Annotated in this window: 113 protein-coding genes, 2 tRNA genes and 1 riboswitch (2 of these 116 running past the window's edge); of the genes, 61 read left to right on the forward strand and 54 right to left on the reverse strand. The window is 71.4% G+C overall.

All coding sequences use genetic code 11. From position 1 onward, the window contains the following. The 5 genes from ACIRPT_RS18035 to ACIRPT_RS18055 form a co-directional block, all read left to right on the forward strand. Positions 1-85, forward strand: the final stretch of a protein-coding gene (locus ACIRPT_RS18035; protein ID WP_403828080.1) for an ATP-dependent DNA helicase UvrD2. 2,141 nt of this gene lie to the left of the window's left edge; the window shows 85 of its 2,226 coding nt (coding positions 2,142-2,226); its start codon lies off the left edge, out of view; it ends in the stop codon at positions 83-85. A gap of 145 nt (positions 86-230) precedes the next feature. Then, entirely contained in the window at positions 231-560 is a 330-nt protein-coding gene (locus tag ACIRPT_RS18040) for a hypothetical protein (RefSeq protein ID WP_403828082.1), read from the forward strand. A 118-nt stretch (positions 561-678) separates the two neighbouring features. Then, positions 679-1,032 carry a WhiB family transcriptional regulator gene (locus ACIRPT_RS18045; protein WP_403501203.1) on the forward strand — a complete coding sequence of 118 codons (354 nt, stop codon included), beginning with the start codon at positions 679-681 and terminating at the stop codon, positions 1,030-1,032. Next, a complete protein-coding gene (locus ACIRPT_RS18050; RefSeq protein ID WP_403501205.1) occupies positions 1,029-1,346 on the forward strand; it encodes a hypothetical protein in 318 nt (105 codons plus the stop codon). Before ACIRPT_RS18045 ends, ACIRPT_RS18050 begins: the two co-directional genes overlap by 4 nt. A 104-nt stretch (positions 1,347-1,450) precedes the next feature. Continuing rightward, complete coding sequence (locus ACIRPT_RS18055; protein WP_403828085.1) at positions 1,451-1,651, forward strand: hypothetical protein; 201 nt, start codon at positions 1,451-1,453, stop codon at positions 1,649-1,651. A gap of 48 nt (positions 1,652-1,699) precedes the next feature. Here the strand turns inward: ACIRPT_RS18055 and ACIRPT_RS18060 are convergent, their stop codons facing one another. Both ACIRPT_RS18060 and ACIRPT_RS18065 read right to left on the reverse strand, forming a co-directional pair. Then, entirely contained in the window at positions 1,700-3,202 is a 1,503-nt protein-coding gene (locus ACIRPT_RS18060; RefSeq protein ID WP_403828087.1) for an ABC1 kinase family protein, read from the reverse strand. Positions 3,203-3,237: 35 nt separating this feature from the next. Then, a complete protein-coding gene (locus tag ACIRPT_RS18065; RefSeq protein WP_403828623.1) occupies positions 3,238-4,374 on the reverse strand; it encodes a ThiF family adenylyltransferase in 1,137 nt (378 codons plus the stop codon). Between the two features lie 204 nt (positions 4,375-4,578). Here ACIRPT_RS18065 and ACIRPT_RS18070 point away from each other — a divergent pair, with 204 nt between their 5' ends. The 4 genes from ACIRPT_RS18070 to ACIRPT_RS18085 all read left to right on the forward strand — a co-directional run bounded on the left by ACIRPT_RS18070 (position 4,579) and on the right by ACIRPT_RS18085 (position 8,511). After that, positions 4,579-5,205 (forward strand): M48 family metallopeptidase, encoded by a 627-nt coding sequence (locus ACIRPT_RS18070; RefSeq protein ID WP_403828089.1) that lies wholly within the window; start codon positions 4,579-4,581, stop codon positions 5,203-5,205. Between the two features lie 110 nt (positions 5,206-5,315). After that, positions 5,316-7,034 carry a TerD family protein gene (locus ACIRPT_RS18075; RefSeq protein WP_403828091.1) on the forward strand — a complete coding sequence of 573 codons (1,719 nt, stop codon included), beginning with the start codon at positions 5,316-5,318 and terminating at the stop codon, positions 7,032-7,034. A gap of 14 nt (positions 7,035-7,048) precedes the next feature. Next, entirely contained in the window at positions 7,049-7,732 is a 684-nt protein-coding gene (locus tag ACIRPT_RS18080; protein WP_403828093.1) for an AIM24 family protein, read from the forward strand. Positions 7,733-7,752: 20 nt separating this feature from the next. Then, positions 7,753-8,511 carry an AIM24 family protein gene (locus tag ACIRPT_RS18085; RefSeq protein ID WP_403501225.1) on the forward strand — a complete coding sequence of 253 codons (759 nt, stop codon included), beginning with the start codon at positions 7,753-7,755 and terminating at the stop codon, positions 8,509-8,511. A gap of 60 nt (positions 8,512-8,571) precedes the next feature. Here ACIRPT_RS18085 and ACIRPT_RS18090 read toward each other — a convergent pair whose 3' ends face one another. Both ACIRPT_RS18090 and ACIRPT_RS18095 read right to left on the reverse strand, forming a co-directional pair. Then, positions 8,572-9,114, reverse strand: coding sequence for an NUDIX hydrolase (locus tag ACIRPT_RS18090; protein WP_403828095.1), 543 nt, complete (start codon positions 9,112-9,114; stop codon positions 8,572-8,574). Then, the gene (locus tag ACIRPT_RS18095) at positions 9,111-10,601 is read right to left on the reverse strand and encodes a zinc-dependent metalloprotease (protein WP_403501231.1); all 1,491 of its coding nucleotides are present in this window, start codon (positions 10,599-10,601) and stop codon (positions 9,111-9,113) included. Before ACIRPT_RS18095 ends, ACIRPT_RS18090 begins: the two co-directional genes overlap by 4 nt. A 190-nt stretch (positions 10,602-10,791) precedes the next feature. Between ACIRPT_RS18095 and ACIRPT_RS18100 the strand changes: the two genes are divergently transcribed. From ACIRPT_RS18100 to ACIRPT_RS18115, 4 genes are all read left to right on the forward strand, one after another. After that, on the forward strand, positions 10,792-11,943 hold the full coding sequence (locus ACIRPT_RS18100; protein WP_403501234.1) for an SDR family oxidoreductase: 1,152 nt from the start codon (positions 10,792-10,794) through the stop codon (positions 11,941-11,943). A 101-nt stretch (positions 11,944-12,044) separates the two neighbouring features. Then, positions 12,045-12,518: a molybdenum cofactor biosynthesis protein MoaE gene (locus ACIRPT_RS18105; RefSeq protein ID WP_403828098.1), complete on the forward strand. Its 474-nt coding sequence runs from the start codon at positions 12,045-12,047 to the stop codon at positions 12,516-12,518. A gap of 154 nt (positions 12,519-12,672) precedes the next feature. Next, positions 12,673-12,810 carry a hypothetical protein gene (locus tag ACIRPT_RS18110; protein WP_403828100.1) on the forward strand — a complete coding sequence of 46 codons (138 nt, stop codon included), beginning with the start codon at positions 12,673-12,675 and terminating at the stop codon, positions 12,808-12,810. Positions 12,811-12,908: 98 nt separating this feature from the next. After that, positions 12,909-14,006: a PDZ domain-containing protein gene (locus ACIRPT_RS18115; protein WP_403828102.1), complete on the forward strand. Its 1,098-nt coding sequence runs from the start codon at positions 12,909-12,911 to the stop codon at positions 14,004-14,006. Positions 14,007-14,039: 33 nt separating this feature from the next. Here the strand turns inward: ACIRPT_RS18115 and ACIRPT_RS18120 are convergent, their stop codons facing one another. Beyond that, complete coding sequence (locus ACIRPT_RS18120; RefSeq protein ID WP_403828104.1) at positions 14,040-14,594, reverse strand: PPA1309 family protein; 555 nt, start codon at positions 14,592-14,594, stop codon at positions 14,040-14,042. A 136-nt stretch (positions 14,595-14,730) separates the two neighbouring features. On the opposite strand from ACIRPT_RS18120, the gene ACIRPT_RS18125 reads away from it, so the two are divergent. From ACIRPT_RS18125 to ACIRPT_RS18140, 4 genes are all read left to right on the forward strand, one after another. Then, positions 14,731-17,631, forward strand: a complete 2,901-nt coding sequence (locus tag ACIRPT_RS18125) for a UPF0182 family protein (RefSeq protein WP_403828625.1) — start codon at positions 14,731-14,733, stop codon at positions 17,629-17,631. Positions 17,632-17,744: 113 nt separating this feature from the next. Then, positions 17,745-17,818: transfer RNA gene (locus ACIRPT_RS18130), tRNA-Met, on the forward strand. Between the two features lie 218 nt (positions 17,819-18,036). Next, a complete protein-coding gene (locus tag ACIRPT_RS18135) occupies positions 18,037-19,887 on the forward strand; it encodes a sel1 repeat family protein (RefSeq protein ID WP_403828106.1) in 1,851 nt (616 codons plus the stop codon). Positions 19,888-20,005: 118 nt separating this feature from the next. After that, positions 20,006-20,079 (forward strand) — tRNA-Met (locus ACIRPT_RS18140). A 133-nt stretch (positions 20,080-20,212) separates the two neighbouring features. Here the strand turns inward: ACIRPT_RS18140 and ACIRPT_RS18145 are convergent. The 4 genes from ACIRPT_RS18145 to ACIRPT_RS18160 all read right to left on the reverse strand — a co-directional run bounded on the left by ACIRPT_RS18145 (position 20,213) and on the right by ACIRPT_RS18160 (position 23,783). Further along, complete coding sequence (locus ACIRPT_RS18145) at positions 20,213-21,340, reverse strand: ABC transporter substrate-binding protein (protein ID WP_403828627.1); 1,128 nt, start codon at positions 21,338-21,340, stop codon at positions 20,213-20,215. A gap of 38 nt (positions 21,341-21,378) precedes the next feature. Continuing rightward, positions 21,379-22,245, reverse strand: a complete 867-nt coding sequence (locus tag ACIRPT_RS18150; protein WP_403828108.1) for an ABC transporter permease — start codon at positions 22,243-22,245, stop codon at positions 21,379-21,381. Next, the gene (locus ACIRPT_RS18155; protein WP_403501251.1) at positions 22,242-23,075 is read right to left on the reverse strand and encodes an ABC transporter ATP-binding protein; all 834 of its coding nucleotides are present in this window, start codon (positions 23,073-23,075) and stop codon (positions 22,242-22,244) included. The genes ACIRPT_RS18150 and ACIRPT_RS18155 overlap by 4 nt, the downstream gene beginning before the upstream one ends. Positions 23,076-23,360: 285 nt before the next feature. Then, entirely contained in the window at positions 23,361-23,783 is a 423-nt protein-coding gene (locus ACIRPT_RS18160) for a Fur family transcriptional regulator (RefSeq protein WP_403501253.1), read from the reverse strand. Between the two features lie 160 nt (positions 23,784-23,943). Between ACIRPT_RS18160 and ACIRPT_RS18165 the strand changes: the two genes are divergently transcribed. Continuing rightward, a complete protein-coding gene (locus ACIRPT_RS18165) occupies positions 23,944-25,407 on the forward strand; it encodes a catalase (RefSeq protein ID WP_403828111.1) in 1,464 nt (487 codons plus the stop codon). Between the two features lie 102 nt (positions 25,408-25,509). Here ACIRPT_RS18165 and ACIRPT_RS18170 read toward each other — a convergent pair whose 3' ends face one another. Together ACIRPT_RS18170 and hisN are read right to left on the reverse strand one after the other, a co-directional pair. After that, positions 25,510-25,911 (reverse strand): cyclic nucleotide-binding/CBS domain-containing protein, encoded by a 402-nt coding sequence (locus ACIRPT_RS18170; protein WP_400068766.1) that lies wholly within the window; start codon positions 25,909-25,911, stop codon positions 25,510-25,512. 160 nt (positions 25,912-26,071) lie between these two features. Continuing rightward, a complete protein-coding gene (gene hisN / locus ACIRPT_RS18175; RefSeq protein WP_403501258.1) occupies positions 26,072-26,875 on the reverse strand; it encodes a histidinol-phosphatase in 804 nt (267 codons plus the stop codon). Positions 26,876-27,083: 208 nt separating this feature from the next. On the opposite strand from hisN, the gene ACIRPT_RS18180 reads away from it, so the two are divergent. After that, positions 27,084-27,668 (forward strand): TetR/AcrR family transcriptional regulator, encoded by a 585-nt coding sequence (locus ACIRPT_RS18180; protein WP_403828113.1) that lies wholly within the window; start codon positions 27,084-27,086, stop codon positions 27,666-27,668. Between the two features lie 214 nt (positions 27,669-27,882). Here ACIRPT_RS18180 and ACIRPT_RS18185 read toward each other — a convergent pair whose 3' ends face one another. The 4 genes from ACIRPT_RS18185 to ACIRPT_RS18200 all read right to left on the reverse strand — a co-directional run bounded on the left by ACIRPT_RS18185 (position 27,883) and on the right by ACIRPT_RS18200 (position 31,576). Further along, positions 27,883-28,206, reverse strand: coding sequence for a DMT family transporter (locus tag ACIRPT_RS18185; RefSeq protein ID WP_403501264.1), 324 nt, complete (start codon positions 28,204-28,206; stop codon positions 27,883-27,885). 118 nt (positions 28,207-28,324) lie between these two features. Then, positions 28,325-29,332, reverse strand: a complete 1,008-nt coding sequence (rsgA, locus tag ACIRPT_RS18190) for a ribosome small subunit-dependent GTPase A (RefSeq protein WP_403502244.1) — start codon at positions 29,330-29,332, stop codon at positions 28,325-28,327. 14 nt (positions 29,333-29,346) lie between these two features. After that, positions 29,347-30,720: a 3-phosphoshikimate 1-carboxyvinyltransferase gene (gene aroA, locus ACIRPT_RS18195; RefSeq protein WP_403828115.1), complete on the reverse strand. Its 1,374-nt coding sequence runs from the start codon at positions 30,718-30,720 to the stop codon at positions 29,347-29,349. Positions 30,721-30,862: 142 nt separating this feature from the next. Beyond that, positions 30,863-31,576 (reverse strand): M50 family metallopeptidase, encoded by a 714-nt coding sequence (locus ACIRPT_RS18200; protein ID WP_403828117.1) that lies wholly within the window; start codon positions 31,574-31,576, stop codon positions 30,863-30,865. Between the two features lie 35 nt (positions 31,577-31,611). Here ACIRPT_RS18200 and ACIRPT_RS18205 point away from each other — a divergent pair, with 35 nt between their 5' ends. The 8 genes from ACIRPT_RS18205 (at position 31,612) to def (ending at position 39,649) form a co-directional block, all read left to right on the forward strand. Then, positions 31,612-32,439: an SOS response-associated peptidase gene (locus tag ACIRPT_RS18205; RefSeq protein ID WP_403828119.1), complete on the forward strand. Its 828-nt coding sequence runs from the start codon at positions 31,612-31,614 to the stop codon at positions 32,437-32,439. 89 nt (positions 32,440-32,528) lie between these two features. Continuing rightward, entirely contained in the window at positions 32,529-33,176 is a 648-nt protein-coding gene (locus tag ACIRPT_RS18210; protein ID WP_403828121.1) for an alpha/beta family hydrolase, read from the forward strand. A gap of 326 nt (positions 33,177-33,502) precedes the next feature. Continuing rightward, on the forward strand, positions 33,503-34,207 hold the full coding sequence (locus tag ACIRPT_RS18215) for a sigma-70 family RNA polymerase sigma factor (protein WP_403828629.1): 705 nt from the start codon (positions 33,503-33,505) through the stop codon (positions 34,205-34,207). Then, positions 34,204-34,599: a mycothiol system anti-sigma-R factor gene (gene rsrA, locus ACIRPT_RS18220; protein ID WP_403828123.1), complete on the forward strand. Its 396-nt coding sequence runs from the start codon at positions 34,204-34,206 to the stop codon at positions 34,597-34,599. Before ACIRPT_RS18215 ends, rsrA begins: the two co-directional genes overlap by 4 nt. Positions 34,600-34,821: 222 nt before the next feature. Continuing rightward, on the forward strand, positions 34,822-36,363 hold the full coding sequence (locus ACIRPT_RS18225) for an HD-GYP domain-containing protein (RefSeq protein WP_403828125.1): 1,542 nt from the start codon (positions 34,822-34,824) through the stop codon (positions 36,361-36,363). Further along, on the forward strand, positions 36,360-37,673 hold the full coding sequence (locus tag ACIRPT_RS18230; RefSeq protein WP_403828127.1) for an HD-GYP domain-containing protein: 1,314 nt from the start codon (positions 36,360-36,362) through the stop codon (positions 37,671-37,673). Before ACIRPT_RS18225 ends, ACIRPT_RS18230 begins: the two co-directional genes overlap by 4 nt. A 267-nt stretch (positions 37,674-37,940) precedes the next feature. Next, positions 37,941-38,927: a tetratricopeptide repeat protein gene (locus tag ACIRPT_RS18235; protein WP_403502249.1), complete on the forward strand. Its 987-nt coding sequence runs from the start codon at positions 37,941-37,943 to the stop codon at positions 38,925-38,927. Positions 38,928-39,004: 77 nt separating this feature from the next. Continuing rightward, complete coding sequence (gene def / locus ACIRPT_RS18240) at positions 39,005-39,649, forward strand: peptide deformylase (RefSeq protein WP_403828129.1); 645 nt, start codon at positions 39,005-39,007, stop codon at positions 39,647-39,649. 11 nt (positions 39,650-39,660) lie between these two features. Here def and ACIRPT_RS18245 read toward each other — a convergent pair whose 3' ends face one another. From ACIRPT_RS18245 to ACIRPT_RS18255, 3 genes are all read right to left on the reverse strand, one after another. Then, positions 39,661-41,766 (reverse strand): transglycosylase domain-containing protein, encoded by a 2,106-nt coding sequence (locus ACIRPT_RS18245; protein WP_403828131.1) that lies wholly within the window; start codon positions 41,764-41,766, stop codon positions 39,661-39,663. 98 nt (positions 41,767-41,864) lie between these two features. Next, the gene (locus ACIRPT_RS18250) at positions 41,865-42,911 is read right to left on the reverse strand and encodes a ribonucleotide-diphosphate reductase subunit beta (protein WP_403828133.1); all 1,047 of its coding nucleotides are present in this window, start codon (positions 42,909-42,911) and stop codon (positions 41,865-41,867) included. A gap of 59 nt (positions 42,912-42,970) precedes the next feature. Further along, positions 42,971-45,388, reverse strand: a complete 2,418-nt coding sequence (locus ACIRPT_RS18255; RefSeq protein ID WP_403828135.1) for a ribonucleoside-diphosphate reductase subunit alpha — start codon at positions 45,386-45,388, stop codon at positions 42,971-42,973. A gap of 159 nt (positions 45,389-45,547) precedes the next feature. Continuing rightward, a riboswitch (cobalamin riboswitch) is annotated at positions 45,548-45,711 on the reverse strand. Positions 45,712-45,829: 118 nt separating this feature from the next. Here ACIRPT_RS18255 and ACIRPT_RS18260 point away from each other — a divergent pair. After that, positions 45,830-46,363, forward strand: coding sequence for a Uma2 family endonuclease (locus ACIRPT_RS18260; RefSeq protein ID WP_403828137.1), 534 nt, complete (start codon positions 45,830-45,832; stop codon positions 46,361-46,363). Between the two features lie 13 nt (positions 46,364-46,376). Here ACIRPT_RS18260 and mctP read toward each other — a convergent pair whose 3' ends face one another. The 3 genes from mctP to ACIRPT_RS18275 all read right to left on the reverse strand — a co-directional run bounded on the left by mctP (position 46,377) and on the right by ACIRPT_RS18275 (position 49,226). Beyond that, positions 46,377-48,053, reverse strand: coding sequence for a monocarboxylate uptake permease MctP (mctP, locus tag ACIRPT_RS18265; protein ID WP_403828139.1), 1,677 nt, complete (start codon positions 48,051-48,053; stop codon positions 46,377-46,379). Next, positions 48,050-48,325: a DUF3311 domain-containing protein gene (locus tag ACIRPT_RS18270; RefSeq protein ID WP_403828141.1), complete on the reverse strand. Its 276-nt coding sequence runs from the start codon at positions 48,323-48,325 to the stop codon at positions 48,050-48,052. Before ACIRPT_RS18270 ends, mctP begins: the two co-directional genes overlap by 4 nt. Positions 48,326-48,464: 139 nt before the next feature. Further along, positions 48,465-49,226, reverse strand: coding sequence for a GntR family transcriptional regulator (locus ACIRPT_RS18275; RefSeq protein WP_403828143.1), 762 nt, complete (start codon positions 49,224-49,226; stop codon positions 48,465-48,467). Between the two features lie 242 nt (positions 49,227-49,468). Here ACIRPT_RS18275 and ACIRPT_RS18280 point away from each other — a divergent pair, with 242 nt between their 5' ends. The 4 genes from ACIRPT_RS18280 to ACIRPT_RS18295 all read left to right on the forward strand — a co-directional run bounded on the left by ACIRPT_RS18280 (position 49,469) and on the right by ACIRPT_RS18295 (position 54,212). Continuing rightward, positions 49,469-50,731 carry an extracellular solute-binding protein gene (locus tag ACIRPT_RS18280; RefSeq protein ID WP_403828145.1) on the forward strand — a complete coding sequence of 421 codons (1,263 nt, stop codon included), beginning with the start codon at positions 49,469-49,471 and terminating at the stop codon, positions 50,729-50,731. Positions 50,732-50,820: 89 nt separating this feature from the next. Continuing rightward, complete coding sequence (locus ACIRPT_RS18285; protein WP_403828147.1) at positions 50,821-51,813, forward strand: carbohydrate ABC transporter permease; 993 nt, start codon at positions 50,821-50,823, stop codon at positions 51,811-51,813. Then, positions 51,810-52,649, forward strand: a complete 840-nt coding sequence (locus ACIRPT_RS18290; RefSeq protein WP_403828149.1) for a carbohydrate ABC transporter permease — start codon at positions 51,810-51,812, stop codon at positions 52,647-52,649. Before ACIRPT_RS18285 ends, ACIRPT_RS18290 begins: the two co-directional genes overlap by 4 nt. A gap of 3 nt (positions 52,650-52,652) precedes the next feature. Continuing rightward, positions 52,653-54,212: a glycoside hydrolase family 3 protein gene (locus ACIRPT_RS18295; RefSeq protein WP_403828151.1), complete on the forward strand. Its 1,560-nt coding sequence runs from the start codon at positions 52,653-52,655 to the stop codon at positions 54,210-54,212. A gap of 246 nt (positions 54,213-54,458) precedes the next feature. On the opposite strand, the gene nagB is transcribed toward ACIRPT_RS18295, so the two are convergent. Both nagB and ACIRPT_RS18305 read right to left on the reverse strand, forming a co-directional pair. Then, on the reverse strand, positions 54,459-55,241 hold the full coding sequence (gene nagB, locus ACIRPT_RS18300; RefSeq protein WP_403828153.1) for a glucosamine-6-phosphate deaminase: 783 nt from the start codon (positions 55,239-55,241) through the stop codon (positions 54,459-54,461). Positions 55,242-55,376: 135 nt separating this feature from the next. Then, a complete protein-coding gene (locus ACIRPT_RS18305) occupies positions 55,377-56,150 on the reverse strand; it encodes an SDR family oxidoreductase (protein WP_403828155.1) in 774 nt (257 codons plus the stop codon). 147 nt (positions 56,151-56,297) lie between these two features. Here ACIRPT_RS18305 and ACIRPT_RS18310 point away from each other — a divergent pair, with 147 nt between their 5' ends. Both ACIRPT_RS18310 and ACIRPT_RS18315 read left to right on the forward strand, forming a co-directional pair. Beyond that, a complete protein-coding gene (locus ACIRPT_RS18310; RefSeq protein ID WP_403828157.1) occupies positions 56,298-56,963 on the forward strand; it encodes a TetR/AcrR family transcriptional regulator in 666 nt (221 codons plus the stop codon). Between the two features lie 417 nt (positions 56,964-57,380). Continuing rightward, positions 57,381-58,856, forward strand: coding sequence for a sensor histidine kinase (locus ACIRPT_RS18315; protein WP_403828631.1), 1,476 nt, complete (start codon positions 57,381-57,383; stop codon positions 58,854-58,856). Between the two features lie 183 nt (positions 58,857-59,039). Here the strand turns inward: ACIRPT_RS18315 and ACIRPT_RS18320 are convergent, their stop codons facing one another. Both ACIRPT_RS18320 and ACIRPT_RS18325 read right to left on the reverse strand, forming a co-directional pair. Beyond that, a complete protein-coding gene (locus tag ACIRPT_RS18320; RefSeq protein ID WP_003983230.1) occupies positions 59,040-59,297 on the reverse strand; it encodes a WhiB family transcriptional regulator in 258 nt (85 codons plus the stop codon). 320 nt (positions 59,298-59,617) lie between these two features. Then, positions 59,618-60,610, reverse strand: a complete 993-nt coding sequence (locus tag ACIRPT_RS18325) for a diacylglycerol/lipid kinase family protein (protein ID WP_403501325.1) — start codon at positions 60,608-60,610, stop codon at positions 59,618-59,620. A gap of 96 nt (positions 60,611-60,706) precedes the next feature. Here ACIRPT_RS18325 and ACIRPT_RS18330 point away from each other — a divergent pair, with 96 nt between their 5' ends. Continuing rightward, positions 60,707-61,168 carry a hypothetical protein gene (locus tag ACIRPT_RS18330; protein ID WP_403502255.1) on the forward strand — a complete coding sequence of 154 codons (462 nt, stop codon included), beginning with the start codon at positions 60,707-60,709 and terminating at the stop codon, positions 61,166-61,168. A gap of 63 nt (positions 61,169-61,231) precedes the next feature. Here the strand turns inward: ACIRPT_RS18330 and ACIRPT_RS18335 are convergent, their stop codons facing one another. The 4 genes from ACIRPT_RS18335 to ACIRPT_RS18350 form a co-directional block, all read right to left on the reverse strand. Then, entirely contained in the window at positions 61,232-62,200 is a 969-nt protein-coding gene (locus tag ACIRPT_RS18335) for an RNA polymerase sigma factor SigF (RefSeq protein WP_403828633.1), read from the reverse strand. Between the two features lie 43 nt (positions 62,201-62,243). Further along, positions 62,244-62,657: an anti-sigma factor gene (locus ACIRPT_RS18340; RefSeq protein WP_003985353.1), complete on the reverse strand. Its 414-nt coding sequence runs from the start codon at positions 62,655-62,657 to the stop codon at positions 62,244-62,246. 301 nt (positions 62,658-62,958) lie between these two features. Beyond that, positions 62,959-63,447 (reverse strand): GNAT family N-acetyltransferase, encoded by a 489-nt coding sequence (locus ACIRPT_RS18345; RefSeq protein ID WP_403828160.1) that lies wholly within the window; start codon positions 63,445-63,447, stop codon positions 62,959-62,961. Positions 63,448-63,515: 68 nt separating this feature from the next. Continuing rightward, positions 63,516-63,776, reverse strand: a complete 261-nt coding sequence (locus ACIRPT_RS18350; RefSeq protein ID WP_403501331.1) for a UBP-type zinc finger domain-containing protein — start codon at positions 63,774-63,776, stop codon at positions 63,516-63,518. Positions 63,777-63,849: 73 nt separating this feature from the next. Here ACIRPT_RS18350 and ACIRPT_RS18355 point away from each other — a divergent pair, with 73 nt between their 5' ends. Further along, complete coding sequence (locus tag ACIRPT_RS18355) at positions 63,850-65,448, forward strand: Na+/H+ antiporter (protein WP_403828162.1); 1,599 nt, start codon at positions 63,850-63,852, stop codon at positions 65,446-65,448. Positions 65,449-65,495: 47 nt separating this feature from the next. Here the strand turns inward: ACIRPT_RS18355 and ACIRPT_RS18360 are convergent, their stop codons facing one another. From ACIRPT_RS18360 to ACIRPT_RS18370, 3 genes are all read right to left on the reverse strand, one after another. Beyond that, a complete protein-coding gene (locus ACIRPT_RS18360; RefSeq protein ID WP_403828164.1) occupies positions 65,496-66,422 on the reverse strand; it encodes a 1-aminocyclopropane-1-carboxylate deaminase/D-cysteine desulfhydrase in 927 nt (308 codons plus the stop codon). 76 nt (positions 66,423-66,498) lie between these two features. After that, the gene (locus ACIRPT_RS18365; RefSeq protein WP_403501340.1) at positions 66,499-67,089 is read right to left on the reverse strand and encodes an N-acetylmuramoyl-L-alanine amidase; all 591 of its coding nucleotides are present in this window, start codon (positions 67,087-67,089) and stop codon (positions 66,499-66,501) included. Between the two features lie 181 nt (positions 67,090-67,270). Beyond that, entirely contained in the window at positions 67,271-67,504 is a 234-nt protein-coding gene (locus tag ACIRPT_RS18370; protein WP_403828166.1) for a hypothetical protein, read from the reverse strand. A 106-nt stretch (positions 67,505-67,610) separates the two neighbouring features. On the opposite strand from ACIRPT_RS18370, the gene ACIRPT_RS18375 reads away from it, so the two are divergent. The 6 genes from ACIRPT_RS18375 (at position 67,611) to ACIRPT_RS18400 (ending at position 72,928) form a co-directional block, all read left to right on the forward strand. Beyond that, a complete protein-coding gene (locus tag ACIRPT_RS18375; protein WP_403828168.1) occupies positions 67,611-68,360 on the forward strand; it encodes a helix-turn-helix domain-containing protein in 750 nt (249 codons plus the stop codon). Positions 68,361-68,370: 10 nt separating this feature from the next. Then, positions 68,371-69,315 (forward strand): glutaminase, encoded by a 945-nt coding sequence (locus ACIRPT_RS18380; protein WP_403501348.1) that lies wholly within the window; start codon positions 68,371-68,373, stop codon positions 69,313-69,315. Positions 69,316-69,648: 333 nt separating this feature from the next. Continuing rightward, positions 69,649-70,167: a toxin-antitoxin system HicB family antitoxin gene (locus ACIRPT_RS18385; protein WP_403828170.1), complete on the forward strand. Its 519-nt coding sequence runs from the start codon at positions 69,649-69,651 to the stop codon at positions 70,165-70,167. Between the two features lie 77 nt (positions 70,168-70,244). Beyond that, positions 70,245-71,090, forward strand: coding sequence for a DUF4097 family beta strand repeat-containing protein (locus ACIRPT_RS18390; protein WP_403828172.1), 846 nt, complete (start codon positions 70,245-70,247; stop codon positions 71,088-71,090). A gap of 160 nt (positions 71,091-71,250) precedes the next feature. Then, a complete protein-coding gene (locus ACIRPT_RS18395) occupies positions 71,251-72,477 on the forward strand; it encodes a cytochrome P450 (protein ID WP_403828174.1) in 1,227 nt (408 codons plus the stop codon). A 223-nt stretch (positions 72,478-72,700) separates the two neighbouring features. Next, positions 72,701-72,928 (forward strand): hypothetical protein, encoded by a 228-nt coding sequence (locus tag ACIRPT_RS18400; protein WP_403501359.1) that lies wholly within the window; start codon positions 72,701-72,703, stop codon positions 72,926-72,928. 21 nt (positions 72,929-72,949) lie between these two features. Here the strand turns inward: ACIRPT_RS18400 and ACIRPT_RS18405 are convergent, their stop codons facing one another. The 4 genes from ACIRPT_RS18405 to ACIRPT_RS18420 all read right to left on the reverse strand — a co-directional run bounded on the left by ACIRPT_RS18405 (position 72,950) and on the right by ACIRPT_RS18420 (position 78,223). Beyond that, a complete protein-coding gene (locus ACIRPT_RS18405) occupies positions 72,950-73,363 on the reverse strand; it encodes a VOC family protein (protein WP_403828176.1) in 414 nt (137 codons plus the stop codon). Between the two features lie 86 nt (positions 73,364-73,449). Continuing rightward, entirely contained in the window at positions 73,450-74,394 is a 945-nt protein-coding gene (locus ACIRPT_RS18410; RefSeq protein WP_403828178.1) for a beta-ketoacyl-ACP synthase III, read from the reverse strand. A gap of 328 nt (positions 74,395-74,722) precedes the next feature. Then, positions 74,723-77,002, reverse strand: coding sequence for a heavy metal translocating P-type ATPase (locus tag ACIRPT_RS18415; protein ID WP_403828181.1), 2,280 nt, complete (start codon positions 77,000-77,002; stop codon positions 74,723-74,725). A 228-nt stretch (positions 77,003-77,230) separates the two neighbouring features. Next, on the reverse strand, positions 77,231-78,223 hold the full coding sequence (locus ACIRPT_RS18420; protein WP_403828183.1) for a helix-turn-helix transcriptional regulator: 993 nt from the start codon (positions 78,221-78,223) through the stop codon (positions 77,231-77,233). Positions 78,224-78,345: 122 nt separating this feature from the next. Here ACIRPT_RS18420 and ACIRPT_RS18425 point away from each other — a divergent pair, with 122 nt between their 5' ends. The 3 genes from ACIRPT_RS18425 to ACIRPT_RS18435 all read left to right on the forward strand — a co-directional run bounded on the left by ACIRPT_RS18425 (position 78,346) and on the right by ACIRPT_RS18435 (position 82,299). Next, positions 78,346-79,845, forward strand: a complete 1,500-nt coding sequence (locus ACIRPT_RS18425; protein ID WP_403828185.1) for an MFS transporter — start codon at positions 78,346-78,348, stop codon at positions 79,843-79,845. Between the two features lie 99 nt (positions 79,846-79,944). Beyond that, the gene (locus tag ACIRPT_RS18430; RefSeq protein WP_403828187.1) at positions 79,945-81,108 is read left to right on the forward strand and encodes a winged helix DNA-binding domain-containing protein; all 1,164 of its coding nucleotides are present in this window, start codon (positions 79,945-79,947) and stop codon (positions 81,106-81,108) included. Positions 81,109-81,213: 105 nt separating this feature from the next. After that, positions 81,214-82,299: a magnesium and cobalt transport protein CorA gene (locus ACIRPT_RS18435; protein ID WP_403502261.1), complete on the forward strand. Its 1,086-nt coding sequence runs from the start codon at positions 81,214-81,216 to the stop codon at positions 82,297-82,299. 37 nt (positions 82,300-82,336) lie between these two features. Here ACIRPT_RS18435 and ACIRPT_RS18440 read toward each other — a convergent pair whose 3' ends face one another. Both ACIRPT_RS18440 and ACIRPT_RS18445 read right to left on the reverse strand, forming a co-directional pair. After that, positions 82,337-83,614: a CynX/NimT family MFS transporter gene (locus ACIRPT_RS18440; RefSeq protein WP_403828189.1), complete on the reverse strand. Its 1,278-nt coding sequence runs from the start codon at positions 83,612-83,614 to the stop codon at positions 82,337-82,339. Continuing rightward, a complete protein-coding gene (locus ACIRPT_RS18445) occupies positions 83,607-84,329 on the reverse strand; it encodes a FadR/GntR family transcriptional regulator (RefSeq protein ID WP_403828191.1) in 723 nt (240 codons plus the stop codon). Before ACIRPT_RS18445 ends, ACIRPT_RS18440 begins: the two co-directional genes overlap by 8 nt. Before the next feature lie 155 nt (positions 84,330-84,484). Here ACIRPT_RS18445 and crcB (ACIRPT_RS18450) point away from each other — a divergent pair, with 155 nt between their 5' ends. The 4 genes from crcB (ACIRPT_RS18450) to ACIRPT_RS18465 all read left to right on the forward strand — a co-directional run bounded on the left by crcB (ACIRPT_RS18450) (position 84,485) and on the right by ACIRPT_RS18465 (position 86,354). Beyond that, positions 84,485-84,940: a fluoride efflux transporter CrcB gene (gene crcB / locus ACIRPT_RS18450; protein WP_403828193.1), complete on the forward strand. Its 456-nt coding sequence runs from the start codon at positions 84,485-84,487 to the stop codon at positions 84,938-84,940. Then, a complete protein-coding gene (locus tag ACIRPT_RS18455) occupies positions 84,937-85,332 on the forward strand; it encodes a DUF190 domain-containing protein (protein WP_403828195.1) in 396 nt (131 codons plus the stop codon). Before crcB (ACIRPT_RS18450) ends, ACIRPT_RS18455 begins: the two co-directional genes overlap by 4 nt. Beyond that, positions 85,329-85,703 carry a fluoride efflux transporter CrcB gene (gene crcB, locus ACIRPT_RS18460; protein ID WP_403828197.1) on the forward strand — a complete coding sequence of 125 codons (375 nt, stop codon included), beginning with the start codon at positions 85,329-85,331 and terminating at the stop codon, positions 85,701-85,703. Before ACIRPT_RS18455 ends, crcB (ACIRPT_RS18460) begins: the two co-directional genes overlap by 4 nt. Before the next feature lie 78 nt (positions 85,704-85,781). Further along, positions 85,782-86,354: a GNAT family N-acetyltransferase gene (locus ACIRPT_RS18465; RefSeq protein WP_403828199.1), complete on the forward strand. Its 573-nt coding sequence runs from the start codon at positions 85,782-85,784 to the stop codon at positions 86,352-86,354. A gap of 254 nt (positions 86,355-86,608) precedes the next feature. Here ACIRPT_RS18465 and snpA read toward each other — a convergent pair whose 3' ends face one another. Then, entirely contained in the window at positions 86,609-87,256 is a 648-nt protein-coding gene (gene snpA / locus ACIRPT_RS18470) for a snapalysin (RefSeq protein ID WP_403828201.1), read from the reverse strand. A gap of 215 nt (positions 87,257-87,471) precedes the next feature. On the opposite strand from snpA, the gene ACIRPT_RS18475 reads away from it, so the two are divergent. After that, entirely contained in the window at positions 87,472-88,464 is a 993-nt protein-coding gene (locus ACIRPT_RS18475; RefSeq protein WP_403828203.1) for a LysR family transcriptional regulator, read from the forward strand. Positions 88,465-88,477: 13 nt separating this feature from the next. Here ACIRPT_RS18475 and ACIRPT_RS18480 read toward each other — a convergent pair whose 3' ends face one another. Together ACIRPT_RS18480 and ACIRPT_RS18485 are read right to left on the reverse strand one after the other, a co-directional pair. Next, positions 88,478-89,767, reverse strand: coding sequence for an RNA polymerase sigma factor (locus tag ACIRPT_RS18480; protein WP_403828205.1), 1,290 nt, complete (start codon positions 89,765-89,767; stop codon positions 88,478-88,480). Positions 89,768-89,828: 61 nt separating this feature from the next. Beyond that, positions 89,829-90,197, reverse strand: coding sequence for a YciI family protein (locus ACIRPT_RS18485; protein ID WP_403828207.1), 369 nt, complete (start codon positions 90,195-90,197; stop codon positions 89,829-89,831). A gap of 152 nt (positions 90,198-90,349) precedes the next feature. Between ACIRPT_RS18485 and ACIRPT_RS18490 the strand changes: the two genes are divergently transcribed. Beyond that, positions 90,350-91,426 (forward strand): S1 RNA-binding domain-containing protein, encoded by a 1,077-nt coding sequence (locus ACIRPT_RS18490; protein WP_403828209.1) that lies wholly within the window; start codon positions 90,350-90,352, stop codon positions 91,424-91,426. Continuing rightward, on the forward strand, positions 91,407-91,940 hold the full coding sequence (locus ACIRPT_RS18495) for a hypothetical protein (RefSeq protein ID WP_403828211.1): 534 nt from the start codon (positions 91,407-91,409) through the stop codon (positions 91,938-91,940). Before ACIRPT_RS18490 ends, ACIRPT_RS18495 begins: the two co-directional genes overlap by 20 nt. Here the strand turns inward: ACIRPT_RS18495 and ACIRPT_RS18500 are convergent. Then, positions 91,865-92,200, reverse strand: coding sequence for a hypothetical protein (locus ACIRPT_RS18500; protein WP_403828213.1), 336 nt, complete (start codon positions 92,198-92,200; stop codon positions 91,865-91,867). The genes ACIRPT_RS18495 and ACIRPT_RS18500 overlap by 76 nt on opposite strands. 176 nt (positions 92,201-92,376) lie before the next feature. Continuing rightward, complete coding sequence (gene sodN, locus ACIRPT_RS18505) at positions 92,377-92,772, reverse strand: superoxide dismutase, Ni (RefSeq protein WP_403501409.1); 396 nt, start codon at positions 92,770-92,772, stop codon at positions 92,377-92,379. A 168-nt stretch (positions 92,773-92,940) separates the two neighbouring features. On the opposite strand from sodN, the gene sodX reads away from it, so the two are divergent. After that, positions 92,941-93,447 (forward strand): nickel-type superoxide dismutase maturation protease, encoded by a 507-nt coding sequence (sodX, locus tag ACIRPT_RS18510; protein ID WP_403828216.1) that lies wholly within the window; start codon positions 92,941-92,943, stop codon positions 93,445-93,447. Here sodX and ACIRPT_RS18515 read toward each other — a convergent pair. From ACIRPT_RS18515 to ACIRPT_RS18530, 4 genes are all read right to left on the reverse strand, one after another. Further along, the gene (locus ACIRPT_RS18515) at positions 93,351-94,016 is read right to left on the reverse strand and encodes a CGNR zinc finger domain-containing protein (RefSeq protein WP_403828218.1); all 666 of its coding nucleotides are present in this window, start codon (positions 94,014-94,016) and stop codon (positions 93,351-93,353) included. The two genes, sodX and ACIRPT_RS18515, sit on opposite strands and share 97 nt — an antisense overlap. A 252-nt stretch (positions 94,017-94,268) precedes the next feature. Further along, a complete protein-coding gene (locus tag ACIRPT_RS18520) occupies positions 94,269-95,021 on the reverse strand; it encodes an amino acid ABC transporter ATP-binding protein (RefSeq protein ID WP_403828635.1) in 753 nt (250 codons plus the stop codon). Positions 95,022-95,065: 44 nt separating this feature from the next. Then, positions 95,066-96,007, reverse strand: coding sequence for an amino acid ABC transporter permease (locus ACIRPT_RS18525; protein ID WP_403828220.1), 942 nt, complete (start codon positions 96,005-96,007; stop codon positions 95,066-95,068). Between the two features lie 109 nt (positions 96,008-96,116). Beyond that, a complete protein-coding gene (locus tag ACIRPT_RS18530; protein WP_403501419.1) occupies positions 96,117-97,091 on the reverse strand; it encodes an ABC transporter substrate-binding protein in 975 nt (324 codons plus the stop codon). Positions 97,092-97,637: 546 nt separating this feature from the next. Between ACIRPT_RS18530 and ACIRPT_RS18535 the strand changes: the two genes are divergently transcribed. The 3 genes from ACIRPT_RS18535 to ACIRPT_RS18545 all read left to right on the forward strand — a co-directional run bounded on the left by ACIRPT_RS18535 (position 97,638) and on the right by ACIRPT_RS18545 (position 100,593). Further along, positions 97,638-98,873: an NADP-dependent malic enzyme gene (locus tag ACIRPT_RS18535; protein ID WP_403828222.1), complete on the forward strand. Its 1,236-nt coding sequence runs from the start codon at positions 97,638-97,640 to the stop codon at positions 98,871-98,873. 145 nt (positions 98,874-99,018) lie between these two features. Then, positions 99,019-99,981 (forward strand): zinc-binding dehydrogenase, encoded by a 963-nt coding sequence (locus ACIRPT_RS18540; RefSeq protein WP_403501425.1) that lies wholly within the window; start codon positions 99,019-99,021, stop codon positions 99,979-99,981. A gap of 39 nt (positions 99,982-100,020) precedes the next feature. Beyond that, complete coding sequence (locus ACIRPT_RS18545) at positions 100,021-100,593, forward strand: HutD family protein (RefSeq protein ID WP_403828224.1); 573 nt, start codon at positions 100,021-100,023, stop codon at positions 100,591-100,593. Here the strand turns inward: ACIRPT_RS18545 and ACIRPT_RS18550 are convergent. Continuing rightward, the gene (locus tag ACIRPT_RS18550; protein WP_403828226.1) at positions 100,580-100,861 is read right to left on the reverse strand and encodes a hypothetical protein; all 282 of its coding nucleotides are present in this window, start codon (positions 100,859-100,861) and stop codon (positions 100,580-100,582) included. The genes ACIRPT_RS18545 and ACIRPT_RS18550 overlap by 14 nt on opposite strands. Before the next feature lie 157 nt (positions 100,862-101,018). Between ACIRPT_RS18550 and ACIRPT_RS18555 the strand changes: the two genes are divergently transcribed. Next, on the forward strand, positions 101,019-101,816 hold the full coding sequence (locus tag ACIRPT_RS18555; RefSeq protein ID WP_403828228.1) for a TetR family transcriptional regulator C-terminal domain-containing protein: 798 nt from the start codon (positions 101,019-101,021) through the stop codon (positions 101,814-101,816). Between the two features lie 14 nt (positions 101,817-101,830). Here ACIRPT_RS18555 and ACIRPT_RS18560 read toward each other — a convergent pair whose 3' ends face one another. Together ACIRPT_RS18560 and ACIRPT_RS18565 are read right to left on the reverse strand one after the other, a co-directional pair. After that, on the reverse strand, positions 101,831-102,337 hold the full coding sequence (locus tag ACIRPT_RS18560; protein ID WP_403828230.1) for a cupin domain-containing protein: 507 nt from the start codon (positions 102,335-102,337) through the stop codon (positions 101,831-101,833). A gap of 3 nt (positions 102,338-102,340) precedes the next feature. After that, positions 102,341-103,132: an antibiotic biosynthesis monooxygenase family protein gene (locus ACIRPT_RS18565; RefSeq protein ID WP_403828232.1), complete on the reverse strand. Its 792-nt coding sequence runs from the start codon at positions 103,130-103,132 to the stop codon at positions 102,341-102,343. A gap of 118 nt (positions 103,133-103,250) precedes the next feature. Between ACIRPT_RS18565 and ACIRPT_RS18570 the strand changes: the two genes are divergently transcribed. Both ACIRPT_RS18570 and ACIRPT_RS18575 read left to right on the forward strand, forming a co-directional pair. Then, complete coding sequence (locus tag ACIRPT_RS18570) at positions 103,251-103,460, forward strand: helix-turn-helix domain-containing protein (protein ID WP_403828234.1); 210 nt, start codon at positions 103,251-103,253, stop codon at positions 103,458-103,460. Beyond that, positions 103,460-104,017 carry a Clp protease N-terminal domain-containing protein gene (locus ACIRPT_RS18575; RefSeq protein WP_403828236.1) on the forward strand — a complete coding sequence of 186 codons (558 nt, stop codon included), beginning with the start codon at positions 103,460-103,462 and terminating at the stop codon, positions 104,015-104,017. Before ACIRPT_RS18570 ends, ACIRPT_RS18575 begins: the two co-directional genes overlap by 1 nt. Before the next feature lie 77 nt (positions 104,018-104,094). Here the strand turns inward: ACIRPT_RS18575 and ACIRPT_RS18580 are convergent, their stop codons facing one another. From ACIRPT_RS18580 to ACIRPT_RS18595, 4 genes are all read right to left on the reverse strand, one after another. Then, the gene (locus ACIRPT_RS18580; protein ID WP_403828238.1) at positions 104,095-104,982 is read right to left on the reverse strand and encodes a hypothetical protein; all 888 of its coding nucleotides are present in this window, start codon (positions 104,980-104,982) and stop codon (positions 104,095-104,097) included. 260 nt (positions 104,983-105,242) lie between these two features. Then, positions 105,243-106,394: a helix-turn-helix transcriptional regulator gene (locus ACIRPT_RS18585; protein WP_403828240.1), complete on the reverse strand. Its 1,152-nt coding sequence runs from the start codon at positions 106,392-106,394 to the stop codon at positions 105,243-105,245. Positions 106,395-106,396: 2 nt separating this feature from the next. Next, positions 106,397-107,272: a DUF4097 family beta strand repeat-containing protein gene (locus ACIRPT_RS18590; RefSeq protein ID WP_403828242.1), complete on the reverse strand. Its 876-nt coding sequence runs from the start codon at positions 107,270-107,272 to the stop codon at positions 106,397-106,399. Positions 107,273-107,456: 184 nt separating this feature from the next. Continuing rightward, positions 107,457-107,642 carry a DUF6104 family protein gene (locus ACIRPT_RS18595; RefSeq protein WP_401462929.1) on the reverse strand — a complete coding sequence of 62 codons (186 nt, stop codon included), beginning with the start codon at positions 107,640-107,642 and terminating at the stop codon, positions 107,457-107,459. Positions 107,643-107,793: 151 nt separating this feature from the next. Between ACIRPT_RS18595 and ACIRPT_RS18600 the strand changes: the two genes are divergently transcribed. Then, on the forward strand, positions 107,794-108,234 hold the full coding sequence (locus tag ACIRPT_RS18600) for a CU044_2847 family protein (RefSeq protein WP_403828244.1): 441 nt from the start codon (positions 107,794-107,796) through the stop codon (positions 108,232-108,234). Continuing rightward, a protein-coding gene (locus ACIRPT_RS18605) for a trypsin-like peptidase domain-containing protein (RefSeq protein ID WP_403828246.1) crosses the window boundary here: on the forward strand, positions 108,234-109,081 show its beginning. The gene runs 1,447 nt beyond the window's last position; the window shows 848 of its 2,295 coding nt (coding positions 1-848); its start codon is at positions 108,234-108,236; its stop codon lies off the right edge, out of view. The genes ACIRPT_RS18600 and ACIRPT_RS18605 overlap by 1 nt, the downstream gene beginning before the upstream one ends.

Consider the following 109,081-nt stretch of genomic DNA (forward strand, 5'->3'; position numbering starts at 1 on the left):
GCTGGCACTCTGCGCCGGCGAGGGACTCGTGGACGCGCCGGATGAGCCATCCGAAGGCGCCGCGAAAAACTCGTCGGAAAAATAGTTTGCGTGTGTGGAGCGCAGCCCCATAGCCTTCACAAGCAACGGAGACAACGGAATCTTCCGAGATCCGATGGATCCGTGCTGTACTTGAACAAGCCTGGAACGGGATTCCCGGTCCACCGAGACGCCGAGAGGAGGCGAGCCCAGTGATCAGCTTCATCGAGACCAACAAAATGACCGATCTCTCGGTCGTCGCCACCTGCGCCCTCGGCTCCTCGCTCCCTGGCACCGGTCTGTCCGGCTTCGGCCGCCTGTCCGGTACCGAGGTCGCGCGCCCCGAGTCCCTCACTGTGCTGACGCGCAGTGAGCGCACCGCGCGACCGACCGAGGCACCTGCGGTAGCAGCAGCGGCGGCACGGGTGAATGCCTTTGCCATCGAAGCGGCGGCCAATGGTGCCGGATCCCCGGAGCAGTACCGCAAGCAGCATGAAATGTGGGCCTACCGCGGCCTCGAACCCTGGAGAGATCCAGCCTGATCGGCAGATCAGGTCGGCACCTTCCAGGGCCGCGGAACCCACACCGGGATCCGCGGCCCTTTTGTTTGCCCAACGCGCCCGCCACCAGCCGGGCCGAAACAGACGAGGAACACACACCGTGCAACTGCAGACGCACACCCCGTCCGTAGCGACCGACCTGATCCCTCCGCCCGACCCCCAGGAGAACTCCTTGCTGCCCCTCACCGAGCTCGACGACGAGATCGACCGCCTCGGCACCGCCGTCCCGTGCCGTACCTATGACCCCGAGGTCTTCTTCGCCGAGTCCCCGGCCGACGTCGAGTACGCCAAGACGCTGTGTCAGACCTGTCCCGTCCGTGAGGCCTGCCTCGCCGGCGCCAAGGACCGCCGCGAGCCGTGGGGCGTCTGGGGCGGGGAGCTCTTCGTCCAGGGCGTTGTCGTGGCCCGCAAGCGTCCGCGTGGCCGTCCGCGCAAGAACCCGGTCGCGGCATGAACACCACCGGCACAGGAACGATCGACCGTCCCGTCACTCGGGATCCCAAGAAGCAGGACCCCACGATGAACTCCACCTTCACCGACACGCCCGCCCCCGTGAACGCCGATGCGATCGAGTCGCGTCAGAACAGGAACCACGCCATGCAACTCATCCCAGAAGCCCTGGCGCGTGCGCATATGCATGAACGCCTTCGGGAGGCCGAATCCGAACGCAGGGCCCATCGGCTCGCCGCCGCGCGGCGTATGCAGCGGCGCGCCGAGCGTGCGTCGCTGCGTGCCCGGCGCGCACTGGCCATGGCCGTGATGCAGTAACGGGGGTCTGCATCCACCCACACGGGGTCCGTCCGACAGGGCGGGCCCCGTGTGGCGTTGCGGCGTTGTATCCGGGCTGACGCCGTCTGCGGGGATATCGTCGGATGGTGGAACAGCAGACGCATGAACAGGCGGAGTTGACCGGCGATCACACCGTGTGTGCCGGCTGTGGCGCGGTCGCCAAGGGCACACCGCCGACCTGGACCTGCTCCGTCGAGAACGGGGAGCGTCGTTACTTCTGTGAGGCCTGCGCGCGGGAAAACATCCGGGCCATCGAGGGACGGCTGGACTCCAGCTGGTGGTGAAGGGCGGGCGGCCACCACTCAGGCCGCCCGGTCCGCCGGGCGGCGCGCTCAGGCCGGGCTTTCCCGGACGGCCTCCTTCTCCCCCTTGGCGTGGCTGACGGCTTCGATGTCCGCGTCGATCTCCGCGTCGATCTCCAGGGCGATCTCCGCTTCCTCAGCCGTCAGGCCGGCCTCGACCGCCGTCAGCTCAGCCTCCTCAGCTTCCTCTTCTTCCTCCGGCACGAACCCGGGCAGCCACGCCTCCAGCTCGTCCCGCAGCCGTACCGTCGCCCCCAGCTGGCACAGCACCCCGATCGTGCTCAACGTCACACGGTGGATCAGCAGATACGCGGGCGGCAGATTGAGCCGCTTGCCCAACTGGTGGGCGGGGGAGCGGGGGTCGCCGATCCGGGTCGCCTGCCGGCGCATCCAGTCACGGGTGAAGGTGAACTCCTCGACCTGCGCCGGTTCGATGATCGGCAGCAGATAGTCCAGCACCGCGTCCGGATCCAGCTCGATGGTCTCCTTGACGAAGCCCTCCTCGCACAGCAGCTCGTAGACCGCGTCCGCCTCGCCGTCCAGCGTCATCCGCAGCGAGCTGCCGATGGTCGGCGGCAGGCCCTCGGGCAGCCGGTCCACGGTGCCGAAGTCCAGCACCCCCAGCCGCCACCGGTCCGCGGGGCCGTCCGGGTCGTCCCCGGTCAGCAGCCGGAAGTTGCCCGGATGCGGGTCGGCGTGCAGCAGGCCGGTGCGGGCGGGCCCGGAGAAGAGGAAGCGGGCCAGGAGCTGTCCGGCCCGGTTCCGCTGTTCCTCGGTGCCCTTCGCGATGATCTCGGACAGCGGTACGCCGTCCATCCACTCCGTCACCAGCACCTGGTCGCTCTGGTGGACGACGGCCGGTACGGTCACATCCGGATCGTCGGCGAACTCCTCGGCATGCGCCCGCTGGGCCTCGGCCTCCAGGGCGTAGTCCAGCTCCTCCGAGACCCGGTCGCGCAGCTCGGTGATCAGCGGCTTGATGTCCATGCCCGGGATCAGCGGCCCCAGCAGCCGCGCGAACCGGCTCAGCTGGGTGAGGTCCGACAGCAGCGCCTGACCCGCGCCCGGATACTGCACCTTGACGGCCACCTCCCGGCCGTCGTGCCACACCGCCCGGTGCACCTGGCCGATGGATGCGGCGGCCGCCGGTTTGTCCTCGAACTCCTCGAACAGCTCCCGCCAGTCGTCGCCGAGCCGCTCCGCCAGTACGGAATGCACCGTGCCGGTCGGCATCGGCGGCGCCGCTTCCTGAAGCTTCGTCAGGGCGGCGCGGTAGGGTCCGGCGATCTCCTCCGGCAGCGCGGACTCGAAGACCGACAGCGCCTGCCCGAACTTCATCGCGCCGCCCTTCAGCTCCCCGAGCACCTTGAAGAGCTGTTCCGCGGTGCGCTGTTGGAGCTCGCGACCGACGATCTCGGCGGATCTGCCGCCTATCCGCTTGCCCAGCCCCCAGGTGGCACGGCCGGCGAACCCCAGCGGCAGGGCGGCCAGCTTGGCGGTGCGGGTGACCGCCTTGCGGGGAAGATCAGACATGCGCCCCTCCAACTCACACTGTCCCCCTACCGGGGTTACTCCGTCATTGTGGCGTCTCGTGTTCGAGAATCCGAGGCGCCCGCCCCACTCGCCGAAGCGGCGGCACCGCAGCCGCACTCGCGATGCGGCTCGATCCGCTCCGTGCGCACGCTCGCACACGGCAACGCGAGCTCCATCCGCGCCCCTGTGCACGGCGGGAGTTCGCCGTCGAGGAACGTCAGCGCCTGTACGGCGGCGAGCCCGGCCACCGCCGACGCCAACGCGGCATCACACGCCGGCACGGCCGTCGATGCGCGTCCCGACCGCCACTGCGAGAGCAGCCGGGGCCAGGCCGGCTCCGCATCCGTACGCCGTAACTCGTCGCAGCGCGCGCACGCCGAACCGCCCGGCAGGACCAGCGGACCCACCACTCCCGTGCCCTCGATCACACCGGCGTAAAGATGCGGGATGCCGGCCGTGAGCAGCGGTTCGGACAGGACCGGGTCGGGCGCGTACGCGGCGAGGCCGTCGCGCGGGGCGAGCACCACCAGGGACAGCCCCGGTTCGCCGGAATCGCCGAACGGACCCCTGGGCCGCGGCGTGCGGCTCCAGGGCGAGGCCTCCTGGACCAGCCGCCGCGCGGACGCATCGCGCCGCTCGCCGATCCGCCCGGCCGGCAGCCCGCCCGGCGTGACGTCCCACGGTTCGACGGTGCCGCCGTCGAGCACCTCCACCCGGCCGAGCCCCGAGGCCGAGAGCAGCGCCGCGACCGCGGCCCCCACCCGCCCCGTCCCGCGCACCCGTACGCGGACGCCCCGGCGCGCCCCCATCCGCCCCAGCGCGCCCGCCGCTTCCGGATGCCGTACCGACAGCGACGCCAGATCCGGCCGCAGCCGCTCGCACGCCGGGCCGTCCGCCCGTACCGCATCGGCCGCCGGGCCGCCCGCGGCCGGGGCCTCCAGCAGTCCGGCCGCGCCCAGGCGTTCCACCACACCTCGTGCGTGCGCGGGCGGGAGGTCCAGCGAACCGGCCGCCGCGACCAGCTGCGGCAGGGTGCGGGTGCCGTCGATCATTCCCAGGAAGCTGCCGGTCGCGGTGTCGACCGGGCGCACCACCTTCGCGTGCGCCGGTGCCACCCCGAACCGCACCGTTTCCCTGTCCGGCCAGCCGCGCCGCAGCGCGGGCTTGAGCATCGGATACATGATCCGCCCCCCGTCCTTCGTCGTCCTGCCCTCAGCATGCGGCAGAACGAAAAAGGCGTGGAAGTTATCCACAGGCGACGTTATCCACCGGCATCGGGTATTTGTCATACAAGCGGTGTGCACCATGGAGTGTTTCGGCGGCGAACCGTCCGCCGGGCGGGACTTCGCCAGGGGCCAGCGGGTAACGTCGGGCGCGTGCCCGCCGACCCTTCCCCACGCGGCTCCGGAGAGACACCCCTGCGCCGCGCCGCAGACACCGCGCGCGGGGCTGCCCAGAGCCCCTTGGCCCGGGGATCGGCGGCCCGCGCGGTCGAGGTACGCCGCAGCTCACGGCGGCGAAGAACGGTCTCCGCGTACCGCGAGGGCGACCGCACGGTGGTCCTGATTCCGGCCCGCATGTCGGAGGCCGAGGAACAGCGCTGGGTCACCGTCATGCTGGACAAGCTCGCTGCCCAGGAGAGCAAGCGGATGCTGGGCGACAGCGAGCTCGCCGAGCGGGCCGAGCGGCTGTCGGGCCAATTCCTTCAGGGCCGGGCCCGGCCCGCGTCCGTGCGCTGGGTGACCAATCAGAACACCCGCTGGGGATCGTGCACCCCCGCCGAGGGCAGCATCCGTCTCTCGCACCGTCTGCAGGGCATGCCGGAGTACGTCATCGAGTACGTCCTGCTGCACGAGCTCGCCCATCTCCTCGTCCCCGGCCACGGCCCGAGTTTCTGGCGCCTGCTGGAGTCCTATCCGCGTACGGAACGGGCCCGCGGCTACCTCGAAGGGGTCGTCGCGGCCGACAGGCTGCCGCATTTGCCCGCGGCGCGCAGCGAATGACGGCCGCGCCGGGCGGCATTGGCGGTGCCCCGGCATCGCCCGTTGTCAGCGTCAGCGGTTAGCCTGGCGCGTGACGAACTCACAGCGGGAGCGGGGGACGGTCGTAGCGTATGGCCAGGGAATTCCAGCGGGGCCACAAGGCCAAGATCAGTGATCTGACGGCGGGAACGGATCTGTACGTCGGTGTGCAGATCGGTGGACCCGGCCTGACCTTCGACATCAGCTGTTTCGGTCTGGATGCCGGCGAGCGGCTGTCGGACGACCGTTACTTCATCTTCTTCAACCAGCCCAAGTCGCCCGAGGAGTCCATCCAGCTGCTCGGCGCGCAGGCCGGCGACGCCGAGTCCTTCCGCGTCACCCTCGACAAGATCCCGCCGCACATCCAGAAGCTGTCCTTCACGGCGGCGCTCGACGGCGCGGGCCAGGTCTCCGGGATCGGCCCCGGCTACCTCCGGATCGTGGCCGGCGGCGAGGAAGTCGCCCGCTACTCCTTCGACGGCAGCGAGTTCAGCACCGAACGCGCCGTCATGCTCGGTGACTTCTACCTCAAGGACGTCTGGCGGTTCGCCGCGGTCGGCCAGGGATTCGACGGCGGCCTGGAGGCGCTGCTGAAGAACTTCGGCGGCGAGGTCGCCGAAGAGGCGGAGGCGGCGCCCGCACCGCCCGCCGCGGCCCAGGGCGCGCCCGGTTTCGCGCCGCCGGCCGGTGGGGCTCCCGCGCCCGCGCCGTCCTTCGCGGCCCCCGCCGCACCCGTACCGCCGCAGCAGCCCGCGCCCGACTTCGGCCCGCCCCAGGGCGCGCCCCCGGCGGCCCCGCAGCAGCCGCAGCACCAGCAGCCCCAGGCGCCCGTCGCCCCTCAGGTGCACAACGCTCCGACGATCGCCGCCCCCATGGTCCCGCCCGGTGGCCAGGTTCCGCCGCCGCCCGGTGTGCCCGGCCCGCCCGGACAGCAGCAGCCCGCGCCCTACGGCCAGCCCGCACCGTACGGTCAGCCCGCGCCCGGCGGCTATCCCGGCCAGCAGGCCCCGCAGGCACCCCCGTACGGCCAGCCGGCGCCCGGACAGGATCCGTACGGCCAGCCCGGCCAGTTCCCCGGCCAGCCCGCCCCGTACGGTCAGCCCGGACAGCCGTATCCGGGCCAGGCCCCGGCTGCCCCCCAGGGCGGCGGCCCCGGCCTCGGCGTCGTCCTGGACAAGTACAAGGAAGCGCCCACCGGCCAGCGCTGGACCCCGCAGAACGCCAAGCTGATCCGCGTCGACCTCGGCGTCGACGGACAGCCGGTGCTCGCCAAGCAGGGCAGCATGGTGCTCTACCAGGGCAAGGTCGACTTCGGCTACAAGGGCGCCGGCTTCCGCGGCCGGATCACCGGCAACGCCACCGGCCAGGAGATGCAGCTGATGCGCTGCACCGGCCAGGGCCAGGTGTTCTTCGCGGAGAACAGCGCCCATGTCCACCCCATCGAGCTGCAGGGCGACGCCATCTGCGTCTCCGCAGAGAGCGTGCTCGCCTTCGACGAGACCCTCCAGCACGAGGTCCGCCGCATCGAGGGCCACGGCATCCCCGGTGGCGCCCTGTTCACCATGCAGTTCCAGGGGACCGGCACGATCGTCGTCAAGACCCAGGGCACGCCCGTCGTGCTGCCGGTCACCCCGACCACCTTCGCCGACGCCAACGCCATCGTGGCCTGGTCCGCCGCCTCCCAGGTGATCATCTCCAGCCAGGTGAGCGTGCGCCGGCAGGCCTATCCGGGCCACTCCGGCGAGAGCGTGAACCTCCAGTTCCGCGGCGCGCCCGGCAACTTCATCGTCGTCCAGCCCTACGAGGTCTGAGGGAGCCCGCAATCATGACCCAGCAGCAGCTGTCGGGCTACGTCCCGACCCCGCCCGCCGCCCGCATGGAGAACCACGGCAGCGCCATGGTGAAGATCGCCATGCAGAGCGGCCAGGACGTCTTCGCACGCACCGGCTCGATGGTCGCCTACGAAGGCTTCGTCCAGTACGAGCCCAACCCACCCGCCGTACGCCAGATGGCCTCCCAGTGGCTCACCGGCGAGGGCGCCCCGCTGATGAAGTGCTCCGGTGACGGCCTGCTCTTCCTCGCCGACTACGGCGCCGACGTGGTCTGCATCAACCTCAACGACGATGCGCTCTCCGTCAACGGCACCAACATCCTCGCCTTCGACGCCCACCTCCAGTGGGGCGTGCAGCGCGTCAAGGGCATGGCGAAGTTCGCCGGCCAGGGGCTCTTCAACGTCGGCATCGCCGGCACCGGCTGGGTCGCACTGACCTCCAGGGGCACGCCCATAGTCGTCGACTGCGGCCGCGGCGAGGACGAGACCTATGTGGACCCGGACGCGCTGGTCGCCTGGTCGACCAACCTCAAGATGAAGGGCAAGCGCAGCTTCAAGGCGTCCTCGATGATCGGACGCGGCAGCGGCGAGGCATACCAAATGGGCTTCTCCGGCCAGGGTTTCGTCGTCGTCCAGCCCAGCGAGGACAGCACCGACCGGCTCCGGGCCCGGGGCTGAGGGGGAGGACCGAACACGCCATGCAGAGTCCGCTTTTCGCCTTCACCGAGACACAGACCCAGGACCGCTACGCCCTGCAGAACGATCAGTTGCTGCGGGTCGCCCTGACCGGCCACGAGGACCTCCTCGCCCGTAAGGGCAGCATGGTCGCCTACCAGGGCCTGCTCGAATTCGAGGGCAACTACCAGACCCAGGGCCAGCACCACGCCCGCGCGGTCTCCGGCGAGGGCCTGGACCTGATGCGGGTCTCCGGGCAGGGCACGGTCTATCTGGCCAACCTCGCCCAGTACATCCATGTCGTCGACGTCGACCACCAGGGCCTGACCGTCGACAGCAGCTATGTCCTGGCGCTCGACTCCGCCCTCCACTGGGACGTCGTCTCCGTCGACAGCCAGTACGGCATCTCCGGCACCGGCAAGTACCAGCTCAACATCTCCGGGCAGGGCAAGGTCGTGCTGATGACCTCGGGCCAGCCGCTGATGCTGCAGGTCACGCCCGAGAAGTACGTCAATGCCGACGCCGACGCGGTCGTCGCCTGGTCCAAGTCGCTGCGGGTGCAGATGCAGGCGCAGACGCACTCCTCCGGGGTGTGGCGGCGGCGCGGCAACACCGGCGAGGGCTGGGAGCTCAGCTTCCTCGGGCAGGGCTATGCGCTGGTGCAGCCCAGCGAGCTGCTGCCGCCGCAGAACGCCGTGATCGGGTCCGGGATGGCCGCCCAGTTCGGCATGGGCCAGCACGGCGCCCACGGAGCCAACCAGGGCAACATCTTCACCAACTGACGCACCGCGCCAGTGAATCCGGCGCCCGCCCCATGGAGGGGACGGGCGCCGGACGCATCCTCAAGCGGACCGCTGAAGCAGCGCGCGGGTGCGCTCCACCAGGCGCACCACCGACGCATCGGCGACGGAGGCCACGTCGTCGTACGCGAACCAGCGCAGGTCCAGCGACTCGTCGCTGATCGCCGCCTCGGCGCCCTCGGGGGCCAGCGCGGCGTACTGGACGTCCAAATGCCAGGCGCAGGGCGTGTGATGACGGTCCAGCCGCACCGGCCCGCCGGGCAGCAGGGTGAGCCCCTGGGCGATCCCGGACTCTTCCCGGGCCTCCCGCAGCGCCGCGTCCGCCAATGTCGCGTCCCCCGGCTCGCAGTGCCCGCCCATCTGGAGCCACATCTCCAGCTTGCGGTGCAGGGTGAGCAGCACCCGGCCGCCGGCCGGGTCGACCACCAGGGCGCTCGCCGTGACATGGCCGTCCTTGCACGGCTTCCACATGCCGTCCTGGTGGGCGGCGAGATGGTCGAGATACGCCAGCCGCAGCCGCTCCTGGTCGTCCGACGGCGCGGGCCACTCCTTGAGCACCCGCGCCGCGTCCTCACGCAGACTCACCGGCCGTCGTCACCCTTGCCCTCGTCGGAGGCGCTGCCGTCGTCGGACGCCCGGTCCGGGCCGTCGGCGTCCTTGGCGTCCCCTGCGGGCTTGGACAGATCCGGCTTGCCGCCGCGCGCCGCTTCGCCGAGCATCTTGTCGAGCTCGGAGAAGTCCAGCTGCTCGTGGTGGACAAAGCCGTCCGGGTCGTCCAGGTCGGCCGCCGTCGGCAGCATGTCCGGATGCGCCCACAGGCCGTCGCGGCCCTCCAGGCCCCGGGCGTCCGTGAGCGACGCCCACAGCCGCGAGGCGTCCCGCAGCCGCCGCGGACGCAGCTGGAGACCGATCAGGGTGGAGAACGTCTGCTCGGCCGGTCCGCCGCTCGCCCGGCGGCGCCGCAGCGTCTCCCGCAGCTTGTCCGCCGACGGCAGATGCGGCTTGGCGGCGGCGTGCACCACCGCGTCCACCCAGCCCTCGACGAGCGCCAGCGCCGTCTCCAGACGGGCCAGCGCCGCCTTCTGCTCCGGGGTGTCCTCGGGCTGGAACATGCCCTGCTGGAGGGCGTTCTGCAGCTCCTCGGGATGCTGCGGGTCGATCTGCCCGACGACGTCCTCCAGCTTGGTCGTATCGACCTTGATGCCGCGGGCGTAGCCCTCGACGGCACCGAACAGATGCGAGCGCAGCCACGGCACATGCGCGAAGAGCCGCTGATGGGCGGCCTCCCGCAGGGCCAGATACAGCCGCACCTCCTCCTCCGGCACGCCCAGGCCCGAACCGAACGCGGAGATGTTCCCCGGCAGCAGCGCGGCCTTGCCGGCCGGACCCAGCGGCAGCCCGATGTCCGTCGAGCCGACGACCTCACCGGCCAGCACGCCCAGCGCCTGCCCGATCTGGGTGCCGAACATCGCGCCGCCCATGGAACGCATCATCCCGAGCAGCGGGCCCGCCATGGCCTGCATCTCCCCGGGCAGCACATCGCCCATCGCCGACCCGACGCGCTCGGCGAGCGGATTGACCAGGTCCTTCCACACCGGCAGGGTCTCCTCGACCCACTCGGCGCGGCTCCAGGCCACCACCGAACCGGAGCCCGACGGCAGCGACGTCACGCCGTCCAGCCACAGGTCCGCCAGCCGCACGGCCTCCTCGACCGCCGACCGCTCGCCCGGCGACAGGCTCGCGTCCTTGCTGCCGTCCTCGGCGCCCTGCGCGACGGTCTGCCGCGCGATGTCCTTGGCCATGTCCCAGTTCACCGGGCCGCCCTCGTACGAGAGCATCTGGCCGAGCTTCTGGAAGGCGGCTCCCAGGTCGCCAGGGTTCATTTCGCCGCCGGGGCCGCCCATGCCGCCGAAGAGCGCCGCGAACGGATTGTCCGCGCCGCCGCTCCCGCCGCCGAACCCGAAGGGGTCCGCTGGGCCCTGGCTACCTCCCTGGCCGCCCTTCTTCTTGCCGTTGTCGCCGTCCTCCGGCTCCTCCGGCGGAAGGCCGAATCCAAATGGGGTGTCACTCACGGGTTTCCTCGGCTCGTAGGGCCATCGGCAGGGGCCGACGGCGGCTGCCCGACATCACCTCCAGCGTAGACACCCCGCCCGCTTCGGGGCTCGGTGCTTCGCCGGGGCGGTGCCTGCGGCAGGATGGACGGCACCTGGTACGTACGCGTCATCTCGCGTGCGTACTGAATTCAACCGCTGGAGACGCCCGGTGAGTTCCCCAGATCCGACCGTTCGCGCAGCGCGAAACGCTGCGGCCAAGCCCGAGCCGGCAGGCAACGGCACCGGCGGCGCCGTCGACCGGCCGCTGCGCCGGCCCGTCGTGGCCGTCACCGGAGCCGCCTCCGGCGTCGGCGCGCTGCTCACCCGCGCCCTGGTGGCATCCGACGAGATCAAACAGGTCGTGGCCATCGACGAGCGCCGCGGCGAGGTCGCCGAGGCGCACTGGCACGTCCTGGACGTCCGCGACCCGGCCATTGCCGACAAACTGCGCGGCGCCGATGTCGTCGTCCACCTGGCGCTCGATCTCGACCTGGAGACCGACGCCGCCGCCCGCACCGCCTACAACGTGCGCGGCACCCAGACCGTCCTGACCGCCGCCGCGGCGGCCGGTGTGCACCGCGTGGTGCTGTGCACCTCCGCCATGGTCTACGGCGCGCTGCCCGACAACGATGTTCCGCTGGCGGAGGACGCCGAGCTGCGCGCCACCGCGGACGCCACCGGCGTCGGCGACCTCCTGGAGATCGAGCACCTGGCCCACCGGGCGCCCCGCGCCCACCCCGGCCTGAACGTCACCGTCCTGCGCCCCGCCGTCCTGGTGGGCGGCACCGACACCGCCCTGACCCGCTATTTCGAGTCGCCCCGCCTCCTGGTCGTCGCCGGCTCCCGGCCCGCCTGGCAGTTCTGCCACGTCGAGGACCTGGTCAGCGCCCTGGAATACGCCGCCCTGGAGAAGGTCGACGGCGAGCTGGCGGTGGGCTGCGACGGCTGGCTGGAACAGGAGGAGGTCGAGGAACTGTCCGGAATCAGACGGATGGAACTGCCCTCCTCGGTCGCCCTGGGGGCCGCCGCCCGGCTGCACCGCATCGGGCTGACCCCGTCGCCCGCCGGGGACCTCGCGTACACGATGCACCCCTGGGTGGTCAGCGGCAGCCGCCTGCACGAGGCGGGCTGGCGGCCGAAGTGGACGAACGAGGAGGTGCTGGCCGAGCTCCTGGAGGAGGTCTCCGGACGGCACACCGTCGCCGGCCGCCGCCTGGGCCGCAAGGACGCCACCGCCGCCGGTGCGGCCGGTGCCACCGTCGCCCTCCTGGGCACCGCCGCCCTGGTCCGCCGCGCCCGGAAGGCCCGGCGACGCCTCTGAGGCGGGGGCCCGCGGGCTGTATGAGCCTCCATACGGTGTCCCGGACGCCCGGTGGAATCGGCCATTCCCCAGCGCGCCCCCGGTACGGCACGATGGGGAGCATGTCAGCCGATACCTCACGCCCTGACCGCGACCACCCCGGTGAGCAGGCGGCCGCGGACCCGATCAGGCTCATCGCGGTCCGCGACACCGCGCTCTCCGTGGACGAGGTCTTCGCGGCCGTCGGGGACGCCGCGGCGGGCGGTACGGCGCTGTTCGTCGGCACGGTCCGTTCGCACGACGGCGGTGCGGACGTCGACGGGCTCGGCTACTCTGCGCACCCCTCCGCCGAGGCGGAGATCCGCCGGATCGCCGAGAAGGTGGTCGCGGAGTACCCCGTCCGGGCGCTGGCCGCAGTACACCGAGTGGGTGAACTGGCCATCGGCGATCTGGCGGTCGTCGTGGCGGTCTCGTGCCCGCACCGGGGCGAGGCGTTCGAGGCGTGTCGCATGCTGATCGACGACCTCAAACACCAGGTTCCCATCTGGAAGCACCAGACGTTCAGTGATGGTGCAGAGGAGTGGGTAGGGGTTTAGCGGGGGCGCCGGCCGCCATTGCTCCGGTTGCGTAACCCGCCCCCTGGCGTAAGCGTTGACCCATCGGATGGTTAATCTGCTAATCGTCGATTGCGGTCGTGCAAGGGGTTGGGAGGTCGCTGTGGGTGCGCTCCTGTGGTTGCTGGTTCCGGTTATGGCTGCGCTTGTCGCCACGGTGTGGAGTACCTGGACCCAACGCAGCCGTAAGGCCGGGGACGGCGAGGAGCTCGCGGGCTACGCCCGGTTCCGCGAGGCGATGGAGCGGGAGCATTCCGCTTCCGATCCCGCCTGACCGCTCCCGGCATATGCGTGAGCAACGGCCGTAGCTCCCCGTTCCCGTACGGACGGCCCCGCGGGCCGGTTGTCATACCCGTCCCGTACTGTCGTTCCATGCCACGCCGCACCGCGACGCTGCTCGCCTCGACCCTGATGCTGATCGCGCTGCTCTGCACGGCGGTGCTGATCCCGGCGCCGTACTCGGAGATGTCACCGGGGCCGACGGTGAACACCCTCGGCGATCACGAAGGCGCGCCGGTGCTGCAGATCTCCGGGCACAAGACGTATCAGCCGACCGGTCATCTCAACATGACCACGGTCCGGGTCACCGGCCCCGACTACAGCATGAATGTCTTCTACGCGCTCGTCGGCTGGCTGGACCACGACAGCGCCGTGGTGCCGCACAAGACGCTCTACCCCGAGGGGCAGACGGCCGAGCAGGCCGACCAGGAGAACGCCGAGGAGTTCACCCAGTCCCAGGAGAGCGCCAAGGTCGCGGCGCTCCAGCAGCTGCACATCCCGGTGGCGGCGCAGACGGTGGTCGCGTCCGTCATGAAGGACAAGCCGGCCGACGGGCGGCTGCACGCGGGCGATGTGATCACGGCGGTGGACGGCACGAAGGTCAAGGAGACCGGGGACGTCGCCAAGTTCGTCACCCGGCACAAGCCCGGCGAGAAGACCGTCTTCACGATCATCCCCGCCAAGGTGGCGGCCGCGGCGGAGAAAAAGGGCCACAAGCCCGGGGCCGGGCAGCGGCAGGTCACCATCACCACGACCAAGGCGCAGGACGGCCGTGCCGTGGTGGGCATCCAGGCCGGCGTGGACCACATCTTCCCGTTCCCCATCGACGTCAAGCTGGCCGATGTGGGCGGGCCCAGCGCCGGGCTGATGTTCGCGCTCGGCATCGTCGACAAGCTGACGCCCGGCAGCATGACCGGCGGCAAGTTCGTGGCCGGCACGGGCACCATCGACGACAAGGGGAAGGTCGGCCCGATCGGTGGCATCTCGATGAAGACGGTCGGTGCCCGGAACAAGGGCGCGCAGTTCTTCCTGACGCCGAAGGAAAACTGCGCGGCTGCCGTCAAGGACACCCCCAAGGGCCTGACCCTGGTGAAGGTCGGCACCATAGGCGACGCCGTCAAGGCACTGGAGAAGATCCGTAAGGACGACACCGCCGGCCTGCCGAGCTGCAGCCCGGCAGGCCGGTCGTAGGGGAGGGCGTCGGGGACGGGCCGACGGCCCGTCCTACGCCTCGAAGGTCGCGGCCAGCGCCTCCGCGAGGCCCGGCACCAGAGCGGAGCCGGTGAGGACCTCGGACGTGGAGTCCTTCTCGCGCAGCCGCAGCGCCGATTCGCGCGCGCCGTCGCGCAGTACGGCCACCGTCATACGGACCTCCTGACGGTCCGGGTGGTCGGCGACCCACTTGGCGAGCTGCGCCTCGTCCATGCCCTTGGGCACGGAGTCCTCGGCGGACGGCGGCAGCATCAGCCGCTCCACGGTCAGCGCGCAGCCGGCGACGGCGTCCGGCCAGGCGATGGTGGCGAGGAACTCGTCCAGCGGGGCGCCGGCCGGGATCTCGTCCTGCTCGACGGGGGTCAGGGAAGCGGTGGTGGAGTCGTCGATGCCGAGCTGCGCGGCGAGCGAGGGCTCCTGATCGCGCAGCTTGGCGGTGTCGACGAGGGCGAACAGTCGGGCGGGCTGGTCCCAGCCGAGCCCGGCGGCGTACTCGTCGATCTCGAGTACCGCGCGGGTCAGTGGGTCGGCGGCGAGGGGGGTGCCGTCAACGGGGAGGTTGCTCATGCCCAACATCGTGCCTTGTCCGTCCCGGAAATCGGGAACCGAGTAAAGCCTTCGTAAGTTGCATCACTGGGTCCTACTATCGCCGGGCCTGTTCCACACAACAGCGAACTTCGAGGTGCGCACCTTGGCTTTCCAGATGCCGGACCGCGGCTCAGGACCTTCCGGGCCACGGATCAGAGTCGGCCGACCGTCCCGGCGGGCGAGGACCCTGCTCATGACGCTGGGCGTACTGGCCGTGCTGGCCATGCTCTTCGTGATGTTCTCGGGGTTCTGGACCGACTGGCTCTGGTACCGCTCGGTCAACTACTCCTCGGTCTTCACCACGACCCTGTGGACCAAGATCGGTCTGTTCTTCGCCTTCGGCGCCGTGATGGCGGTGGCCGTCGGCCTCAACATCTGGCTGGCGCACCGGCTGCGGCCGCCGCTGAGCGCGATGTCCATGGAGCAGCAGAGCCTGGACCGCTACCGGATGGGCATCGCCCCGTTCAAGAAATGGGCGCTGATCGCGATCACCGCGGTGGTCGGGCTGATCGCGGGCGCCTCCGCGTCCGGTGAATGGCGCACCTGGCTGCAATGGGTCAATGGCGTGCAATTCGGGCAAAAGGACCCGCAGTTCGGCAAGGACGTCGCGTTCTATGCCTTCGATCTGCCCTGGTACCGCTTTCTGCTGAGCTTCGGCTTCGCCTGTGCGGTGCTGTGCCTGGTGGCCGCGGCGCTGACGCACTACCTGTACGGCGGGCTGCGGGTGACCAGCCCCGGCTCCCGGGCGACGGCCGCGGCGACCGGCCATCTGTCGGTGCTGCTGGGTATTTTCGTCTCGCTCAAGGCCATCGCGTACTGGCTGGACCGGTACGGCCTGGCGGTGAAGTCCAGCGGCCTGAAGTCGGCGGACAACTGGACCGGGCTGCGCTATGTCGACGCGCACGCCTATCTCCCCGCGAAGACCATCCTGTTCTTCATTGCGGCGATCTGCGCGGTGCTGTTCTTCGCCACGCTCTGGCGCCGCACCTGGCAGCTCCCGGTGATCGGCTTCGGGCTGATGGTGCTCTCGGCGGTCCTGATCGGCGGGCTGTATCCGGCGATCGTGCAGAAGTTCCAGGTCCAGCCGAACGAGGCGAGCAAGGAAGCGCCGTACATCAAGCAGAACATCAAGGCGACCCGGGACGCGTACGACATCCAGAACTCCGAGGTCACGCCGTACAAGGGCGACTACAAGCCCGCGGACGAGCAGGACAGGCAGCGGCTGCGGGACGCGGCCGACACCACGGCCAGCATGCGGCTGCTCGACCCGAACGTGGTCTCGCCGGCGTTCCAGCAACAGCAGCAGGTGCGGGCGTACTACCAGTTCCCCTCCACCCTTGACGTCGACCGGTACAAGGACAAGGACGGCGCCGAGCAGGACACCGTCATCGGTCTGCGTGAGCTGAACGTCGCCGGCATCTCGGACCACAACTGGATCAACGACCACTTCAAGTACACCCACGGCTATGGCGCGGTCGCCGCGAAGGGGACCGAGACGGCCGACGGCGGCGGTCCGAAGTACAGCGAGTCGGACCTGCCGGCCAAGGGGCAGCTCCCCAAGTACCAGCAGCGGGTGTACTACGGCGAGAAGACCTCGCAGTATTCGATCGTCGGCGGTCCGCAGAAGGAGCTGGACTATTCCGACGACACCGGCGAGAAGAGCTATCGCTACACGGGCAAGAGCGGAGTGAATCTGTCCAACCCGATCAACCGCGCCGCGTACGCGGTGGCGTTCGGGGAGCCGCAGATCCTCTACTCCGGTGCGATCGGCGACGGCTCGCGGATCCTGTACAACCGCACGCCCAAGGAACGGGTCGAGGCGGTCGCGCCCTGGCTGACCATCGACGGCGATGCCTATCCGGCGGTCATCAACGGCCGGATCCAGTGGATCGTGGACGCGTACACCACCAGCAACGGCTATCCGTACGCCTCGCGCACCACGCTGGGGGACACCACGGCCGATTCGCTCACCGACGGACAGCGGACGGTGGTGGCCCAGCAGAACCAGGTCAACTACATCCGCAATTCGGTCAAGGCGACGGTCGATGCCTACGACGGTTCGGTCAAGCTCTACCAGTGGGACGACAAGGACCCGGTCCTCAAGACCTGGATGAAGTCGTTCCCCGGTACGGTCACGAAGAAGGACGCCATCAGTCCCGAGCTGAAGGCTCATCTGCGCTATCCGCAGGACCTGTTCAAGGTGCAGCGGCAGCTGCTGACCACCTACCACGTCACCGACCCGAACACGTTCTACTCCGGTTCGGAGCGCTGGCAGGTGCCGAGCGACCCGACGACCAAGTCGGGCAACTCCGTGCCGCCGTACTACCTGAGCATGAAGATGCCGGATCAGAAGCAGCAGGCCTTCTCGCTGACGACGACGTTCACGCCCAACAAGAAGGACAACCTGGGCGCCTTCATGGCCGTCGACGCCAACGCCACGAGCCGCGACTACGGCAAGATCAGACTGCTGAAACTGCCCGCACAGACCCCGGTGCCCGGTCCGCAGCTGGCGCAGTCGAAGTTCAACTCCGATCCCACGATCGCCAATGAGCTCAACATCCTCAAGAAGGGCGACTCGGAGATCGAGTACGGCAATCTGCTGACCGTGCCACTGGACGGCGGACTGCTCTACGTCGAACCGGTCTATCTGCGCGGCGCCGGTACCAACTACCCGCTGCTGAAGAAGGTGTTGGTCAGCTACGGCGACAGCAAGCCGGTCCTGGAGGACTCCCTCAAGGACGCGCTGGATGTCGTCTTCGGCAAGAAGGCGCCGAGTACGGGCACCAAGCCGCCGGGCGGCGGCGATACGGGCCAGGCGCCGTCCAACCAGACGGTGCAGCAGGCGCTGAGCGACGCCGAGAAGGCCTACGACGAGGGCGAGAAGGCCCTCGAGCGCAAGGACTTGGGCGCATACGACGCGGCCAAGAAGAAGCTCAAGGCGGCGCTGGACCGGGCGGCGAAGGCGTCCGAGAAGGCGAAGTCGTCCGGCAAGGACGGCGGCTCGTCGGGCGGCTGAGCGGCCCCGGCGTCAACTGCGGTGCCTGCGGCCGCCGGTGAACCTGCCGGCGGCCGCACGGCATCCGTGGTCGGGGCTCTCCCCGGCATCGTGATAGCGTGAGGACACAACGACGCGGGGTGGAGCAGCTCGGTAGCTCGCTGGGCTCATAACCCAGAGGTCGCAGGTTCAAATCCTGTCCCCGCTACTGAAGATGAAGGCCCGGATCTTTCAGGATCCGGGCCTTCTTCATGTGTGTGGCAGGTGATTTCGGCCGATGCTGGTGAAGGCCGCGTCGAACTGCCGATGTGGCGAACCTGTGTGCTTGAGTTTGACAAGTCGCCGTGTCGGGAAGTCGACAAACCGCTGAAGTGACCTCACTGGCTGCGGTATACCAGGTGTACGCGGGTTACAGGTGATGCGACGATGGCTGTTATGGGGGACAAGGCAAGGTTGTTGGAGACAGACCGGTTTGTGCATGCGCCCGACGACGGGCGCGAATCCGAGCTGCCGATGGACGCAATGGAGGCCGCGGAGGCCGCCGAAGCATCCGATGCGGTCACCGAGACCGGCCACCGGCGGGCCGCCGAGGCGGGTGACACCGCCGCGATGAGCGCGCTGGGCGCGATGCTGCTGCGCCGCGGCGACCTGGACGGCGCCGAGTCACATCTGCGCTCCGCCGCCGCGGCCGGCGACCGCGCCGCGGCCAACAACCTCGGCGTACTGCTCCACCAGCGGGGCTACGGCGACGAGGCCGCCGGCTGGTGGCGGATCGCCGCCGTCGCCGGCTCCGCGGCGGCTGCCCACGCCATCGGCCGGCACTACCGCGAGCGCGGCGACGAGCCCGCCGCCGAGTACTGGCTGCGCCAGTCCGCCGAATCCGGCCACTGCCTGGGCGCGTACGCCCTCGCCGACCTGCTCGAGCACCGCGGTGACGTCGGCGCCGAGCGCTGGTTCCGCGCCGCCGCCGAGCGCGGCCACCGCGAGGCCGCCTACCGCCTCGCCCGGATCATCGAGGACGGCCGCGACGGCGACCGCCGTACGGCGCCCGCCTACGGGGAGCTGACCCGGCAGGCCGAGGCCGAGCAGTGGTACCGCCAGGCCGCCGCCCGCGGCCACCGCCGGGCCGCGCTCCAGCTGGGCGTGCTCCTGGAGGACCGAGGGGACATCCAGGAGGCGGGTCGCTGGTACCTGTCCGCCGCCAAGGACGGCGAGGCGCGGGCCGCCTGCGCGCTGGGCTTCCTGCTGCGCGACGCCGGGGACGAGGAGAGCGCAGCCGAGTGGTGGCGACGGGCCGCCCAGGACGGCGATGGCAACGCTGCCAACGCACTGGGCGCGCTGCACGCCGACCGCGGCGAACTGGGCACCGCCGAACGCTGGTACCGCGTCGCCCTGGACGCCGGCGACGTCAACGGCGCGTACAACATCGGCCTGCTGTGCGCCGCGCAGGACCGGGCCGACCGCGGCGAGCAGTGGTACCGCCGCGCCGCCTACGCCGGGCACCGCGAGGCCGCCAACGCACTGGCCATCCTGCTGCTCCAGCGCGGCGACGCGGCGGGCGCCGAGCCGTGGTTCTCCAAGGCGGCCGAGGCCGGCAGCGTGGACGCGGCGTTCAACCTCGGCATCCTCTTCGCCGGGCGGGGCGAGGAGCGGACGGCGCACGTCTGGTACGAGCGGGCGGCGGCGGCCGGGCACACCGAGGCGGCGCTGCAGGTCGCCATCGTGCAGCTGCGCGACGGCGAGCTTCAGGACGCGGAGCGGAATCTGCGCTGTGCGGCCGGCGGCGGCAGCCGGGAGGCGGCCTTCCGGCTCGCGGACCTGCTGGACCGCAGGGCCGCGGCGGCCGGCGAGGGGCTGGCGGACAGCGATCGCACCGCGGACGACGAGAGCACCCAGTGGTACGAGCGAGCCGCGCGGCAGGGGCACCGCCGCGCCCAGGTCCGGGTCGGCATGTTCGCGGCGGCCCGCGGCGATGTGGTGGAGGCCGCGAACTGGTACCGCGCGGCGGCCGAGGCCGGCAGCCGTAACGGCGCCTTCAACCTGGGGCTGCTGCTGGCCCGCGAGGGCAGCCTCCCCGAGGCCGCGCTGTGGTGGCAGCGGGCCGCCGAGGACGGCCACGGCCGCGCGGCGCTGCGCCTCGCGCTGCTCGCCGCCCGGCGCGGCGCGCTGGCCGAGGCGCAGAGCTGGTGCGCGCGCGCCGTCGAACTGGGCCCGCCGGAGGTGGCCGAGCGCGCGGCGCGGCTGCGCACGGCGCTCCAGGAGGAGCTCAGCGCGTAGCGGCAGCCCATGGGGCCCAGGACCGGGCCCCGGGGGCTGCCCATGGGGTCCGGTCCTGGGCCACGGGGAAGGGATTTGCGCTGGTCGTCGGGCTGGGGTTAAAGTAAAGACACAACGACGCGGGGTGGAGCAGCTCGGTAGCTCGCTGGGCTCATAACCCAGAGGTCGCAGGTTCAAATCCTGTCCCCGCTACTGAAGGGCAAAGGCCCGGATCCTCAGGGATCCGGGCCTTTGTCGTGCTCCGGGGTTCGTGCTCCGGGTGGTCACGCTTCGTAGCCCGTAGCCCGTAGCCCGTAGCCCGTAGCCCGGAGCCCGGAGCCCGGAGTCACGGACGGTGGCCGACCGCCTCCCCGTAGAGCGAGCGGTCGACGAGCTTGTTCTCCGGCAGCGGCGCCCCCTTGGTGACCCCCGCGTCCCGGTACGCCCTTTGCAGCCGGTCCGCGGTGCCCTTGCGGATCTCCCAGTCCATCCGGAGCGACGGCACCGAGGCCAGGACCCCGGCATCCACCCCGAGCAGCTTCGCCAGCTCGGCGGTGAAGGCCTTGTCCGCCTTGTAGTCCCCGGCGAAGTAGGTGTTGACGGTACGGATGTAGGCGCGCAGGAAGGCCACGCCCGCGTCGGGGTCGCGCTGGAGGAGGTTCGAGCCGTAGAGGGCGCCACCGAGCGGCTCCCCCTGGGGCTGGCCGCCCAGGAACGCGTACTTCTTGTTGCCGTCGACCTGCCGCCAGACCGGGTCGAGCAGCCAGGCGCAGTCCACGCCGCCGCCGGTGAGGGCGGTCAGTACGTCGGAGGAGCCGAGCTGCTGGAAGGCGACGGAGTTCGCGTCGGCGCCGTGGGCGGCGAACGCGGCGTCCATCGGGTACATGATCACGGAACCCTTGCCGATCATGGTGCCCATCCTGGAACCCTTGAGGGAGACCGCGGAGGCGCTCTGGCCGTTCTTCAGGCGCACCCACAGGCCGCTCCTGGACTTCGGGGCGGGGGAGAAGTTTCCGGCTACCCAGCGGATGTCGAAGCCGCCGTTGATGCCGTTGACGACGGCGGCCTCGGGGGCCGCCCACAGGGCGTCCAGATCGCCCTTGGCCAGCAGGGGCAGCGCTTCCGGGGTGGGCAGCACCTTGAGCCTGACGTCCAGGCCTTCCTTCTTGAACTCGCCCTTGGCGATGGCCAGTCGCAGCGGGGCGACGTACTCGGCGGCGAGGGTGCCGGTGGCGACCGTGACGGTGCGGTGCTTCTTGAGGGGCCTGGGGGCCGGGGCGCCCTTGTCGCAGCGGGCCGGGGTGCGGCCGGGGGAGCGGTCGGCGGGGTCGGTCCACGAGGCCTTGCCGCAGCCCGCAACCGGCTTGACGGTGCGGGGCTTTGCGGGGGTGCCGGTGTCCTGCTGGGCGGTGCAGCCCGCGCTGAGGGCGAGCGCTGCGAGGAGCACGGCGAGGGTGGTGGTGCGGGAGCGCAGCATGGGGCCTCCGTGCGGCGGGATTCGGAATTGCCGGGTCAGTTCTGGGCGCGGCCGCGGTCGCGGGGGGCCCACGGGGTGAGGATGCGCCCGGCCAGCCGCACCAGTTCGGAGAAGAGCACCCCCAGGACGGCGACGCAGACGATGCCGACGAACATCACGTCGTTCTGGAACAGGGCGCGCGAATCGAAGATCAGATGGCCCAGACCGTCGGCGGCGGCGATCTGTTCGGAGGCGACGATCACCAGGACGGCCACACCCGCGGCGATCCGGGCGCCCACCAGGACGGCGGGCAGCGAGGCGGGCAGCAGGACGTGGCGGAACATCTGCCAGGGGCTCGCGCCGAAGACCTGCCCCGCGTCGCGGTGTCCGGCGGGAACGGCGAGCACCGCCGCCATCGTGGAGATCCATACGAAGAAGAAGACGGTGGCGGCGACGAGGGCGATCTGCGGACCTTCGCCGAGGCCGAACATGTTGAGGAAGACCGGCAGGAGGGCGAGTTTGGGGACGACGTAGAGCGCGTCGAGGAGCGGTTCCAGGGCGGCCCGTACGAGGGATAGGGAGCCCATCAGGAGGCCGAGCAGATAGCCGCTGACGGTGCCGATGGCGTAGCCGGCCAGGACGCGCTGGAGGGTGGACCGGACGTCCGGCCACAGCTCGCCCGCCAGGGCGCGGTGCCAGCCGTCGGCCAGGATGGTGGACGGTGCGGGGTAGACGCGGGCGTCGATCCAGGCCTGGGCGGCGGCCAGTTGCCACAGCAGGACGAGGGCGAGCGGGACGGCGCCGGCCAGCGCGAGTTCGAGGGTGCGCCGGCGGCGGTGGGTGCGTTCGGGGTGCCGCTCCTGGGGGCCGGGGCGGCGGATCAGGAGGCGGTCGGGGGCGGGTTTGCGGGGCGCGGTGGTCATGCCGGCACGGCCCCCTTCCTGGCGGCGGCGTCCCGCCCGTCGACCTCGCCGCGCAGCAGCTGCCACAACTCCGCTTTCAGGGCGGTGAATTCGGGGGCGCTGCGGACCTCGCCGGTGCGGGGGCGGGCGAACGGCGGGCGGCGCTCGGCGATGATCCGGCCGGGCCGGGCGGACATCACCAGCACCCGGTCGCCGAGCACGAGGGCCTCTTCGAGGCTGTGGGTGATGAAGAGGGTGGTGGTGCGGGTGGTCTGGGTGAGGTCGAGCAGCTCGTCCTGGAGGATGGTGCGCAACTGGGCGTCCAGGGCCGCGAACGGCTCGTCCATCAAAAGGATTTCGGGTTCGACGGCGAGCGCGCGGGCGATGGCGACGCGCTGGCGCATCCCTCCGGAGAGGGCGGCCGGGTAGGCGCCCGCGAAGTCGGCGAGCCCCATGCGGGCGAGCCAGGAGCGGGCCCGTTCGTCCGCTTCCTTGCGGGGCACGCGCTGGATGTCGAGGCCGAAGCGGACATTGGCCAGCACGGTCTTCCAGTCGTAGATGCCGTAGTCCTGGAAGATCATCGCGGCCGGGCGGTCGGCGCTCGCCCGGATCTCCAGCTCGCCCGCGCTGGGGCGCAGCAGGCCGGCCGCGATCCGCAGCAGGGTCGATTTTCCGCAGCCGGACGGGCCGACGATGCAGACGAATTCGCCGGGCGCGATCTCGACGTCCACGGGGCCGAGCGCGGCCAGCGCCTTGCCGCCGCGGCCGAAGGAACGGGCCAGGGCGCGGGCGTGCAGGGCCGGTGGACGGGGGGATCTGTCGGTGGGCGGGGACGGGTGCGGCTCTCCCACGGGGTGCTCCTTGCGGGTGCGGATGCGGACAAGGGGGCGCGGGGATACGGGGCCGGGTCCGGTGGGACCCGATGGCCGAAAAGCGTGGCCTGCCCGCCGACGATATGACGGGTCGTCAGATTCGGGCAAGAGGGTGGGCGGGCCCCGATGCGCGCGGGCGCGGGTGCCGGCCGGAGGGGGTCCGGGCATGCGAAGGAGCCCGCTGCCGTGGACGGCGCGGGCTCGGAGTGGTGTACGGCGTGACGGCTCAGGGGTGGCCCGGACGGGGGCCGGCGCCCTGAAGGGTCAGGAGTGGTGGGCGCTGCAGTGGGGGCAGATGCCGCGGTAGGTCACCGTGACCTCGGAGACCTGGAAGCCGTAGCGCTCGGGCTCGGGCAGGGCGGAGAGCGGGTCGCCCTGGAGGTGGACGTCGCGGATCGTGCCGCACTGCGAGCAGACGAGGTGCTGGTGGTCGTGGTGGGCGTTCGGGTCGTAGCGCTTGGCCCGGCCGTCGGTGCTCACCTCGAGCACCTCGCCGAGCGAGACCAGCTCGCCCAGCGTGTTGTAGACCGTGGCGCGGGAGATCTCCGGGAGCCGCTCGGTCGCGAGCGCATGTACTTCGTCGGCGGTGTAGTGGACGTGGTCCCCGTCGAGGACCTCGGCGACGACGCGTCGCTGCGCGGTCAGCCGCCAGCCGCGTCCGCGGAGCCGTTCCAGCAGGTCACTCATGCCAATCACCTATCAGTCAGATACAGCCAGGGTAGCAGTGGCCGGTCCATCGCCGGATCGAGTACGAGTTTCGGGTACTTCTTGACTTAGACAATGTCCAATGTAGGATCGGGATCGGCGCAAGCCAAGGGACAGGTGGAGAACACTTCAGGAGGCGCACGTGTCGGTAGAGAGCATCACTGGACCGCTGACCACGGAGTCCGGGGCTCCGGTCGGGGACAACCAGAACAGCGAGACGGCCGGCATCGGCGGACCCGGCCTGATCCAGGACCAGCTCCTGATCGAGAAGCTCGCCCACTTCAACCGCGAGCGCATCCCGGAGCGCATCGTGCACGCCCGCGGCGCCGGCGCCTACGGCACCTTCACGGTGACCGCGGATGTGACCGAGTACACCCGCGCCAACTTCCTCTCCGAGGTCGGCAAGCAGACCGAGACCTTCCTGCGCTTCTCCACCGTCGCGGGCAACCTCGGTGCGGCCGACGCGGTGCGCGACCCCCGCGGCTTCGCGCTGAAGTTCTACACCGAAGAGGGCAACTACGACCTCGTCGGCAACAACACCCCGGTGTTCTTCATCAAGGACGCCATCAAGTTCCCCGACTTCATCCACACCCAGAAGCGCGACCCGTACACCGGCTCGCAGGAGGCGGACAACGTCTGGGACTTCTGGGGTCTGTCGCCCGAGTCCACCCACCAGGTGACCTGGCTGTTCGGCGACCGCGGCATCCCCGCCTCGTACCGCCACCTCAACGGCTACGGCTCGCACACCTTCCAGTGGAACAACGCCGCCGGTGAGGTCTTCTGGGTCAAGTACCACTTCAAGACCGACCAGGGCATCAAGAACCTGACCTCGGAAGAGGCCGCGGTGCTGGCCGGCCAGGACCCCGACAGCCACCAGCGTGACCTGCGTACGGCCATCGAGCGGGGCGACTTCCCGACCTGGACCGTGCAGGTGCAGATCATGCCCGCGGAAGAGGCGGCCAACTACCGCTTCAACCCGTTCGACCTGACCAAGGTCTGGCCGCACGAGGACTACCCGCCGATCGAGATCGGCAAGCTGGAGCTCAACCGCAACCCGCAGAACATCTTCGCCGAGGTCGAGCAGTCGATCTTCTCCCCGCACCACTTCGTGCCGGGCATCGGCCCGTCCCCCGACAAGATGCTCCAGGGCCGCCTCTTCGCGTACGGCGACGCCCACCGCTACCGCGTCGGCATCAACGCCGACCACCTGCCGGTCAACCGCCCGCACGCCACCGAGGCGCGCAGCCACGGCCGGGACGGTGCGCTCTACGACGGCCGCCACGCCGGCCAGAAGAACTACGAGCCCAACAGCTTCGGCGGCCCGGTCCAGACCGGTCAGCCGCTGTGGCAGCCGGCCTCCCTGAACGGCCCCACCGGCGAGCACGTGGCGCCCTCGCACACCGAGGACGACGACTTCGTGCAGGCGGGCAACCTCTACCGCCTGATGTCGGAGGACGAGAAGGAGCGCCTGATCGGAAACCTGGCGGGCTTCATCTCCCAGGTCTCGCGCGATGACATCGCGCAGCGCGCGATCGAGAACTTCCGCAAGGCGGACGCGGACTACGGCAAGCGGCTCGAAGCCGCGGTCCAGGCCCTGCGCGGCTGAATGAGCCTTCCCACCCGGTTGCTCAGCCGTCGCTTGCCGTAACAGCCGAAGAGGCCGGATGCCATGGGGCTCCGGCCTCTTCGTGCGTGCCGGTCCCGAGCTTCAGGCGGGCACGACGCCGGCCCGCTCGAGCACGTCGGTGCGGCAGCGCATGATGTCGCGTACGGAGACGATGCCGACGGGTTCGCGGTCGTCCAGCACGATCAGATGGCGGAAGCCGCCGCGCACCATCGCGGCCGCGGCGTCGTCGAGGGTCCAGTCCGGCGCGGCGAAGACCACGTCCGAGGTGGTGTGGGTCTGGGCGGTCTCCCGGTCGGGATTCTCGCCCGCGCCGAGGGAATTGAGGATGTCGCGCTCGGTGAGGATGCCGAGGCCGCTGGTGTCGGTGTCGAGGACGACGGCCGCGCCGACCCGTCGGGCCGCCATCAGCTGTGCGGCCTGGCGGAGGGTGTGTGCGGGCCCGATGGTGAGGACCACCGTGCTCATGGCGTCTTTGACGAACATGGGCATGGAGTGGAGCCACCTCCTTGGTGAATGTGCTTGCGAAGAGATTCACAAGTTCACAAAGTGGGGGATTCTCATGTTCACATGCCGGGGCCGACACAACAAGGTGCCTCAAGGGGCAAGTATTGGACGCCTGTCCGAAAACTCGCCCCTTCGCAGGTCAGTGGCGCGCGTCGCCGAGATAAGTCAGCAGATCCTCGTGCAGCAGGCCGTTCGATGCCGCGGCGTTACCGCTGTGCGGGCCCGGCTTGCCGTCCAGGCCGGTGAACCGGCCGCCCGCCTCCTGGACGACCACCGCGCAGGCCGCCATGTCCCACAGCGACAGCTCCGGCTCGGCGCAGATGTCCACCGAGCCCTCGGCGACCATCATGTACGGCCAGAAATCGCCATAGGCCCGGGTGCGCCAGCAGTCCCGGCTCAGATCGAGGAAGCCGGGCAGCTGGCCGCGCTCCTCCCAGCCGGTGAGCGAGGAGTACGCGAACGACGCGTCCTGGATGCGGCCGACCTGGGAGACGCGCAGCCGGGTGGCGGAGGTCAGGCTGCGGCCCGTGAAGGCCCCCAGACCCTCGGCGGCCCACCAGCGGCGGTTGAGGGCCGGGGCGGAGACGATGCCGACCACCGGGCGGTCGCCGCCCTCGCCGCGCTCCATCAGGGCGATCAGCGTGGCCCAGACCGGCACCCCGCGGACGTAGTTCTTCGTGCCGTCGATCGGGTCGATGATCCAGCGGCGCGGTCCGGCGCCCTCGCTGCCGAATTCCTCGCCGAGCACCGCATCGCGCGGCCTTGCCCGCTGGAGCTGGCCGCGGATCAGCTCCTCGGCGGACTTGTCCGCCTCGCTCACCGGCGTCATGTCCGGTTTGGTCTCAACCTTGAGGTCGAGGGCCTTGAACCGCTCCATGGTGGCGGCGTCGGCGGCGTCCGCGAGGACATGGCCGAGGCGGAGATCATCGTGATAGTCGGGCATGTGCGAACAGTATCTACTGGTATACGCAGGAGCCACACGGCCATGCCCGGCCCGCCGTGCGGGGTCATTCCACTGGCCGTGTGAGCCCTTCCGCACGGCGCGCGCCGGGCGCATGGACGGGGCGTGCGGCGACCCTTGACAGTCTCTGGTGCCCCGTCAATTCTGTGCGCACAGCGGCCTTTTGGGCCGACGGCCGGGGAGGCGACGGATGCCCGCAGCGCGTGAATGCTTGCTGGATGCCGCATACACGGCGCTGACACGACGGGCGTGGGCCGACATCCGCATGGTGGATATCGCGGCCGCGGCCGGGGTCTCCCGGCAGACCCTCTACAACGAGTTCGGCAGCAAGGAAGGCCTGGCCCGCGCCCTCGTACGGCGCGAGACCGACAACTATCTGGCCGGGGTCGAGCGGGCGCTGACCCGGCGCCCCACGGCCGGGCCGGGCGGCGACGCGGCGGGCAGGGTGGTGGCCGCGGCCGCCTGGACGATCCGTACCGCACGGACGAATCCCCTGGTCAGGGCCGCTTTGACGGGATGCTGGAGCGACCGGCTGCCGGCCCCGCCGCGACCGGGCCCCGCCGAGCTGGTCGGCCGGTTCTGCGACCGGGCCGTCGCCGCGCTGGAGCCCGACTGGCCCAAGGGCGAGCTGCCCGCCCTCGACACCGCCTGCGAGACCGCGGCCCGGCTGACGCTGTCCTGTGTCGTCGCCCCGGCCGGCCCGTCGGACCGGGCCGGGCCGGAGGCGATGTCACGGCTCGTACGGGGCGCGTTCGTGCGGGTGCGGGGTGGGTGAGGGCCCTTAGGGGGAGGGGAACAGATCCCGTAGGGGATGGGTGCGCCCCCTGCGGGCCACAACGTGGCGGGGTGGGGCGGTATTCCGGGGTACGGGATCCGCGGCCCGGGATCGCCACGCCGCGCGCCGCCACGCCGAGCGGGTCGACCCCCAGTGCTCCGGCCTCAGCGCGCCGGGCCCATGAGCGCGCCCGGGCCCATGAGCGCGCGGGACCTCAGTGCGCCGAGCCCGACAGCTGTAGGCCGATGACGCCGACGATGACCAGGCTGATGGAGACCAGCTTGAGGGTGGAGACCAGGTCGCCGAGGAAGACCATGCCGTAGATCGCGGTGCCGGCCGCGCCGATGCCCGTCCACACCGCGTAGGCCGGGCCGACGTCCAGTTTGCGCAGCGCCAGGGTCAGCAGGCCGAAGCTGCCCAGTGCGAAGACCGCGAAGGCGACCGTCGGGAAGAGCCGGGTGAAGCCGTGGGAGAGCTTGAGGCAGACGGCGAACCCGGTCTCCAGGATCCCCGCCACCACGACCAGCAGCCACGCCATGTCCCATTGCCTCCGTCAGGTCCGTGTGGTCGTCAGGTCCTCAGAGATCGGTGAGCGCTTCGCCTGCCTTGGGGTGATTATGCAGTTACCTCGGACGGGTGGCAGCCCCTTCGCACGATCAGTCGCCCTCGCGTCTCTCCCTGGTGGCGAGCAGCCGGCGCAGGGAATAGAGGCGGGCCGGATCGGCGTGCCCGTCGGTGACCCACTGGTCGAGCGCGCAGTCCACCTCGTCGTGACTGCAGGCGCGCGGACAGCCGTCGGTGCCCGGCTCCAGGTCGGGGAAGGCGTGGATGACCCGCGACGGGTCGACGTGGTGCAGGCCGAACGACCGCACACCGGGGGTGTCGATGACCCAGCCCGAATCGCCGGGCAGCGGCAGCGCCAGCGCCGAGGTGGTGGTGTGCCGGCCCCGCCCGGTGACCGCGTTGACATGTCCGGTGGCCCGGCGGCGCTCCGGTACCAGGGCGTTGACCAGCGTCGTCTTGCCGACCCCGGAGTGCCCGACGAACGCCGTCATACGGCCCGTCAGCTGCTCCCGGACGCGCTCGGCGGCGGCGCCGTCGGCCAGTTCCTCGCGGTTGGTGACGACGTACGGGACGCCCAGCGCGCCGTACGACTCCAGCAGGGCGTCGGCGGAGGCCAGATCGGACTTGGTCAGGACGAGCAGCGGGTCGAGGCCCGCGTCGTACGCGGCGACCAGGCAGCGGTCGATCAGCCGGGGACGCGGCTCGGGGTCGGCCAGCGCGGTGACGATCGCCAGCTGGTCGGCGTTGGCGACCACCACCCGCTCGTACGGGTCGTCGTCGTCGGCCGTACGGCGCAGCGTCGAGGTGCGCGGCTCGACCCGGACGATCCGGGCCAGGGTGTCCTTGGCGCCGGTCAGATCCCCGACGACCGCGACCCGGTCGCCGACCACCGCGCTCTTGCGGCCCAGCTCGCGGGCCTTCATCGCGGTGACCGTACGGCCCTCGATCAGGCAGGTCAGCCGGCCGCGGTCGACGGTCAGGACCAGGCCCTCGCCGGCGTCCTCGTGCTTGGGGCGGATGTTAGTGCGGGGGCGGTTGCCCTTGGGGTTGGGGCGGACGCGGATGTCGTCCTCATCGGGGTTCTTGCCGTAGCGGCGCATGGCGGCGTCAGCCCTCAAGCTCTCCGGGCGGGGACGGCGGCCGGATCGAGCATGTCCGTCCACATCGCGGGGAAGTCGGGCAGGGTCTTGCCGGTGGTGGCGACGTTCTCCACCTCCACGCCCTCGACCGCCAGGCCGAGGATGGCGGCGGCGGTGGCCAGGCGGTGGTCCTCGTAGGTGTGGAAGATCCCGCCGTGCAGGGGCCGGGGCCGGATGTGCAGGCCGTCGGCGGTCTCGGTGACATCGCCGCCGAGTTCGTTGAGCTCCTTGGTGAGCGCGGCCAGCCGGTCGGTCTCGTGCAGCCGCAGATGCGCCACGCCGCGCAGCGTGGAGGGGGAGTCGGCCAGGGCGGCGACGGCGGCGATGCCCGGCGTCAGCTCGCCGACCTCGCTGAGGTCTACGTCGATGCCGTGGATGCGGCCGCTGCCGGTGAAGGTCAGGCCGTGTTCGGTCAGCTCGCAGGAGCCGCCCATGGCGGTGAAGATCTCGCGCAGCGCGTCACCGGGCTGCGTGGTGTGCTCGGGCCAGTCGGGGATCGTGACCCGGCCGCCGGTGACCAGCGCCGCGGCCAGGAAGGGCTGGGCGTTGGACAGATCCGGCTCGACGACCAGGTCGCGGCCGAGCAGCGCGCCCGGGGTGACCCGCCAGACGTTCGGCTCGCCGCCCGCCTCGGGGGTGTCCACCTGGGCGCCGACGCTGCGCAGCATGTCGACGGTCATCCGGATGTGCGGCATGGAGGGCAGCGCGGCGCCTACATGGCGGACCTCGACGCCCTGGTTGAAGCGCGGCGCGGACAGCAGCAGGGCGCTGACGAACTGGGAGGACGAGGAGGCGTCGATCTCGACCGGGCCGCCCTCCAGGGCGCCGCCGCCGAAGACCGTCATCGGGAGCGCGCCGCGGTTGTCGTCGTCGATCCGGGCGCCCAGGGCACGCAGCGCGTCGATGACGCCGCCGAGCGGGCGCTCGTAGGAGCGGGGGTCGCCGTCGAAGCGGATCGGGCCGTCGGCCAGGGCCGCGACCGGCGGCAGGAAGCGCATGACCGTTCCGGCATTGCCGACGTCGACGGTGGCCGGGCCGTGCAGCCCCGCAGGGATGATCCGCCAGGCCTCGCCGCCACCGGGCAGCGCATCGGCGCCCGCGGAACCGGCGGAGCTGGAGGAGGCGGTCTCCTCGATGCCGACGCCCAGGGTGCGCAGCGCCTCGGCCATCAGGAGGGTGTCGCGGGAGCGCAGCGGGCGGCGCAGCCAGCCGGGCTCGGAGGACAGGGCGGCCAGTACGAGGCCGCGGTTGGTGACCGATTTGGAGCCGGGCACGGTGACGGTTGCATCGACGGCCCCGGGGGCGAGGGGGGCGGGCCACAGGGAGGGGAGTGCGGGGCTCTCGGTCATGCCCTTACTTTAATGGCTGGGCAAGGGTGCCGATCTTGATCAAAAGTGGCGCAACCTCCGCGAAACACGACGCTGGTAGTGCGCACGGGCGCCATAAGGGCTGATGGCGAGCCGGACGGGCGTCCCGGAGTCGGCTCCTGTCTCATATGCCGAGCAGCCAGCGCCCGCCGCCTATCAGGGAGCACAGCGTCACGACGTGGAAGAGGCCCAGCCAGACGGCCGCCGGGACGTGGGTGAGCCGGGCCAGCTGGTCGGGGTCGGAGTCCACCGCTCCGCCCCTGCGCCGCTTGCCCATCAGCTCGAACGGCGGCCGGACGCCGCCCAGCAGCAGGAACCACACCGCCGCGTACGCGAACGCCGCCTGGACGTCCGGCGTCGTCAGCCAGGAGACGAGCAGGAAGGCGGCGCCGGCCACGACGACGGTGAGCACGCCGTACGCGTTGCGGATCATGAGCAGCATGGCGATCAGCAGCGCGGTGGCGCCCCACAGCAGGGCCGTGATGTGCCCCGCGGCCAGCAGCGCGGCGCCTGCCAGGCCCAGCAGGGAGGGGGCGGTGTAGCCGGCCGCGGCGGTGAGCACCATGCCCAGGCCGGTCGGCTTGCCGCGGGAGACGGTCAGCCCCGAGGTGTCCGAGTGCAGCCGGATGCCCTGCAGGCGGCGGCCGGTGAGCAGCGCGATCAGTCCGTGCCCGCCCTCGTGCGCGATGGTCACGGCGTTCCGCGACAGCCGCCAGGCGGTGCCCGGCACGACGACGGCCAGCGCCAGCACCCCGGTGACGATCACCAACCAGAGGGACGGATCCGGCTGGACCCCGAAAACGCGGCTCCAGAGGTCGGTGATGTGGTCGGTATCCATGTCTCCCCTTCCGGTGGCATGGCAGTGTGGCACGCATGTGCGGTAGGTATGCAGCGAGTCGTAAGCCCGAGGACCTGGTGGGCCTCTTCGGCATCCAGCAGTGGGAGCCGCAGGAGACCCTGGCGCCCAGTTGGAACGTCGCCCCGACGGCAGGCGTGCACGCGGTGCTCGAACGTCCCCTCAAGGGCGAGGCGGCGGCCGCATTCCCGCCCGGTCCGGTGCGCCAGCTGCGGACGCTGAAGTGGGGCCTGGTCCCGTCGTGGTCGAAATCACCCGAGGCCGCCGCGAAGATGATCAATGCACGGTCCGAGACGGTCCACGAGAAGCCGTCCTTCAAGCGGGCCTTCGGCACCCGCCGCTGCCTGCTCCCCGGCGACGGCTACTTCGAGTGGGTCACCGCCGCCGCCGAGCGGGAGCTGGAGGAGCGCGGCAGGAAGAAGCGGCCCCGTAAGCAGCCGTATTTCGTGACGCCGGCCGACGGCTCCGTCATGGCGATGGCCGGGCTGTACGAATTCTGGCGGGACCCGACGCTGCCCCAGGACCACCCGCTGGCCTGGTGGGTGACCTGCACGGTCGTCACCACCGAGGCCGAGACCACACCGCTGGCCGGCGCCGGCGGCGAGGGCCCGCGGTCGCTGGCCGACATCCACCCCCGGATGCCGCTGGTGCTGCCCCCGGACCGCTGGGACGCCTGGCTCGACCCGGCCCGTACGGACCCCGACGACCTGCGCGCGCTGCTGGCGCCCCCGCCGGCCGGGCTGATGCGCGCCTACCCCGTCCCCACGGACGTCAGCAACGTCCGTAACAACGGGCCGGAGCTGCTCAAGGAGCTCGAGGCCCCGGAGGCCGGCACGCTGTTCTGAGCGCCGGGCTGAGGGGGGAGGGGCGCGAAGCTCGTTGAGGGGTGGTGGCCGGGTGACGGGTGGGCTGCCGCGCGGGGCAGGATGGAGCTATGAGTACGAGGGCGAACGAGAGTGAGACGGTCGCGACCCCGGTGGGCGACGCCCGTATCACCTGGTACCGCGAGGTGACGCCGGCGCGGGCCGTGGTGGCGGTCAGCCATGGCGCGGGCGGCGGCATCGAGGCCCGCGATCTGCGCGCCCTGGCGGCCGCGCTGCCCGCCCGCGGCTATACCGTCGCGCTGGTCGAGCAGCCGTGGCGGGTAGCCGGCAAGAAGCTGGCCCCCGCGCCCAAGACCCTGGACACCGGGTGGACGGCGCTGTGGCCCGCCCTGGAGAAGCCGGGGCTGCCGGTGGTGGCGGGCGGCCGCAGCGCCGGCGCCCGCGTCGCCTGCCGTACGGCCCGCGAACTGGGCGCGCACGCCGTCCTGGCGCTGAGCTTCCCGCTGCACCCGCCGGGCAAGCCCGAGAAGTCCCGTGTGGACGAGCTGACCGGCGCGGGGGTGCCGACGCTGGTTGTCCAGGGCGGCCGCGACCCGTTCGGCAGGCCCGGGGAGTTCCCGCCCGGGACGCGGATCGCCGAGGTGGCGTACGGGGACCACGGGTTCGCGGTGCCGAAGACGGCGGGGGTCGGCGAGGCGGAGTCGATGGCCGTGATCACGGACGCGGTGGTGGGGTGGCTGGACACGATGTTCGGCTGACGCGGCGACGGGAACGCCGGGCGCGGTCCGCCGTACCGACCCCACCTGCGAAATACCCGCGAAATAACCTCGCGGACCGGGAATGAGGCGCCCGGTGCGGCTGTTGTGCCAGGCGTAAGGATCAAGTACGTCGTCCGCACACAGCACGAGAAGTGGGAGTCCGCCGCATGGGAATCGCTTGCCCGGCCCGCCCGGCCGCTGACCTGCCGTGGTCGCAGATGCAGGTGGCGCAGTCCGCCCTGGCTGGAGCGGCGGCGGCCCCGGATCGTCGTCTATTCTCCGATTCGAGGGGGTCCGCATCAGGATCCGTCATGGTGTTGGAGGAGGTGGGTCCGGTCACCGGTACCGACGCAGGGACCGACGGCACGGCTGAAGACAAGACCGCCGGCCGACGGGAGAGCGACGCCGAGCGCAATGCGCGCTTCGAGCGGGACGCGCTCATCTTCCTGGACCAGATGTACTCCGCGGCGCTGCGCATGACGCGCAATCCGGCCGATGCGGAGGACCTGGTGCAGGAGACCTACGCGAAGGCGTACGGGTCCTTCCACCAGTTCCGGGAGGGCACGAACCTCAAGGCCTGGATGTACCGCATCCTCACCAACACCTTCATCAACTCCTACCGCAAGAAGCAGCGGGAGCCTCAGCGCAGCGCCGCCGACGAGATCGAGGACTGGCAGCTCGCCCGCGCCGAGTCGCACATGTCGACCGGGCTGCGTTCCGCCGAGTCGCAGGCACTGGACCATCTGCCCGATTCGGACGTGAAGGCCGCGCTCCAGGCGATCCCCGAGGAATTCCGCATTGCGGTCTATCTCGCGGACGTCGAGGGCTTTGCGTACAAGGAGATCGCGGACATCATGGGGACACCCATCGGCACGGTGATGTCCCGTCTGCACCGCGGCCGCCGCCAGCTGCGCGGCATGCTGGAGGATTACGCCCGTGAACGCGGGCTGGTCCCCGCGGGTGCGACGGCCGCGGACCCGCAGGCCGCGCGGACATCGGAGTCGCACGACCGGAAAGGCTCGGGATCATGAGCTGCGGAGAGCCGCACGAGAAGGACTGCTCAGAGGTCCTCGATCACCTCTATGAGTATCTCGACCGTGAGATGCCCGCCGGTGAGTGCGCGGATTTCCAGGTACATCTGGACGAATGCTCGCCGTGCCTGGAGAAGTACGGGCTGGAGCAGGCCGTCAAGAAGCTCGTCAAGCGCTGCTGCGGCCATGACGACGTCCCCACCGACCTCCGCTCGAAGGTCATGGGCCGGATCGACCTGATCCGGGCCGGGGAGACCGTCCCCGAGGTCAGCGTGCTCGAACAGGCCAAGCACGAACAGGCCCAGCGGGAGCGGGAAGAGCAGGCGGCGAAGGGTGCGGGCGCCCGCAGCGCCGGCTCCGGAAAGCCGGAAAAGGCCGCCGACCCCTCCTAGGGCTCCCCGGGCCCCAGCACATATCGCGGCCGCGCGGGCCGGATCATGCGGGAGACCACCCCAAGGTGTGAGCGGCGGGGCCGTTCGTCCCGCCCGATCCGCCGATGCGCCCTCTTCGGCGCCCCGCCCCCTCTATTCTCACCGGACCCAGGCGTGCCGCGGAGCGCGCGCCGGGGTATTCCCCCGCTCCTCGGAAGCGCGGGAAAGCGTGAGGAGGGCGCGATGCGGGAACTTCCGGTGGCAGCGCGCGGGTATATCGGCGGCGCGGCCCTGGCCGCGGCGCTGTGTGCGGCCCCCGCCTTATGGCTGGGCGCCGCCCCCTGGACCGGCACCCTGGCCCTGACCGCCCTGTACGGGCTGTGCGAACAGCTGCGCCGCTGCCCGCTGACCGGCGGGCGCACGGGGGAGCGGGCGCGGCTCGGCACGGGCGGCGGAAGCGACCGGTCGAACGCCGCGTCCACGGGCCCTTCGGCGCCGTCGGCCACGTCCGCGGCACCGCCGGCGGCCTTTCCGGCCGGCTGGGCCAGCCCCGTTCTCCTCGCCTCGGCCCTGCTGCTGCCGCCGCCGCTGGCCGCGCTGGTCGCCGTCCCCGGCGCCCTGACCGCCCCGGCCGAGGCCCGCCCGGCGGCCGCCCGCAGGATCTGGCACGCCGCCGAACTCGCCCTGGCCTGCTGCGCCGCCTCCCGGCTCGGCCACGCCCTCTTCGACGCTCTCGGCGCCCACGACCACCCGTTGTCCGCGGCGGGCTTCCCCCTGGTGCTGCTCCCCGCCGCGGCCGCCGCCCTCGCCTTCTGCGCCGTGCTCGCCGCGCTGGACGGCGGGATCCTGATCGCCGCCGAACGCCACCCGCCGCGTACCGCCTGGCGCGGTCTGCTGACCCGCTCCCTGGGCCCGTATCTGCTGCACGGGCTCGCCGGGCTGACGATGGCGGTGCTGTGGCGCAGCGTGTACGGGCCGCCGGCGGCGCTGCTCGTCCTGCTGCCGATGTACCTCTCCTGCTGGGTCTTCGCCCAGTACCACCGCGAACGCGCCGCCCACCAGGCCACCATCCGCGCCCTGGTGCAGGCCGTGGACATCAAGGACCGCTACACCCGCGGGCACAGCGAGCGGGTCGGCCGCGCCTCGGTGATGATTGCCCGGGAGCTGGGCATGGCGGAGGACCGGATGGAGGTGCTCCGGTTCGCCGGGATCCTGCACGACGTCGGCAAACTCGGCGTCCCCACCCGGCTGTTGCGCAAGGACGGGCCGCTGACCCCGGCCGAACGCGGGATCATCGAGCTGCACCCCGAGTACGGCCACGAGATCGTCCGCGGCATCGGCTTCCTGGGCGAGGCGCGGGCGGCGATCCTGCACCACCACGAGCGGCTGGACGGCCGAGGCTATCCGTACGGCCTGTCGGGGCAGCAGATCCCGGAGTGCGCGCGAGTGGTGGCCGTCGCCGACGCCTTCGATGCGATGACCTCCACTCGCTCCTACAGCCGCGCCCGCCCCGTCCCGGCCGCGGTCGCGGAGCTGCGCAGATGCGCCGGGTCCCAGTTCGACCCGCGGATGGTGCGGGCGCTGGCCGCGTCGCTCGAGCGGTACGGCTGGCACCCCGACCTGGTGACGGCGGCGGACCCGGGGCCGGGCCGCGCGGCGCGGGCGGCCGCGCCCATGGTGCCGGGTAGCGGAAACGTCCCTCCGGCGCGGCCGACGGCCGGGGCGCCCCGAACGGCGCCCGCCTCCCGCGCCCCGGGAGCGCCCGGCCGGGACGACGCACCATGAGCCTCCGCCAGGGCCCTGCGGGCAGGGGCGGGAGCGCCCTCACCGTCGCCGCCGTGTACGCGGCCGCCGCGGCCCTCGCCGCCTGGAGCCTCGGCCGGACCCTGTGGGACGGCCTGGCGCAGCCCGGGGCCGCGCTGGCCTTCGGCGCGCTGATCGCGGCCGGCGAACTGCTGCGCCGGGCGTCCGCGCACACCGCGGGACCCGGCGAGCGGGAGAGCGCACCCCTCGGCGCGGCCGGCGCGCTCGCGTATGCGCTGCTCGGCGAGGCCGGCGGCCGGCCGACGACCCACGGCGTGGCGCAGACCGTGACCGTCGTCGTCGCGGCCGTCCTGGTGGGACTCGTCCCGCATCTCGCGCTCGGCGGGGGCCATGCCCTCGACCACCTCGCCCGCCGGGTGCTGACCGCCGGCTTCGCCGCCACCTGCTTCCAACCCCTCTACAACACCGGCACGTTGGCGCAGTGGGGCGCCGACGGCCGGCTCCACCCGCTCCTCCTGATCGGGCTGCTGGCGCTCACCCTGCTGTGCGACGCGGTGCTGGCCGCCGGCCTCGCCCGCGCCCGCACCGGCTGGCCGTACGGGCCGCTGCTGCGCGACGAGTTGCGGGCGCTGCTCGGCATCGGCACGGCCATCTGCGCCACCGGCGTGGTCATCGCGCTGGTCACCGCCGTCGCCGGGCTCTGGGCGCTGCCGGTGTGCGCGCTGCCGCTGCTGCTGACCCAGTTCGCCTTCCGCCGGTTCGCCGCCGTACGGGCCACCTACCGTCAGACCATCGCCTCGCTGGCCCGCGCCACCGAGATCGCCGGCTACACCCCGCCCGGCCACGCCCGCCGGGTGGCCGCGCTCAGCCGTGCGGTGGGCCGCGAACTGGGCCTGAGCGAACCGGACTTGGATGTCCTCGAATACGCCGCGCTGATGCACGACATCGGCCAGCTCTCGCTCCTGGACCCGGTCCCGGCCGGCGCGACCGCACCGCTGCCGCCCGCCGAGCAGCGCCGGATCGCGCTCCTGGGCGGCGCCGTCGTCCGGCAGACCGGTGTCCCGGCCCAGGTCGCGGTGATCGTCGAACGGCAGGCGGATCCGTTCCGGGACCAGCCGGTCACCGCCCGTATCGTCCGTACGGTCAACGCCTACGACGATCTTTCGCGGCCGGCCGCGGGCCCCGGAGGCGGGCTGCGCGCTCTGGAGCGGCTGCGGCTGTCCACCGCCCAGGACCATGAACCGCGGGTCGTCGAGGCGCTCGCCCGGGTGCTGGCGGCGGCCGGGCGGCACGAGGTGACGGGGAGGTGCGGACGGGATCACGCGCGGTGAGATTCCGGGCGGTTCCGGGCCGTCCCACATCGTGGAACCCATGGGTAATGAGCGCCCTGTGAGATGGGCATGGTTGGATGCGAAGGAAGCCCCTCGCAGGGGGATTCAGGGGGTCGGCGAAGGGCAAGGAGCCGCAGAGGGCACGGCAATCAGGCTGAGTCCGACGGCAATCTGTGGCAGGTTGTCGAGTGGGCCCCCACAAGGGCCCCGGGCGCCGCTCGGGACACCCCGGAAAGCGGCATCGAGAGCAACCAGCAGGCGGGAATCGTGAGGATCTTCGGCAAGGTACGGCACCGGCCCTCCGCCTCGTGGCGGCAGGCGACCGACCGCGCTTTCACGCTGATCGGCGACGGCCGTTACGAGGACGCGGGGGCGCTGCTGACCCGCGCCGCGGACATGGAGCCGTGGCTGTCGGAGTCCTGGTTCAACCTCGCGCTGCTGCACAAATTCCGGCACGACTGGGAGCAGGCGCGCGCCGCCGGACTGCGCGCGGTGGCCCTGCTGGACCGCGAGACCGGGGCGCCCGACTGGTGGAACGTCGGAATCGCCGCCACCGCCCTCCAGGACTGGCCGCTGGCCCGCCGCGCCTGGCAGGCGTACGGCCTCAAGGTCCCCGGTGAGGGCTCGCCGTCCGGTGAGCCGGTCGGGATGGCCCTGGGCAGCGCCGCCGTCCGCCTGTCCCCGGAGGGCGAGGCCGAGGTGGTCTGGGGCCGCCGCCTGGACCCGGCCCGTATCGAGGTGCTCTCCATCCCGCTGCCGTCCTCCGGGCGCCGCTGGGGCGAGGTCGTGCTGCACGACGGCGTCCCGCACGGCGAGCGGACCACCGCCGCCGGGCCCGCCTACCCGGTCTTCGACGAGATCGAGCTGTGGGCGCCCTCCCCGGTCCCCACCTGGGTGGTGCTCCTGGAGGCCGCCACGGAGGCCGACCGGGACGCCCTGGAGCGGCTGGCGGCCGATGCGGGCTTCGCCGCCGAGGACTGGTCGTCGTCGGTGCGCCTGCTGTGCCGTACGTGCTCGGAGAGCCGGATGCCCAGCGACGAGGGCGACGGCGAGCATCTGGACCCGCACGACCACAGCGAGCCCGGCCACCCGGGGCCGCTGGGGCACCGCACCGCGGGCTCGGGCTCCCTGTGGGTCCCGGAGCGCGAATGCGGCATCGCGGCGCCCGCCGCCCTGGTCCGCGGCCTGCTGGACGGCTGGGTCGCCGACAGCCCGGACACCCGGGAGTGGCGCGATCTTGAAGAGGTCTGCTGAGCCGTCGCCCGCGTCGCCGTAGGCTGTAGGGCGACTAAGCAGGGTTTTCAGGGTTTGAGGAAGGCTTACGGCGGACCATGGCGCAGCAGCCTGTGTTTGATCAAGACGGTGACCAGCAGGTGGACGAGACGTTCACCGACGATGTCACGGACGCGGAAGCGCGGGAGACGGCCCACCGGGAGCGCGGCACCTCGCGGCCGATCACGGTCGTCGGCAACCCGGTGCTCCACAAGGAGTGCAAGGACGTCACGGCGTTCGATGACGAGCTCGGCCGGCTCATCGACGACATGTTCGCCAGCCAGCGCACCGCCGAGGGCGTCGGTCTGGCCGCGAACCAGATCGGCGTGGACCTGAAGGTCTTCGTGTACGACTGCCTGGACGACGAGGGCGTCCGGCACGTCGGCGCGGTCTGCAACCCCGTCCTCGACGAGCTGCCGCCCGGGCGCCGGGTGCTGGACGACTCCAACGAGGGCTGCCTGTCGGTGCCCGGCGCCTACGCCGAGCTGGCCCGCCCCGACTACGCCGTGGTGCGCGGCCGGAACGCCAAGGGCGAGCCGATCGCCATCGAGGGCACCGGCTACTTCGCGCGCTGCCTCCAGCACGAGACCGACCACCTCAACGGCTACCTCTACATCGACCGGCTCTCCAAGCGGGAGCGCAAGGACGCGCTCAAGCAGATGGCCGAGAAGGAGCCGCGCTACCCCGTCGTCGCCAACGACTGAGGGCCCCCTGCTCAGGACGCGTTTTCGTAGGCGGCCCAGATCTGTGGCGGGATGCTCGTCCCCAGCCCGGAGTCCGGGCCGCCCACGCCGTTCATCGGCAGCAGCTCCGGGGCGCCCGGCTTGTTGCGGAACATCGTGATGGCGGTGGTCGGCTCGTTGCCGTCCTGCAGGGCCTGCTTCTTGGCGGCCTCGGCGGCCACCGGCCCGCCTGCGGGGGCGAGGGCCCCGGTGGAGTGACTGCCGATGAACCACGCCGACTTCATCCGGTCGCCGGGCTCGCTGATGCCCGCCGCGACCGGCTGGTAGGCGGCCCGGCCGACCGGGGTTCCCAGCGCGCGCCAGCCCAGCCCCACCAGGATCCCGTTCATCTGCTGAGCCACCTCGGGCGTCAGGACCTGCTCGGGGTCCGGGCGGTCGAAGCCGTCGAGGGGCTTGCCGTCGAGGGTCATCCGGGAGACCGCGTAGGGATCGGCGTGCAGTCCGCCGTTGCTGAAGGTGGTGTAGGCGCTCGCCATCCGGATCGCGCTGGGTGCGGAGGTGCCGAGCGGGAACGTCGGCTCCAGCTGCGCCAGGCTCTCCTCGCGCAGCCCCGCGGACACCACGAGATCCCGGATCTGCTCCAGCCCGATGCGCTGCCCGGCCGCCACGAACGGCGGGTTCTGTGCCGACATCAGGGCCCCGCGCAGCTCCTCCGTGCCGCGGTCCTGGTCCTCCGGACGCGCCTCGGCGCCCCAGGTCTCGGTCTGCTGCTGGAGGGCCGTCGCCAGCACGAACGGCTTGAACGTCGATCCGGCCGGTACGGCGCTGGTGTCGGCGTTGTTGCTGAAGTGCTTGGTCGCGTCCGTGCCGCCGTAGACCGCGACGATCGCCCCGTCCTTGGGCCGCACCGAGGCGGCACCGAATTGCACGAACGTGTCGGTCGCGCGCTTCTTCGGATCGATGCTTTTCTTACGGACATTGATGACCGCCTCTTCCAGGCGGCGGGTGAGCGTTTTGTCGAACGTGGTGTGGATGCGGTAGCCGCCGCGCGCCAGGTCCTTGTCGGTCAGCCCGGTGCTGCTCTGGACGAATTTATTGGCGACATCGACGAGATAACCGGTCTGGCCGGCCTGGCTGGTGGGCTTCGCCAGCGCGCGGGGCTCCGGGAACTTGGTGTACTTCGCCCGCTGTTTCGCGCTCATCTTGCCGGTGGCGACCTCCCGGTCGAGAATCCACCGCCAGCGCTCCACGGCCCGCTGGTGATTGCCCTTGCTCAGCGACGGGTCGTATTGCTCCGCGCCCTTGAGCAGGGCGGCCAGCAGCGCTCCCTGGCTGGGGTTCAGCCGGTCGGCGTCGATGCCGTAATAGGCGTGCGCGGCCGCCTGGATGCCGTTCGAACTCCGGCCGAACCAGCTGGTGTTGAGATAACCGCGCAGAATGTCCCGCTTGGACTTCTGATTGCTCACCTTCAGCGAGATGATGAATTCCCTCGCCTTACGGGTGAACGTCTGGTCCTGCGAAAGATAGGTGTTCTTCACATACTGCTGGGTGATCGTGGAGCCGCCCTGGGTGTCCCCGCCGGAGAGCATGCTCACCACGGCCCGGCCAATTCCCTTGAGGGAGACACCGGAATCGCTGTAGAAGGTGGCGTTCTCGGCAGCGATAACGGCGTTCTCGACGGAATCCGGGACCTTGTCCAGGCCGACGTTCTGCCGGTTGACGGCGCCGACGCTGACCATCTGGCTGCCGTCCGCCCAGTAATAGATGGAGGCTTCCTGGGCGGCCAGCTCGTTCTCGTTCGGGATGTCGATGGTGACGTAGACGAGGACGAACAGCCCCGCCAGGCCCGCGACAGCGACGCCGAACGTGCCGAGCAGCAGCTTCCACGACGGCAGCCAGCGGCGCGGCCCCACTCGCCCCAGTCGCGGATAGTCGATGATCCGGCGGCGCTCCTGGCGCTGCCCCCGGCGGCGCCCCCTGTTCCCCTTCACACTTCCGTAGACGTGGGTGAAGGCGTCGAGCACCAGTTGCCAGGACGGCAGCCAGCGACGTGGGCCTTGGTGTCCCTGTCGCGGATAGTCGATGATCCGGCGGCGCTCCTGGCGCGGTCCCCGGCGACGACCCCTGTTCCCCTTCATACTTCCGTAGATAGTACGGATGCGGGCTCGGTTGCGGTCCGGCCGTCCGCTCATCGAACGCTCACAAAAGCGCGGCGGACGGCCGGTCGCAGCTGATACTAGAAGTCGTCGTCGAAGGAGACCGAGCCCTCCACGGCGACCTGGTAGGCCGAAGCCCGGCGCTCGAAGAAGTTGGTCAGCTCCTGGACGTTCTGCAGCTCCATGAAGGAGAACGGGTTCTCCGAGCCGTACACGGGCGGGAAGCCGAGGCGCTGCAGCCGCTGGTCGGCGACGCACTGGAGGTACTCGCGCATCGACTCGGTGTTCATGCCCGGCAGGCCGTCACCGCACAGATCGCGGCCGAACTGCAGCTCCGCCTCCACGGCCTCCTTGAGCATCTCCGTGACCTGCTGCTCCAGCTTGTCGTCGAAGAGGTCGGGCTCCTCCTCGCGGACCGTGTCGACCACCGAGAACGCGAAGTCCATGTGCATGGACTCGTCGCGGAAGACCCAGTTGGTGCCGGTGGCCAGGCCGTGCAGCAGACCGCGCGAGCGGAACCAGTAGACGTACGCGAACGCGCCGTAGAAGAACAGCCCCTCGATGCAGGCCGCGAAGCAGATGAGGTTGAGCAGGAAGCGGCGGCGGTCGGCCTTCGTCTCCAGGCGGTCGATGCTCTCGACCGAGTCCATCCACTTGAAGCAGAATTCGGCCTTCTCCCGGATGGACGGGATGTTCTCCACCGCGGCGAAGGCGGCGGCGCGGTCGTCCGGGTCGGGGAGGTAGGTGTCCAGCAGCGTCAGATAGAACTGGACGTGCACGGCCTCCTCGAAGAGCTGACGGCTCAGATACAGCCGCGCCTCGGGGGAGTTGATGTGCTTGTAGAGGGTCAGGACCAGGTTGTTCGAAACGATCGAGTCACCGGTCGCGAAGAACGCGACCAGCCGGCCGATCATGTGCTGCTCGCCGGGCGAGAGCTTGGCGAGGTCGGCGACGTCGGAGTGGAGGTCGACCTCCTCCACGGTCCAGGTGTTCTTGATCGCGTCGCGGTAGCGGTCGTAGAAGTCCGGGTACCGCATGGGACGCAGCGTCAGCTCGAAGCCCGGGTCGAGGAGGTTCTTCTTGCCGGTGGTGGCGGTGTGCGCGGCGGCGGCGGCGTTCGTTTCCATGAGGCTCCCGGCGCGCAGCGCCGTCGTTGAGGGGCGGTGGTCGGGCGACGGGTCGGGCATTACTGGCAGGCCTCGCAGGACTCGGGGTTTTCCAGGGAGCAGGCGACCGCCTCGGGGTCGGCCACCGGCAGCTGGGCGGGGATGGACGCGGCGCGCGCGGACTGGGCGATCCGGGTGGCCGGGCGCGACCGCAGGTAGTACGTCGTCTTGATGCCGCGCTTCCAGGCGTAGGCGTACATCGAGCTGAGCTTGCCGATGGTCGGCGACGCCATGAAGAGGTTCAGCGACTGGCTCTGGTCGAGGTAGGGCGTACGGGCCGCGGCCATGTCGATCAGCGCGCGCTGCGGGATCTCCCAGGCGGTGCGGTACCGGGCGCGGACGTCCTCGGGGATCCAGCCGACCTCCTGGATGGAGCCGTTGGCCTCGCGCAGCGCGTCACGGGTGCGTGCGTCCCACAGGCCCAGCGTCTTGAGCTCCTCGATCAGATACGCGTTGACCTGCAGGAACTCGCCCGACAGGGTTTCTCGCTTGAAGAGGTTGGAGACCTGCGGCTCGATGCACTCGTACACCCCCGCGATGGAGGCGATGGTGGCGGTCGGGGCGATGGCCAGGAGGAGGGAGTTGCGCATCCCGGTCTTCGCGATCCGGGCGCGCAGCGCGGCCCAGCGGTCGGCCCAGCGGGGCTCGGCGTCCGGGTAGTGGTCGGGGTGCAGCACTCCGCGGGCGGTGCGCGTCGCCGACCAGGCCGGGTGCGGGCCCTGCCGCTCGGCGAGGTCTGCGGAGGCCTCGTACGCGGCGAGCATGATCCGCTCGGAGATACGGGTCGACAGCTCCTTCGCCTCGGGCGAGTCGAAGGGCAGCCGCAGCCGGAAGAAGACGTCCTGGAGGCCCATCAGGCCCAGGCCGACCGGGCGCCAGCGGGCGTTGGACGTCCCGGCCTGCTCGGTCGGGTAGAAGTTGATGTCCACGACGCGGTCGAGGAAGGTGACGGCCGTGCGGACGGTGGCGTCCAGCCGCTCCCAGTCCATCTCGCCGTCGGCACCCAGGTGAGCGGCGAGGTTCACGGATCCCAGGTTGCAGACGGCGGTCTCCCCGTCGTTGGTCACCTCCAGGATCTCCGTGCACAGGTTGGAGGAGTGCACGACCTGACCGGGCTCGGCGGTCTGGTTGGCGGTGCGGTTGGCGGCGTCCTTGAACGTCATCCAGCCGTTGCCGGTCTGCGCCAGGGTGCGCATCATCCGCGAGTACAGCAGCCGGGCCGGGATCTGCTTGAGCGCCCGGCCGTCCGCCTCGGCCCTGCGGTACGCGGCGTCGAACTCGTCGCCCCACAGGTCCACCAGCTCCGGGACGTCGGCGGGCGAGAACAGCGACCAGTCGGCGTCGGCCTCGACCCGGCGCATGAACTCGTCCGGGATCCAGTGCGCGATGTTCAGGTTGTGCGTACGGCGGGCCTCCTCGCCGGTGTTGTCGCGCAGCTCCAGGAACTCCTCGATGTCGGCGTGCCAGGTCTCCAGGTAGACGCAGGCGGCGCCCTTGCGCCGGCCGCCCTGGTTCACCGCCGCGACCGAGGCGTCGAGCGTGCGCAGGAACGGCACGATGCCGTTGGAGTGACCGTTGGTGCCCCGGATCAGCGACCCCCGTGCGCGGATCCGGGAGTAGGAGAGACCGATGCCGCCGGCGTGCTTGGAGAGCCGGGCCACCTGGTGGTAGCGGTCGTAGATCGAATCCAGCTCGTCCAGCGGGGAGTCCAGCAGGTAGCAGGAGGACATCTGCGGGTGGCGGGTGCCGGAGTTGAAGAGCGTGGGGGAGGAGGGCAGATACGACAGCGTGCTGGTCAGGCGGTACAGCTCCGCCACATCCGCCAGCGCCCGCTCGGAGCGGTCCTCGGCGAGGCCGCAGGCCACCCGGAGCAGGAAGTGCTGGGGGGTCTCGATGACCTGACGGGTGGTGGGGTGCCGCAGCAGGTAGCGGGAGTGCAGGGTGCGCAGCCCGAAGTACCCGAAGCGGTCGTCGGCGCCGTCCCGGAGGGCGTTCTCGACGAGCCCGTCCAGCTGCTCGGCATGCGTCCGTACGAACTCCGCCGTCTCGTCGGCGATCAGGCCCTCGCGGTGGCCGGTCTCGACGGAGGCGGAGAAGGCGACCGCCCCCTGTCCGGCCGCCTCCTCCGCGATGGCGAGGGTGAGCAGGCGGGCGGCGAGCCTGGAGTACTGCGGCTCGTCGCCGATCAGACCGGCCGCGGCGTCGATGGCCAGCGCGCGCAACTCGGCCTCGTCCGAGCCCGGGTGGCGGCCGCGCAGCGCGGCGGCGGCCACCTTGCCGGGGTCGGTCGCGGTCAGGTCCGCGGTCAGGTCGGTCAGCGTGCGCAGCAGCGCGACGCCGGGTCCGTCCTGGCCCGCTCCGGTGGAGGTGTCAGGCGTGGCCACCACAGGCTGCACGACCTCGGCGGCTGACGCGGGCTCCGTTGGCGCGATGGTCACGTGATGCTCTCCCTCACTCGGCGGGGGCCGGGAGGGCGCGGCGGACGGTCGCTCGCGGGCATGCGGCACCCCATGACGGTCAGGGGTGCGCGGGCACACCGCGCGGCGTCCATCGGCCCAACCCTCGGGGCCCGGACGTATCGACGTCCGCACCGATGGCGGTGCGGGCGTGCCGTCGGCAGGTCCTCGGACTTCACCGCACCCCGTGGGACGGCCCTGTGGCTGTTGGGGGTGCGCGTTCATACCGTTGCGGGACAGTTCCGGATTTCCACCGGATTCCCCTGCGGCGACAGCGAAGACGAGCATACATGTGGTGGTGGCTCGTTGTGTGCACCCCCACATCTAGTGTCGCGTGAGTGATCAAGCGGTGTCTGTCAGTGGCCTCGGCTACCGTCGGCCCTACGCTCTGTGACCCATCCCGTGGAAGAAGGGGAAGGCCTCATGACCGCGCGCGCCGACCGCCCGCACATCATGGAAACCGAGCATTTCGAAGAGGCCGCCCGGATACTCGCCCGCCTGGAGCAAGGCGCGCGGTTGGAACTCATCAACGGCAAGGTCACGAGCAAGCCCATGCCGGACGGGGATCGCGGACGGATCATCCAGTGGCTGCTGCGTATCTGCATGCAGCACAGGCCCGAGCTCTTCCTCGACCCGAATCAGGGCCTGAAGACGGAGAGCTGCCGAAAAGGCCGGCTCCGTCCGGATGGCTTACTCGTGCCGTGTGACGCCTTCGTGGGCCAGGGGGAGTGGGCTGATCCCGACCCGGTGCTGATGGTCGTCGAGGTCACTTCGCACGACTCGGACACCGAACAGCGTGACCGGGTGGAGAAGCCCCGGGCCTGCGCGGAAGCCAACATTCCGCCCCGACCCCGTCGGCATCACGCTCGAAACCGAGCAGCTGAAGGACTGGATGAACTGACCCCGCACACACAAAGGCCGCCGCGAACCCTCAGGTTCGCAGCGGCCTCTGCGTGAAGCGGCCGACGGCTCAGCGCCCCGCCGGCGCCTCCTCCGTGGCTTCCGGCAGCTCCGTCGTGACGCCCTCGTCGCCGGCGTCCGCCGTGTAGTCGGCGGGGCTGGTCTCGTCGACGCCCTCCGGCGCCTTGACGGCCTTCAGGGCGAAGGTCCCCACGACCGAGACCACGACGTTCAGCACAAAGGCGGTCAGACCGATGTACCCGATTTCGCCGATGCCGGGTATCTCCGCGCTGGAGCCGCCGAAGTGCTTCTGGGTGGGGCTGGCCACGCCGTACGCCGCCAGCGTGCCGTAGAGCATGCCGGCCGCCCAGCCGGCCAGCAGCGCCCAGCGGTGGAACCAGCGGGTGAACAGGCCGCCGACCAGCGACGGCATGGTCTGCAGGATCCAGATGCCGCCCAGCAGCTGGAAGTTGATGGCGACGGTCTTGTCCATGGTGAGGACGAAGACGAGCGCACCGACCTTCACCAGCAGCGAGACGAGCTTGGCGACCTTGTGCTCCTGCTCGGCGGTCGCGTCCGGCTTGAGGAAGTCCTTATAGACGTTGCGGGTGAAGAGGTTGGCCGCGGCGATGGACATGATGGCCGCGGGCACCAGCGCGCCGATGCCGATCGCGGCGAAGGCGACGCCGGAGAACCAGCTCGGGAACATGTCCTCGAACAGCTGGGGAATCGCCAGCTGAGGGTTGCCCTGGATGTCCGTACCGGCCTTGACCGCCATGAAGCCGAGCAGCGCCAGGAAGCCCAGCATCAGGGAGTACAGCGGCAGGATGGTGGTGTTGCGGCGGATCACGTTGCGGCTGCGGGAGGACAGCGTGGCCGTGATGGAGTGCGGGTACATGAACAGCGCCAGCGCGGAGCCCAGCGCCAGGGTGGCATACGCCCATTGGGCGTTGGGGCCGCTGGTCAGCTCGCCCCGCGGTTTGCCGGGGACGGCCCCGGGCTGGGCGAACGCCTTGCCGGCCGCGTCGAAGATCGCGTCGAAGCCGCCCAGCTTGATGGGGATGTAGATGATCGCCACGGCGATGACCAGGTAGATCAGCCCGTCCTTGACGAAGGCGATCAGGGCCGGCGCCCGCAGACCGGAGGAGTAGGTGTACGCGGCCAGCACCGCGAACGCGATCAGCAGCGGCAGGTCCTTGACGAACCAGTTGGTGTTCTCGCCGCCGCCGATGCCCATCACGTCCAGGACGGCCTGGATGCCGACCAGTTGGAGGGCGATGTACGGCATGGTGGCGAGGATGCCGGTGAGCGCCACGGCCAGCGACAGGCCCTTGGAGCCGAAGCGGCCGCGCACGAAGTCGGAGGTGGTGACGTACCCGTGCTTGTGCGAGACCGACCACAGGCGGGGCAGGAAGGTGAAGATCAGCGGGTAGACCAGGATGGTGTACGGGACGGCGAAGAAGCCGGCCGCGCCCGCCGCGTAGATGGCCGCCGGGACGGCCACGAAGGTGTACGCGGTGTAGAGGTCACCGCCGAGCAGGAACCACGTCACCCAGGTGCCGAAGCTGCGGCCGCCCAGACCCCATTCGTCGAGGTTGGCGGACTCCTCGGCCTTGCGCCAGCGGGCGGCCAGGAAGCCCATGACCGTCACGGCCAGGAAGAAGAAGACGAAGACGGCAAGTGCGATGCCGTTGACGCCGCCGGACGGGGCCGCGGCGAGGACGGTGGCGGAGGCGTGGGCGGTCACTTGGCCACACCACCCTTACGGGCGCGCTGCTCACGCTGGACCAGCTTGTACGCCAGCATCGTCAGCGCGGTCGAGATCAGCACCCACAGCATCTGGTACCAGTAGAAGAACGGGATCCCGATGAGCGTCGGCTCGATCTTCGCGTACGAACTCACCCACAGCATCGCCACGAACGGAACGAGCAGGCAGACGCCGACCACCACACGGGTGGGCGTGACGATCCGTCTGCGCTCCGGCGGTTCGGCTGCCTGCGCTGGCTCTGGTCCTGACATGGCGGGGCTCCGTCCGTGGCAATTTCTCCTGGGTAATCGGCTGGAAATCTAAGCCAGGGTCGTGGCACGCGTCACTAGGTGTCCGCATATCGGTATGGCATACCTGAGTTGGGGGTTCGCCGGGCCGGTGCCCGCGTCCTCAGTCCGCGGGGCGGCGCAGCCGGGCGACGAACTTGTAGCGGTCGCCGCGGTAGACCGAGCGCACCCACTCCACGGGCTGCCCCTGCGCGTCGAGGGAGTGCCGGGAGAGCATCAGCATCGGCAGGCCGACGTCCGTGCCCAGCAGGCCGGCCTCGCGCGGGGTGGCCAGCGAGGTCTCGATGGTCTCCTCGGCCTCCGCCAGGCGGACGTCGTAGACCTCGGCCAGGGCGGTGTAGAGGGAGGTGTATTTGACGAGATTGCGGCGCAGCGCGGGGAAGCGCTTGGCCGACAGATGGGTGGTCTCGATGGCCATCGGCTCGCCGCTGGCCAGCCGCAGCCGCTCGATGCGCAGCACCCGGCCGCCGGTGGTGATGTCCAGCAGCCCGGCGAGGCGGTCGTCGGCCGTGACATAGCCGATGTCCAGCAGCTGAGACGTCGGCTCCAGCCCCTGGGCGCGCATGTCCTCGGTGTAGGAGGTCAGTTGCAGCGCCTGGGAGACCTTGGGCTTGGCGACGAAGGTGCCCTTGCCCTGGATGCGCTCCAGGCGGCCCTCGACGACCAGCTCCTGGAGGGCCTGACGGACCGTCGTGCGGGAGGTGTCGAACTCCGCGGCGAGGGTGCGTTCGGGCGGTACCGGGGAGCCGGGCGGCAGCGTCTCGGTGATCTCCAGCAAGTGCCGCTTGAGGCGGTAGTACTTGGGCACCCGAGCGGTGCGGGTGGTGCCGCCACCGCTCTCGGTGCTGCCGCCTTCGGTCTCCATGACCCGCCTCTCCGACCCTTGTCGCGCTGCCGTCACCGGCTCCTCCGTACGTAGCGGCTCACATCGTGGCACGAGTGCGCTCTGCGTGCTCCCTCGCAGGTCCCGGCCCGCCAGATGTCGGTCCGGTAACGGACCTGACAGCGACTCTTATACACCCTTGACACCCCTAAAGGTCTAGGCCAAGCTGCGGGCACTGGTCTAAACCATTAAAGACCAACACCCGGCCTTTAGGGGAGAGCGCAATGAAGCGTGGGCTCATAGCGGCGACGGCGGTCGCGGGAATGCTGGTGGGGGTCGCTGCCTGTGGGTCAAGCGGCGGAACGGGCGCGGACGGCTTCAAGGGCAAGAAGCTCACCGTATGGGTGATGAGCGGTTCCAATCCGGCGCAATGGACCAAACAGGTCTCCGCGCAATTCAAGAAGAAGACCGGCGCCACCGTCGAGTTCAAGGTCCAGCAGTGGAACGGAATTCAGCAGAAGCTGAGCACCGCGCTGTCCGAGGACGCCCCGCCGGACGTCGTCGAAATCGGCAATACGCAGACCGCCGCCTATGCCAAGGCGGGCGCCCTGGCCGACCTCGGCGACCTGAAGAAGGAAATAGGCGCCGACTGGAACGACGCCTTCAACAAGGCCGCGATGGTGGACGGAAAGCAGTACGCGCTGCCGTGGTTCGCCGGAAACCGCGTCGTCATGTACAACAAGAAGATCTGGGCCGAGGCGGGCCTCAAGGGCACCCCCAAGACCCGCGGCGAGCTTTTCAAGGCGTTCGAGACCATCAAGAAGAAGACCGACGCCGAACCGCTCTATCTCCCCGGCCAGAACTGGTACTTCCTCGACGGCCTGACCATCGGCACCGGTGCCGACCTGGTGAAGAAGCAGGGCGGCAAATGGGTTTCCAACCTCGGCGACCCCAAGGTTGCCAAGGCCATGGACATCTACCGGCAGTACCAGGCCTTCAGCACTGCCCCGAAGAACAAGGACGAGGCCACCCCGCAGCAGGCCGAGGTCTTCGCCAAGGGCAAGACCGGCGCCCTCATCGCCATGGGCTACGAGGCGGCCACCGCCGTCAAGGCCAACCCGGCAATCAAGAAGGACATCGGCTTCTTCACCATTCCCGGTGAGACCGCCGCACGGCCCGAGGGCGTATTCCTCGGCGGCTCCAACTTCGCGGTCGCGGGAATGGGCAAGAACCAGGAACTCGCCAGGGAATTCCTGAAGATCGCCCTGTCGAAGGCGAACGACGGCCAGATGGTCAAGGAATCCGGCTGGACGCCGAAGTCTCCCGACCTGGCCGCGGCCGCCGAGGAGAACCCGGCCGCGGCGGCCGCCGCACCCGCCGCGGCGAAGTCCGGCGGTACGACTCCGCTGATTCCTCAGTGGGCCGCGGTGGAGAACACGCCGAACCCGATCAAGAGCTATATGACGGCCGTGCTGGGCGGTAAGTCCCCGGCCGACGCCGCCAAGGACGTCGAGCCCGAGATCAACGCGCGGCTCGCCAAGGAGTAACACCACCGGCGGCGTACGGGGCCGGCCGTCCCCGGCCCCGTACGCGCACACCGGGTGCATCCGAGGGGAACGAGGGGGAGCAGGGACCCATGGCAGTGCAGCTCGACGGCGCGGCGGCCGCGACGGACCGGACCGCGGCGCGGACCGGCAACGGAAACGCGCCACCCGGCCGCCGCGGATCCAGGAGATGGCGGGGCACGCCGTATCTGCTGCTGCTCCCGGCCCTGCTCGCGACCGCGGTCTTCCTGGGCTGGCCGATGGTGCGCAACCTCCTGCTCTCCTTCCAGAACCTCAATATGAAGGAGCTGATCCAGCACCTCACCGAATGGCGGGGTACCGGCAATTATCAGGAGATCCTGGGCAGCGAGCAGTTCTGGCGGGTGACCCTGCGCACCATCGTCTTCACCGCCGTCAACGTCGTCCTGATCATGGTCCTCGGCGTACTGATCGGACTGCTGCTCGCCCGGCTCGGCAAGAAGATGCGCCTCACCCTGTCCGCCGCGCTGGTACTGGCCTGGGCGATGCCCGTGATCGCCGCCACCACTGTCTTCCAGTGGCTCTTCGACTCCCGCTACGGCGTCGTCAACTGGCTGCTGGACCGGATCGGCTGGCACGCCATGGCCCACTACGACTGGGTCGGGACCCAGCTGTCGACCTTCTTCGTCATCACCGTACTGATCGTCTGGCAGTCGCTGCCCTTCGTGGCGCTCAACCTCTACGCCGCCACCACGACCATCCCCAAGGAGCTCTACGAGGCGGCCCGGATGGACGGCGCCGGCACCTGGCAGGTCTTCACCTCCGTCACCTTCCCCTTCCTCAAGCCCTTCTTCCTCGCCACGACGTTCCTGGAAATCATCTGGGTCTTCAAGGCGTTCCCGCAGATCTTCGCGATCAACGAAGGCGGCCCGGACCGGCTCACCGAAACCCTGCCGATCTACGCCTTCACCGAGGGCGTCGGCAACCTCCACTTCGGTATGGGCGCCGCGATCTCGCTGCTGACGATCGCCGTCCTGCTCGCCATGACCGCGTACTACCTGCGCCTGACGATCAGGCAGGAAAAGCAGGAGGAGAACGAGCTGTGAAGCGCTCCGCTCTTTCGACGGCCGGCCGCATCTGGCCCAACGCCACGGCGGTGGTGCTCGCCCTCGGCTTCGTCTTTCCCGTCTACTGGATGTTCAGCACGGCCTTCAAACCGACCCGGGACATCGTCACCGAAGACCCCGTGTGGTTCCCCTTCCACGGCACCTTCGAGCACTTCGCGACGGCCGTGAACGCCCCCAACTTCTGGACCCTGGCCGGGAACTCGGTCGTCGTGACCGTCCTCGCCGTCGGCCTGTCGCTGGTCATCGCGCTCTGCGGGGCATTCGCCCTCACCCGGATGCGCTTCAAGGGCCGCAGGGGCATTCTGCTGACCTTCATGGTCGCCCAGATGGCGCCCTGGGAGGTCATGGTGATCTCGATCTATCTGATCGTCCGCGACGCCGACATGCTCAACAGCCTCCTCCCGCTCACCTTCTTCTACATGCTCATGGTGCTGCCCTTCACCCTGCTGACGCTGCGCGGCTATGTCGCCGCCGTGCCCAGGGAACTGGAGGAGTCCGCGATGGTCGACGGCTGCTCGCGCCGTCAGGCCTTCCTCAAGGTCGTCTTCCCCCTGCTCGCCCCCGGGCTGATGGCCACCTCCCTCTTCGGCTTCATCACCGCCTGGAACGAATTCCCGCTCGTGCTGGTCCTCAACAAGGAGCCCGAGGCGGGCACCCTGCCGCTGTGGCTTTCGCAGTTCCAGAGCCAGTTCGGGGACGACTGGGGCGCCACCATGGCCGCCGCCTCCCTCTTCGCCGTCCCGATCCTGCTCCTCTTCCTGTTCCTGCAACGCAAGGCGGTCGGCGGTCTCACCTCCGGCGCAGTGAAGGGATAACGCATGGCTGCCCCTCTTGGCCCCGTACGTACCACCGACACCCTCACCCGCGACGCACTCGCCGTCCTCCAGCCCGGCTTCACCGGCACCACCGCCCCCGACTGGCTGCTCCACCGCCTCGACGAGGGCCTGGCCTCGGTCGGCCTCTTCGGCCGCAACGTCCACAGCCCGGACCAACTCGCCGCCCTCTCCTCCCAGTTGCGCGGCGCAGGGGGCGACATCCTCATCGCCATCGACGAGGAGGGCGGCGATGTCACCCGCCTCGAGGTGCGCCGCGGCTCCTCCTTCCCCGGCAACCTCGCGCTCGGCGCCGTCGACGACACCGCCCTGACCCGCGACGTCGCCCGCGAACTCGGCCGCCGCCTCGCCGACTGCGGCATCAGCCTCAACTGGGCGCCGTCCGCCGACGTCAACTCCAACCCCGGCAACCCCGTCATCGGCGTCCGCTCCTTCGGCGCCGACCCGCAGCTGGTCGCCCGGCACACCGCCGCCTACATCGAAGGCCTCCAGTCCGCCGGCGTCGCCGCCTGCACCAAGCACTTCCCCGGCCACGGCGACACCGCCGTCGACTCCCACCACGACCTGCCGCGCATCGCCGCCGACCTGTCCACCCTCCAGGAACGCGAACTGGTCCCCTTCCGCGCCGCGATCGCCGCCGGCACCAAGGCCGTGATGAGCGCGCACATCCTGCTGCCGGCCCTGGACGGCGACCACCCGGCCACGCTGAGCCCGGCCGCCCTGCACGGCCTGCTGCGCGCGCCGGTCGCCGAGGGCGGTCTCGGCTTCGACGGGCTGATCGTCACCGACGGCATGGAGATGCAGGCGATCTCCGCCACCTACGGCATCGAGCGCGGCAGCGTACTGGCCATCGCGGCCGGTGCCGACGCGATCTGTGTGGGCGGCGGACTGGCCGACGAGGACACCGTGCTGCGGCTGCGCAACGCTCTGGTGGGGGCGGTGCGCGACGGAGAGCTGTCGGAGAAACGGCTCGCCGACGCCGCGGCACGGGTGCGCGCCCTGGCGCGCTGGACCCGGAGTGCGGGCGCGGCGGTGGGGACCGCGCCCGCACCCGGCATCGGACTCACCGCCGCCCGCCGCGCCCTGCGCATCACCGCCAACAGCCCCTACGAGCCGCTGACCGGCCCGGCCTACGTCGCCGCCTTCACCCCGCTCGCCAATATCGCCGTGGGCGACGAAACCCCCTGGGGCATTGCCGCCGAACTCACCCGTCTCCTCCCCGGCACCCGGACCGCCACCCACACCGCCGAATCCGCGGCCGCGCTGGGCACCCCCGCCCTGATCGACCGTCTGCTCGCCGAGGCCGCCGGCCGCCGCGTCGTCGCCGTCGTCCGCGACGCCCACCGCCACCCCTGGATGGCCGAGGCCCTGCGCCTCCTCACCGCGGCCCGCCCCGACACGGCCGTCATCGAAATGGGCGTCCCGCAGGCCCCACCCACCGGCGCCTTCCACATCGCCACCCATGGCGCCGCCCGGGTGTGCGGCCATGCGGCGGCGGAGGCCCTCACGAACGACACGAGGACCGGACCCGCGGCCGACGCATGACGACACGGCGTATGACGACACGGCGTATGACGACACGGCGTATGACGACACGGCGTATGACGACACGGCGCAGGACAACAACACCCCGCAGCCGGCACGACGCTTGACGTCACCCCGCAGGCCAACACCCCGCCGGCGGGGAGAGGGCGCGTGCCCTGCCCGCACTGGGCGGGCTGATGCAGTCCCCGCCCCGTTCGGGCCGGGCCGACGGCAGTGCCGCCGCCCCGTCCCGATGCGGGCCCCGGCCTAGATTCCCTGCCACTCCGGCTTCGCCGCATACGTGGCCCGGAAGTACTCGGCGAGCTTCAGCTTGGCGGCTGCGGCCTCGTCGACGACGACCGTCGCGTGCGGGTGGAGCTGCAGGGCCGAGGCCGGGACCAGCGCGGCGACCGGTCCCTCGACGGCATGAGCCACCGCATCGGCCTTGCCCTCCCCGGTGGCGAGCAGGACCAGATGGCGGGCCTCCAGGATGGTGCCGATGCCCTGGGTGATGACGTGGTGCGGAACCTCCTCGAGGCTGTCGAAGAAGCGGGCGTTGTCCTCCCGGGTCTGCTGGGTCAGCGTCTTGATACGGGTACGGGAAGCGAGCGACGAGCACGGCTCGTTGAACCCGATGTGCCCGTCGGTGCCGATACCGAGCAGCTGGAGGTCCACACCCCCGGCCTCGCCCAGCGCCTTGTCGTACGCCCCGCACGCGGCCTGGACATCCTCCGCCGAACCGTCCGGCCCCATGAAGGAGTCCTCACCGAGCCCCAGCGGCTCCACCACCTCCCGCAGCACCACCGAACGATAGGACTCGGGGTGCCCGGCCGGCAGGCCCACATACTCGTCGAGCTGGCAGATGCGGGCCCGCGAGGCGTCCACCGCGCCGGCCCGGACCTTCGCCGAGAGCGCCTCGTAGATGGGCAACGGGGTCGAGCCGGTGGCCACGCCGAGCAGCGCGTCGGGCTTGCGGCGCATCAGGGTGGCGATGGCCTCCGCGATGAGCTCGCCACCTGCCGTGGCGTCCGGGACGATGACAACTTCCACGCTTGGCCTGCCGTTCTGAAGAATGGGCTATGTGGTATAGACCAATCTAACAGAGCGGGGCCCGCGGAACCGGGTGCTGTCGTGGAATGGCGGGGCATGTTTTGCCGTCGGCCGGATGCCCGGCGGCCGCATCCGTCAGAGCAGCGCACCCCCCGTCGCATCGATCCACTGGCCCGTCACCCAACGGCTGTCGTCCGAAGCGAGAAAGGCGACGATGTCGCCGATGTCGGTGGGGTCCGCGACCCGGCCGAGCGGGGATATCGCCCCGAGCGCCTCCCGCGCCCCGGAATTGCCCTCCCCGCGCAGCCATCCGGCGTTCATATCCGTATCGACCGCACCGGGCGCCACCGCATTGACCGTGATGCCGCGCCCGCCCAGGTCCTTGGCGAGCGTCGAGGTGAACACATCGATCGCGCCCTTGCTCATGGCGTAGGCGATCAGCTCGGGCTTGGCCGCGCCATGCGTCAGTCCCGTCGAGACATTCACGATCCGGCCGCCGTCCCGCAGCCGGGTCAGCCCCCGCTGGACGAGGAAGAACGGCGCCTTGGTGTTGACCGCGAAGAGGCGGTCGAAGTCCTCCTCCGTCACCTCGCCGACGCGCTTCAGTGTCCCGTCGACCGCTTTGTTGATCCCCGCGTTGTTGACCAGGATGTCCAGCCCGTCGGCCTCCTCGTCGAACGCGGCCCACAGCGCCTCGGCGCCTCCCGGCACCCCCAACTCCGCGCGGACCGCGAAGGCCCGGCCTCCCGCGGCCTCGATCGCCGAGACCGTCTCCTTGGCCGCCGTCTCGTCGCGGCCGTAGTGGACGGCCACCCGCGCCCCGTCCCGCCCCAGCCGCTGTGAGATCGCCCGGCCGATCCCCCTGCTGCCGCCGGTCACCAGCGCCGTCCTGCCCCTGAGTGCACTCACGGCCGTGCCCCTCCCCATTCCGTGTGCGGCACCCGGCACGGGCGTACGCGCACGCACATCCCGCACCGAGCGCCCGCACTTTCTATATCGCTCGCTACAAAAAAACCGTAGCACGGCTTCCGTACCGATCGCTATAGAATTCACCCCATGGCGACCAAGGAGACGAAACAGCGCGGCCGGCCCCGCTCCTTCGACCGGGAGACGGCCCTCGAGCAGGCGATTCGGTCCTTCTGGGAGCAGGGCTACGAGGCCACGTCCATCTCCGACCTCACCCGCACCATGGGCATCAGCGCCCCCAGCCTGTACGCCGCCTTCGGCGACAAGCGGGCCCTGTTCGATGAAGTGGTGGCCGAGTATGGGCGGCTCTACGGCGGCTTCATCTCCCGAGCCGTGGCCGAGGAGCCGACCGCCCGCCGCGGCGTCGAGCGGGCGCTGCGTGAGGCCGCGGTCGAATACACCCTGCCCGGCCGGCCCCGCGGCTGCCTCGTCATCAGCGCCGCCCAGAACACCGCCCCCGCGTCCGCCGAAGTCGCCGAGTCCCTGCGGGAGATGAGGCACGCGAACCGCCGGGATTTCGAGCGGGCCATCACGGCGGACATCGCCTCCGGCGAGCTCCCCGCCGATACGGACGCGGCCGCGCTCGCCCATTACGTGGCGGCCGTCGTTCAGGGCATGTCACAGCAGGCGCGGGACGGCGCGGACCGGACGATGCTGGAGGCCCTCGTCGAGCTGGCGATGAAGGTCTGGCCGAAGAGCGCGCAGGAACGGCGAAAAGCACAGAAAAAGGCCGACCCCGCCGCCGGCACCCCCTGAAACACCTCCCGAAACACCCGCGGGCCGCGGCGCCGGGACAGGACCCTCAACCTGTCCGGCACCGCAGCCCGGAGCTGACATCGGCCGACCTCGTGTGCAGCCGGGATGTGCCCCATGTGCGGTAGGGGCACGGTCCCGGCCGAGGCCGGTCGATCGGAGGCCTCGGCGCAGTCAGGGCAGAGAGCGCCTCGGGCCTCGTTCCGCTCTCCTGTGCGGGGAAAGCGGAGGATCGGGATCTGGGGTATCCCCCAGAAAGTGTGTCGCACCCAACATTGTGGACTAGACCATTCTCGGTTGTCCATGCCCTTGCAAAGGCCGCGAACGGACTCCGGCAAGGGGGCGGACAGGGGAGCGGAGAAAAGATACGCCTGAACGCCAGGTACACCGTACGCCGGTAGGCTCCAATGTGTGCCCTCCATGAACGATCTCGTACGCCAGCACACCGCTCTGAGCGACTCGGACCTCGAGTGGCTGCATCTGCTGGTCTCGGAGTGGCAGCTGCTCTCCGACCTGTCCTTCGCCGATCTTGTGCTGTGGGTTCCCACCCTGGACGGCACCCGTTACGTTTCGGTCGCCCAGATGCGGCCCAATACCGGACCCACCTCCTATCAGGACGACATGGTCGGCCATCTCGTTCCGCGTGGCCGCCGCCCGATGCTGGACTCCGCCCTGGACGAGGGGCGGATCGTGCGCGAGGGCGATCCGGAGTGGCGGGAAGAGGTGCCGGTCCGGGTCGAGTCCATCCCGGTCCGCCGCGAGGGGCGGGTGCTCGGCGTGATCGCCCGGAATACGAACCTGCTGACCGTACGGACGCCGAGCCGCCTGGAGCTCACCTACCTCCAGAGCGCCTCCGACCTCGCCCAGATGATCGCTGCAGGATCGTTTCCCTTCCCCGGCCAGCAGGTCGACATGGACGCCTCGCCGCGCGCCGGCGACGGGCTGATCCGGCTCGACGCCGACGGGGTGGTCCAGTACGCCAGCCCCAACGCTCTCTCCGCCTACCACCGGCTCGGCCTCGCCGCGGACCTGGTGGGCCACCACCTCGGACAGGCCACCGCCGAACTGGCGCCGGCCCGCGGCCCGGTGGACGAGGCGCTGGTCAAACTGGCCAGCGGCTGGGCACCCCGGGAATTCGAGGTCGAGGGCAATGATGGTGTGATCCAATTGCGCGCCATTCCGCTCAAGCCGAAGGGAACGCACATCGGTTCCCTCGTGCTGCTGCGCGACGTGACCGAACTGAGACGCCGCGAACGGGAACTGATCACCAAGGACGCCACCATCCGGGAAATCCACCACCGGGTGAAGAACAATCTCCAGACCGTTGCCGCATTGTTGCGTTTGCAGGCTCGGCGCATGGATTCCCCGCAGGGCCGAGAGGCGCTCAACGAGGCGGTACGTCGGGTCGGTTCGATCGCGATCGTGCACGAGACGCTGTCGCAGAACCTCGATGAGCGGGTCGAGTTCGACGAGATCGCCGACCGGGTGCTGGCCATGGTCGCCGAGATCTCCCCCGGAAAGGTGACCACCCGGCGGACCGGCCGCTTCGGCATCCTGGATGCCGAGGTCGCCACACCGCTGTCGATGGTGCTCACGGAGATCTTGCAGAACGCCCTGGAGCACGCCTTCGACCAGGCGGAAGGCGGCACCGTCGAGGTGGGCGCGGTGCGCGGCGGGACGCGCACGGAGCCGCGGCTGGTGGTCACCGTCCAGGACGACGGCCGGGGGCTGCCCGAGGGTTTCGATCCCCAGCGGGCCGGAAACCTGGGGCTGCAGATCGTACGGACCCTGGTGGAGGGGGAGTTGGGCGGCACGTTCGACATGGTGCGGGCGTCCGAGCGCGGCACGCGCGTCCTCCTCGACGTGCCCGTACGGGCCGAGAAGCAGCAGCACTGAGGAGAGCGGCAGCGCCGGGAAACAGCACCGGCGAGCGATAGGGCCCCCGAACAGCAGCAAGCCCCGGACCCATCTGGTCCGGGGCTCAAAGCTATTGCGATGCGATAACGACCGGGCTTTTCAGCGCCGGGGCTGCATCGGGGGTACTGCGCGCTGCGGCTCGGGGGCCACGGGGCTACTGGCTCAGGCGCTGGCGTTGCGCGCCCGGTTGCGAGCTGCACGGCGCTTCATCGCGCGGCGCTCGTCCTCGCTCAGACCACCCCAGACGCCGGAGTCCTGGCCGGACTCGAGCGCCCACTGCAGGCACTGCTCCATGACGGGGCAGCGGCGGCAGACGGCCTTGGCTTCCTCGATCTGCAGCAGCGCAGGACCGGTGTTGCCGATAGGGAAGAAGAGCTCGGGGTCTTCTTCGCGGCAAACGGCGCGGTGACGCCAGTCCATGGCTGCTCCATCTCCTCGTATGACGGGAACGTTGCTTGTGAATGTGAACGCTTTCACGAATCCCTCCACAAGGGAAGGGCCGTAACCCAGTTGTGAACTGGGGCGGACCAGTGGAATGAGGAGGAGGATTCGGGCTCTCAAGGGGGCCGGTTGAGCGGCCGTCCCGATCGCCATGAAGAGACTCGCAAACCTCGGCGGCGGATACAACCCCTTCCGGAAACTTTTTTTTGATTCCTTGGTGTCGCCTCGGTCACAGCCGTCATTCCAGGGGGTGGAAGACAGTCTAAACGTTCGAGTGAAAGGACTTTAGGCTCTACTGCTCACACAATCACACGCAGTGCACGGCGAACGCCTGTGAACGTCACGCTCGTGCGCAGTCCCAGGTGATCCCCGTCCATCTGAAACGGCAGTGGCGCCTGCGAATGCAAGGTGAACTCGGTGAGGTCGTGGAGTGAGACCGCATGCTTGCCCCGGGGGCCGTGCTGTGGTGTTGACGTCAGCAGCTGGGTGCCGTAGCGGGCCACCGCCGGGGCCGACAGCTTGCCCAGTGCGAACAGATCCAGCCCGGTGTCGAACGAGGCCCGGGGGGACGGGTAGATCGGGCGATTGCCCAGGTAGGTCCAGGGGGCGGTGTTGCAGATTATGGACATCACGAGGTCGTCGACGACCTCCGTGGCGCCGTCCGCGCCGCCGTTGCCGACCGGACGTTCGAGCGTGATGGACCCCTGTCGGCGGTTCTGCTCGCCCAGGTACTGGCGTACGAACTGCCGCACGTACAGGGCATGCGTCGAACGCTTGCCGCGTTCACGCTGCTGCTCGACGCGGCCCACGACGCCGGCGTCGAAGCCGAAACCCGCGCAGAAGGTGAACCAGCGGGGTGGCGCCCCCTCGTCCTTGCTGCCCGGGGTGCCGGAGGCCAGGCCCAGACCGACGGTGCGCTCGCTGCGGTCGCGCAGCGCGTCCAGGAGGGCGCCGGTCGCCTCCACCACATCATTGGGCAGGCCGAGCGCGCGGGCGAAGACATTGGTGGAGCCACCGGGGACGACGGCCAGCCGCGGGTGCGAGTCCGGATCGGTGCCGTTCGCCAGCAGGCCGTTGACGACCTCGTTGACCGTGCCGTCGCCGCCGAGCGCCACGACCAGCTCGGTCTGGCCGCCCTCGGTGGCCTCCCGGGCCAGGTCACGGGCGTGCCCGCGGTACTTCGTCTCGGCGACCTCCAGCTTGAGGTCGCTGGCGAGCGCGTGGGTGAGCACCTCACGGGTGCGGGCACTGGTGGTGGTTGCTGCGGGATTGACCACGAGGAGTGCGCGCATATGAAGCAGCGTACCTACCTGCTGGTACTCGCCTCACGCCCCGTCCAGGGTTCGGGCGGCCCCGGTCCCGGGTACCGCCGGCGCTACCCTGCTGGGGTGAGCAGCAAGCAGAAGCAGTCACCGAACCGCGCCGCCGGCACCTCCGCCGTCCCCGAGCCGACCGGGCCGCGGCCCGCCCGGCTGAGCGTCGCCGCGGCGCTCACCGCGGTCGAGGGACTGGCGCTGGCCGCCCTGGGCGGGTACATGGTGATCATGGGACTGGCCGGTTCGCCGGACAGTCCGCAGCAGGCCGAGATGGGCGGACTGACCGTGCTCGCGCTCGCCGTGCTGCCGCTTGTCGCCGCGCGCGGGCTGTGGCTGCGCCGCCGCTGGAGCCGCGGCCCGTCGCTGATCACGCAGATCGTGGCGCTGCCGGTGGCCTGGACGCTGATCAAGGGCGGCGGGGCGCTGATCGCCGCCGGGGCCGGGCTGGCCGCCGTAGCGGTCGTGGTGCTCGCGCTGCTGGTGAATCCGACGGCGACCGTGGCGCTGGGCATCGGCCCCCGCGAAACGGAATAGGCGCCGGCGGGCAGTGAACGACAGTGGGCGGGGCCATGGCGGCCCCGCCCACTGCGTGTGGTCCTACTCCTCCACCAGGAGCTTGTCCCGCAGCTGCGCCAGGGTGCGGGCCAGGAGGCGCGAGACATGCATCTGGGAGATGCCGACCTCCTGGGCGATCTGCGACTGGGTCATGTTGCCGAAGAAGCGCAACAGCAGGATCTTCTTCTCGCGCGGTGGAAGATCCTCCAGCAGCGGTTTGAGCGACTCGCGGTACTCCACCCCCTCCAGCGCCTCGTCCTCGGTGCCGAGGGTGTCGGCCACGGCCGGGGACTCGTCGTCCGTGTCCGGCACGTCCAGCGAGAGGGTGCTGTACGCGTTCGCCGACTCCAGCCCCTCCAGGACCTCCTCCTCGGAGATCCCCAGATGCTCGGCCAGCTCATGGACCGTCGGCGCCCGGCCATGGCGCTGGGAGAGCTCGGCGGTCGCGGTGGTCAGCGAAAGCCGCAGCTCCTGGAGCCGGCGCGGGACGCGGACCGCCCAGCCCTTGTCGCGGAAGTGCCGCTTGATCTCGCCGACGACCGTGGGGGTGGCGTACGTGGAGAACTCCACGCCGCGGTCCGGGTCGAAGCGGTCCACCGACTTGATCAGGCCGATGGTGGCGACCTGGGTCAGATCGTCCAGCGGCTCGCCGCGGTTGCGGAACCGCCGCGCCAGATGCTCGACGAGCGGCAGATGCATCCGTACGAGGGTGTTGCGCAGCTCCGCGCGCTCCGCAGAGCCGACGGGAAGCTCGCGCAGCTCGTAGAACATCGCCCGCGCGCCGCTGCGGTCCTGTGGAGCATGCGGCTCGTGGTGATGTTGTTCTTCCTGGGGCTTCTGTTCGGGTCCGGATGGATCGTGCCGGTCCGCTTGCTGCCCCTGCTGCTCGCTCTGGTCCATGTGGTCCGCCCGCTCTGCCTGCTCCGCCGCATCCAACCGGCCGCCGTGGTCGTCCGTGCCCACCGGATGCGGCCGGGCCTGCTGCTCGGGGATGGCCACACCGGGCGCCATCCGCGTGCCGCGTTCGAGATCTTTCACGGGGCCCCCTGTTCGGTCATGACGGTCCGGGACCGGCGCCGCGCTCCTTGTACAGGCTGATGGTGACCGTACGGTCCTCGGCGACGGTGGAATCGACCTTGCCGGCCAGTGCGGAGAGCACCGTCCAGGCGAAGGTGTCGCGCTCCGGGGCACGGCCGTCGGTCGTCGGAGCCGACACGGTCACCTGCAGCGCGTCATCGATCAGACGGAAGACGCAGCTCAGCACACTGCCGGGGACGGCCTGTTGCAGCAGGATCGCGCAGGCCTCGTCGACCGCGATGCGCAGATCCTCGATCTCGTCGAGGGTGAAGTCCAAGCGGGCTGCGAGCCCGGCCGTGGCCGTACGCAGCACGGACAGGTAGGCACCCGCAGCGGGCAGACGGACTTCCACGAAGTCCTGAGTCCCGGGCTCGCCTGCGATCTGGGACACCCTCACCTCCAAGGTGGCACAAGCTGGTTGAGCTGGAATGCTGGATGCTCCGAGGGCCTCGGGACATCCACGCCGGAAGCGTTCTCTCCTCAAGCGAAAGGAGAACGAACCGGCGCAGCACATGGTTCGGCTGTGACGCTATCGCGATCTGCGGGCCGGTGTCGCCCGGAAGGAGCACGACTGCCCTCCGGACGGCGCCCGGGCCGCGGTCGCCGAACCGCTGCTGTCACTGACTGTTACTTATTGTACGGCCATGAGTACGGACGGTGGCTAGAGGTCTGCGCCGCCAAATCCATCCCGATTACGCTCCGTTGACTCGCGAGGAGCCGGCAAGGTTGTGCAGCGCATCTCCAGTGAGCCGGAAGACCGTCCATCCGTCCATGGGCTGCGCACCGATCGAACGGTAAAAACCGATGGACGGTTCGTTCCAGTCCAGGACTGACCACTCAAAACGCGTGTAGCCGCGGGTCACGCAGATCTCCGCGAGGGCCGCGAGCAGCGCCTTGCCGTGGCCGCCGCCGCGCGCCTCGGGGCGTACGTACAGGTCCTCCAGGTAGACACCGTGCGTGCCCGTCCATGTCGAGAAGTTCCGGAACCACAGGGCAAAGCCCACCGGGGCGCCGCCCGCCTCCGCGATCAGGGCGAAGGCCGCGGGGTGGGCCCCGAAAAGGGCCTCCTTCAGCTGCGGCTCGGTGGCCTGCGCGGACTCCGCCTCACGCTCGTAGGTGGCCAGCTCGCCGATCATGGCCAGGATGACGGGGACATCGGAGGGAGTCGCTTCGCGGATCATGCCGTAAGGCTAAACAGGGCCCGAGGGGCCCCCGCCGTCGCCTCCCGCCAGGAGCCCCCGCCGGGACCTCACACCAGAATCTGGTCGGCGAAGCACCAGCGCCAGTCGTCGCCCGGTTCGAACGACCGCATCACCGGATGGCCGGTCTCCTTGTAGTGCGCGGTCGCGTGCCGGTACGGGGAGGAATCGCAGCAGCCGACATGGCCGCAGCTCAGGCACAGCCGCAGCTGCACGGGGTGGCTGCCGGCCGCCAGGCACTCCAGACAGGTGGCGCTCAGCGGGGCCGGTTCGGCGCGCGGCAGTTCTGGAACATGCGTGCACTCACTCATGATGGCCAGGTTAGATCGCCGGGACGGCCGGCGAAGCGATCACCGGCGAAGGTACGGGGACGGGACGGGGATCATGGCTGTGATGCCGCTGCTGTTGCTGGTCGCGGGGAGCGCGGCGGTCGCCGGACTGGCGCGGCGCACCCCCGTCCCGGCGCCTTTGCTGCTGGTCGCCGCCGGGATCGCGGCCTCGTACGTCCCCGGGATCCCCGACTACACCCTCGACCCGCACATCGTGCTGCCGCTGCTGCTGCCCCCGCTGCTGCACACCGCCGCACTGGACAGCTCGTATCTGGACCTGCGGGCCAATCTGCGGCCGGTGGCGCTGCTGTCCTTCGGTTATGTCCTCTTCGCGACCGTGGTGGTGGGCTACGCCGCCTATCTGGTCATCCCGGGTCTTCCGCTGACCGCGGCCCTTGTGCTGGGCGCCGTCGTCGCCCCGCCCGACGCCGTGGCGGCCACCGCCATCGCCCGCAAACTCGGGCTGCCCAGCCGGATCACCACGATTCTGCAGGGCGAATCGCTGATCAACGACGCCACCGCGATCACCGCCTACAAGGTGGCGCTGGCCGCGGCCGTGGGGGTCGGCGCCACCTGGTCCGACGGCATCAGGGAGTTCGCCGTCGCCTCCCTCGGCGGCATCGGGACCGGCCTCGTCCTGATGGTGCCGCTGCACTGGCTGCGCTGCCGGCTGCGGGACTCGGCGCTGCTGGAGAACACGCTCTCGCTGCTCATCCCGTTCACGGCGTACGCGGCCGCCGAACAGCTCGGTGCCTCCGGGGTGCTCGCCGTCGTCGTGGTCGGCCTCTATCTGGGCCACCGCTCCTGGCAGGTCGACTTCGAGACCAGGCTCCAGGAAGAGGCCGTCTGGAAGATGGTCTCCTTCATCCTGGAGTCCGCGGTCTTCGCGCTGATCGGGCTGCAGCTGCCGGTGGTGCTGCGCGGCCTGGGCGAGTTCGGCACGGCACAGGCCCTCGGGTACGCGGCCGTGGTGTTCGCCGTCGTGGTCGGCGCGCGCTTCGCCTGGGTCTTCCCCGCCACCTATCTGCCGCGGGCCCTGTCGGCCCGGATCCGTAGCCGCGAACCCGATACGAACTGGACCGCGCCGGTGATCGTCGGCTGGGCCGGGATGCGCGGTGTGGTGTCGCTGGCCATCGCCTTCTCCATCCCCGCCACCGTGCTCGGCGGCGGGCCCTTCCCCGCCCGCAATCTCGTCCTCTTCCTGACCTTCACCACCGTGATCGCCACCCTTGTCGTCCAGGGCCTGACGCTGCCGCCGCTGATCCGCGCGCTGAAGCTGCCCGGCCGCGACGCACGGGCCGAGACGCTCGCCGAGGCGCAGGCCCAGAACGACGCCTCACGGGCCGCCGAGGCGCTGCTCGATGAACTCCTCCAGGACCGCCGCAACGCGCTCCCAGGGCCCCTCTCCGACCGTCTGCGCATCGTTGTGGAGCGGCGCCGTAACGCGGTGTGGGAACGGCTGGGCACGGTCAACGAGGAGACCGGCGAATCCGCCGACGAGACCTACCGCCGCCTCGCCCGCGAAATGATCGACGCCGAACGCCGGGTCTTCGTCGAGCTGCGCGATGCCCGCCGGATCGACGACGAGATGCTGCGGACCCTGCTGCGGCGGCTGGACCTGGAGGAGGCGGCGGCGTACCGGGAGCGGGCGTAGGACGCCGAGGCCGGGGCGGTCGCCGGTTACGGCGGGCAGGACACCGGTTACGGCGTACCGGTGATCACGGCCGCGACGGTGCTGCCGGGGGCGAATGAGCCCTCCTCGGCCAGCGCCGTGAGCCCGTACAGCAGTTTGGCGACATAGACGCGTTCCACCGGGAGGCCGTGGCGGTCCTCGAAGGCGGCGGCGAACGCGTCCAGTTCGGGGGTGGTGCGGGCGTATCCGCCGCAGTGGAAGCGGCCGTCCAGGCGCCAGTCGCCGCGGGGGCCGCCGAAGGCCGCGCGCTGGAGCTCCTCGACGGTCTGCCGGAGGAAGTGCGGGCCACCCGGATCGCCGCCGTCCTTGAGGACGGGGAAGCCGACGGCGCGCTGGTCCGGGCCCAGCCCCGCGGCCAGCCCCGCCAGCGTGCCGCCCGTTCCGCAGGCCACCGTGACCGTGTCCGCGGCCCCGCGCAGCTCCCGGCCCAGCTCCGTACAGCCTTGTGCGGCAAGGGAGTTGCTGCCGCCCTCCGGTATGACGCGGAAGGCGCCGAAGCTCTCGTGCAGGGCGGCGAGCACGTCCGGGTCGGTCTTGCGGCGGTAACGGGCCCGGTCGATGAAGTGCAGCCGCATGCCGTCGGCGGCGCAGCGGGCCAGGGACGGGTTGAGGGGCGCGGCGGCCAGCTCGTCGCCGCGGACCACGCCGATGGTGGCGAAGCCGAGGAGGCGGCCGGCCGCCGCGGTGGCGCGCAGGTGGTTGGAGTACGCGCCGCCGAAGGTCAGCAGGGCGCGCTCACCGGCCGCGGCGGCCGCCCGCAGGTTGGGCGCGAGCTTGCGCCACTTGTTGCCCGGCAGGTCGGGGTGGATCAGGTCGTCCCGCTTGAGCAGCAGCCGTACGCCGCGGCGCGCGAACGGCTCGTCCTCGATCTCCTGGAGGGGGGAGGGGAGGCGGGGCCGCAGGGTGTCGGGGCCGGGGCGAGGGGGGCGGGACATGCGTCTCATTGTCCCGGGTGTCCCCGGTGCCCCGCCTGCCCCCGGGGCCCCGCCCGGCCGGCGGCCCCGCCTCCGGTCACTTCAGTCGTTCGCGGATGCGCTCGCGCAGCCCCGCCATGGTGAAGCCCCGGGGATCGACCTTGCCCGGCTGCCACTCGAGATGGCCGATCACCGAGCGCTCGCCCCAGCCGTGCGCCCGGCACAGCGCCGCCGCGGCCTTCTCCAGGGCGGCCATCTGGGCGTCCGGCCAGGGGTCCTCGCCGTCGCCGAGGTTCTCGCACTCGAAGCCGTAGAAGACCTGATTGCCGTCGGCGTCGGTGTCGTTGTCCGGCGGCAGCCGCTTCTCGGCGATCACCGCCCGCAGGACGTCGCCGTCGCCGAGCCCGGCGTGGTTGGCGCGGCCGCAGCCGACCAGATGCACCGTGCCGTCCTTGGTGATCACGCCGTGGCACAGCGGCCCCGGCAGATCGGTGTGGCCGTTGTAGCAGAGTCGTACGGTTTTCTCGGCGCCGGAAGTCGCGGTGTGATGCACCACGATGCCGTGCACCGGCCCCCAGGGGCCCATGTGGTCGCGGTTGTGCGTCCTCCAGTCGCCCACCTCGACGACCCGCAGGCCCTCGGCCTTGAGCGCTTCGAGGAAACGGTCAGCGGACAGCGGTACGGCCATCACCGGCTCCGATCGCTACGCGGCGGCCGCCGACCGCGCACCGCCTCATGCCTCGCTTCTACGGGATGGCCGGGAGCGAGGGAGTGGAACGGCATAAAACGGACCGGTTGTTCGGTGGGTGTGCGAGCGATTCCGGCCGAGGGCGACCCAGCGGCAACCCGTCGGCAACCCGGCGGCGGGGCTATCCCCGCAGGAACGCGTCGCCGTGGGCGTTGATGTGCGCCTCCAGCGCGCCGAGCGCCTCCCGGGTCGCCTCGGGGGAGCCCGTGCCGCTGCGCTCGGCGTAGTACGCGGCGCCCAGCTTCTTCAGCAGATCGGATCCGGCGCGATGCGCCTGCACTTCGTCGACCTTCTGCTTCCCCTGCGCCAGTCCGCGCTGCGCCTGCTCCTTGGCCCGGTCGAGAAACCCTGACATTGCTGCCTCCGTGAAGGTCGGTGTCGTAAGGGATCAAAGCGATCAAAGCGATCAATGGAATCAACGGCGCGGACGGCCGCGGGGTTCCCGTGCCAGGCTGGAGCATGTGGGCGAGGAGTGCGACACGGGTGAGCCGCACGGCGCAAGCGCCGGTGGCGCGGGCGCCTACCGCGAGCGGAGGTCCCGGCTGGCCGGCGCGGTGCTGTGGACCAACACCACGGCGCCCTCGGCACGGCCGGTGCTGCCCGACGGCTGCACGGATCTGATCTGGACCCGGGGCCGGCTCCTGGTGGCGGGCCCGGACACCGGGCCGTACCACCCGGACCGGGACGGCGCGCCGCCCGGCACCCTCTTCGTAGGGCTGCGCTTCGCCCCGGGGCAGGGGCCCGCCGTCTTCGGCGCACCGGCCCATGAACTGCGGAATCTGCGGGTCCCGTTGGAGGAGCTGTGGGCCCCGGCCCGGGTGCGGGAGCTGGCCGGACGGGTGGCCGCCGAAGGGGCGCGCGCCCTGGAGGCGGCCGCCGGGGCCCGCCTGGGGGACGCCGCCCCCGAGACGGCCCCCAGGACCGCCGCCGTCGCCGCGGCCCTGGCCCGCGGCCGTCCCGTCGCGGAGGTCGCCCGCGGCGTCGGGCTGAGCGAACGGCAGCTGCACCGCCTCAGCCTGGCCGCGTTCGGCTACGGCCCCAAGACCCTCACCCGGGTGCTGCGCCTCGTCCGCGCCCTCGATCTGGCGCGCTCCGGCATGCCGTACGCCGAGGTCGCGGCCCGCGCCGGATACGCGGACCAGGCGCATCTGGCGCGCGAGGTGAAGTCGCTGGCGGGGGCTCCGATGGGGGTGCTCCTCGCGCCGGGTTAGCGTGTGCGTCATGGACTACCAGGCCGTGATCGAAGAGGTAGCGGCCCATGCCCGGCCCTACGTGGGACAGGGGCAGGTCGCCGACTACATACCGGCGCTGGAGAAGGTGGCCCCGGACCGCTTCGGGATCGCGGTGGCCGACATCAACGGCAAGGTGTACGGGGCCGGCGACTGGGAGGTGCCGTTCTCCGTCCAGTCCATCTCCAAGACGTTCTCCCTGGCGCTGGTGATGGCCCAGAGCCACGGCAGCCAGGGCGGCCGTGATGCGCAGGGCGTCGACGAGATCTGGCGGCGGGTGGGCCGCGAACCGTCCGGTACGCCGTTCAATTCGCTGGTCCAGCTGGAGGCGGAGAACGGCATCCCGCGCAACCCCTTCATCAACGCCGGCGCCCTGGTGGTCACCGACCGGCTGCTGACCCTCACCGGTGATGCCAGCACCGCGCTGCTGCACTTCCTGCGCGAGGAGAGCGGCAACCCGGAGCTGGCCTTCGACCAGGCGGTGGCCGACTCCGAGGCCGAGCACGGCGACCGCAACGCCGCGCTGGCGCACTTCATGGCGTCCTTCGGCAACCTGGAGAACCCGGTCCCCAGCGTCATCGAGCACTACTTCTGGCAGTGCTCGATCGTGATGAGCTGCCGCGATCTGGCCACGGCCGGCGGCTTCCTGGCCCGCCACGGGCTGCGCGCCGACGGCAGCCGGCTGCTGGAGGCCCGCGAGGCCAAGCGGATCAATGCGGTGATGCTGACCTGCGGGACGTACGACGCGGCGGGCGAGTTCGCCTACCGGGTGGGGCTGCCCGCCAAGAGTGGCGTCGGGGGCGGGATCGTGGCCGTCGTGCCGGGCCGCTGCACGCTGTGCGTATGGAGCCCGGGGCTGGACGCCCGCGGCAACTCGGTCGCCGGTGCGGCCGCCCTGGACCACTTCACGACGCTGACCGGGTGGTCGGTGTTCTGACGGCTCGAGGGGTGTCCCCGGGGTGAGCCCGAACGGCGGCAGGCCGCTCTTCGGGCGCATCGCATGGCGTCACATGACATCGGGTGGCGTCGCGTGGCATCACATGACGTCGGACGGCGCGGCGGATGGTGCCATTCGGTGCCATCCGGTGTCGCCCGGCACCGCCCGGCGCCATTCCGCGCCCCCGGGAGTGCATGAGCACGCGTGGCGCCGCAATGACTCAGGTCGTTTCCTTCGCATTTCCCCAGTTCAGGGCGGCTATCCTCAGGCCCGCTCGCCATGCGGCACGCTGCACGCTTGCGCATGGCGCCATGATGGTGCCACCATGACGTCATGGACCTCACGCCGTATGTCGACACCCTCCGCCGCGAACTTGCGGTGGCCGCCGAAGCCGGTGGGGAAGATGCCCGCGAGCTGGCCGAGCGGCTCACCGCTCCTCTGGAGTCGGCGACCCGTCTGACCATGCTCAATGTGCTCTCCGCCGCGATGGACGAGGTCACCCGCGAGCTCGCCCCCGGCTCGGTCGACGTACGGCTGCGCGGGCTGGACCCCGACTTCGTGGTGACGCCGCCGCCCGCCGGCGGCGGCCCCGCGGAGGCGCCCGTTGAGCCCGTCGAACCGCTCAGGGCGCAGGCGCCCGCCGACGGCGACGAGGGCGGCACCGCCCGCGTCAATCTGCGCCTGCCGGCCCACCTCAAGGCGCGCGCCGAGGAGGCCGCGAGCCGTGAGGGCCTGTCGGTCAACGCGTGGCTGGTGCGCGCCGTGTCGGCCGCGGTCGACGGCGGCACGCGGCCGCGGGCGACGGCGAAGGCCCACACCGTCGGACAGAGCTTCACGGGCTGGGTGCGCTAGGGCCCGCCGCCGCCTCACTTCATCCACCACGTCCCACCAGCGGGGACGACCATGAGACCCAAGAGGACGGGACAGCCATGCCTTCTTTCGACACTCCCGAACCGATTTCGGCCACCGCCCACGTGGACGCCGGTTCCATCCGGTTCACCGCGGGCGACCGCCCCGACACCGTCGTCGAGGTGCGGCCCCGCGACCCGAAGCAGGACCGGGACGTGCGGTCGGCCGAGCAGACCGAGGTCACGTACGCGAACGGCACCCTGACCGTCAGGACCCCCAAGCTGCGCAATTCGCTTCGCCGCCCCGGCACCGTCGATGTGACGGTCGACCTGCCCGCCGGCTCGCGCATCGACATGACCGGCGCCTGGGCCCAGGTGCTCGGCGAGGGCCGGCTCGGCGAGGTCCGGGTGAAGACCTCCGCGGGCGATGTGCGCCTGGACACGACCGGGCCGCTCCATCTGACCGCCTCCCACGGCGCGATCACCGTGGACCGCGTCGAGGGCACGGCCGAGATCACCACCAGCACCGGCAGCCTGCGCGTCGGCCACGTCGACGGACCCGCGGTCCTGAAGAACTCGCACGGCACCACGACCGTCGGCGCCGCGACCGGCGACCTGCGGGTGAGCAACGCCAACGGCGACATCGACATCGTGCGCGCCGAGGGCTCGGTCGCCGCGACCACCGCGCACGGCAGGGTGCGGGTGGCCGACGTGGCCCGGGGCACCGTTCAGCTGGAGACCTCCTACGGCGCCATCGAGGTCGGCATCCGCGAGGGCACCGCCGCCTGGATCGACGCCAGCTCCAGCTCCGGGCAGGTGCGCAACATGCTCACCGCGTCCGGGTCCCCGGAGGAGGCCGAGGACACCGTCGAGGTCCGCGCCCGTACCCGGTACGGCAACATCGACGTCCTCCGCGCCAAGCCCTGAGCGCCCCCGTGCGCCGCATCCTCCTCAACTCACCCCATCCCCCTGCCACTTGCGTCTTCGAGCGGGAGGACCCCATGACGATCTCTGTCATGCCCACGCCGAGACTGCCGTATGTCCGTCGGCGGTTACGGCCGCAACAAGCACCACGAGAGGAAATCCGATGAGTGAAACGGTCGCCATCCCGCACGGCCTCCCGATGGACCGCGACGCGGGCCCCTTCGACCCGCCCCGCCAGATCACCCGGCTGCGCGAGGCCCGCCCGGTCAGCCCCATGCTCTTCCCCGACGGTCACGAGGGCTGGCTCGTCACCGGCTACGACGCGGTCCGCCAGCTCCTGGCCGACACCCGCTTCAGCTCCCGCCAGGACATCGGCGTGCTGCACATGCCGTACGAGACCCCCGGCATGCCCGCCATGACCGAACCGTCCCCGCAGGTGCCGGGCCTGTTCATCGCCATGGACCCGCCGGACCACACCCGGCTGCGGCGCAAGCTCACCGGCGCCTTCACCGTCAAGCGCATGAAGCAGCTCGAAGAGCACATCGCCGAGATCACCGAGCGGCAACTGGACGAGATGGCGCGCCTCGCCCCGCCGGTCGACCTGGTCAAGGAGTTCGCGCTGCCGGTGCCCTCGCTGGTGATCTGCGAACTGCTCGGTGTCCCGTACGAGGACCGGGAGACCTTCCAGGTCAACTCCGCCAAGTTCATGGAGAAGGACGTCTCGCTCGACGACAAGATGGCAGCGTACGGCGCCATATCCTCGTACCTCGCCGAACTGGTCACGAGCAAACGCGCCGAACCCGGCGAAGACATCCTGTCCGACCTGGCCCGCCATGACGACCTCACCATCGAGGAACTGACCGGCATCGCCTTCCTGCTGCTGCTCGCGGGCCACGAGACCACCGCCAACATGCTGTCGCTGGGCACCTTCGCGCTCCTGGAGCACCCCGCGCAGATGGCCGCACTGCGCGCCGACCCGGATCTGATGCCCGGTGCCGTCGAGGAACTCCTGCGCTATCTGTCGGTTGCCGACATCTTCTACCGCTACGCCACGGAGGACATCGAGCTCGGCGGTGAAACGATCGGCAAGGGATCGACCGTCGTCGTCTCGCTGCTGGCCGCCAACCGCGACCCCCGGCGCTTCGACGACCCCGACACCGTGGACGTCCACCGCAAGGCCCGGGGTCACCTCTCGTTCGGCCACGGCGTCCACCAGTGCCTCGGCCAGCAACTGGCCCGCATCGAGATGCGCGCCGGTTTCGACGGACTGCTGCGTCGCTTCCCGACCCTCGAGCTCGCCGTCCCCGCCGACGAGGTGAGGCTCAGGACCGACATGAACATCTACGGCGTCCACGAGCTGCCGGTCACCTGGACGGAAACGGCCCGGTAAAACCGTCGGCCGGGCGCGTCACCCGCGGGGGAACGCACCTTCGGAGCCTGTCCCGGGGAGGACTTCCACGGGACAGGCCCCGGGCATCCGTCATCCGGACGGACGCCGCGACGGCCTCCGGGCCTGCCCCGGCGATACCCCCCCGAGGGGCGGCCGCCACGGCTTCCCTGCGTTGTGGGCCGCCCCCGCTCGGCGCATCGTGGGGGCTAGGAGGTGCACCGCCATGGACCATGAGATCCGCGCCGAATACGAGGAAGGTGTGCTGCCGCACGAGGACACACCGGTCAAGCTGTGGCACATGTGCCGCGTGACCAGCCTCACGGCCATGTGCGGGCGGGATCTGGCCCCGGCCGCCGCCACCCAGCCGGCCGACCACTGGGGTACGCCCAAGGCCGAGCCGTTCTGTTTCCTGTGCGGTGCGCAGTACCTGCGGGAGCACCCCGGACCGTAGGGGCCGGCGCCACCGGCAGCCCTAGGCCAGCGGCGCGAAGAGATCCACCCCATGGCCGTCCGGATCCCGTACGACGGCGTAGCGCTGCCCCCAGAACGCGTCCCAGGGCGCCTTTTCGCCCGCGTAGCCGGCGTCGGTGAGCTCCGCATACACCTTGTCGACCGCGGCGGGATCCGCGCAGGCGAAGGCCAGGCCCGTCGGCGCGCCCGCCTGGGGCGGCGTCCAGTCCGGGTCGACGGCGCGGGCGGTCTCGTACGAGTCCCACATCAGGCGCAGGCCGCCCGGGAGCTGCGCCTCGGCGTGCGGGGCGGTGTCGGCGTCGGTGGGGATGTCCAGGCCGAGGCGGCGGTAGAAGGCGAGCGAGGCGGCCATGTCGGAGACGACCATGCCGATGGCCGCGAAGCGGGGGGAGGGGGAGGCGGAAGGAGTGTTCATGCGGCGAGCGTAAGGAGGGCGCCGCCGCGCGGTCTTGAACGAATCGGACGCGGGCGGGCCGGACGCGGGCGGCCGCCCGCCCCGCCTCACGGGCAGCGGATGACCTGCCCCGCGTACGAGAGGTTGCCGCCGAAGGCGAAGAGGAGGACGGGCGCGCCGGAGGGGATCTCGCGGCGTTCCACCAGCTTGGCCAGGGCCAGCGGCACCGAGGCGGCGGAGGTGTTGCCGGAGTCGACGACGTCCTTGGCGACGACGGCGTTGACCGCGCCGATACGCTCCGCGACCGGCTCGATGATCCGCAGGTTGGCCTGGTGGAGCACCACCCCTGCCAGGTCCTCGGGGAGGATGCCGGAGCGTTCGCAGACCTGGCGGGCGATGGCCGGGAGCTGGGTGGTCGCCCAGCGGTAGACGGTCTGGCCCTCCTGGGAGAACCGGGCCGGCTCGCCCTCGATCCGTACGGCGTTGCCCATCTTCGGGACCGAACCCCACAGCACCGGGCCGATGCCCGGCTCCGGCTCCTCGGACGCGGTGACCACCGCGGCGCCGGCCCCGTCGCCCACCAGGACGCAGGTCGAGCGGTCCGTCCAGTCGACCACGTCGGTGAACTTCTCCGCGCCGATGACCAGCGCATGCCGCGCCGAGCCGGCCCGGACGGCGTGGTCGGCGGTGGCCAGCGCATGGGTGAAGCCGGAGCAGACGACGTTGATGTCCATCGTGGCCGGCGCGTCCAGGCCGAGCCGGGCGGCGACCCGGGCCGCGGCGTTCGGGCTGCGGTCGGCGGCCGTGCAGGTGGCGACCAGGACGAGGTCGATGTCCTGCGGAGCCAGTCCGCTCGCGGCCAGTGCCTTGGCGGCGGCCGCGGCCGCCATCGAGTCGACGGTCTCGTCCGCCGCCGCGATGTGCCGGGTACGGATGCCGACGCGACTGCGGATCCAGGCGTCGTCGGTGTCGACGAGCTCGGCGAGGTCGGCGTTCGTGAGCACCCGGGAGGGCTGGTAATGGCCGAGCGCCAGGACGCGTGACCCCGTCATGAGTTCCCCTGTACGTACGTGGGCGGGCGGGTATGCGACCAGTCTCACCCCTCGGTGCCGGCCGGCGGTTGCGCGATCCGCCAATGTTCCGCCGTAAGAACTGGAGACATCCAACCGCCGGGCCGCCGCCACGGGCGCCCCGCACCGTGCCGGGGACGCACACGGTGCGGGGCGGGCGCGTACGGACAGGGGACAGCGGTCCCGTCCGCCCGATCCAACGGCAGGGCCGCACTCCGCCCGGGGCATTGCGCCGTACGCGGGCGCGGCGCCGCGCATGCCGCGGCCCCGGCAGCGGGGTGCTGCCGGGGCCGCGGGCCGGACGGTGCCGTCAGCCGGCGGTCCGCTCCGGCGTCAGCGCCCGGAAGCGCCGCAGCCGCAGGCTGTTGCCGACCACGAAGACCGACGAGAAGGCCATCGCGGCGCCCGCGATCATCGGGTTGAGCAGGCCGGCGGCGGCCAGCGGCAGCGCCGCGACGTTGTAGCCGAAGGCCCAGAAGAGGTTGGTGCGGATGGTGCCGAGGGTGGCGCGGGCGAGGCGGATGGCGTCCGCCGCGGCGCGCAGATCGCCCCGTACGAGGGTCAGGTCGCCGGCCTCGATGGCGGCGTCGGTGCCGGTGCCCATCGCCAGCCCCAGGTCGGCGCGGGCCAGGGCGGCCGCGTCGTTGACGCCGTCGCCGACCATGGCGACCGAGCGGCCCTCGCCCTGGAGGCGCTCGATGACGGCCACCTTGTCCTCGGGCAGCACCTCGGCGATCACCTCGTCGATGCCGACCTCCTTGGCGACCGACTCGGCCACCGCCTTGTTGTCGCCGGTGAGCAGCACCGGGGTCAGGCCCAGGGCGCGCAGCCGGCGCACCGCCTCGGCGCTGGTGGGCTTGACCGCGTCCGAGACGACCAGCACCGCGCGGGCCGCGCCGTCCCAGCCCACGGCGACCGCGGTCCGGCCCGCGGACTCCGCCTCGGCCTTGGCCGCCGCCAGCGCGGGCGGCAGCTGCTGGCTCCAGTCGGTCAGCAGCCGCTCGCGGCCCACCAGGACGGCGTGCCCCTCGACGATTCCCTGGACGCCGAGGCCGGGGACGTTCGCGAAGTCCTCGGGGATGGGCAGCGTCCCGGCGGCCTCCTCGGCGGCGGTGGCGATGGCGCGGGCGATCGGATGCTCGGAGGAGTGCTCCAGGGCACCGGCCAGCCGCAGCGCCTCGTCACGGGAGACGCCCTCGGCGAGGTGGACGCCGGTCAGCGCCATCACGCCGGTGGTGACCGTGCCGGTCTTGTCCAGGACGATGGTGTCGACCTTGCGGGTGGACTCCAGGACCTCGGGCCCCTTGAGGAGGATGCCCAGCTGGGCGCCCCGGCCGGTGCCGACCATCAGCGCGGTCGGGGTGGCCAGGCCCAGGGCGCACGGGCAGGCGATGATCAGTACGGCCACGGCGGCGGTGAAGGCGGTCACCGCGCCCGCGCCGGTGCCCAGCCAGTACCCCAGGGTGCCGACGGCCAGCGCGATGACGATCGGGACGAAGACCGCGGAGATCTTGTCGGCGAGCCGCTGGGCCGCGGCCTTGCCGTTCTGCGCGTCCTCCACCAGGCGCGCCATCCGGGCGAGCTGGGTGTCCGCGCCGATCCGGGTGGCCTCGACGACGAGCCGGCCGCCCACGTTGACGGTCGCCCCGGTGACGCCGTCGCCGGGCGAGACCTCCACCGGCACGGACTCGCCGGTGAGCATCGACGCGTCCACGGCGGACGCGCCCTCCACCACCTGGCCATCGGTGGCGATCTTCTCCCCTGGGCGTACGACGAAGCGGTCCCCGACGCTCAGCTCGGCAGTGGGGATGCGCACCTCGCGGCCGTCCCGCAGCACGGCGACGTCCTTGGCGCCGAGCTCGAGCAGCGCCCGCAGCGCCGCGCCGGCCTTGCGCTTCGACCGGGCCTCGAAGTAGCGGCCCGCCAGGATGAAGGTGGTGACGCCGGCCGCCGCCTCGAGATAGATGCTGCCGCTGCCGTCCGTACGGGCGATGGTCAGCTCGAAGGGGTGGGTCATTCCGGGCATGCCCGCGGTGCCGAAGAACAGCGCCCACAGCGACCAGCCGAGCGCGGCGAGGGTGCCCATCGAGATGAGCGTGTCCATCGTGGCGGCGCCGTGCCGCAGATTCGTCCAGGCGGCCTTGTGGAAGGGCAGGGCGGAGTGGACCACCACCGGGGCGGCCAGGGTCAGCGACAGCCACTGCCAGTTGGTGAACTGAAGGGCCGGGACCATCGCCATCAGGACGACGGGGACGGAGAGGGCGAGGGAGACGAACAGCCGGCGGCGGAGGGCGGCGAGGGCGCCGTCCTGCCCGGCGGGCACTTCGCCGTCGGTCTCGGTGGGCGCCGGGGCCGGCGGCTCGGGGAGCGCGGCGGTGTAGCCGGTCTTCACCACGGTGGCGATCAGGTCCGCGGCCCCGACCCCGCTGCCCTCCGCGACCGCCACCTGCGCCTTCTCGGTCGCGTAGTTGACGGTGGCGGTGACCCCCTCCATGCGGTTGAGCTTCTTCTCGATCCGGGCGGCGCACGAGGCGCAGGTCATCCCGCCGATCTCCAGCTCGACGCGGTGCTCTGTGATCGCGGTCGTCATGACTGCTCCTCCATGTGCTGCGAGTGCTGCGAGTGCTGTCAGTGCTGCCAGTGCTGTCTGGGATTGCGGGGTCGTGCCGTACGGGGCGGTGCCGGGGTGGCCCGGCGTCGCCGACCGCGTGGCCGGAGCCGTCGGGCGTCCACTACACAGAACCATATACCCCCTAGGGGTATTCCGTCACCTCCCCGCCGCTCCCTCGCCCCCGCACCCTCCTCACCGCACTCCTCGTCACCGCACCTCCGCGTCCCGGTCCGCCCCCTCGGCCCCCGCCGCGCGCCGCGCCCGGTCGCCCAGCGCGCGCAGATACCCCACCAGCTCCGCCGGCTCATGCACCGTGAACTCGCGCCCCAGCATGGCCAGCCGCATCGCCAGCCACTCCAGCGAATCCGGCGTGCTGCGCCACCGGCACGACCGCGCGTCGATCGCCTCCAGCTCGCCCGCCCGGCCGCCCAGCCTTGCGGCCACCTCCGCGGCCGGCGCGTACACCGTCGCCACCGCCCGTTGCGGCGCCGGGGCCATTCCCTGCATCCGCTCCCGGATGTAGGCCGCGGCATCGGCGGCGGGCAGTTCGCGCGGCGTGGTCCGCGCGCCGGTCGCGAACGCCTCGGTCAGCCGGTCCACCCGGAAGGTCCGCCAGTCCTCGCGGTCGTTGTCGTACGCGACGAGGTACCAGCGCCGCCCGGCCGCCACCAGCCGGTGCGGCTCCACCAGGCGCTTGGTGCGCTCACCGGCGCCCGCCTGATAGCGGAACCGCACCCGCTCGTGGTTGGTGATCGCCGCGGCGAGCACGGTCAGCTGTTCCGGGTCGACGGTCGGCCCGTCGCCGGCCGGCATCGGTACGGTGGCGCTGCCGAGCGTGCCCACCCGCCGCCGCAGCCGGGCCGGCAGCACCTGTTCCAGCTTGGCGAGCGCCCGTACGGACGCCTCCTCGATGCCCGCGATGGTGTGCCCGGCCGTCGAGCGCAGGCCCACCGCGATGGCCACCGCTTCCTCGTCGTCGAGCAGCAGCGGCGGCATGGCCGTGCCCGCGGCCAGCCGGTAGCCACCCACCGCGCCCATCGTCGCGTGCACCGGATAGCCCAGATCGCGCAGCCGCTCGATGTCGCGCCGGATGGTCCGGGAGGTGACTCCCAGCCGGTCGGCCAGCTCGCTGCCCGGCCATTCGCGCGGGGTCTGGAGCAGGGACAGGAGATTCAGGAGTCGCGCCGAAGTGTCACTCATGCCGCCATGATGGGGCAGCAAGTAGGACCGTAGCTGTCCTATACGCCGCCTAGTGTCGAAGACGTCCGCGAAGCTCAGCCGGACACCTCGTCCCCGTTCAGGGAAAATCTCAGGAGAACGCCATGACCACGACCGCCCCCGCCCCCGCCGAGGCGGCCGAAGACGCGCCCGCGCCGGCCGGGCCGGCCCCCGCCGACCGCAGACGCTGGATCGCCCTCGCCATCCTCCTGACCGCGAGCTTCATGGACCTGGTCGACGCGACCATCGTCAATATCGCCATTCCCAGCATCCAGCGGGACACCGGCGCCTCCTTCAGCGCCGTCCAGTGGGTCACCGCCGGCTACGCCCTCGCGTTCGCCCTCGGACTGATCAGCGGCGGCCGGCTCGGCGACATCTACGGCCGCAAGAAGCTCTTCCTGCTCGGCATGGGCGGCTTCACCCTCGCCTCCGCGCTGTGCGGGCTCGCCGCGGACCCCGGGATGCTGGTCGGCGCGCGGGTGCTCCAGGGCGCGATGGCCGCGCTGATGGTGCCGCAGGTGCTGGCGATCATCCACGTCAGCTTCCCCGCGCACGAGCGCGGCAAGGTCTTCGGGATGTTCGGCGCGGTGATCGGCCTCGGCGCGGTCTGCGGCCCGCTGATCGGCGCGCTGCTCACCGAGGGCAACCTCGGCGGCCTGGAATGGCGCCCGATCTTCCTGATCAACCTGCCGGTGGGCATCGCCGGCATCCTGCTGGGCGGCCGCTTCGTCACCGAGTCCAGGGCCCCGCGCGCCCTCCGTCTCGACCTCGTCGGCACCGCGCTGGCCACCCTCGGCCTGCTGATGGTCCTCTACCCGCTCACCCAGGGCCGCGAGTCCGGCTGGCCGCTGTGGGGCTTCGCCGCGATGGCCGCGAGCCCGTTCGTCTTCGCGGTCTTCGTCCGCTACGAGCGCGCCAAGGCCCGCAAGGACGGCTCGCCGCTCGTCGAACTCTCCCTCTTCCGGATCAAGACCTTCGCGGCCGGCGCCGGCGTCCAGCTCACCTTCGGCGCGGTCAGCGGCCTGTTCTTCCTGATCTGGACGCTCCATATGCAGCTCGGCCTGGGCTGGGGCCCGCTGCACGCCGGGCTGACCGGGGTGCCGTTCTCCCTCGCCTGCTCGGCCGCGGCCGGGATCTCCGTACAGAAGCTGGTGCCGCGCTTCGGCCGCAAGGTCCTCCAGGCGGGCGCGCTGATCATGCTGTCCGGGGGCCTGCTCTACCTCTGGGAGGCCGGGCACTACGGCACCGCGCTGCAGTCCTGGCAGATGGCCCCCGCGATGCTCCTGATGGGCGCGGGCATGGGCCTGATCGTCGCCCCGATCACCGACTCGGTGCTCTCCGAGGTCCCCACCGAGCACTCCGGCTCGGCCTCCGGCATCTTCAACACCACCGGCCAGCTGGGCATGGCGCTCGGCCTGGGCCTGTCGTCGGTGGCCTTCTTCGGGGTGACGGGCGAGGTGGGCGGCGGCGCCGCGCCGGGCGCCGCCTTCGTCTCGGCCACCACCCACGCCCTGTGGTGGGTCTCCGGCGGCCTGGTCGTCGTTTTCGGCCTGCTGTTCCTGCTGCCGCGCCGGGTGCGGACGCAGGACGCCCCCGCGGTCTGACGAAGGCGCGACCCGTCCCCGCCGTCCCGAAGCCACCCGTCCCCGCCGTCCCGAACCCACCCGTCCCCGCCGTCCCGAACCCATAGAGGAGCCCAGAGCATGCCGCCGGTCACCTTCCCCCTCACCTGGCCCGAAGCCAGCGCCCGCCGCCTGGAGCGCGCGGGGCTCGCCGGGGAGGCCCTGGCGCCGGACCCGGCCAAGATCGCCGCCGCGATGTGCGGGGCGCACGCCCAGGTGCTGTCCGCCGCCGAGCTCTCGCTGATGCTGCGGACGGACGGCGGCACCCGTACGGCCGTACGCGACGCCCTGTGGACCGACCGCACCCTCGTCAAAACCCACGGCCCGCGCGGCACGGTGCATCTGCTGCCCACCGCCGACCTGCCGATGTGGACCGGCGCGCTGTCCGCCGTACCGCTCGGCACCAGCCCCCATCCGCACGACGTACGGCTCACCCCCGGCCAGACCGAGCAGGTCCTCGCCGCCATCGAGGACGTGCTGGCGGACGCCGAGCTGACCATCGACGAGCTGAGCGAGGCGGTGATCGCCGCCACCGGGCCCTGGGCCGGCGACCTCGTGATGCCCGCCTTCCAGACGATGTGGCCGCGCTGGCGGCAGGTGATGCACCGGGCCGGCCAGCAGGGCGCCCTGTGCTTCGGCCCCAACCGGGGCCGCAAGGTCACCTACACCAGCCCCCGGCGCGCCCTGCCCGGTTTCCGCCCGATGCCGGGCCCCGAAGCCCTCGCCGCCCTGGTACGGCGCTACCTCCACGCCTACGGCCCGGCCACCTCCGCCGATTTCGCCAACTGGTTCGGCGCCCCGCCCCGGTGGGCGGCGGACCTCTTCGCCTCCCTGGCCGACGGCCTCCAGCAGGTCGACTTCGCCGGCGCGCCCGCCTGGATCCTGGCCGGCGACACCGCGGGCCCCGCCGCCGACCCCTCCGGCGTCCGGCTCCTGCCCTATTTCGATGCGTACGGCATCGCCTGCCGACCCCGCGACCTGCTCTTTCCCGGCCGGGCGGCGGAGCGGGCGCTGGCCGGGCGGCAGGCCGGAAACTACCCGGTGCTGCTGATCGACGGGGTCGTCGGCGGCGTCTGGCACCAGCGCCGCGCGGGCCGTCGGGTCCATGTCACGGTCGAGCCGCTGACGCCCCTGACCGCCGGGCAGCGGCGCGCGCTGGAGGCCCAGGTACGCCGGACCGGCGAAATCCTGGAGGGGGAAGCGGAGTTGACGATCGGCACGGTCACGGTGGGCCCGCACGCCTAGCGGATACCGCCCCCGGCGCCGCCGCGGGGCGCCCCACCGGGCCGTAAAAACCGGCCCTTTTCCGTACCGTTCACGGGCCGGGGCCTTCATACTGGCCGGGTGTCGATGATCAGCAACCTCCGCAAGGCCGTCCGGCTGCCGCAGCCGCGCACCCGGGGTGTCGACCTCAGTCACCCGGCGCGCTCACCGCTCGGCACCGCCGTGGTGAACTGCGCGGTGTACGTGGACGGCATTCGGCAGGACGGCAATCACCCGGCCGATGTCGCGATACGCCGGGTCCGTAAATCCGGGAGCGGATTTGTCTGGATCGGGCTGCATGAGCCGTCTGAGAAGGAATTCGCCGGAATTGTCGAGTTGTTCGGGCTGCACCCCCTCGCCGTCGAGGACGCGGTCTACGCCCACCAGCGGCCCAAGCTCGAGCACTACGACGACAGCCTCTTCACGGTCTTCAAGACGGTCCGCTATGTCGAGCACGACCGGCTCACCGACACCAGCGAAGTGGTGGAGACCGGCGAGATCATGGTCTTCACCGGCGCCGATTTCGTGATCACGGTGCGGCACGGCGGACATGGCTCGCTCGGCCCGCTCCGCGAGCAACTGGAGTCCGTCCCCGAGCAGCTGTCCCTCGGCCCGTCCGCGGTACTGCACGCCGTCGCCGACCTCGTCGTCGACGACTATCTGGACGTCACGGCCGCCGTGCAGGTGGACATCGACGACGTCGAGAGCGAGGTCTTCTCCGTACGGGGCGGCGGCGGGGCCGGCCGGATCTACCAGCTCAAGCGCGAGCTGCTGGAACTCCGGCGCGCGGTGGCCCCCTTGGACCGCCCGATGCAGGAGCTGGCCACCCAGCCGATGCGCGAGGTCGACCCCCGGATCAAGACGTACTTCCGGGACGTCGCCGACCACCTCGACCGGGTCACCGAGCAGATCACCGCCTTCGACGAACTGCTCAACTCCATACTCCAGGCCCATCTCGCCCAGGTCACCGTCGCCCAGAACGAGGACATGCGCCGCATCAGCGCCTGGGTCGCGATCCTGGCCGTACCGACCATGGTGTGCGGCGTCTACGGCATGAACTTCGAGTACATGCCGGAGAAGCACTGGACGTTCGGCTATCCGCTGGTGATGACGCTCATCGTGGCGCTCTGCTGGGTGATCCACCGCGGCTTCAAGCGGAACGGGTGGCTCTAGACGCCAACCCCCTCCGTACCGGCCCCGACCCCGGCCGCTACGGCTGCCGGCCCGCCACCTGACGGGGCCGGGCCGCGCCCCACCCCGCCGCGATCTGCGGGAGCAGCAGCGCCAGCAGTACGGCCAGCGGGACGGTCCAGCCGCCGGAGGCGTCGTGTACGGCGCCCAGGACTGCCGGGCCGGTGGCGGCCAGGATGTAGCCGAAGCACTGGGCCATGCTGGAGAGCTGGGCGGCGTGCCGGGCGTCCGGGGCGCGCTGGACGATGAACAGCAGCGCCAGGCTGATCGCCGCGCCCTGGCCGAGGCCCAGCAGCGTCATCCAGACGTAGGCGCCGCCGGCCGGCGCGAGAAGCATCCCCACCAGGCCCGCCGCGCACAGCGCCGCACCCAGCGCCGCCAGCACCCCGGCGCGCAGCCGGCGGCCGACGACGACGGGGGAGAGGAACGAGCCGGCGATCCCCAGCAGGGAGGAGAAGGAGAGCATCCAGCCGGCGTCGCCCGCGCTCATCCCGGCGTCCTCGAGCATGGTCGGCAGCCAGGCGGCGGCCGCGTAGTAACTCAGCGACTGCAGGCCCATGTAGCCGGTGACCTGCCAGGCCAGCGGGTCGCGCCACAGCCCGCGTACCGGATGTGCCGCCCGCCGCGCCGCGGCCGCCGTCACCCGCGTACGGGAGCGCACCTGTGGCAGCCACACGACCAGTGCGACGACCGCGAGCGCGCCCCAACAGGCCAGCGTCGCCTGCCAGTTGAGCCCGGCGGCCTGCTGTACGGGGACGGTGATCCCGGCGGCGAGCGCCGCGCCGCCGAACAGCGACATGGAGTACAGGCCGGTCATCAGCCCGGCGCGGGCCGGGAAGTCGCGCTTGATCAGGCCGGGCAGCAGGACGTTGGCGACGGCGATGCCCGCGCCGATCACGACCGTTCCGGCGAACAGCGCCACCACGGAGTCCAGCAGCCGCAGGGCGGTGCCCGCGCAGATCAGCGCCATGGTGCCGAGCAGCGACCGCTCCATCCCCAGCCGCCGCCCCAGCCGCGGCGCGACCGGCGCCAGCAGACCGAAGCAGAGCAGCGGCAGCGCGGTGAGCAGGCTGGTGGCCGCGGCCGACATCCCGCTGTCGTCGCGGATGGTCCCGGCGAGCGGCGACACGGCGACCAGCGCCGGGCGCAGGTTCAGGGCCAGCAGGACGACGCCGATGCCGAGCCAGAGAGCGCGGCGGCCGCTGACGGAGGCGGTGACGGAGGGGGCGGGGGCGGGGGAGGCGGTCGCGGGGGCGGTGTCCGTCTCCCGGGTGGCTATCGGTCCTTCGTCAGGCATCTGCGTCGTCTCCGGTGATCCGCTCGTCCGCCCCGCGCAGGGCGTCCATCGCCTCGGTGAGATGCGCCAGCGCCGCCCGTTCGGCGGCCTCCGGGTCGCGGGCCTCGATGGCGTCGACGATGGCCGCGTGGGACGCGTACTGGTTGCGTACGGCATCGGGGACGGGGGCGCCGACGACCGACTGGAGCGTCGCGCGCAGGGCGTCGCTGAGGTGCTCGTACAGCTCGGCGAGGACGCTGTTGTGGGCCGCGGCGGCGATGGTGCGGTGGAAGTCCATGTCAGCGTCGATGAACGCGGTCAGATCGCCGCTCTGCCAGGCGCGGTCGCGTTCGGCGAGGGTGGCGCGCAGCGCGGCGAGGTCCTCGTCGGTACGGCGCCGCGCGGCATGGCGCGCGGCATCCCGCTCCAGACAGGCGCGGACCTCGTACGCCTCCAGGTCTTCGGCCCGCCGCAGCCGGCGCTGGACGGCCGCGCCGAAGTCGCTGCTGGCGCGGACGTAGGTGCCGTCGCCCTGCCGCGGCTCCAGCATCCCGGTGTGCACCAGGGCGCGCACCGCCTCGCGGACGGTGTTCCGGCCGACGTCGAGCTTCTCGACGAGCACCGGTTCGGCGGGGATCTTCGTCCCGACCGCCCACTCGCCGTTGGCGATCAGGCCCTCCATCTGGTCGATGACCAGGTCCACCAGGCTGGTGCGGGCGGTGCTGCGCAGCGGCATAGGGCTCGTCCTCCGTCGTGATTCCACCGGTGATGGGAACATCCCATGTTTCGCGCTGTCAAACGGCGGGGGTTAGCCTGAGGCCGCCGATGATCTCGGTCGGACGCCGGACGATCTCGGGAAGCGCTGCGGGAGAGAAGAGAGCCGAACGAGCCATGGACATGCGAGCCCGGCGGGCGGCGCCCTGGCAGGGCCAATGGCCGGTCATCGGCGCGGTGGCGGCGGGCGGCGCCATCGGCGCCGTGGCCCGGTACGGCGCCTCGCTGCTGTGGCCGACGGCCCCCGGCACCTTTCCCTGGACCACCCTGACCGTCAATGTCATCGGCTGCGCGCTGATGGGCGTCCTGATGGTGCTGATCACCGAGCTGTGGTCGCCGCACCGGCTGGTGCGCCCCTTCCTCGGCACCGGCATCCTGGGCGGCTTCACCACTTTCTCGACGTACGCGGTGGACATCGTGCGCCTGGTGGACGCCCGGCGGGCGGCGCTGGGCCTGGCCTATCTGGCGGCCACCCTGTTCGCCGCCATGGCGGCCGTATGGGGTGCGGCGGCCCTGACCCGCACCCTCCTCGAACTCCTTGAACTCCCGGGACGAAGGCGGCGATCGGCATGACACGGCTCCGCGGTCCGGCGCTGCGGCTCACCGCCGTCGTCGGCGAACACCAGGTGCGGCACCACAAGCCCCTCTACGCGGAGATCGTGCACCGCGCCCACGCGGCCGGGCTGGCCGGCGCGAGCGTGTTCCGCGGCATCGAGGGCTTCGGTGCCTCGTCCCTCATCCACACCCAGCGGCTGCTCTCCCTGAGCGAGGACCTGCCGGTCGCGGTCGTCGTCGTGGATGTGCCGGAGCGGGTACGCGCCTTTGCGCCGCAGGTGGTGGAACTCGTGGGGGAGGACGGCCTGGTGACCCTCGACGCGTGTGAGGTGCTCGGGCCCGGTGCGGCGGGCGGTACGGACCACGACGGTACGGACGACGGCGGCGACGCGGCGGGCGGGCGCGGGTGAACTGGTTGCTGGTCGTGGCCGGTGCGGCGGTCGGGGCGCCGCTGCGGTTTCTCACCGACCGTCTGGTGCAGTCCCGGCACGACAGCGTCTTCCCCTGGGGGACGTTCACCGTCAATGTCGCAGGATCGCTGATCCTCGGGCTGCTGACCGGCGCGGTCACGGCCGGCGCCGCCTCCCCGCACGTCCAGCTCCTCCTCGGCACCGGCCTGTGCGGCGCCCTGACGACCTACTCGACCTTCTCCTACGAGACGCTCCGGCTGGCGGTGGACGGCGCCCGTTTCTATGCCGCGGCCAATGTCGTGGCGAGCGTGGTGGCCGGACTGGGCGCCGCGTGCGCGGGGGTGGCCTGCGCACGGGGGCTGTGGGGCTGACCCGGTACCCGGTACTTCCCGGGACCTTGTGGGTATCCTCCGCCTATCCGGCGTGATCGGCGGAACGGGGGAGGGCCCATGGCAGAGGTGTTCCTGCGGCGTCTGAGCAGGTGGCAGGCGGAGAGCCAGCGGGAATCGGTCGGTGATCTGTACGCCGCGGCGCACCGCGATCCGGCCGTCGCCGACGCGGCCCCGGACCGGCCGGACCGGGAGGCCTTCCTGCGGCGGTTCGCCGGGCACGACATCCAGCGCCCCGGCTTCGAGATGGTCATCGGCAGCGACCCGGCGCCGGCCGGCTGCTGCTACGGCTACCCCGCCGACCGCGAGGGCGACCGGCGCGGGGAGTACCCCCTCGGGCTGCCGGGAGAGCTTCCCGCGCAGCTGCGCGAACCGGCCGCCACGGGGCGGCTGTTCCTGATCGCCGGACTGATGGTGCTGCCCGCGCACCGGCGGAAGGGGGTCGCCACCCGTCTCCTGGAGACGCTGCTGATCCGGAGCAACGCCGTACTGGCCCTCGCCGTCCTCGACGCGGACAACGCCCCGGCCAAAGCCGCGTTCCGCTCCTGGGGCTGGCGGCCGCTCGACGGGGGTCCGGCTCCGTCCGGCGCCGCCGGGCCCCGACGGGAGGCGTGGACCCGCCCGTTGCCGTAGCCGGTCGCCGCGGCGGGCGGCTCCCTTCAGACGGGGAAGAGCACTGGGGCCCGGGAGCTGAAACTCACCGGGCCCCACCGCTGTCGCGAACGCGTGGGAGGAACGCGGTCGCCGCCGGCGGCGCCATTGCCGCCGGCCTTGCCCGCATGCCCGCGCCGCCAGGGTTCCGAGGGCCGGCCGCCAGGTACCGGCCCTCGGCAGCCACGGCCGCAGTCCGTGGCCTCAGCCGCTGTCGCAGCTGGTCAGTGGGTGGTTCAGCGCTTGAGGCCGTTGGCCCAGAGCTGGTCCACCTTGGCGCGCTCGTTCGCGTCCGGCTGGGTGTTCTGGCAGGACGTGCCGGGCCCGCCGCCGGACATCAGCTCGCTGCACGGGCCCTCGTAGTGGTCCGGCAGTCCCAGCACATGGCCGGTCTCGTGCGCCGCGACGCGGGTGGAGTTGTACTCCTGGTTCTGCTTGTAGTCCAGGAAGACAAAGCCCTTGCCGTGGCCGTCGGTGCTGGCGTACGAGCCGCGCGGGTCGTCGCCCTCCTTGTACTGGAAGTCGCCGCCGCTGCCTTCCTGCAGCTTCACGTTCTGCACGGCGGCGTTCCATATGGAAGCGCTCTCGGATATCTGGCTCTTGAACGTCGGGGCCGCGCTCGCGTCGTAGGTCACGGTGACCGACTTCAGGCCCGGGTGCGCCTTCATCTTCGCCAGGGCCGACTTCATGACGGCGTCGAAGAAGGCCTTGGTGTCGGCCTTCTCGGCGGCCGAGCCGGCGTACGCGGCGATGGAGGCCCGCGTGCTCTGGTGGGAGGGGGTGTGGGTGGAGGGGGAAGCTGCCGAGACCGGCGCGGCGGCCGCGAGTGCGGCGGCGAGGCCCAGGCCGAGCGCTGCCGACAGCGCCGTCTTGGGAGAGCTCATGTGGGGGGCTCCTTAATTTCCGAGGGCCGCGGTCGCCGTGTGGGGCGGCGACCGGGGCCCTGCGGATTTCTTGGTGCCGTTGAGTCTGGACGGAGTTCACCCACGGGGCGGAGATGCTAAGTGGCGATAGCACCAGGCAATACCCCGGCGATACCCGCACCAAAGCCGCCGGAAAAAGAGCGAGTTCGGACGGGTTTGAGAGGCTGGTGTGACCGATGCCGACGTTTTATGCTCCGGACGTGGAGCTCGAGGTAAGGCATCTTCGCGCATTGTGCGCCATCGCCGACTCCGGCAGCGTACGCAAGGCGGCCCGGCAGTTGGGGATGACCCAGCCTTCCTTGACGACTCAGCTACGACGCATCGAGAAGGCCCTCGGCGGTCAGCTGTTCTTCCGCGAGCCGACGGGCAGCCGCCCCACGCCGCTGGGGCACACGGTGCTGTGCCGGGCCCGCCCGATAGTGGCCGAAATGCGGGCACTGGTCGACGAGATCGCCACCGCGTCCGTACGCGAGCGGGGTGCGCGACTGCACATCGGCAGCACCAACAGCCGCGCCGTCGCCGGCTGGCTGCGCCGCCTGCGCATCCGCCTCCCGGAGACGGACACGACCATCAGGACCGATGTCTCGGCCAATGCGCTGCTGCACATGGTCGCGTCGGGTCAGCTCGACGTGGCGTTCGTGCACGAGGTCGAGGGCGCGCCGCTACGGGTCCCCGACGGCCTTATCGAGCATGAACTGATCGCCAGGGAGCCGCAGTTCATCGCGATGTCCGACGGCCATCCCGCCGCCGACCGCGCCGTCGTCCGGGTGCGGGACCTCGCCGACGACCAGTGGATGGTCGACCCGACCGTCGACGGCGAGTGGGCGGGCCTGCGCCGCATCTGGACCGCCGCCGGGATCAACCCCCGCGTGGTGCACGGCGATTACCTCACCGCCGTCGACCTGGTCACGGCCGGCGAGGTGGTCACCCCCTGCCAGCCGACCGCCCGCTCCCGCCCCGGTATGGCCGTCCGTCCGCTGCACGGCGACCCGCTGGCCGTGCGCCTCTTCATGGCCTGCCGCCCCGACGGCACCCCGTCCGTCTCCGCCGAGGCCCTCTTCGACGACCTGACCTCGTCGTACATGGAGATCGCCTGGGCCACCGAGGCCTACCGCGACTGGCTGATACGGCATGACGGCCCGCTGCCCGTGCCGGTCCCCGCCCCCTGAGCGGCCCGCCCCGCTACGACGGCCGGTTCCCGCCGCCCTGCTCCGCCGCCCGCTCCTCCAACAGGGCCCGCTCCCGCGCATTGCGGGTCAGGGACGCCGCCCGCAAGAACTCCTCCCGCGCCTCCGCCGCCCGCCCCAGCCGCGCCAGGAGGTCGCCCCGTACGCTCGGCAGCAGGTGATAGCCCGCGAGGGAGGGCTCCGCCGCCAGCTCGTCGACCAGCGGCAGGCCGTGCTCCGGCCCGAACGCCATCGCCACCGCCACCGCCCGGTTCAGCTCCACCACCGGCGACGGCGCGATGTGCGCCAGCGCCTCGTAGAGCATCGCGATCCGCGGCCAGTCCGTCGCTTCCGGCGTCCGCGCCCGCGCATGGCAGGCGGCGATCGCGGCCTGCAGCGCGTACGGGCCGACCGTGCCGCCCAGCTCCTCGGCCCGCGCCAGCGCGGCCAGCCCGCGCCGGATCAGCAACCGGTCCCAGCGCGACCGGTTCTGCTCCAGCAGCAGCACCGGCTCACCCGTCGGCCCGGTCCGCGCCGCCGACCGCGAGGCCTGCAGCTCCATCAGCGCCACCAGGCCGTGCGCCTCCGGCTCCTTCGGCAGCAGCCCGGCCACCATCCGCCCCAGCCGCAGCGCGTCCTCACACAGCGCAGGACGCATCCAGTCGTCCCCGGCCGTGGCCGCATACCCCTCGTTGAAGACCAGATAGATGACCTCCAGCACCGACGACACCCGCGCGGCCAGCTCCTCCCCGCCCGGCACCTCGAACGGCACCCGCGCCTCGGCGAGCTTCTTCTTCGCCCGCACGATCCGCTGGGCCACGGTCGCCTCCGACACCAGGAACGCCCGCGCGATCTCCTCCGTCCGCAGCCCGCCCACCAGCCGCAGCGTCAGCGCGACCCGCGCCTGCGTGGGCAGCACCGGATGGCAGGCGATGAACACCAGCCGCAGCAGATCGTCCTCGATCTCCGCGCTCTCCACGACCCGCTCGAAATCCGCCTCCGCCCAGCCCGGCTCGCTCTCCGCCTCCCGCCCCAGGACCTCCACCTTGCGGGCCAGCCGCTCCCGCCGGCGCAGCAGATCGATCGCGCGGTGCTTGGCGGTGGCCATCAGCCAGGCGCCCGGATTCTGCGGCACACCGGTTTCCGGCCACCGCTCCAGCGCGGCGACGAGGGCGTCCTGCGCCAGCTCCTCGGCCTGCCCGACATCCCCCACGATCCGGGTCAGCCCGGCGATCAGCCGTGCCGACTCGATCCTGAAGACCGCCTCGATCGCGCCGTGTACCTCGCTACTTCCCGTCACGGGCACCCATCAGAGCAGCCGGCCCCGGCCCCGGCAATCCGAACCGCGGGGCGGGGCCACGGGCCGCTCAGCCGAGCTCCGCGCCGGGCTCTTCCACCTGCCGGATCTCGGAGGTCAGCTCCCACTCGTCCCCGTGCACCCGCAGGAACCGCGTCGCCCACTCGACCGCCTCCTCCTTAGAGGCGGCCTGGATGAGCGCGTATCCGCCGATGACCTCCTTGGCCTCGGCGAACGGCCCGTCGGTCGCCTCGATCTTCCCGCCCTTGAGATGCAGCCGGGTCCCTTCCGAGGTCGGCCGCAGCCCCGCGGTGTCCAGCAGCACCCCCGCCTTGGTCATCTCGTCGAGCAGCCTGCCCATCTCCGCCATCAGCTCCGGGCTCGGGCCGTCGGCCGGTACCGACTTCTCGTCGATGTTCAGCAGCATCATGAAGCGCATCGCGATCTCCTGTGCAGTGGTGTGATCCGCAGGGCGTGAACCGCCCTCTTGCTTACGCGACGAACGGACCACACCGAATTCGACACCCCCTCGAAGATTTTTCTGCACCCTGTTTCCCGACCGTTTCCCGAACCCCCGGGAGGACCCGCTCCGTGCAGCTGCCTCATATCCACCGCATCACCAAGTACGACCCCCTCCACCGCGACCACCTCGGCCGCTACACCGGACCCGAGGACACCGACAGCGACCACGGCCCTGTCGAAGCGGCCTATCTGAGCGCCGTCGCCGCCTTCGCCGAGGAGTCCCGCGCCGGCATGCTGTCCGTGCGCGAGCCCGAGCACGCCGGCCACCCCGTCCCGCCCGGCTTCCACGACGGAGCGCAGGTCGCGCTGCCCGCCGCCCTGGAACTGATCCGCGGCATGCTCCGCGGGTCCGGGGGCTGGTGCCGGCTGGAGGCGGCGGACACTTTCTTCGTCCACGTCGGCTGGGACCAGTACGTCTACGTCGGCAGCCACGCCCGCTGCCCCGAGGCCATCGCCCGCACCCGCGCCCTCGGCCTCTTCCCCGAGCCGCTCGCCGCCTCCCCGTACGCCTTCGACCCCGCGGCGCTGCCACCCGGCCCGCAGCGCCCGGCCGACGACATCTTCTGGGACCGGCTGGCCTGGCTCCTGAACTTCGGCGGCGACCTCACCCTGGAGGAGTCCCCCGTCGCGAACGCCTGCCGCCGGCACCGCCTCACGCGCGCCGGCCTCGACACGGTCCGCGCCGCCCTCGCGCCCCGCGCTCAACTCACCGTCCTGCGCGCAGGCGAACCCCTCCTGACCGCGGTCCTCCCCGACGGCGACGGCGTCCTCCGCGCCCGCTGGCGCCCCGAACCGGCCCCGGACGACGCCCGCTGGGCCGTCCTCATCACCATCCACCCCGACGAGGTCCGTACGGGCGTGGTGACCCGGATCGCCCCCTTCGGCGCCTTCGTGGACCTCGGCGGCCTGGAAGGCCTGATCCGCATCCCCGAGATCTCCTGGCAGCACATCAGCCACCCCGGCGACGTCCTCGAAACCGGCCAGGAGGTGACGGTCAAGGTGATCGACGTCGACCCCGGACGGGAGCTGGTCTCGCTGTCCCTGAAGCAACTCGATGCCGAGGGGCCGAGAGGCCGAGGGGCCGACGCAACTGTGCAGCGCATGGCTCACGCCCTGGGCACGCGCCATGACGGCTCAACTGGGTGACCGCATGGCGGCGTTCGAGGCGACCCACGGCTATCCGCCCGGAACGAACGAGGTACGCCCGGCCGCCCCCGCCGAACAGCGGCTGACCACCGCACTGCGCCTCTCCTCCCACCCGGACCTGGCGCCCGACCTGGCCACGCTCTACGCCACCGTCCACGAGGTGTCCCTGCCGGACATCGGCCATGGCTGCTTCCTCCACCCGGCCGAGCACGTCCTTGCGGAACTGACCACCGAGGGCCCGGTCCGGCCCGGCCCGGACCCCGGCCACACCGGCGTCGTCTTCGGCAGCGACGGCGGCGGCATCCTCTTCGCCATCGACCGCCGCGGCCGCATCCACCGCTCCCGCACCGCCTCCCGTGACGGCGACTTCGCGCGGTGCTGCGACAGCCTCCGGGAATTCCTCACCGGCATCCAGCGCGCCGTCTCCGGCGGCGCCGGTCAGGGCGCGGGCACCGGACCGGGCGCCTGTGCACCGGCCGCCGGGGACCACACCTGCCCGCCGGGCACATCCTGACGGGCCCCCAGAAAGTAGTCCACGCCGTCCTCGAGGCGACCGATGCCGAGGATTTCCGTCACCGCTTCCCGAAGACCGGAATCAACGGGATATTCCCCGCCCATCATCCATACGTCATCGCCCAGGTCGAAAAGGTGCCGTACGCGGAGAAACTGCTCCCGGGTCAGCCGGGCGCACGCCACGAGCTCGTCGTCGGCACCGAAGCCGGTCAGCTCCCAGGCGAGATGGCGCCCGCCGGCGAAGGGATATGCGTCGTTCATCGCCCCAGGCTACGGAAACGTGCCAAGGCTCAACGCTCAACGCTCAAGACCCAAGGCCCAACGGCGGGACCAAAAAACCGCACCCGTCCGTCACCGCCGTCACAGGGACGGCCGGTGCCGGGCCGGGTGCGGAAGCCTGGGCGAGGCCACGGCGTATGCCGGGGCCATGGCACGAGTCAGGCCTTCTTGGTCTCCCAGAAAATCCGGTCGATCTCGGCGATGAGCTCGAGGGCCTTCTCGCCGGTCTTCGGGTCGTTGGAGCCCTTGGCGGCGCTGAGGGCCTTGAGGGTGTCGTTGACCAGCTGGTGCAGCTGCGGGTACTTCTCGAAGTGCGGGGGCTTGAAGTAGTCGCTCCACAGCACCGAGACGTGGTGCTTGGCCAGCTCGGCGCGCTGCTCCTTGATCGTGACGGCGCGGGTGCGGAAGTCCGCGTCCTCGTTGGCCTGGTACTTCTCCTGGACGGCCTTGACGGACTCGGCCTCGATGCGGGCCTGGGCCGGGTCGTACACGCCGCAGGGCAGGTCGCAGTGGGCGCTGACCTTGACCTTGGGGGCGAACAGGCGGGAAAGCATGTTCAGTCCTTCCTCGTGATCGTCTTCTCAGGTGCGAGATTACTCGGTGCGGGAAGGCTTTTCTCGGGCGCCCCGGGGGTCTTAGGGCAAAAGTCCAGTGCCAGGCTGGGACTGATGGAGGATGGACCGGTGAGCGGGTCGGGCCGGGGTTGGACCGGGAGGTACGGGATGCCGGAGCGGGTGGATGAGCGCGGGGCGGAGCCCTCCCCGCCGCCTGAAGGGCGTGGGAGGCACCCCCATGGCGGCGCCGGGGAGCCGGGCGGTGAGCGCGGCGGGCCGCTGCGGGCGTTCGGCCTCGCCGAGGTCTACAACCCGTCGATGGTGCCTACGCTCCGGCCGGGCGACCAGTTGGTGGTGCAGTACGGCGCTGTGGTGCGGCCCGGCGATGTGGTGGTGGTGCGTCATCCGTTCCGGCAGGATCTGCTGATCGTCAAGCGGGCCGTGGAGCGCCGGGACGGCGGATGGTGGGTACAGGGCGACAACCCGTATGTCACCAACGACAGCCGGGAATTCGGGGCCGTTCCGGACGAACTGGTCATCGCCTGCGCCTGGGTGCGGCTGCGGTCGCCGCGCGGGATTCAGCGGTCGCCGCGTGCGGCGCTGTCCTGGGCGCTCTCGGCGGTGCGGCCGCTGCGCGCGGACCGTTCGCTCTCCAGGCGCTTGCGGGCGCGGTAGGCGGCGACGTTGGCGCGCGTGGCGCAGCGGTCGGAGCAGTAGCGCCGGGAGCGGTTGGTCGAGGTGTCGAGGTAGGCGTTGCGGCACGGCCGCGCCTCGCAGATGCCCAGCCGGTCGATGCCGAGTTCGGTGAGGTGGAACGCCAGGCCCATGCAGGCGGTCGCGGTGTAGCTCGCGGTGGCGTTGGCGGCGTGGTCGGCGATGTGCATGTGCCAGTGGGGGCGGCCTCCCCCACTCTCGGCTCCGCTCGAGCGGGAGGTACCCGCATTGTCACGGAATTCGTGGCCTGAGATCTGCGGGCTGACGGGGAACTCCATCATCAGGGCGTTGAGGAGGTCCACGGCCAGCACCTCGTCGCCGGTGTCGGCCGCCTCGAACACGGCGCGCAGCCGGGCGCGGACCGTACGCAGCCTGGTGACGTCGCTGTCGGTCGCGCGCCGGGCGGCCTGCTGGGCCGGGCCGAAGAGGTCGCGCACCGCCTCGACCGTGGTGAGGGTGTCGCCACCGCGCTCGGGCTGCTCGGTATTGACCAGTCGCACGGCGAAGTCCGAGTAATAGGCCAGTTCCACGTGGAGTCCTAACGGGGTGGGAATGGGGTGCGGAGGTGCGCTGCTCGTAAGAGGCAGGTAAGAGGCGCTTCTGTCGTGTGGCTATTACCAGGGTAGTACGGGCCGGAGGGGCGCGAGGACCGAGGCCCGGACCGGGGCCGCAGGGCAGGCCCGGCGGAAGGGTACTTCGCCGACGCAGCCCGGAAAACGCAGCGGCGAGCGCCCCCTCCCGGAAGGGAGGAAGCGCTCGCCGTGCAAGGGCGCCCTGCCGCGCTACAGCACCTTCGACAGGAACGACTTGGTCCGCTCGTGCTGGGGGTTGCCCAGGACCTCGCGCGGGTGGCCGGATTCCACCACCACGCCGTTGTCCATGAAGACCAGCGAGTCGCCGACCTCCCGGGCGAAGCCCATCTCATGGGTCACGACGATCATCGTCATACCGTCGGCCGCCAGGTCCTTCATGACGTCCAGGACGTCACCGACCAGCTCGGGGTCGAGGGCCGAGGTCGGCTCGTCGAAGAGCATCAGCTTCGGCTCCATGGCCAGGGCGCGGGCGATCGCCACCCGCTGCTGCTGGCCGCCGGAGAGCTGCGAGGGGTAGTTGCCGGCCTTGTCGGCGAGGCCGACCCGGTCCAGCAGCTTGACCGCGCGCTCCCGGGCGTTGGCCTTGGACTCGCCCTTGACCTGCATCGGCGCTTCCATGATGTTCTCCACCGCCGTCATGTGCGGGAAGAGGTTGAAGCGCTGGAAGACCATGCCGATGTCGCGGCGCCGGGCGGCCACCTCGCGGTCGCGCAGCTCGTAGAGCTTGCCGTTGTGCTCGCGGTAGCCGACCAGTTCGCCGTCGACGGACAGCCGGCCGGCGTTGACCTTCTCCAGGTGGTTGATGCACCGCAGGAACGTCGACTTGCCGGAACCGGACGGGCCGATCAGGCAGAAGACCTCACGGGGCTGCACCTCCAGGTCGATGCCCTTGAGGATGTGCGCCGCGCCGAAGGACTTGTGCACGCCCTCCGCCTTGACCATCGGCAGGCCGGACGTCCCGGCGGTGTTCTGGTCGAGCTTGCTGGTCATGCGGCACCTCCGGCGCGGTTGAAGCCGCCGGCCAGCTGTGCCTTGAGACGCTGGAGCGGAGTGGGCGGAAGCTGGCGGCTGGAGCCGCGGGCGTAGTAGCGCTCGAGGTAGTACTGCCCGATGCTCAGGACGGTCGTGGCGATCAGGTACCAGGCGGCGGCGAGGATCAGCATCTCGACGACGACTCCGGAGTCGCGTCCGACGTTCTGTGCGGCCTGCAGCAAATCGTAGTACTGGACGGCGATGACCAGGGAGGAGGTCTTCAGCATGTTGATGACCTCGTTGCCGGTCGGCGGCACGATCACCCGCATCGCCTGCGGCACGATGATCCGGCGCAGCGTCTTGCCGTGGCTCATGCCCAGCGCGTGCGCGGCCTCGGTCTGGCCCTCGTCGACGGCGTTCAGGCCGGCCCGGCAGATCTCCGCCATGTAGGCCGCCTCGTTCAGGCCCAGGCCCAGCAGCGCACACAGGAACGGGGTCATGAAGTCCGACCACTCGTCCTTGTAGATCGGCATGATGTCGATGTACTTGAAGACGAGGCCGAGGTTGAACCAGAGGAACAGCTGGACGTAGACCGGCGTGCCGCGGAAGAACCAGATGTAGAACCACGAGACGGTGGAGGTCACCGGGTTCTTGGACTGCCGCATCACGGCCAGGATCACGCCGCCCACGATGCCGATGATCATCGACAGGACGGTGATCAGCAGGGTGTTGCGCAGACCCTTGAGGATGTCCGCGTTGAACATGTACTGGGGGATGGCGTTCCAGTTCACGTCGCCGGAGGCGAAGGCGCGGACGAGCGCGACGATCAGCCCGATGACGACGAGGGCCGCGACCCAGCGCCCATAATGGCGGACCGGAATGGCTTTGATGGGCTCGGGCTGGGGCGGCGGGGCGTCCGCCGGCGGCTGGGCCGACTTGTCGACGTCAACTGACACGGGTGTTGCCTTTCAGCGTGTGGCGGGAGGGCGGGCAGGGGGTGCAGCGGTGGGCGCCACGGGCGGAGGCCCGCCGGGCTGTGGCGCGCCTCCGTGGCGTTGCGGCGGCTCAGGTGCCGCCGTTGAGCTGCACTTCCTTGACCGCGGCGTCCTTGACGTCCCACTTCTTGAGGACCTTGGCGTACGAGCCGCTCTTGATCGCGCGCTCCAGCGCGGCCTTGAGCGCGTCACGCAGCTTCGCGTGGCCCTTGGGGACCGCGATGCCGTACGGGGCGGCCTTGAGCGGGGCGCCGCCGACCATCTGGAAATCCTTGCCGTTCCCGGAGACGTTCACCGCGTACGCGGCGACCGGGTAGTCGCTGGAGACGGCGTCGACGCCACCGGTGCGCAGCCGGGTCTGGGCCTCGGAGTCGTTGTCGAAGGCCTCGATGGCGATGGCCCCCGAACCGGCCTTCTCACACCCCTTGGACTTCTCCTTGGCCAGGTCGTGCGAGACGGTGCCGCGCTGTACGGCGAGCTTCTTACCGCACATCGTGTCCCAGCCGTCGATGCCGTTGGTCTTGCCCTTCTGCGTGTAGAGCGAGACGCCGACATTGAGGTAATCGATGAAGTCGACACCCGCGCCGATCTTCTTGCCGGTGGTGCTGTCGATGCCCTCCTGGCGGTCCTTGGTGTCCGTCATCGCCGACATCGCGATGTCGTACCGCTCGGACTTCAGGCCGCCCATGAGGGTGTCGAAGGTGGCGTTGTTGAAGTTGAGCTTGATGCCCAGCTCCTTCTCCATCGCCCTCGCCAGATCCGGGTCGATGCCCGCGATCTGGCCGTTCGTACGGAACTCCACCGGCTTGTACGTCATGTCCGAGCCGACCTGGAGGAAGCCCTTGTCCTGGACGTCCTTGGGCAGCTTCTTGAACAGCGGCGCGTGCACATTGCGGTTCTTCTGCGCTTCACGCCGGGCGATGGCCTCGTTGGTCTGGTCCCCGCAGGCGCTGAGCGCCAGCGTCGAGACGACGACCGCGGCCACCGCGGCCACGGCCGTACGAGACCTGCCGGCAGCCGGGCGACGGGTGGGACTTGCGGTCATGCTGATCCTCCTGCGGAAGACATTGTCCAACTGGCGGGGCCGGTGGGGCAGGGGTCGGGCACACACCTTCGAGCGTCGCGACCTCGGTTGCGTCGGAATCCTGCCATCCGGACTCCGGTATTCGGACTGCTCCGCAGGTCAAAATCGGATAACGGACGAGCGAGGCCGGCGTGTGGCCCAGGTGGCGTAAGGGTGAACCACTTCTGGCGATGCGTCCACCCCGGCCGGTTCGGGCCGGGTCCGTCTCGGATTTCGGACGCATACGGGCGGCCCTTCGGTGGCTTTATATATTTCGCGGCTAATGTCGGATCCTCGAACCGGAGGGTAATGAATCTGACTCGTCGGGGCCCGCGCCCGTCCGGTAGAAAGGTTCGTTACACCCCTCATCCGGGGCTCAGGGCGCGCGTGCGGCGCGCCCGGCGTCCGTACCTCCCCCCGCGCGGCGGCTATCCGCCCAGCAGGGACCGGACGCGGTGCCCGCCCACCCCTCAACCAGGGAGTGGTCACCCTCAACTGATTTACGAAGAAATAAAGGGGTTGGAACAAGTGGCAGCGGAGATCGTCAATCCTCGCAGCGACAGCACTACGGGCGCGGACGCGGCCGGAGCAAAGGGCAGCACGGACGAAGCCTTCTTCGATCCGGCTTTTGCCCTGCACCGCGGCGGCAAGATGGCCGTGCAGGCCACCGTGCCGGTCCGCGACAAGGACGACCTGTCCCTCGCGTACACGCCGGGCGTGGCGAAGGTGTGCAGCGCCATCGCCGAGCATCCCGAGCTCGTGCACGACTACACCTGGAAATCTCAGGTCGTGGCCGTCGTCACGGACGGCACCGCGGTGCTGGGCCTGGGCGACATCGGCCCGGAGGCCTCCCTCCCGGTGATGGAGGGCAAGGCCATCCTCTTCAAGCAGTTCGGCGGTGTGGACGCGGTTCCGATCGCGCTCGCCACCACCGACACCGACGAGATCGTGGAGACCGTCGTCCGGCTGGCACCGTCCTTCGGCGGCGTCAACCTGGAGGACATCTCGGCACCGCGGTGCTTCGAGATCGAGCGGCAGCTCAAGGAGCGCCTCGACATCCCGGTCTTCCACGACGACCAGCACGGCACCGCCGTCGTCACGCTGGCCGCCCTGCGCAACGCCGCCAAGCTCACCGACCGCTCGCTGGGGCAGCTGCGCGCGGTCATCTCGGGCGCCGGTGCGGCCGGTGTCGCGATCGCCAAGATCCTCATCGAGGCGGGCATCGGCGACGTGGCGGTCTGCGACCGCAAGGGCATCGTCTCGGAAGACCGCAGTGACCTCACCGACGTCAAGCGCGAGGTGGCCGGCTTCACGAACAAGGGGAAGCTGACCGGTTCGCTGGAGGACGCCCTGGCCGGGGCGGACGTCTTCATCGGCGTCTCCGGCGGCACGGTCCCGGAGGAGGCGGTGGCGAAGATGGCGAAGAACTCGTTCATCTTCGCGATGGCCAACCCCAACCCGGAGATCCACCCGGACGTCGCGCACAAGTACGCGGCCGTGGTCGCCACCGGGCGCAGCGACTTCCCGAACCAGATCAACAACGTGCTGGCCTTCCCCGGCATCTTCGCGGGCGCCATGCAGGTGCGCGCCTCGCAGATCACCGAGGGCATGAAGCTCGCCGCCGCCGAGGCGCTGGCCGCCGTCGTCGCCGATGAACTCAGCGCCGACTGCGTCATCCCCTCGCCGTTCGACGAGCGCGTCGCGCCGGCCGTCACCGCCGCCGTCGCCGCCGCCGCCCGTGCGGAGGGCGTCGCCCGCCGCTGACCTGGTGGGCGCGTACGGACGCCAACGGGCCGGGCCCGCACCCGTCATGGGTGCGGGCCCGGCCCGTTCTGTGACGGGGCGGAGGCGGTGCGTGTCACACCGCTACGCGGTACCGCACCGCCCGCCCGCGGCCTACGTTGGGATCATGTTTGCTGCCTACGCCGCGCGCATCGACCGCGACCAGCCCCTCAACGGCCTCGAACTGGGCGACCGCCCGGCCCCCGAGGCCCGCCCCGGCTGGACCACCGTCAACGTCAAGGCCGCCTCCCTCAACCACCACGACCTGTGGTCGCTGCGCGGGGTCGGCATCACCGAGGAGTCCCTGCCGATGATCCTCGGCTGCGACGCCGCCGGCATCGACGCGGACGGCAACGAGGTCGTCCTGCACTCCGTCATCGGCCAGACCGGCCACGGAGTCGGCCCCGACGAACCCCGCTCCATCCTCACCGAGCGCTACCAGGGCACCTTCGCCGAACAGGTCACCGTCCCCTCCTGGAACGTCCTGCCCAAGCCCAGGGAGCTCTCCTTCGAGGACGCCGCCTGCCTGCCCACCGCCTGGCTCACGGCGTACCGGATGCTCTTCACCAACGCCGGCGTACGGCCCGGCGACAGCATCCTGGTCCAGGGCGCCGGCGGCGGGGTGGCGACCGCCGCCATCGTGCTCGGCGCCGCCGCCGGGCTGCGGGTCTTCGCCACCAGCCGCGACGAGGCCAAGCGCAAGCGCGCGCTGGAGCTGGGCGCCGAGGGAGTGTTCGCCACCGGCGAGCGGCTGCCGCAGCGGGTCGACGCGGTCATCGAGACGGTCGGCGCCGCCACCTGGTCGCACTCCGTCAAGTCGCTGCGCCCCGGCGGTTCGCTCGTCATCTCCGGCGCCACCAGCGGCTTCACCCCCGAGCGCGGCGAGCTGAACCGGATCTTCTTCCTGGAGCTCAAGGTCGTCGGCTCGACGATGGGCACCAAGGAAGAGCTCGCCTCGCTCCTCAGCTTCTGCGCGGCCAAGGGCATCCGCCCCGTCATCGACTCGACGCTGCCGCTGGACCGGGCCCGCGAGGGCTTCGAGAAGATGGCGCAGGGCGATCTGTTCGGCAAGGTCGTGCTGACGGTCTGAGACGAGGGCGACGGTGGAGACGGTGAAGGGGCGGGCGGCATGAGCGGTGCCCGGGTTCTGCGCGCGAGCGAGCGGGTGGCCTCGCCCTGGAGCAACGGCGGCGGGGTGACCCGGGAGATCGCCGCACATCCGCCCGGCGCCGGCTGGGACGCCTTCGCCTGGCGGGTGAGCCTGGCCGATGTCACCCGGGACGGGCCGTATTCCCCGCTGCCCGGCATCCGGCGCATCCTCACCGTCGTCGACGGCGGTGGCCTGGAGCTGACCGTGGACGGCACCCCCCACCTCCTCTCCGGCCGCTTCCGCCCGTTCGCCTTCCCCGGCGCCGCCGCCACCGATTCCCGTCTGCTGGACGGCCCGGTCGTCAACCTCAATGTGATGGTGCGGGAGGGGCGGGCGCGGGCCGGGGTGGAGATGGTGCGGGGGAGCGGGACCGTGCCGCCGGGCGAGGCACTGGTGGTCGCGCTCGAAGGCGGTACGGAGGTGAGCGCGCCGGGGGAGCTCCCGGTGCGGCTGGCGCGGTACGACGCGGCGCTGCTCACCGGGGCGGGCCGGCCGGACGCCGAGGTGCGGACGGCCGGGGTGGCGGCGGTGATCGCGCTCAGCGAGCGCTGACCGGCCGCCCGCCGGACTCGCCCGCGGCCTTGCCCTCGCGCGCCAGCGCCTTCTTGCGGCCCTTGTCGAGCACGGCCAGCAGCGTGAGGCAGACCGCGATGACGGCCGCTGCGATGATGTAACACCAGGGATTGTCAAGGTAGTTGGCGGCCCGCATCGGGTCGCCGGTGTCGTCCCGGGTCAGCCGGTAGAAGATCGCCATCGGCCCCTGCCAGAAGCCCAGGAAAGCCGTCAGGACGGACAGCAGCCGGTACCAGCCCTCGTTCATGAACGCTTCCTCCCGTTGGTGCGCGGCGCACCGCGATCCGGTTCGCCGCGATGGATACGACTGTATCAATCCAAGCGTGTTGAATCGAGCGAATGCCTTGACTGGCGCGGAATCACCTGGTATTCGTCACGCTTTCGTATCGCGATAGGGTGGATCCGTGCGTGACGAAAAGAGGGATGACGAGGGCCGGGCGTGCCGGGTGTGCGGGGCGTCGCTGCCGGCGGCCGAGCGGGGCCGGCCGCCCGCCTACTGCTCGCGGAGCTGCCAGGCCAAGGCGTACCGGCAGCGGCACAAGGAGCGCGCCGGAGGGGCGACGGCGGGGCCGGACGCGGAGGCCGCACCGCCGCCCGGGGCCGGGACCGCCGGTGACCGGCGGCGCCGGGAGATCGCCGAGGCGGTCTGGCGGATCGCGGCCGGGCGCGGCCTGGAGTCCGCGAGCATGCGTGAAGTGGCCGCCGAGGCCGGGGTGTCGCTGCGGGTCGTCCAGTACACCTTCGGCAGCAAGCAGCGGCTGCTCGTCGAGGCGCTGCGGCTGCTGCACGAGGAGAACGACCGGCGCGCCCGCGCCCGCGTCGAGCGGCTGCCCGACCCCGCCGACCCGCGCGCCGTACTGCGGACGGTGCTGGGGGAGTTCCTGCCGCTCGACGGGCAACGCCGCATGGCGCTACGGGTGTTCCTCGCGTACTACGTGCGCAGCCTGACCGACCCCGCGCTCGCCGAGGTCTTCCTGCACGGCGGCCGGCCGCTGGAGGAGCTGGTCGCCGCCCTGATCCGGCAGGCGGGGGCGCGGCCCGGGGCCGCCGTGCACCCCGGCCTTGACCCCGAACGCGAGGCGGATCTGCTGGTCTCCGGCGTCACCGGCCTGGGCATGGACGTCCTGCACGGCCGCCGGACACTGGCCGACGTGCGCCGCACGGTCGACTACCACCTCGACCGGACCCTCGGCCCGGCGTAGCGGCCGGAGCGCGGTCACTTCCGTACGGCCCCGGCCTCCTCCTCCGCCACGAAGTAGCTGTCGTGCCGGACCAGGAAGTCCGCGAACTCCTGCCCGCCGCGCTGCGCCATCTCCGCGACCCGCTCGAAGTACTCCTCGCGCGGCGCGCCCGGCGAGAAGAGCATCAGCATCGACGCGGGCTCGTCGGAGTCGTTCTTGAACGCATGCAGCCCGCCGGCCGGTACGTACAGGAAGTCCCCCGCGCCGCGGGTGGCCCAGCGCTCGCCGTCGTACAGCCGCACCGAGCCGGACAGCACGAAGAACGACTCCGAGATGGTCCGGTGGAAATGGGTGCTGGGGCCGGGCGCCCTGGGGCCCATGTCGAGGCGGTAGAGGCCGAATTCGCCCCCGGTGCCGGCGTGCGTCGCCAGGTAGTGGGTGTGGTTGGCGCCCCTGACGAGGTCGGGTGGGGTCTCCGCCGGGCGGTGCACCGCGGAGATCTCGCCGTTCTCGCCCAGATAGCGGGGCTCGGGATAGGACATGTCTCAGACTCCTTGGGGTGGTGTGGTGGCCTCCGGGGACGGGACATTGGCCAGGCTTTTGTACAGCCGGTAGTGCGCCACCTCCGGCCCACCGGGGACCACCGGGGTGGGTGTCACGGAGTCCAGGGCCTCGATCGCTTCCCTCAGCCGTGCCGACGCCCCGCCCGCCGCGAACTCCCGCCAGGCCGCCAGGTCCGCCCACTCGGCGTAGGTGAGTACGCGGTCGCCGTCCTGGCTCAGATGGAGGTGGGCGCCGAGCAGGCCCGGCACCTGGTCGGCGGTCAGCCCGGCGACGACGGTGTCGGCGAGGGCACGCTGGGCGTCCGGTCCTGCGGTGGCGAAGGCGGGCGTGACCAGGAGGGTGGGCCGGTGGCCGCCGGCCGGGGCCGGGGGGACGTAGCTGCGGTAGCGCCGGTAGCGCACCAGGCCCGGTCGCCGGATGCCGGGGAGGGCCGTATCGATCCGGCCGACGACCGCGGGGCGCCGGGCGCGCACCCATTCCCGGTGGGCGTCGTCGCTGGTCCACTGCCCGTAATTGAGGAGATGGCCGCCGTCGGCGCTCAGGAAGACGCTGAGCGAGAGCATTGCTTCCGGACGTGACTGCCGCTCCCACTCGCCGAGGATCGCATCGGCGGCCGGGCGCTGGAACGCGGGTTCCGGCACGATCCAGGAGCTGACCAGCGCGGTGGCGGCGTCGGCGCGCGGGACGTCGGGGAAGCGGGTGGTGAGGGGCGGGCGGGGCAGGGACGCGTACTCGCTCCTGCCGTCGCTGCCGTCGCTGCCGTCGGTGTTCATGAGTGCAGCGTTTCCCCTCAAGTGCACTTGAGGTCAAGGCGTGTTGGTGTGTTGCTGCCGCGCATCCGTCATGTCAACGATGATTGACGCGCGGTGCCTGTCAACGTACATTGACACCATGACCGAAGCAACGGATCTCGCCGAGCGGGCGGGCGACCGGGACCCCAGGACCGGGCTGCGCGCCGTGGCCGCGCTCCGGCGGCTGCTGGAGCAGCTCGAAGCCGTACAGGTGCGCAGCGCTCGCGCGAAGGGCTGGTCCTGGCAGGAGATCGCCGCCGAGCTGGGCGTCAGCAGGCAGGCGGTCCACAAGAAGCACGGGAGGCGTTGATGTTCGAGAGGTTCACGAGGGACGCCCGCGCGGTGGTCGGCGACGCCGTCGCGCAGGCCGGCCGTACGGGCAGCGACACGGTCGGCGAACCGGAGCTGCTGCTCGCACTGCTGGACCGTACGGATTCGGCGGCGGCCGCGGCGCTCGGCGCCCTCGGCCTGCGCGAGCGGCGGGAGTCGGTGGCCGACGCCCTGGCGGCGGCCAGGCGGCGCGGCGGGATCTCGACGGCCGATGCGCGGGCGCTGACCGGGCTCGGCATCGATGTCGAGGAGATCGTGGCGCGGGTGGAGCGGGAGCACGGGGTGGGTGCGCTCGCGGCGAGCGGTCCGGGCGGGCGGCGCAAGGGCGCTCGTCGGAGGTTCGCCCCGGAGGCGAAGTCCGTCCTGGAGTGTTCGCTGCGGATCGCGGTCGGCCGCGGCGAGCGGCACATCGGCGACGAGCACCTGCTGCTGGCCCTGACAGCCCGGCCCGGACCTGCCGCGGCGGTCCTTGCCGATCACGGGGTGACGTTCGGCGACGTGGAGCAGGCGGTGGGGGAGGTGGCCAGGGCAAGTTGAGGGGGGCGGTCGGGAGCGTGGCGAGGCGTGTACGACGCGGTGTGCGCGACGAGGCGCGCGCGACCGCGCCCGCACGCTCAGCTGTGCATGGCCGAGAAGGCGGCCGTCTTGATGCCCAGCGTGCTGTGCCGGGGCAGATATCCCGCCTCGAACGCGGCGGCCAGCACGGGCTTGAGGAGCTGGGCCAGGCGTTCGGCGCGGGAGTGGCCCAGGGCCCGCCAGGGGCCGGCGGCCAGACGGTCCGTCATGTGCTCGATGGCCTCGCGCTCCTGGCGGCCGCGGTCGGTCGCGCTGCCGTCCGGGGTCATGCAGCCGCGGGCCACCAGGCGGTGACGGGCCTCGCTCCACTCCTGGGCGCTCCAGCCGCGCCCCCCGAAGTCGGCGGCCGGGGCCGCGCCGATCGCCGCGAACGACACCAGCGCCTCACAGGGATCGAGGCCGAAGGTCAGCAGGGCCGCCAGGTGGCCGTCGCCGCGATGCTCGCGCAGTACCGTCGCGGCCTGCCAGAGCACCAGGTGCGGCGCATCGGGCCAGGGCAGATCGAGGTTGGCGGCGGCCAGCGGACGGGCCGCGGGCCCGGCGTTCTCGGCGGCCTGGCGCGCCAGCCGGGCCGCCTCGGCGAGCTGGCCGCTGGACAGCCGGTCGCCCAGCAGGGCGGTCAGCGCGCGGTCCATGGCGAGCAGCCGCGCGTCCAGCACCTTGGGCGGGTCGGCGGTGGCCCAGATCCCCGGTACGTGACGGGCGATCAGCCGCGGGCTGAAGCTGTAGAACGTCGCGGCCACCAGCTCCGGCCCGGCCGGACCCAGCGGCGCCGTTCGCCAGGCGAAGTAGCTGGGCCAGCGCGAGGCGACGTCATAACCGAGGTCCGAGGCCACCTGGCGGGCCTCGGGGGCGAAATAGAGCGTGGCGTGCAGTGGCTCGATCTGGTGCCACATCCGGCGGGCGACCGAAAGGTAATCCGACATCGCTGTACCTCTTGGCCTTCACGATGCGTGCGAACGGGGGAAGTCGACGGAGGGCTGACCGTGACCCGAACATGGCGAACCATGCGATGAAAGGAATTCCCCGATTACGCGCCGTGAATCCCGGCTGAGATAATTAACTCTGGGTAACTATCCGGTGATCGGGTGGGCGGGAGATTCGGCCGCGGGGGCGAGGCGGTGAATCCGCCGTGCCGCACCCCCGCACCTCCGCGCCGCTCCGCCCCGGTCCATGCCGGTGGCGCCTACTTCTCCGCGTCGGCCACCGGCGCGTCCCGCTGAGAGGCCGCGTCCCGCGGTGGGGTGCGGAGCAGGGCTCCGATGTGGGCGGCGGCCGTCGAGAGCCGCCGGCGGGATTCCGTCAACTGCTCGGGTGTGACGCCGTGGTCGCGGGCCGCGTCCCGGAGGTCGTCGCGGAAGCGGTCCAGGAGGCGGTCGAAGTCGCGGGCCGGGTCGCCGGTCGCGGGTTCGTCCGCCCACTCCGGGGCCGGGGGAGCCTCGGCCGCCGCGTCATCCTCGGCCAGGTCGACGCGTTCGACGGTCACCCGGTCCTCGGTATCGTCGGCGCCTCGCCCCGCGCCCCCCGCATCGGGTCCGGCGGCGCCGTCTCCGGCGCCGGGCCGGGCGGGCCGGCCGCCCGTGAAGCGGCCTACCTCCCGCGAGACTTCGGACAGCGCCTCGCGCACCGCCCCCGACCAGTCCCCGGTCCGTACGTGCTCCTGCGTCTGCTCCTGGACGCGCTTGATGACCCGCTGGACCTCCTCGCGCGCGAAAACCTGCGCGTCCCTGGCCTGCTTGCGGGCCCGCTGGGCGTCCTGTTTGGCCCGGCGGCTCTCCTCCTTCGCCCGGCGGGCCTGTTCCTTCCACTCCTCCCTGGCGCGCCGGAACTCCTCCTGGGCCTGCCGCCAGGACTCCTTGTTGCCGAACACGCCGTCGAAGTAGTCCGAGGGGTCGGGGAACGGCTGCCCCGCGCCGTCGCCCGTGGGAGCCTTCGCCCGGGAACCGCCCGCGCGGGCCTGCCTCGCGGCCTCCCGCATCTCGCGGCGCAGATCCCGCGCCGAACCGCTCACGTCCTCCCGGATGTCCGAGGCCAGCGCCGCGACCGACTCCCGGATCTCCAGCTCCAGATCGGCCAACTCGCCGCCCCGGTCGGCTAGTTCGGCCCGCCCGGCGTCGGTGATGGAGTAGACCTTGCGGCCGCCCTCGGTGGCGTGTGTGACCAGGCCTTCGGCCTCCAGCTTGGCCAGCCGCGGGTAGACCGTGCCGGCCGAGGGGGCGTACAGCCCCTGGAAGCGCTCCTCCAGGAGGCGGATGATCTCGTAGCCGTGCCGCGGGGCCTCGTCCAGCAGCTTGAGGAGGTAGAGACGGAGGCGGCCATGGGCGAAGACGGGAGGCATGCTCAGAACACCTTCTTCTCGGGGTCGGCGGGCGGGTCCGCGGGGGTGGCGTCCTGGTGGTCCTCGAACGCGGGGCGGCGCAGCAGGGCCAGTCCGCCGGAGACGGTGGTGACCTTGAGCCTGCCGGTGCCGGCGCCGAGCGTGCCGGTGATCTGCCGGGTGCCCCACTGGCCGTTGACCCGCAGGTCGTCGAAGGCATTGGTGACCGTGCCGCTGGTGGTGTTGGCCTCCACCTCGGCGTCGGACGGGTCGGGCAGCCGGATGGCGACCTCGCCGGAGACCGTCGTCAGGGCGATGTCCGCGCGCTTCGTGGCGGGATCCAGGTCCAGGGTCATATCGCCGCTGACGGAGTCGGCGCGTACCGAGCCACCGCCGCCGATCATCGTCAGATCCCCCGAGACGGAGTGGAACCGCACCTCTCCGGTGACGCTCTGGGTCTCGACGCTGCCCGATACCGTGTCCGCCCGCACCCTGCCGGTCAGCCCGACGAGGGTGATGTCGCCGGAGACGCCGCGGATGTCCGTACGACCCGAGATCCCGGAGACCACCGCGCTCGCCCCGACCGCGCTGACCTCGACGCGGGCGGCGGCCGGCAAGGTCACCGAGACCACGGCCCGTCGGCTCCAGCCCCTGCGGTCGAGGAACTTCAGGAACTTCCAGGGGAGGTCGTCGTAGACGACGGAGAGAGTGCCGTCGGCGTACGAGACGGTCAGCGGATCGCCGTGGACCTCGCCGATCTCCAGCCGGGGCGGGCCGTCGTCCGAGGTGCCGACGACATTGACCGTGCCGCCGGCCATGCGGATGTTGAGGGCTTCGACGCCTTCGCCGAACTCCAGCTTGCGTGGCTCGGAGATCGACCACTCGGTCCGGGCTGACATACCGGGCCTCCCCTGGCTAGGCACGCACACAGGCAGCGCGCAACGCAACATATCGTGTCTTCGCTAGACACGATATATCGCGGCAATGGGAAGTCAAGGGGCACTCGGGCGGGAGCCGGGCGGGAAGCCGAGCGTCGGCCGGGGGCCCGGCCGCAGCTCCTCCGCCCCTTACTCCCCTCCTCGCCTACTCGTCGTCATCGTCGTCGTCATCGAGCCGCGCCAGCCAGGTGGCCAGGCGCTCCACCGGAACCTCGAAGTCCGGGTTCAGATCGACGAACGTACGCAGCTGATCGGCCACCCACCCGAGGGTGACCTCCTCCTCGCCGCGCCGGTTCTCCAGCTCCTCGATGCCACGGTCAGTGAAATACACGCGCTCTCCACCAGGGGTCATGGGACATTCCCGGCCAGGATAGGAGGCTCACGGACCTCTCGCGCCACAGGCACCCGAGGGCTAACCTGATCGTCTGTCAACGGTCCTGCGGTAATGGGGAATTGCCGCCTAGGGGGAGCAGGAGGCCGTGATGCAAGATCGCGCGCAGTACATCGAGCTGCCCGACGGTACGGGGATCTGGGCCCGCGTCTCCCGGCTGGACGCGCCCGGCCTCGACGGCTGGGACGCGGCGGACGGGGAATTCGAGGACGTCGGCGCCTGGGACGCGCTCGGCGCCCGGGTCGAAGGCCTGCGCGAGGTGGTCGGCGGCGTCGCCGCCAGCGTGCGCGCGGCCACCGCGCGGGTCGCGCCGCACGAGACCAGCGTGACCTTCGGCGTGGAGGTCTCGGCCAAGCCCGGCAAGGCCGTCGCCCTCCTCGCGGACGGCGAGGCGAAGGCCAACCTCTCCATCACGCTGACCTGGCGGCGCGAGGACGGCCCGGCGGCCGCCGATGATCCCCGGCACCCCGGGCATCCCCATAGCCCCGACCGGCCGGCCGACAGCCGGGAGCCGGATGATTCGGGCCGCTGATGGCGCCCCCGGACGGCACGGCCCGCACCCGCGGCGACCGGGCCGCATACGCGCAGTTGCTCGAGCATGCCGGGCGCACGACCGTAGCGCTGTGTGCCGCGCCCGGCACCAAGCAGCCGCGAACGTGGGGGAGCGGGGTGCTGATCGCCCCGGGCTGGGTGCTGACCTGCGCCCATGTGCCCGCCCCGCATGACGGGCGGCGCCGCGAGATCGGCCCGGACGGTGTCCTCGGCGTCGTCCTCGGCGGCCGGGTGGTCGCCGCGCGGCTGGAATACGACCTCAGCCGCCCCGCCCCCGAGGCCGGGCCCGCCGCCGCCCGCGCCGACCTCGCGCTGATCAGGCTGCTCGACCCGGCCGTCGAGCATCCGTGCGCCTGGATCAGCGACCAGTCGGCCACGCTCCTGGAGGACGCGTACATCTTCCGGGGGCACGACGAGCCGAGCTCCCTCCCCGGTGGTGCGCGGGAACGCGTACTACGTGACTCCGGTGGCGTCGGCGGCGACGGCGGCGACGGCGGGTACGGCGGGTACGGCCATGAAGGCGGGAGCGGCGGGAGCGACGCGGCGGCCCCCGGCCCCGCCGCCCCCGTCGATCCCGTCGACGCCTTCATCGCGGTCCGGTTCGGCGCCCGGGACGCCCGCGGCCTCCAGTTCGGCACCGACGTCCGGGTCACGCCCGGCGCCTCCGGCGGCCCGCTGGTCGAATGCGACCGCGGCGAGGTGGTCGGCATCGTCAAGGGAGCCCACCGCGAGGACCACCTCGGGCTCGCCGTGCCGGTCACCGCGCTGCGCGGGCTGGGCACCGAACACCTGGTGGCCGGCGCCACGGGCCTGGGCCCCGACCCGTA

It is taken from the genome of Streptomyces sp. NPDC101227 (genome assembly GCF_044767545.1).
Classification (GTDB): Bacteria; Actinomycetota; Actinomycetes; order Streptomycetales; family Streptomycetaceae; genus Streptomyces.

Bases quoted from the DNA above. Each gene is read 5' to 3' on its own strand.
- ACIRPT_RS18250 (WP_403828133.1), bottom strand. From the start codon at position 42,911: ATGGAAACGAACGCCGCCGCCGCCGCGCACACCGCCACCACCGGCAAG.
- ACIRPT_RS18455 (WP_403828195.1), top strand. From the start codon at position 84,937: ATGACACGGCTCCGCGGTCCGGCGCTGCGGCTCACCGCCGTCGTCGGC.
- ACIRPT_RS18475 (WP_403828203.1), top strand. From the start codon at position 87,472: ATGCCGACGTTTTATGCTCCGGACGTGGAGCTCGAGGTAAGGCATCTT.
- ACIRPT_RS18380 (WP_403501348.1), top strand. From the start codon at position 68,371: ATGGACTACCAGGCCGTGATCGAAGAGGTAGCGGCCCATGCCCGGCCC.
- ACIRPT_RS18545 (WP_403828224.1), top strand. From the start codon at position 100,021: ATGAGCGGTGCCCGGGTTCTGCGCGCGAGCGAGCGGGTGGCCTCGCCC.
- ACIRPT_RS18360 (WP_403828164.1), bottom strand. From the start codon at position 66,422: ATGTCCCGCCCCCCTCGCCCCGGCCCCGACACCCTGCGGCCCCGCCTC.
- ACIRPT_RS18540 (WP_403501425.1), top strand. From the start codon at position 99,019: ATGTTTGCTGCCTACGCCGCGCGCATCGACCGCGACCAGCCCCTCAAC.
- ACIRPT_RS18185 (WP_403501264.1), bottom strand. From the start codon at position 28,206: ATGGCGTGGCTGCTGGTCGTGGTGGCGGGGATCCTGGAGACCGGGTTC.
- ACIRPT_RS18500 (WP_403828213.1), bottom strand. From the start codon at position 92,200: ATGAACGACGCATATCCCTTCGCCGGCGGGCGCCATCTCGCCTGGGAG.
- ACIRPT_RS18260 (WP_403828137.1), top strand. From the start codon at position 45,830: ATGACCGCGCGCGCCGACCGCCCGCACATCATGGAAACCGAGCATTTC.
- ACIRPT_RS18230 (WP_403828127.1), top strand. From the start codon at position 36,360: ATGAGCCTCCGCCAGGGCCCTGCGGGCAGGGGCGGGAGCGCCCTCACC.
- ACIRPT_RS18405 (WP_403828176.1), bottom strand. From the start codon at position 73,363: ATGAACACTCCTTCCGCCTCCCCCTCCCCCCGCTTCGCGGCCATCGGC.
- ACIRPT_RS18295 (WP_403828151.1), top strand. From the start codon at position 52,653: ATGGCTGCCCCTCTTGGCCCCGTACGTACCACCGACACCCTCACCCGC.
- crcB (WP_403828193.1), top strand. From the start codon at position 84,485: ATGGACATGCGAGCCCGGCGGGCGGCGCCCTGGCAGGGCCAATGGCCG.
- ACIRPT_RS18205 (WP_403828119.1), top strand. From the start codon at position 31,612: ATGTGCGGTAGGTATGCAGCGAGTCGTAAGCCCGAGGACCTGGTGGGC.
- ACIRPT_RS18210 (WP_403828121.1), top strand. From the start codon at position 32,529: ATGAGTACGAGGGCGAACGAGAGTGAGACGGTCGCGACCCCGGTGGGC.
- ACIRPT_RS18135 (WP_403828106.1), top strand. From the start codon at position 18,037: ATGGCTGTTATGGGGGACAAGGCAAGGTTGTTGGAGACAGACCGGTTT.
- ACIRPT_RS18270 (WP_403828141.1), bottom strand. From the start codon at position 48,325: ATGTCAGGACCAGAGCCAGCGCAGGCAGCCGAACCGCCGGAGCGCAGA.
- ACIRPT_RS18580 (WP_403828238.1), bottom strand. From the start codon at position 104,982: ATGTCGGATTACCTTTCGGTCGCCCGCCGGATGTGGCACCAGATCGAG.
- ACIRPT_RS18550 (WP_403828226.1), bottom strand. From the start codon at position 100,861: ATGAACGAGGGCTGGTACCGGCTGCTGTCCGTCCTGACGGCTTTCCTG.
- ACIRPT_RS18445 (WP_403828191.1), bottom strand. From the start codon at position 84,329: ATGCCGCTGCGCAGCACCGCCCGCACCAGCCTGGTGGACCTGGTCATC.
- ACIRPT_RS18520 (WP_403828635.1), bottom strand. From the start codon at position 95,021: ATGGTCAAGGCGGAGGGCGTGCACAAGTCCTTCGGCGCGGCGCACATC.
- ACIRPT_RS18225 (WP_403828125.1), top strand. From the start codon at position 34,822: ATGCGGGAACTTCCGGTGGCAGCGCGCGGGTATATCGGCGGCGCGGCC.
- ACIRPT_RS18310 (WP_403828157.1), top strand. From the start codon at position 56,298: ATGGCGACCAAGGAGACGAAACAGCGCGGCCGGCCCCGCTCCTTCGAC.
- ACIRPT_RS18285 (WP_403828147.1), top strand. From the start codon at position 50,821: ATGGCAGTGCAGCTCGACGGCGCGGCGGCCGCGACGGACCGGACCGCG.
- ACIRPT_RS18085 (WP_403501225.1), top strand. From the start codon at position 7,753: ATGCAGAGTCCGCTTTTCGCCTTCACCGAGACACAGACCCAGGACCGC.
- ACIRPT_RS18245 (WP_403828131.1), bottom strand. From the start codon at position 41,766: ATGAAGGGGAACAGGGGTCGTCGCCGGGGACCGCGCCAGGAGCGCCGC.
- ACIRPT_RS18570 (WP_403828234.1), top strand. From the start codon at position 103,251: ATGACCGAAGCAACGGATCTCGCCGAGCGGGCGGGCGACCGGGACCCC.
- ACIRPT_RS18420 (WP_403828183.1), bottom strand. From the start codon at position 78,223: ATGAGTGACACTTCGGCGCGACTCCTGAATCTCCTGTCCCTGCTCCAG.
- ACIRPT_RS18430 (WP_403828187.1), top strand. From the start codon at position 79,945: ATGCCGCCGGTCACCTTCCCCCTCACCTGGCCCGAAGCCAGCGCCCGC.
- ACIRPT_RS18350 (WP_403501331.1), bottom strand. From the start codon at position 63,776: ATGAGTGAGTGCACGCATGTTCCAGAACTGCCGCGCGCCGAACCGGCC.
- ACIRPT_RS18585 (WP_403828240.1), bottom strand. From the start codon at position 106,394: ATGCCTCCCGTCTTCGCCCATGGCCGCCTCCGTCTCTACCTCCTCAAG.
- ACIRPT_RS18120 (WP_403828104.1), bottom strand. From the start codon at position 14,594: ATGAGCAACCTCCCCGTTGACGGCACCCCCCTCGCCGCCGACCCACTG.
- hisN (WP_403501258.1), bottom strand. From the start codon at position 26,875: ATGCCCGACTATCACGATGATCTCCGCCTCGGCCATGTCCTCGCGGAC.
- ACIRPT_RS18355 (WP_403828162.1), top strand. From the start codon at position 63,850: ATGGCTGTGATGCCGCTGCTGTTGCTGGTCGCGGGGAGCGCGGCGGTC.
- ACIRPT_RS18600 (WP_403828244.1), top strand. From the start codon at position 107,794: ATGCAAGATCGCGCGCAGTACATCGAGCTGCCCGACGGTACGGGGATC.
- ACIRPT_RS18055 (WP_403828085.1), top strand. From the start codon at position 1,451: ATGGTGGAACAGCAGACGCATGAACAGGCGGAGTTGACCGGCGATCAC.
- ACIRPT_RS18050 (WP_403501205.1), top strand. From the start codon at position 1,029: ATGAACACCACCGGCACAGGAACGATCGACCGTCCCGTCACTCGGGAT.
- ACIRPT_RS18060 (WP_403828087.1), bottom strand. From the start codon at position 3,202: ATGTCTGATCTTCCCCGCAAGGCGGTCACCCGCACCGCCAAGCTGGCC.
- ACIRPT_RS18075 (WP_403828091.1), top strand. From the start codon at position 5,316: ATGGCCAGGGAATTCCAGCGGGGCCACAAGGCCAAGATCAGTGATCTG.
- ACIRPT_RS18495 (WP_403828211.1), top strand. From the start codon at position 91,407: ATGACGGCTCAACTGGGTGACCGCATGGCGGCGTTCGAGGCGACCCAC.
- aroA (WP_403828115.1), bottom strand. From the start codon at position 30,720: ATGACCGAGAGCCCCGCACTCCCCTCCCTGTGGCCCGCCCCCCTCGCC.
- sodX (WP_403828216.1), top strand. From the start codon at position 92,941: ATGCCGGAGCGGGTGGATGAGCGCGGGGCGGAGCCCTCCCCGCCGCCT.
- ACIRPT_RS18485 (WP_403828207.1), bottom strand. From the start codon at position 90,197: ATGCGCTTCATGATGCTGCTGAACATCGACGAGAAGTCGGTACCGGCC.
- ACIRPT_RS18465 (WP_403828199.1), top strand. From the start codon at position 85,782: ATGGCAGAGGTGTTCCTGCGGCGTCTGAGCAGGTGGCAGGCGGAGAGC.
- rsgA (WP_403502244.1), bottom strand. From the start codon at position 29,332: ATGCGCCGCTACGGCAAGAACCCCGATGAGGACGACATCCGCGTCCGC.
- ACIRPT_RS18440 (WP_403828189.1), bottom strand. From the start codon at position 83,614: ATGCCTGACGAAGGACCGATAGCCACCCGGGAGACGGACACCGCCCCC.
- ACIRPT_RS18565 (WP_403828232.1), bottom strand. From the start codon at position 103,132: ATGAACACCGACGGCAGCGACGGCAGCGACGGCAGGAGCGAGTACGCG.
- ACIRPT_RS18115 (WP_403828102.1), top strand. From the start codon at position 12,909: ATGCCACGCCGCACCGCGACGCTGCTCGCCTCGACCCTGATGCTGATC.
- ACIRPT_RS18275 (WP_403828143.1), bottom strand. From the start codon at position 49,226: ATGGAGACCGAAGGCGGCAGCACCGAGAGCGGTGGCGGCACCACCCGC.
- ACIRPT_RS18415 (WP_403828181.1), bottom strand. From the start codon at position 77,002: ATGACGACCGCGATCACAGAGCACCGCGTCGAGCTGGAGATCGGCGGG.
- ACIRPT_RS18320 (WP_003983230.1), bottom strand. From the start codon at position 59,297: ATGGACTGGCGTCACCGCGCCGTTTGCCGCGAAGAAGACCCCGAGCTC.
- ACIRPT_RS18315 (WP_403828631.1), top strand. From the start codon at position 57,381: ATGAACGATCTCGTACGCCAGCACACCGCTCTGAGCGACTCGGACCTC.
- ACIRPT_RS18390 (WP_403828172.1), top strand. From the start codon at position 70,245: ATGCCTTCTTTCGACACTCCCGAACCGATTTCGGCCACCGCCCACGTG.
- ACIRPT_RS18590 (WP_403828242.1), bottom strand. From the start codon at position 107,272: ATGTCAGCCCGGACCGAGTGGTCGATCTCCGAGCCACGCAAGCTGGAG.
- ACIRPT_RS18575 (WP_403828236.1), top strand. From the start codon at position 103,460: ATGTTCGAGAGGTTCACGAGGGACGCCCGCGCGGTGGTCGGCGACGCC.
- ACIRPT_RS18125 (WP_403828625.1), top strand. From the start codon at position 14,731: ATGCCGGACCGCGGCTCAGGACCTTCCGGGCCACGGATCAGAGTCGGC.
- ACIRPT_RS18160 (WP_403501253.1), bottom strand. From the start codon at position 23,783: ATGAGTGACCTGCTGGAACGGCTCCGCGGACGCGGCTGGCGGCTGACC.
- ACIRPT_RS18425 (WP_403828185.1), top strand. From the start codon at position 78,346: ATGACCACGACCGCCCCCGCCCCCGCCGAGGCGGCCGAAGACGCGCCC.
- ACIRPT_RS18200 (WP_403828117.1), bottom strand. From the start codon at position 31,576: ATGGATACCGACCACATCACCGACCTCTGGAGCCGCGTTTTCGGGGTC.
- snpA (WP_403828201.1), bottom strand. From the start codon at position 87,256: ATGAGCTCTCCCAAGACGGCGCTGTCGGCAGCGCTCGGCCTGGGCCTC.
- ACIRPT_RS18370 (WP_403828166.1), bottom strand. From the start codon at position 67,504: ATGTCAGGGTTTCTCGACCGGGCCAAGGAGCAGGCGCAGCGCGGACTG.
- ACIRPT_RS18530 (WP_403501419.1), bottom strand. From the start codon at position 97,091: ATGACCGCAAGTCCCACCCGTCGCCCGGCTGCCGGCAGGTCTCGTACG.
- ACIRPT_RS18105 (WP_403828098.1), top strand. From the start codon at position 12,045: ATGTCAGCCGATACCTCACGCCCTGACCGCGACCACCCCGGTGAGCAG.
- ACIRPT_RS18335 (WP_403828633.1), bottom strand. From the start codon at position 62,200: ATGGCGCCCGGTGTGGCCATCCCCGAGCAGCAGGCCCGGCCGCATCCG.
- ACIRPT_RS18410 (WP_403828178.1), bottom strand. From the start codon at position 74,394: ATGACGGGGTCACGCGTCCTGGCGCTCGGCCATTACCAGCCCTCCCGG.
- ACIRPT_RS18560 (WP_403828230.1), bottom strand. From the start codon at position 102,337: ATGTCCTATCCCGAGCCCCGCTATCTGGGCGAGAACGGCGAGATCTCC.
- def (WP_403828129.1), top strand. From the start codon at position 39,005: ATGGCGCAGCAGCCTGTGTTTGATCAAGACGGTGACCAGCAGGTGGAC.
- ACIRPT_RS18170 (WP_400068766.1), bottom strand. From the start codon at position 25,911: ATGTTCGTCAAAGACGCCATGAGCACGGTGGTCCTCACCATCGGGCCC.
- ACIRPT_RS18180 (WP_403828113.1), top strand. From the start codon at position 27,084: ATGCCCGCAGCGCGTGAATGCTTGCTGGATGCCGCATACACGGCGCTG.
- ACIRPT_RS18325 (WP_403501325.1), bottom strand. From the start codon at position 60,610: ATGCGCGCACTCCTCGTGGTCAATCCCGCAGCAACCACCACCAGTGCC.
- ACIRPT_RS18345 (WP_403828160.1), bottom strand. From the start codon at position 63,447: ATGATCCGCGAAGCGACTCCCTCCGATGTCCCCGTCATCCTGGCCATG.
- ACIRPT_RS18150 (WP_403828108.1), bottom strand. From the start codon at position 22,245: ATGACCACCGCGCCCCGCAAACCCGCCCCCGACCGCCTCCTGATCCGC.
- ACIRPT_RS18400 (WP_403501359.1), top strand. From the start codon at position 72,701: ATGGACCATGAGATCCGCGCCGAATACGAGGAAGGTGTGCTGCCGCAC.
- sodN (WP_403501409.1), bottom strand. From the start codon at position 92,772: ATGCTTTCCCGCCTGTTCGCCCCCAAGGTCAAGGTCAGCGCCCACTGC.
- ACIRPT_RS18065 (WP_403828623.1), bottom strand. From the start codon at position 4,374: ATGCTCAAGCCCGCGCTGCGGCGCGGCTGGCCGGACAGGGAAACGGTG.
- ACIRPT_RS18280 (WP_403828145.1), top strand. From the start codon at position 49,469: ATGAAGCGTGGGCTCATAGCGGCGACGGCGGTCGCGGGAATGCTGGTG.
- ACIRPT_RS18395 (WP_403828174.1), top strand. From the start codon at position 71,251: ATGAGTGAAACGGTCGCCATCCCGCACGGCCTCCCGATGGACCGCGAC.
- ACIRPT_RS18365 (WP_403501340.1), bottom strand. From the start codon at position 67,089: ATGGCCGTACCGCTGTCCGCTGACCGTTTCCTCGAAGCGCTCAAGGCC.
- ACIRPT_RS18080 (WP_403828093.1), top strand. From the start codon at position 7,049: ATGACCCAGCAGCAGCTGTCGGGCTACGTCCCGACCCCGCCCGCCGCC.
- ACIRPT_RS18435 (WP_403502261.1), top strand. From the start codon at position 81,214: ATGATCAGCAACCTCCGCAAGGCCGTCCGGCTGCCGCAGCCGCGCACC.
- ACIRPT_RS18110 (WP_403828100.1), top strand. From the start codon at position 12,673: ATGGCTGCGCTTGTCGCCACGGTGTGGAGTACCTGGACCCAACGCAGC.
- ACIRPT_RS18385 (WP_403828170.1), top strand. From the start codon at position 69,649: ATGGACCTCACGCCGTATGTCGACACCCTCCGCCGCGAACTTGCGGTG.
- rsrA (WP_403828123.1), top strand. From the start codon at position 34,204: ATGAGCTGCGGAGAGCCGCACGAGAAGGACTGCTCAGAGGTCCTCGAT.